This is a genomic window from Neobacillus sp. Fa239, assembly GCF_055395235.1.
The window spans coordinates 205,172-320,514 of the sequence record NZ_AP041612.1 but is presented as its reverse complement, the minus strand read 5'-3'; the positions used below and the strand labels follow the sequence as shown (position 1 = coordinate 320,514).

General features: G+C 34.5%; 119 protein-coding genes and 7 pseudogenes (2 of these 126 running past the window's edge). 44 read left to right on the top strand and 82 right to left on the bottom strand.

What is annotated here, in order from left to right; genetic code table 11:
- A protein-coding gene (locus ACZ5XR_RS29935) for a hypothetical protein (protein WP_464502569.1) crosses the window boundary here: on the bottom strand, positions 1–220 show its 5' portion. It extends 545 nt beyond the left edge of the window; 220 of the gene's 765 nt are visible here — the first part of the coding sequence; the start codon lies at positions 218–220; its stop codon lies beyond the left edge, outside the window.
- Between the two features lie 212 nt (positions 221–432).
- Here ACZ5XR_RS29935 and ACZ5XR_RS29930 point away from each other — a divergent pair, with 212 nt between their 5' ends.
- The gene (locus ACZ5XR_RS29930; protein WP_464502568.1) at positions 433–1,323 is read left to right on the top strand and encodes an RES family NAD+ phosphorylase; all 891 of its coding nucleotides are present in this window, start codon (positions 433–435) and stop codon (positions 1,321–1,323) included.
- A gap of 71 nt (positions 1,324–1,394) precedes the next feature.
- Here the strand turns inward: ACZ5XR_RS29930 and ACZ5XR_RS29925 are convergent.
- From ACZ5XR_RS29925 to ACZ5XR_RS29885, 9 genes and pseudogenes are all read right to left on the bottom strand, one after another.
- Positions 1,395–2,218 (bottom strand): annotated as a pseudogene (locus tag ACZ5XR_RS29925) (ATP-dependent DNA ligase).
- Between the two features lie 205 nt (positions 2,219–2,423).
- A complete protein-coding gene (locus tag ACZ5XR_RS29920; RefSeq protein WP_464502567.1) occupies positions 2,424–2,828 on the bottom strand; it encodes a VOC family protein in 405 nt (134 codons plus the stop codon).
- A 233-nt stretch (positions 2,829–3,061) separates the two neighbouring features.
- A complete protein-coding gene (locus ACZ5XR_RS29915; RefSeq protein WP_464502566.1) occupies positions 3,062–4,048 on the bottom strand; it encodes a helix-turn-helix transcriptional regulator in 987 nt (328 codons plus the stop codon).
- Positions 4,049–4,647: 599 nt separating this feature from the next.
- A complete protein-coding gene (locus ACZ5XR_RS29910) occupies positions 4,648–5,109 on the bottom strand; it encodes a DUF4279 domain-containing protein (RefSeq protein WP_464502565.1) in 462 nt (153 codons plus the stop codon).
- 397 nt (positions 5,110–5,506) lie between these two features.
- On the bottom strand, positions 5,507–5,860 hold the full coding sequence (locus ACZ5XR_RS29905) for a hypothetical protein (protein WP_464502564.1): 354 nt from the start codon (positions 5,858–5,860) through the stop codon (positions 5,507–5,509).
- Positions 5,861–5,942: 82 nt separating this feature from the next.
- Positions 5,943–6,035 (bottom strand): DNA cytosine methyltransferase, encoded by a 93-nt coding sequence (locus ACZ5XR_RS29900; RefSeq protein ID WP_464502563.1) that lies wholly within the window; start codon positions 6,033–6,035, stop codon positions 5,943–5,945.
- A gap of 482 nt (positions 6,036–6,517) precedes the next feature.
- The gene (locus tag ACZ5XR_RS29895) at positions 6,518–7,465 is read right to left on the bottom strand and encodes a tyrosine-type recombinase/integrase (protein WP_464502562.1); all 948 of its coding nucleotides are present in this window, start codon (positions 7,463–7,465) and stop codon (positions 6,518–6,520) included.
- 1,597 nt (positions 7,466–9,062) lie between these two features.
- Entirely contained in the window at positions 9,063–10,148 is a 1,086-nt protein-coding gene (gene mltG / locus ACZ5XR_RS29890; protein ID WP_464502561.1) for an endolytic transglycosylase MltG, read from the bottom strand.
- Positions 10,149–11,936: 1,788 nt separating this feature from the next.
- The gene (locus tag ACZ5XR_RS29885; protein WP_464502560.1) at positions 11,937–13,982 is read right to left on the bottom strand and encodes a sigma-54 interaction domain-containing protein; all 2,046 of its coding nucleotides are present in this window, start codon (positions 13,980–13,982) and stop codon (positions 11,937–11,939) included.
- Between the two features lie 274 nt (positions 13,983–14,256).
- Between ACZ5XR_RS29885 and ACZ5XR_RS29880 the strand changes: the two genes are divergently transcribed.
- A complete protein-coding gene (locus ACZ5XR_RS29880; protein ID WP_464502559.1) occupies positions 14,257–15,669 on the top strand; it encodes a YfcC family protein in 1,413 nt (470 codons plus the stop codon).
- A 36-nt stretch (positions 15,670–15,705) separates the two neighbouring features.
- The gene (iadA, locus tag ACZ5XR_RS29875; protein WP_464502558.1) at positions 15,706–16,878 is read left to right on the top strand and encodes a beta-aspartyl-peptidase; all 1,173 of its coding nucleotides are present in this window, start codon (positions 15,706–15,708) and stop codon (positions 16,876–16,878) included.
- A gap of 592 nt (positions 16,879–17,470) precedes the next feature.
- Here the strand turns inward: iadA and ACZ5XR_RS29870 are convergent.
- Complete coding sequence (locus tag ACZ5XR_RS29870) at positions 17,471–17,932, bottom strand: tyrosine-type recombinase/integrase (RefSeq protein WP_464502557.1); 462 nt, start codon at positions 17,930–17,932, stop codon at positions 17,471–17,473.
- Positions 17,933–18,819: 887 nt separating this feature from the next.
- On the opposite strand from ACZ5XR_RS29870, the gene ACZ5XR_RS29865 reads away from it, so the two are divergent.
- Positions 18,820–19,689 carry a tyrosine-type recombinase/integrase gene (locus ACZ5XR_RS29865; RefSeq protein WP_464502556.1) on the top strand — a complete coding sequence of 290 codons (870 nt, stop codon included), beginning with the start codon at positions 18,820–18,822 and terminating at the stop codon, positions 19,687–19,689.
- Between the two features lie 679 nt (positions 19,690–20,368).
- Positions 20,369–20,638: a hypothetical protein gene (locus ACZ5XR_RS29860; protein ID WP_464502555.1), complete on the top strand. Its 270-nt coding sequence runs from the start codon at positions 20,369–20,371 to the stop codon at positions 20,636–20,638.
- A gap of 124 nt (positions 20,639–20,762) precedes the next feature.
- Here ACZ5XR_RS29860 and ACZ5XR_RS29855 read toward each other — a convergent pair whose 3' ends face one another.
- Both ACZ5XR_RS29855 and ACZ5XR_RS29850 read right to left on the bottom strand, forming a co-directional pair.
- Complete coding sequence (locus ACZ5XR_RS29855) at positions 20,763–21,305, bottom strand: hypothetical protein (RefSeq protein WP_464502554.1); 543 nt, start codon at positions 21,303–21,305, stop codon at positions 20,763–20,765.
- A gap of 178 nt (positions 21,306–21,483) precedes the next feature.
- Entirely contained in the window at positions 21,484–22,317 is an 834-nt protein-coding gene (locus ACZ5XR_RS29850; RefSeq protein ID WP_464502553.1) for an ArdC family protein, read from the bottom strand.
- 764 nt (positions 22,318–23,081) lie between these two features.
- On the opposite strand from ACZ5XR_RS29850, the gene ACZ5XR_RS29845 reads away from it, so the two are divergent.
- Positions 23,082–23,405, top strand: a complete 324-nt coding sequence (locus ACZ5XR_RS29845) for a hypothetical protein (protein ID WP_464502552.1) — start codon at positions 23,082–23,084, stop codon at positions 23,403–23,405.
- Positions 23,406–23,410: 5 nt separating this feature from the next.
- Positions 23,411–23,875 (top strand): restriction endonuclease, encoded by a 465-nt coding sequence (locus tag ACZ5XR_RS29840; protein WP_464502835.1) that lies wholly within the window; start codon positions 23,411–23,413, stop codon positions 23,873–23,875.
- A 164-nt stretch (positions 23,876–24,039) separates the two neighbouring features.
- Here ACZ5XR_RS29840 and ACZ5XR_RS29835 read toward each other — a convergent pair whose 3' ends face one another.
- The 8 genes and pseudogenes from ACZ5XR_RS29835 to ACZ5XR_RS29800 form a co-directional block, all read right to left on the bottom strand.
- On the bottom strand, positions 24,040–24,543 hold the full coding sequence (locus tag ACZ5XR_RS29835; RefSeq protein ID WP_464502551.1) for a hypothetical protein: 504 nt from the start codon (positions 24,541–24,543) through the stop codon (positions 24,040–24,042).
- Between the two features lie 357 nt (positions 24,544–24,900).
- Entirely contained in the window at positions 24,901–25,767 is an 867-nt protein-coding gene (locus tag ACZ5XR_RS29830; protein WP_464502550.1) for a hypothetical protein, read from the bottom strand.
- A gap of 56 nt (positions 25,768–25,823) precedes the next feature.
- On the bottom strand, positions 25,824–26,276 hold the full coding sequence (locus tag ACZ5XR_RS29825) for a JAB domain-containing protein (RefSeq protein ID WP_464502549.1): 453 nt from the start codon (positions 26,274–26,276) through the stop codon (positions 25,824–25,826).
- Positions 26,277–27,208: 932 nt separating this feature from the next.
- Entirely contained in the window at positions 27,209–27,424 is a 216-nt protein-coding gene (locus tag ACZ5XR_RS29820) for a hypothetical protein (RefSeq protein WP_464502842.1), read from the bottom strand.
- A gap of 249 nt (positions 27,425–27,673) precedes the next feature.
- Positions 27,674–29,035: pseudogene (locus tag ACZ5XR_RS29815) on the bottom strand (IS1182 family transposase).
- A gap of 106 nt (positions 29,036–29,141) precedes the next feature.
- On the bottom strand, positions 29,142–29,975 hold the full coding sequence (locus tag ACZ5XR_RS29810) for a hypothetical protein (protein WP_464502548.1): 834 nt from the start codon (positions 29,973–29,975) through the stop codon (positions 29,142–29,144).
- 770 nt (positions 29,976–30,745) lie between these two features.
- The gene (locus ACZ5XR_RS29805; RefSeq protein WP_464502547.1) at positions 30,746–31,216 is read right to left on the bottom strand and encodes a GNAT family N-acetyltransferase; all 471 of its coding nucleotides are present in this window, start codon (positions 31,214–31,216) and stop codon (positions 30,746–30,748) included.
- A 217-nt stretch (positions 31,217–31,433) separates the two neighbouring features.
- Positions 31,434–31,760, bottom strand: a complete 327-nt coding sequence (locus tag ACZ5XR_RS29800; protein WP_464502546.1) for a hypothetical protein — start codon at positions 31,758–31,760, stop codon at positions 31,434–31,436.
- Positions 31,761–31,977: 217 nt separating this feature from the next.
- Between ACZ5XR_RS29800 and ACZ5XR_RS29795 the strand changes: the two genes are divergently transcribed.
- Complete coding sequence (locus ACZ5XR_RS29795; RefSeq protein ID WP_464502545.1) at positions 31,978–32,430, top strand: DUF6557 family protein; 453 nt, start codon at positions 31,978–31,980, stop codon at positions 32,428–32,430.
- Positions 32,431–32,559: 129 nt separating this feature from the next.
- Here the strand turns inward: ACZ5XR_RS29795 and ACZ5XR_RS29790 are convergent, their stop codons facing one another.
- The 15 genes from ACZ5XR_RS29790 to ACZ5XR_RS29720 form a co-directional block, all read right to left on the bottom strand.
- A complete protein-coding gene (locus tag ACZ5XR_RS29790) occupies positions 32,560–33,102 on the bottom strand; it encodes a hypothetical protein (protein WP_464502544.1) in 543 nt (180 codons plus the stop codon).
- 144 nt (positions 33,103–33,246) lie between these two features.
- Positions 33,247–33,624 (bottom strand): epimerase, encoded by a 378-nt coding sequence (locus ACZ5XR_RS29785; RefSeq protein WP_464502543.1) that lies wholly within the window; start codon positions 33,622–33,624, stop codon positions 33,247–33,249.
- Positions 33,625–33,809: 185 nt separating this feature from the next.
- A complete protein-coding gene (locus ACZ5XR_RS29780) occupies positions 33,810–35,219 on the bottom strand; it encodes a M1 family metallopeptidase (protein ID WP_464502542.1) in 1,410 nt (469 codons plus the stop codon).
- Between the two features lie 230 nt (positions 35,220–35,449).
- The gene (locus tag ACZ5XR_RS29775; RefSeq protein WP_464502541.1) at positions 35,450–36,121 is read right to left on the bottom strand and encodes a hypothetical protein; all 672 of its coding nucleotides are present in this window, start codon (positions 36,119–36,121) and stop codon (positions 35,450–35,452) included.
- A 117-nt stretch (positions 36,122–36,238) separates the two neighbouring features.
- Positions 36,239–36,871, bottom strand: coding sequence for a DUF4085 family protein (locus tag ACZ5XR_RS29770; protein ID WP_464502540.1), 633 nt, complete (start codon positions 36,869–36,871; stop codon positions 36,239–36,241).
- 165 nt (positions 36,872–37,036) lie between these two features.
- Entirely contained in the window at positions 37,037–37,279 is a 243-nt protein-coding gene (locus ACZ5XR_RS29765; protein ID WP_464502539.1) for a hypothetical protein, read from the bottom strand.
- 67 nt (positions 37,280–37,346) lie between these two features.
- The gene (locus tag ACZ5XR_RS29760; RefSeq protein ID WP_464502538.1) at positions 37,347–37,700 is read right to left on the bottom strand and encodes a DUF5412 domain-containing protein; all 354 of its coding nucleotides are present in this window, start codon (positions 37,698–37,700) and stop codon (positions 37,347–37,349) included.
- A gap of 192 nt (positions 37,701–37,892) precedes the next feature.
- Positions 37,893–38,546, bottom strand: coding sequence for a hypothetical protein (locus tag ACZ5XR_RS29755; RefSeq protein WP_464502537.1), 654 nt, complete (start codon positions 38,544–38,546; stop codon positions 37,893–37,895).
- A gap of 626 nt (positions 38,547–39,172) precedes the next feature.
- Entirely contained in the window at positions 39,173–39,763 is a 591-nt protein-coding gene (locus ACZ5XR_RS29750) for a VanZ family protein (protein WP_464502536.1), read from the bottom strand.
- Between the two features lie 264 nt (positions 39,764–40,027).
- Positions 40,028–40,588 carry a hypothetical protein gene (locus tag ACZ5XR_RS29745; protein ID WP_464502535.1) on the bottom strand — a complete coding sequence of 187 codons (561 nt, stop codon included), beginning with the start codon at positions 40,586–40,588 and terminating at the stop codon, positions 40,028–40,030.
- Positions 40,589–40,773: 185 nt separating this feature from the next.
- Entirely contained in the window at positions 40,774–41,127 is a 354-nt protein-coding gene (locus ACZ5XR_RS29740) for a hypothetical protein (RefSeq protein ID WP_464502534.1), read from the bottom strand.
- A 149-nt stretch (positions 41,128–41,276) separates the two neighbouring features.
- The gene (locus tag ACZ5XR_RS29735) at positions 41,277–41,756 is read right to left on the bottom strand and encodes a hypothetical protein (protein ID WP_464502533.1); all 480 of its coding nucleotides are present in this window, start codon (positions 41,754–41,756) and stop codon (positions 41,277–41,279) included.
- Positions 41,757–41,907: 151 nt separating this feature from the next.
- A complete protein-coding gene (locus ACZ5XR_RS29730; RefSeq protein WP_464502532.1) occupies positions 41,908–42,282 on the bottom strand; it encodes a hypothetical protein in 375 nt (124 codons plus the stop codon).
- Between the two features lie 164 nt (positions 42,283–42,446).
- Complete coding sequence (locus ACZ5XR_RS29725) at positions 42,447–42,827, bottom strand: DUF7674 family protein (RefSeq protein WP_464502531.1); 381 nt, start codon at positions 42,825–42,827, stop codon at positions 42,447–42,449.
- Between the two features lie 489 nt (positions 42,828–43,316).
- Positions 43,317–43,685: a class I SAM-dependent DNA methyltransferase gene (locus ACZ5XR_RS29720; protein ID WP_464502530.1), complete on the bottom strand. Its 369-nt coding sequence runs from the start codon at positions 43,683–43,685 to the stop codon at positions 43,317–43,319.
- Between the two features lie 559 nt (positions 43,686–44,244).
- Here ACZ5XR_RS29720 and ACZ5XR_RS29715 point away from each other — a divergent pair.
- Positions 44,245–44,772, top strand: a complete 528-nt coding sequence (locus ACZ5XR_RS29715) for a DUF3916 domain-containing protein (protein ID WP_464502529.1) — start codon at positions 44,245–44,247, stop codon at positions 44,770–44,772.
- A 195-nt stretch (positions 44,773–44,967) separates the two neighbouring features.
- On the opposite strand, the gene ACZ5XR_RS29710 is transcribed toward ACZ5XR_RS29715, so the two are convergent.
- The gene (locus tag ACZ5XR_RS29710) at positions 44,968–45,543 is read right to left on the bottom strand and encodes a DnaB-like helicase C-terminal domain-containing protein (protein ID WP_464502528.1); all 576 of its coding nucleotides are present in this window, start codon (positions 45,541–45,543) and stop codon (positions 44,968–44,970) included.
- Between the two features lie 205 nt (positions 45,544–45,748).
- Positions 45,749–46,096: an Imm8 family immunity protein gene (locus tag ACZ5XR_RS29705; protein WP_464502527.1), complete on the bottom strand. Its 348-nt coding sequence runs from the start codon at positions 46,094–46,096 to the stop codon at positions 45,749–45,751.
- A 560-nt stretch (positions 46,097–46,656) separates the two neighbouring features.
- Here ACZ5XR_RS29705 and ACZ5XR_RS29700 point away from each other — a divergent pair.
- Positions 46,657–47,109, top strand: coding sequence for a hypothetical protein (locus ACZ5XR_RS29700; protein ID WP_464502526.1), 453 nt, complete (start codon positions 46,657–46,659; stop codon positions 47,107–47,109).
- Between the two features lie 269 nt (positions 47,110–47,378).
- Here ACZ5XR_RS29700 and ACZ5XR_RS29695 read toward each other — a convergent pair whose 3' ends face one another.
- The 15 genes from ACZ5XR_RS29695 to ACZ5XR_RS29625 form a co-directional block, all read right to left on the bottom strand.
- The gene (locus tag ACZ5XR_RS29695; protein WP_464502525.1) at positions 47,379–47,636 is read right to left on the bottom strand and encodes a hypothetical protein; all 258 of its coding nucleotides are present in this window, start codon (positions 47,634–47,636) and stop codon (positions 47,379–47,381) included.
- Positions 47,584–47,751: a hypothetical protein gene (locus ACZ5XR_RS29690; RefSeq protein WP_464502524.1), complete on the bottom strand. Its 168-nt coding sequence runs from the start codon at positions 47,749–47,751 to the stop codon at positions 47,584–47,586. Before ACZ5XR_RS29690 ends, ACZ5XR_RS29695 begins: the two co-directional genes overlap by 53 nt.
- Positions 47,752–47,951: 200 nt before the next feature.
- Positions 47,952–48,605, bottom strand: a complete 654-nt coding sequence (locus ACZ5XR_RS29685; RefSeq protein ID WP_464502523.1) for a hypothetical protein — start codon at positions 48,603–48,605, stop codon at positions 47,952–47,954.
- 81 nt (positions 48,606–48,686) lie between these two features.
- Positions 48,687–48,947, bottom strand: coding sequence for a hypothetical protein (locus ACZ5XR_RS29680; RefSeq protein ID WP_464502522.1), 261 nt, complete (start codon positions 48,945–48,947; stop codon positions 48,687–48,689).
- Between the two features lie 14 nt (positions 48,948–48,961).
- The gene (locus ACZ5XR_RS29675) at positions 48,962–49,111 is read right to left on the bottom strand and encodes a hypothetical protein (protein ID WP_464502521.1); all 150 of its coding nucleotides are present in this window, start codon (positions 49,109–49,111) and stop codon (positions 48,962–48,964) included.
- Between the two features lie 74 nt (positions 49,112–49,185).
- Positions 49,186–49,554, bottom strand: coding sequence for a hypothetical protein (locus tag ACZ5XR_RS29670; RefSeq protein ID WP_464502520.1), 369 nt, complete (start codon positions 49,552–49,554; stop codon positions 49,186–49,188).
- 231 nt (positions 49,555–49,785) lie between these two features.
- Positions 49,786–50,055: a hypothetical protein gene (locus ACZ5XR_RS29665; RefSeq protein WP_464502519.1), complete on the bottom strand. Its 270-nt coding sequence runs from the start codon at positions 50,053–50,055 to the stop codon at positions 49,786–49,788.
- A gap of 164 nt (positions 50,056–50,219) precedes the next feature.
- Entirely contained in the window at positions 50,220–50,654 is a 435-nt protein-coding gene (locus ACZ5XR_RS29660) for a hypothetical protein (protein ID WP_464502518.1), read from the bottom strand.
- A gap of 810 nt (positions 50,655–51,464) precedes the next feature.
- Positions 51,465–51,818 (bottom strand): hypothetical protein, encoded by a 354-nt coding sequence (locus ACZ5XR_RS29655; protein WP_464502517.1) that lies wholly within the window; start codon positions 51,816–51,818, stop codon positions 51,465–51,467.
- Between the two features lie 163 nt (positions 51,819–51,981).
- Complete coding sequence (locus tag ACZ5XR_RS29650) at positions 51,982–52,443, bottom strand: DUF4279 domain-containing protein (protein ID WP_464502516.1); 462 nt, start codon at positions 52,441–52,443, stop codon at positions 51,982–51,984.
- Between the two features lie 497 nt (positions 52,444–52,940).
- The gene (locus ACZ5XR_RS29645; RefSeq protein ID WP_464502515.1) at positions 52,941–53,438 is read right to left on the bottom strand and encodes a hypothetical protein; all 498 of its coding nucleotides are present in this window, start codon (positions 53,436–53,438) and stop codon (positions 52,941–52,943) included.
- Positions 53,439–53,554: 116 nt separating this feature from the next.
- Positions 53,555–53,911 (bottom strand): ABC transporter, encoded by a 357-nt coding sequence (locus ACZ5XR_RS29640; protein ID WP_464502514.1) that lies wholly within the window; start codon positions 53,909–53,911, stop codon positions 53,555–53,557.
- Between the two features lie 128 nt (positions 53,912–54,039).
- Complete coding sequence (locus ACZ5XR_RS29635) at positions 54,040–54,507, bottom strand: UPF0158 family protein (protein WP_464502513.1); 468 nt, start codon at positions 54,505–54,507, stop codon at positions 54,040–54,042.
- A 66-nt stretch (positions 54,508–54,573) separates the two neighbouring features.
- Positions 54,574–54,903 carry a hypothetical protein gene (locus ACZ5XR_RS29630; RefSeq protein ID WP_464502512.1) on the bottom strand — a complete coding sequence of 110 codons (330 nt, stop codon included), beginning with the start codon at positions 54,901–54,903 and terminating at the stop codon, positions 54,574–54,576.
- A gap of 611 nt (positions 54,904–55,514) precedes the next feature.
- Positions 55,515–55,688 (bottom strand): hypothetical protein, encoded by a 174-nt coding sequence (locus ACZ5XR_RS29625; protein ID WP_464502511.1) that lies wholly within the window; start codon positions 55,686–55,688, stop codon positions 55,515–55,517.
- 328 nt (positions 55,689–56,016) lie between these two features.
- Between ACZ5XR_RS29625 and ACZ5XR_RS29620 the strand changes: the two genes are divergently transcribed.
- The gene (locus tag ACZ5XR_RS29620; RefSeq protein ID WP_464502510.1) at positions 56,017–56,211 is read left to right on the top strand and encodes an IDEAL domain-containing protein; all 195 of its coding nucleotides are present in this window, start codon (positions 56,017–56,019) and stop codon (positions 56,209–56,211) included.
- A 120-nt stretch (positions 56,212–56,331) separates the two neighbouring features.
- Here ACZ5XR_RS29620 and ACZ5XR_RS29615 read toward each other — a convergent pair whose 3' ends face one another.
- Both ACZ5XR_RS29615 and ACZ5XR_RS29610 read right to left on the bottom strand, forming a co-directional pair.
- Entirely contained in the window at positions 56,332–56,706 is a 375-nt protein-coding gene (locus ACZ5XR_RS29615) for a hypothetical protein (RefSeq protein WP_464502509.1), read from the bottom strand.
- 734 nt (positions 56,707–57,440) lie between these two features.
- Positions 57,441–57,736 (bottom strand): annotated as a pseudogene (locus ACZ5XR_RS29610) (hypothetical protein); the annotation flags it as partial.
- Positions 57,737–58,009: 273 nt separating this feature from the next.
- Here ACZ5XR_RS29610 and ACZ5XR_RS29605 point away from each other — a divergent pair.
- Positions 58,010–58,237 carry a hypothetical protein gene (locus ACZ5XR_RS29605; RefSeq protein ID WP_464502508.1) on the top strand — a complete coding sequence of 76 codons (228 nt, stop codon included), beginning with the start codon at positions 58,010–58,012 and terminating at the stop codon, positions 58,235–58,237.
- Positions 58,238–58,586: 349 nt separating this feature from the next.
- A complete protein-coding gene (locus tag ACZ5XR_RS29600) occupies positions 58,587–58,721 on the top strand; it encodes an FbpB family small basic protein (RefSeq protein ID WP_464502507.1) in 135 nt (44 codons plus the stop codon).
- Between the two features lie 370 nt (positions 58,722–59,091).
- Here the strand turns inward: ACZ5XR_RS29600 and ACZ5XR_RS29595 are convergent, their stop codons facing one another.
- The 15 genes from ACZ5XR_RS29595 to tnpA all read right to left on the bottom strand — a co-directional run bounded on the left by ACZ5XR_RS29595 (position 59,092) and on the right by tnpA (position 73,451).
- A complete protein-coding gene (locus tag ACZ5XR_RS29595; protein WP_464502506.1) occupies positions 59,092–59,364 on the bottom strand; it encodes an HU family DNA-binding protein in 273 nt (90 codons plus the stop codon).
- Between the two features lie 609 nt (positions 59,365–59,973).
- Complete coding sequence (locus ACZ5XR_RS29590; RefSeq protein WP_464502505.1) at positions 59,974–60,858, bottom strand: mechanosensitive ion channel family protein; 885 nt, start codon at positions 60,856–60,858, stop codon at positions 59,974–59,976.
- Positions 60,859–62,058: 1,200 nt separating this feature from the next.
- Complete coding sequence (locus ACZ5XR_RS29585) at positions 62,059–62,901, bottom strand: conjugal transfer protein TrbL family protein (RefSeq protein WP_464502504.1); 843 nt, start codon at positions 62,899–62,901, stop codon at positions 62,059–62,061.
- Between the two features lie 12 nt (positions 62,902–62,913).
- Positions 62,914–63,405 (bottom strand): hypothetical protein, encoded by a 492-nt coding sequence (locus ACZ5XR_RS29580; protein WP_464502503.1) that lies wholly within the window; start codon positions 63,403–63,405, stop codon positions 62,914–62,916.
- A gap of 2 nt (positions 63,406–63,407) precedes the next feature.
- Positions 63,408–64,997, bottom strand: a complete 1,590-nt coding sequence (locus ACZ5XR_RS29575) for a VirD4-like conjugal transfer protein, CD1115 family (protein ID WP_464502502.1) — start codon at positions 64,995–64,997, stop codon at positions 63,408–63,410.
- Positions 64,990–65,433 carry a hypothetical protein gene (locus ACZ5XR_RS29570; RefSeq protein ID WP_464502501.1) on the bottom strand — a complete coding sequence of 148 codons (444 nt, stop codon included), beginning with the start codon at positions 65,431–65,433 and terminating at the stop codon, positions 64,990–64,992. The genes ACZ5XR_RS29575 and ACZ5XR_RS29570 overlap by 8 nt, the downstream gene beginning before the upstream one ends.
- 41 nt (positions 65,434–65,474) lie before the next feature.
- Positions 65,475–66,071 carry a hypothetical protein gene (locus ACZ5XR_RS29565; RefSeq protein WP_464502500.1) on the bottom strand — a complete coding sequence of 199 codons (597 nt, stop codon included), beginning with the start codon at positions 66,069–66,071 and terminating at the stop codon, positions 65,475–65,477.
- Positions 66,072–66,083: 12 nt separating this feature from the next.
- Positions 66,084–67,139, bottom strand: a complete 1,056-nt coding sequence (locus tag ACZ5XR_RS29560; RefSeq protein WP_464502499.1) for a bifunctional lytic transglycosylase/C40 family peptidase — start codon at positions 67,137–67,139, stop codon at positions 66,084–66,086.
- Positions 67,140–67,269: 130 nt separating this feature from the next.
- Positions 67,270–68,475, bottom strand: a complete 1,206-nt coding sequence (locus ACZ5XR_RS29555) for a hypothetical protein (protein ID WP_464502498.1) — start codon at positions 68,473–68,475, stop codon at positions 67,270–67,272.
- A 13-nt stretch (positions 68,476–68,488) separates the two neighbouring features.
- Positions 68,489–70,462: a VirB4 family type IV secretion system protein gene (locus ACZ5XR_RS29550; RefSeq protein ID WP_464502497.1), complete on the bottom strand. Its 1,974-nt coding sequence runs from the start codon at positions 70,460–70,462 to the stop codon at positions 68,489–68,491.
- A gap of 23 nt (positions 70,463–70,485) precedes the next feature.
- Complete coding sequence (gene trsD, locus ACZ5XR_RS29545) at positions 70,486–71,145, bottom strand: TrsD/TraD family conjugative transfer protein (protein ID WP_464502496.1); 660 nt, start codon at positions 71,143–71,145, stop codon at positions 70,486–70,488.
- Positions 71,138–71,536 carry a hypothetical protein gene (locus ACZ5XR_RS29540; protein WP_464502495.1) on the bottom strand — a complete coding sequence of 133 codons (399 nt, stop codon included), beginning with the start codon at positions 71,534–71,536 and terminating at the stop codon, positions 71,138–71,140. Before ACZ5XR_RS29540 ends, trsD begins: the two co-directional genes overlap by 8 nt.
- Positions 71,537–71,551: 15 nt before the next feature.
- Positions 71,552–71,881, bottom strand: a complete 330-nt coding sequence (locus ACZ5XR_RS29535; RefSeq protein ID WP_464502494.1) for a CagC family type IV secretion system protein — start codon at positions 71,879–71,881, stop codon at positions 71,552–71,554.
- A 25-nt stretch (positions 71,882–71,906) separates the two neighbouring features.
- Positions 71,907–72,950, bottom strand: a complete 1,044-nt coding sequence (locus tag ACZ5XR_RS29530; RefSeq protein ID WP_464502493.1) for a hypothetical protein — start codon at positions 72,948–72,950, stop codon at positions 71,907–71,909.
- A 117-nt stretch (positions 72,951–73,067) separates the two neighbouring features.
- The gene (tnpA, locus tag ACZ5XR_RS29525; RefSeq protein ID WP_464502492.1) at positions 73,068–73,451 is read right to left on the bottom strand and encodes an IS200/IS605 family transposase; all 384 of its coding nucleotides are present in this window, start codon (positions 73,449–73,451) and stop codon (positions 73,068–73,070) included.
- A gap of 1,996 nt (positions 73,452–75,447) precedes the next feature.
- Between tnpA and ACZ5XR_RS29520 the strand changes: the two genes are divergently transcribed.
- A complete protein-coding gene (locus ACZ5XR_RS29520) occupies positions 75,448–76,248 on the top strand; it encodes a ParA family protein (protein ID WP_464502491.1) in 801 nt (266 codons plus the stop codon).
- Entirely contained in the window at positions 76,214–76,708 is a 495-nt protein-coding gene (locus ACZ5XR_RS29515; RefSeq protein ID WP_464502490.1) for a ribbon-helix-helix domain-containing protein, read from the top strand. The genes ACZ5XR_RS29520 and ACZ5XR_RS29515 overlap by 35 nt, the downstream gene beginning before the upstream one ends.
- A gap of 154 nt (positions 76,709–76,862) precedes the next feature.
- Here ACZ5XR_RS29515 and ACZ5XR_RS29510 read toward each other — a convergent pair.
- The 3 genes and pseudogenes from ACZ5XR_RS29510 to ACZ5XR_RS29500 form a co-directional block, all read right to left on the bottom strand.
- Positions 76,863–77,219 (bottom strand): annotated as a pseudogene (locus tag ACZ5XR_RS29510) (tryptophan synthase subunit beta); the annotation flags it as partial.
- A 1,744-nt stretch (positions 77,220–78,963) separates the two neighbouring features.
- Positions 78,964–80,619: a helix-turn-helix domain-containing protein gene (locus tag ACZ5XR_RS29505; protein ID WP_464502489.1), complete on the bottom strand. Its 1,656-nt coding sequence runs from the start codon at positions 80,617–80,619 to the stop codon at positions 78,964–78,966.
- Entirely contained in the window at positions 80,613–81,104 is a 492-nt protein-coding gene (locus tag ACZ5XR_RS29500; protein WP_464502488.1) for a hypothetical protein, read from the bottom strand. Before ACZ5XR_RS29500 ends, ACZ5XR_RS29505 begins: the two co-directional genes overlap by 7 nt.
- A gap of 2,499 nt (positions 81,105–83,603) precedes the next feature.
- Between ACZ5XR_RS29500 and ACZ5XR_RS29495 the strand changes: the two genes are divergently transcribed.
- Complete coding sequence (locus ACZ5XR_RS29495; protein ID WP_464502487.1) at positions 83,604–84,728, top strand: hypothetical protein; 1,125 nt, start codon at positions 83,604–83,606, stop codon at positions 84,726–84,728.
- Positions 84,729–86,086: 1,358 nt separating this feature from the next.
- On the top strand, positions 86,087–86,362 hold the full coding sequence (locus ACZ5XR_RS29490) for a histidine phosphatase family protein (RefSeq protein WP_464502486.1): 276 nt from the start codon (positions 86,087–86,089) through the stop codon (positions 86,360–86,362).
- Between the two features lie 741 nt (positions 86,363–87,103).
- On the opposite strand, the gene ACZ5XR_RS29485 is transcribed toward ACZ5XR_RS29490, so the two are convergent.
- Both ACZ5XR_RS29485 and ACZ5XR_RS29480 read right to left on the bottom strand, forming a co-directional pair.
- Positions 87,104–87,388: a DUF3847 domain-containing protein gene (locus ACZ5XR_RS29485; RefSeq protein WP_464502485.1), complete on the bottom strand. Its 285-nt coding sequence runs from the start codon at positions 87,386–87,388 to the stop codon at positions 87,104–87,106.
- 18 nt (positions 87,389–87,406) lie between these two features.
- A complete protein-coding gene (locus tag ACZ5XR_RS29480) occupies positions 87,407–87,655 on the bottom strand; it encodes a hypothetical protein (RefSeq protein ID WP_464502484.1) in 249 nt (82 codons plus the stop codon).
- A gap of 217 nt (positions 87,656–87,872) precedes the next feature.
- On the opposite strand from ACZ5XR_RS29480, the gene mobQ reads away from it, so the two are divergent.
- From mobQ to ACZ5XR_RS29425, 11 genes are all read left to right on the top strand, one after another.
- Positions 87,873–89,888, top strand: a complete 2,016-nt coding sequence (gene mobQ / locus ACZ5XR_RS29475; RefSeq protein ID WP_464502483.1) for a MobQ family relaxase — start codon at positions 87,873–87,875, stop codon at positions 89,886–89,888.
- Positions 89,889–89,995: 107 nt separating this feature from the next.
- A complete protein-coding gene (locus ACZ5XR_RS29470) occupies positions 89,996–90,148 on the top strand; it encodes a hypothetical protein (RefSeq protein WP_464502482.1) in 153 nt (50 codons plus the stop codon).
- Between the two features lie 1,278 nt (positions 90,149–91,426).
- Positions 91,427–91,696 (top strand): hypothetical protein, encoded by a 270-nt coding sequence (locus ACZ5XR_RS29465; protein WP_464502481.1) that lies wholly within the window; start codon positions 91,427–91,429, stop codon positions 91,694–91,696.
- 1,025 nt (positions 91,697–92,721) lie between these two features.
- Positions 92,722–92,982, top strand: coding sequence for a metal-sensitive transcriptional regulator (locus ACZ5XR_RS29460; RefSeq protein WP_464502480.1), 261 nt, complete (start codon positions 92,722–92,724; stop codon positions 92,980–92,982).
- A 150-nt stretch (positions 92,983–93,132) separates the two neighbouring features.
- Positions 93,133–93,615, top strand: coding sequence for a DsrE/DsrF/DrsH-like family protein (locus tag ACZ5XR_RS29455; RefSeq protein WP_464502479.1), 483 nt, complete (start codon positions 93,133–93,135; stop codon positions 93,613–93,615).
- An 18-nt stretch (positions 93,616–93,633) separates the two neighbouring features.
- Positions 93,634–93,930 (top strand): rhodanese-like domain-containing protein, encoded by a 297-nt coding sequence (locus tag ACZ5XR_RS29450; RefSeq protein ID WP_464502478.1) that lies wholly within the window; start codon positions 93,634–93,636, stop codon positions 93,928–93,930.
- 52 nt (positions 93,931–93,982) lie between these two features.
- Positions 93,983–94,552 carry a sulfurtransferase TusA family protein gene (locus tag ACZ5XR_RS29445; protein ID WP_464502477.1) on the top strand — a complete coding sequence of 190 codons (570 nt, stop codon included), beginning with the start codon at positions 93,983–93,985 and terminating at the stop codon, positions 94,550–94,552.
- 47 nt (positions 94,553–94,599) lie between these two features.
- Entirely contained in the window at positions 94,600–95,727 is a 1,128-nt protein-coding gene (locus ACZ5XR_RS29440) for an MBL fold metallo-hydrolase (RefSeq protein WP_464502476.1), read from the top strand.
- A 20-nt stretch (positions 95,728–95,747) separates the two neighbouring features.
- Complete coding sequence (locus ACZ5XR_RS29435; RefSeq protein ID WP_464502475.1) at positions 95,748–95,975, top strand: sulfurtransferase TusA family protein; 228 nt, start codon at positions 95,748–95,750, stop codon at positions 95,973–95,975.
- A gap of 27 nt (positions 95,976–96,002) precedes the next feature.
- Positions 96,003–96,776: a sulfite exporter TauE/SafE family protein gene (locus tag ACZ5XR_RS29430; RefSeq protein WP_464502474.1), complete on the top strand. Its 774-nt coding sequence runs from the start codon at positions 96,003–96,005 to the stop codon at positions 96,774–96,776.
- A gap of 26 nt (positions 96,777–96,802) precedes the next feature.
- A complete protein-coding gene (locus tag ACZ5XR_RS29425; protein ID WP_464502473.1) occupies positions 96,803–97,189 on the top strand; it encodes a DUF302 domain-containing protein in 387 nt (128 codons plus the stop codon).
- Positions 97,190–97,310: 121 nt separating this feature from the next.
- Here ACZ5XR_RS29425 and ACZ5XR_RS29420 read toward each other — a convergent pair whose 3' ends face one another.
- On the bottom strand, positions 97,311–98,285 hold the full coding sequence (locus ACZ5XR_RS29420; RefSeq protein WP_464502472.1) for an FTR1 family iron permease: 975 nt from the start codon (positions 98,283–98,285) through the stop codon (positions 97,311–97,313).
- Positions 98,286–98,559: 274 nt separating this feature from the next.
- On the opposite strand from ACZ5XR_RS29420, the pseudogene ACZ5XR_RS29415 reads away from it, so the two are divergent.
- Positions 98,560–98,763: pseudogene (locus ACZ5XR_RS29415) on the top strand (ATP-dependent DNA ligase); the annotation flags it as partial.
- Between the two features lie 155 nt (positions 98,764–98,918).
- On the opposite strand, the gene ACZ5XR_RS29410 reads toward ACZ5XR_RS29415, so the two are convergent.
- The 4 genes and pseudogenes from ACZ5XR_RS29410 to ACZ5XR_RS29395 form a co-directional block, all read right to left on the bottom strand.
- Complete coding sequence (locus ACZ5XR_RS29410) at positions 98,919–99,389, bottom strand: SRPBCC family protein (RefSeq protein ID WP_464502833.1); 471 nt, start codon at positions 99,387–99,389, stop codon at positions 98,919–98,921.
- Between the two features lie 105 nt (positions 99,390–99,494).
- A pseudogene (locus ACZ5XR_RS29405) lies at positions 99,495–99,860 on the bottom strand (SRPBCC family protein); the annotation flags it as partial.
- Between the two features lie 2 nt (positions 99,861–99,862).
- Positions 99,863–100,378, bottom strand: coding sequence for a MerR family transcriptional regulator (locus tag ACZ5XR_RS29400; RefSeq protein WP_464502471.1), 516 nt, complete (start codon positions 100,376–100,378; stop codon positions 99,863–99,865).
- 210 nt (positions 100,379–100,588) lie between these two features.
- The gene (locus tag ACZ5XR_RS29395; protein ID WP_464502470.1) at positions 100,589–100,969 is read right to left on the bottom strand and encodes a DUF6262 family protein; all 381 of its coding nucleotides are present in this window, start codon (positions 100,967–100,969) and stop codon (positions 100,589–100,591) included.
- Positions 100,970–101,651: 682 nt separating this feature from the next.
- Between ACZ5XR_RS29395 and ACZ5XR_RS29390 the strand changes: the two genes are divergently transcribed.
- Both ACZ5XR_RS29390 and ACZ5XR_RS29385 read left to right on the top strand, forming a co-directional pair.
- A complete protein-coding gene (locus ACZ5XR_RS29390; RefSeq protein ID WP_464502469.1) occupies positions 101,652–102,275 on the top strand; it encodes a hypothetical protein in 624 nt (207 codons plus the stop codon).
- A 307-nt stretch (positions 102,276–102,582) separates the two neighbouring features.
- On the top strand, positions 102,583–102,888 hold the full coding sequence (locus ACZ5XR_RS29385) for a hypothetical protein (RefSeq protein WP_464502468.1): 306 nt from the start codon (positions 102,583–102,585) through the stop codon (positions 102,886–102,888).
- 217 nt (positions 102,889–103,105) lie between these two features.
- Here ACZ5XR_RS29385 and ACZ5XR_RS29380 read toward each other — a convergent pair.
- Positions 103,106–103,237, bottom strand: a pseudogene (locus ACZ5XR_RS29380) (recombinase family protein); the annotation flags it as partial.
- Between the two features lie 350 nt (positions 103,238–103,587).
- Between ACZ5XR_RS29380 and ACZ5XR_RS29375 the strand changes: the two are divergent.
- The 12 genes from ACZ5XR_RS29375 to ACZ5XR_RS29320 all read left to right on the top strand — a co-directional run bounded on the left by ACZ5XR_RS29375 (position 103,588) and on the right by ACZ5XR_RS29320 (position 113,922).
- Complete coding sequence (locus ACZ5XR_RS29375; protein WP_464502467.1) at positions 103,588–104,394, top strand: transporter substrate-binding domain-containing protein; 807 nt, start codon at positions 103,588–103,590, stop codon at positions 104,392–104,394.
- Positions 104,395–104,405: 11 nt separating this feature from the next.
- Positions 104,406–105,062: an amino acid ABC transporter permease gene (locus tag ACZ5XR_RS29370; protein ID WP_464502466.1), complete on the top strand. Its 657-nt coding sequence runs from the start codon at positions 104,406–104,408 to the stop codon at positions 105,060–105,062.
- A 56-nt stretch (positions 105,063–105,118) separates the two neighbouring features.
- Positions 105,119–105,841, top strand: coding sequence for an amino acid ABC transporter ATP-binding protein (locus tag ACZ5XR_RS29365; protein WP_464502832.1), 723 nt, complete (start codon positions 105,119–105,121; stop codon positions 105,839–105,841).
- Between the two features lie 40 nt (positions 105,842–105,881).
- Positions 105,882–107,141, top strand: a complete 1,260-nt coding sequence (locus ACZ5XR_RS29360; protein WP_464502828.1) for an NAD(P)/FAD-dependent oxidoreductase — start codon at positions 105,882–105,884, stop codon at positions 107,139–107,141.
- Between the two features lies 1 nt (position 107,142).
- A complete protein-coding gene (locus ACZ5XR_RS29355) occupies positions 107,143–107,415 on the top strand; it encodes a (2Fe-2S)-binding protein (RefSeq protein WP_464502827.1) in 273 nt (90 codons plus the stop codon).
- A gap of 3 nt (positions 107,416–107,418) precedes the next feature.
- Entirely contained in the window at positions 107,419–108,963 is a 1,545-nt protein-coding gene (locus ACZ5XR_RS29350) for an FAD-dependent oxidoreductase (protein WP_464502826.1), read from the top strand.
- A gap of 667 nt (positions 108,964–109,630) precedes the next feature.
- The gene (locus tag ACZ5XR_RS29345) at positions 109,631–110,041 is read left to right on the top strand and encodes a DeoR/GlpR family DNA-binding transcription regulator (protein ID WP_464502825.1); all 411 of its coding nucleotides are present in this window, start codon (positions 109,631–109,633) and stop codon (positions 110,039–110,041) included.
- A gap of 181 nt (positions 110,042–110,222) precedes the next feature.
- The gene (locus tag ACZ5XR_RS29340; protein ID WP_464502824.1) at positions 110,223–110,492 is read left to right on the top strand and encodes a hypothetical protein; all 270 of its coding nucleotides are present in this window, start codon (positions 110,223–110,225) and stop codon (positions 110,490–110,492) included.
- Between the two features lie 547 nt (positions 110,493–111,039).
- Complete coding sequence (locus tag ACZ5XR_RS29335; protein WP_464502823.1) at positions 111,040–111,882, top strand: basic amino acid ABC transporter substrate-binding protein; 843 nt, start codon at positions 111,040–111,042, stop codon at positions 111,880–111,882.
- 140 nt (positions 111,883–112,022) lie between these two features.
- Entirely contained in the window at positions 112,023–112,700 is a 678-nt protein-coding gene (locus ACZ5XR_RS29330) for an amino acid ABC transporter permease (RefSeq protein WP_464502822.1), read from the top strand.
- Positions 112,687–113,412 (top strand): amino acid ABC transporter ATP-binding protein, encoded by a 726-nt coding sequence (locus ACZ5XR_RS29325; RefSeq protein ID WP_464502821.1) that lies wholly within the window; start codon positions 112,687–112,689, stop codon positions 113,410–113,412. The genes ACZ5XR_RS29330 and ACZ5XR_RS29325 overlap by 14 nt, the downstream gene beginning before the upstream one ends.
- Before the next feature lie 360 nt (positions 113,413–113,772).
- Complete coding sequence (locus ACZ5XR_RS29320; RefSeq protein ID WP_464502820.1) at positions 113,773–113,922, top strand: hypothetical protein; 150 nt, start codon at positions 113,773–113,775, stop codon at positions 113,920–113,922.
- A 384-nt stretch (positions 113,923–114,306) separates the two neighbouring features.
- On the opposite strand, the gene ACZ5XR_RS29315 is transcribed toward ACZ5XR_RS29320, so the two are convergent.
- Entirely contained in the window at positions 114,307–114,600 is a 294-nt protein-coding gene (locus ACZ5XR_RS29315) for a hypothetical protein (protein WP_464502819.1), read from the bottom strand.
- A 667-nt stretch (positions 114,601–115,267) separates the two neighbouring features.
- Between ACZ5XR_RS29315 and ACZ5XR_RS29310 the strand changes: the two genes are divergently transcribed.
- Positions 115,268–115,343, top strand: partial view of a hypothetical protein gene (locus ACZ5XR_RS29310; protein WP_464502818.1) — the beginning only. 77 nt of this gene lie beyond the right edge of the window; only the first 76 of its 153 coding nucleotides appear in the window; its start codon is at positions 115,268–115,270; its stop codon lies beyond the right edge, outside the window.

The following is a 115,343-nucleotide window of genomic DNA, read 5'->3' as shown; positions in this document are numbered from 1 at the left end:
TAGGGTCGATAATTTGAATGTTTTGAACAGGAAAGACATGTGCCCCTTCGTACCTATCCCCCTGTCCCCGTATCTTTGTTTCCTTCTCTTGGTCGATGAAATGTCCCAATGTATTCATAAACAAGTTACCTTCTAATAAAGAATCTACATACTCTGGGTTAATGAATTTAACTAAAAATCTAACACCTTTGTATCTATCAAATTCACTTAATCTAGTCATCAGTCTGATTCCTCCCCTCAATAAATTACATTCTATAAATTACCAACAAACCCCTTTTTTCATTTGATTCTTAATATTTTTTAAGCACCTTTTTGTCTGTACTTATGCTTTACCCTAAAGGAAATAAATGGAGTATAATTTGTATTTGATGAGGTCAGAAAGTATAACCATACATATGTTAAAAATTGTACTGAAGATGGAGGGGCGTTTCTATGGAGGATAATTTGTTTGAAAAAGCCTATAAATTATGGAATGGCTTCAAATCAGAAATACTATTTGAGAATAGGTTTATTATTAAACACGAGGTTCTGGAGTACGTAAAACACTTTGCAGAAAAAAATAAAATATATATCGAAAAAGATTCAATTTTATATAGAGCAAGAATCTTCACAGACGATTCTGGTTATATTCATTACATTAATAAGGATTTTAATAATGAAGAAGGTTCAAACAGGTATAGTCAGTTTACAAATCTATATTACAAGAAAGATATACATTCAAGAGCCGAATCTGATTTTTGGGGTTATGGGGAACAAGATTCTTTTGTTCCACCAAATAACGACAAAGTAGGTAATGGTCGAGTAAATCCAGCTTTTATTAAATACTTATATACCTCAGAGGATCCATATACAGCAATGGTGGAAGTGCGACCATATTTAGGTAGTAAAGTAAGTATTGCAAACATCCTAGTAGAAGATTCAGTTTGTATCGCTGACTTTTCCAGATTAAATTATGTTGACAATGAATATGAAACATATCTTATTCACCAAATAATGAGAGATTTTTCTAAACCATCTGATTCTGATACAATGCATTATTTGCCAACACAGTACATTGCTGAATTTATTAAAAGTTTAGGTTTTCATGGAATAAAATTCAGAAGTTCACTACATAGCTCGGGTAAAAATATTACTTTTTTTAAATATGACAAATGTAAGCCAATATCCTCTAAACTTTTTGAAATTAAAGATATTTGTTTTGAAGCACAGTCACTTGCTCCAGATAAATACGAATTTTTAGAGCATGAAAAACTTGAGCCTTACAAATTTAAGTTATTCCAAGACATTGCACAGGAATTAAATAAAAAAAATAAACAAGAATAATGGTCTGCATAATTGTTGTAATCTATTAATGGACTAAAGAAAGGATGAAATCATTGCGATTCCATCCTATTTTAGTTCCACCCTACAAATGAGGGAAGTCGGAGCAGCCCGCCTTTAGTTAAGTGCCTGTATTTCACACGGCACTTGATCGGCTGGATAAAGATAAACTTATCATTCTCTGAAATAAATTGCTGCTGCTGGTATAGGCTCATCCGTTCAGCCGGTGGGATAAACTCCATTATCCCAGCTGGTTTGCCATCTAGAAAGTTAAGAAGCATCCCAAATTCGCCTTTTCTAAGCCCAGTAATCAGCACTTCATCATATTGGTAATTAATCACCTTGAGCCACGCCTGGCTGCGTTTACCGACCTCATAACGAGAATCCTTACGCTTTAGGACTATGCCCTCTAGACCTTGCTGCTGGACCAAATCAAAGTATGCAGAACCGTGACCTTCTATAAATTTAACTTTTGCAATTAAACTTGTATCCTGAAGGATAATTGCATCAAGCAACTGCTTTCTGTCCATTAATGGGAGCCGGGTAACTGACTTTCCCTTATATTGAATCACGTCAAATACTACGTAGCTTAATGTACGGTCTTGAATAGGGTGTTCCGGCTTGATTGGAAACGGGACATCATTGCTTCAAAGTCCGGTTTTCCAGTTGGATCGGTAACGATAATCTCTCCATCTAATACCGTCCCATCCGGAATATCTATTGTTAAAAGTTCCGGGAACTTAGCCGTAACCTCATTGTTGTAGCGAGTATATAGTCTTACTATATTATTAAACTTCGTAAATATTAATCTAATGCCATCCAGCTTTAATTCAGTTATATAGGAATTATCATCAAATGGCTGGTCTACTTTTTGTAGTAGCATGGGTGAAACATACATATAAACCACCTCATGAAAATTGTACGATACCAATAAGCTAGAATCATTGGTAACTAATTGTCACTTTTGGAATAAGTAACTATCCTGTGAAATAAATAAAAAATGACCATCCATGAAATGATGATCATTCTTCTTGAACTTAAGCCCCCCTTACTTTAAGTGTAATTCTTCACAAAATTGAAGCCTCACTCACTTCAACTGTCCTTCAACCCCTTCCGCTGAACCGTTTAATAGCTTCCTCGGTCACCGGCTCAAAGAGGTTAACGAGGTTTCCGTCGGGATCACGGAACAACACAGCACGGTTCCCCCACGGCATAGTGGTCGGTTCCTTTACCCACTCATCGACAAACGGTTTCAAGCGCTCGTATTCGCCATCGACATTGTGAACGCGGAACTCGATGATGACAGTGTGATTATCGGCCGCCACCGCGGAACCAGCGCCAAACAGTGGCACTGTCTGCGAGTGGCCGATCGCAAGGGTGCACGATGGAACAATGAATTCGGCAAAGACTGGCGCGGGGCGTTCCGCCGAAACACCCATGACTTTTTCATAGAACTTGACAAGACGATCCACGTCGTCGGTAATGATGCGTACAGAAGCAAAATTCACGAGAAACCATCCTTCCTATAATAAATGATACAATATCGTATCATATCATTTTGGACCAGAACCAGTGAAGTTTCCGTAAAGGCCCGATTTAATCAGAAACTGAACCATTTGGTTCTACTGGCTGTTGCTCAATTGATCCATAGTGAAATGAATTAATTCCTGTGGACGTTGAATGGCAGTGTACACAAACTGAAGCAAGACATACTTAGCATTTATCTCTCACCCCTTTATGTTTAATTACTCCTATTATAAAATGACGCTACTGACAGCAGTATGTCAGTAGCGTTTAAACATTTTTTGGGCTTCCTCATCCGATTTCGTAATGATTCAGGCTCCAATACAATCGCAGCAGCTCCCCAGCCAAGCACCCATTGCAACAATTCTTCGAGTTGACGAACGCGTAAGATCACATGCAATCCATCTTGATGCTCTTCCATATCCTCTATGTAATGATTGTTCGATTCTTTCACCTTATCTGCGATATCATGGTTAAATAAAAGGCGAACTAGCAAGTGTCGATCATCCGGAGGGGTATACTCTCTTAAGTTAAAATGTGTTGGTAGTTCGAATCGTTCTCCCAGATCGATAAGTTCCATCATTCGGGACAAGCGGAAATGGCGAATGTCTTGGCGCAGATCACACCGGGCAACGAGCATCCATGATCCTTGAACGAGCACCAATCCATAGGGAGCAACGGTACGAAAACTATGGCGATTCCCGTCGGAATCTGCAAGTCTTTTTGCATAATGAAAGCTGATCTTTCTCTCGTCTAATATCGCTCGACGGATCTTTTCTAGATATTCTTTTTCTTTTGACTGCTTAACCTGTTTATCAGAAATGAGCAAACGCATAGCCTTGCGTACACGAGATGTTTCATTGCGTACGCTCTCCGGTAGAATTGCCTCAATTTTTCCGCGGGCACCTTGAGCCTTGATACGATAATCATCATCAAATCTTTGTTCGATAAAGTCCGTTCCAATCAGCAAGCCCACGGCTTCTGGTACCGTGAAACTGATTGGCGGCAGGAAATAGCCTTTCATCAGGGAATATCCTGTCCCAGGTGCTCCTATGATCGGCACGCCCGCTTCACTCAGCGCCTGGATGTCGCGGTAGATGGTCCGCACGCTAGTTTCAAATAGGGTCGCCAAATCTTCTGCCCGTACAACTTCTTTACGTTGTAGCTCCAGCACGATGGCTAACAAACGGTCTGTTTTGTTCATTGGTTACCCTCTTGAATATTTACTGCAAAATAAACATACCACATCTTAATGGAGAAGATAATTTAGTAAAACTAGAAGCAAATTAAAAACCAATTGTCCTAGATTAGATGTAAAGCTAAAAATTATAAAAGTATCACAATCCTTAGAGATTTTATGGATAAAGTCTTTACGAGGACATAGGGTTTGTAGAATTTTCTCAAACATTTGATTTAAGTCGCCATAGTCACAAAATATTACTCGATAACCTCAATAACAATCCTTCATTTTTTTATCCTTAGTGATTGGTTCACCCTTTTCTTTCTTTTGATGGTGTTTGAAATCCATAACACATAAAATAAACTTCATCAGGTTTTTTCTTTACCATACCTCTATCCATCCTTTTTAAAATAAATCAGAAAATCAGGGATTAATTATTTATCTTTTTTTAAAATTGCTTAACCTTACCATATGGTTATTATTTTCGGCAAAAAATTTCATTTTTCTTCTTCCACTAAACTGCCACGATAGTTTAAGTACAACATTTCACAATCTCGATCTTGTTAAAAAAGAAAAAAGGCGACCTTCTTCTTGAAGTATCGCCCCCGTTACTTGAAAAAGGATTAATTATACCATTCTTCTAAAGGGTCTACATAAGGGTTTGCATACAAATCTATGTCAATTTCAGCTTGTATACTATTAACAAATTCAACCTGCTGTTTAGTAAGATGAAAACCTGGTGTAAAACCATTTTCCATTTTTATTACAATTGAGAAATAGCATTCCAGATTAAATTGCGATTTTAATTGATTAATTATATCTACTTTGGTTTTTAAAGGTCTAATTATCTGGTCTAGTTGTTCCTCAACATCGTAGGATTCTTCATAGTCGGTACCTAATTCCCATGCAGTCTCTTTTTTATAGTGGACTATAGAGCAAACAACATTTGTACTAAAATCCCATTCAACGACATCACCTTTCTTATAGGTATCAGTAGGTTTAATTCCCAATAATTCAGTAACTCTATCAATAGGGAAGGTATCTCCATACAAGCTGAAATTAACTTTTACTTGAGTTTTTTTCAAGTACAATATCCCCTTCCGCAAAGCCTCATTTTATAACAATTATAATACCATTCCTTCTTCAACTGTCCTTTAATTGAATAAATTAAAAAGCCGGCAATGATAGCCGGATCTTCAAGTAACCTGTCACTATAGTTTAAGTACATCGTTTCACAATCTCTCCTCTATATTAACATAAATATCCATTTTATATTTTATAGAATAATACCGAAAACGAAGGTTATAAGTTTTCGCGAGAAGATCTTGTTATGCTGAGTCCATACCTTACAAGACACATTAAACGTTTTGGTGATTATGTCATCGATTTACAAAACATCCCTCAACCAGTCGAGGAGAATATACCGGTATAAACATAAAATGGGTCATCGACTGGAAATAAAAGTAAGTCTATGACCCATTTTTACACGTATCTCGGCTGAACCCCATATTCAGAGTCTTCAGGTTTAATATAAAAGATACCCTTTTTAGTTTGGTAATCACTAACGTCATTAAACTCCATTTCAACTGGCTCTTCCGAAAAATACTTCCAATCAAAATTGTAGTCTCCAAACTTCTTTTTATCTTTGGCCTTAACATTAATTTCAATAGCTGAGTGTTTTGGAGGACTTGGGCAGAAATCAACCTCAACATTTTTAATCGAGTCAAGGTAACCCGATTTGTCTCTTATACCAAGAGTCACACCTTTAAGACCAGTTCGACTCCCATTGCTCTTATACGCTTTCATAATTGCTTTTTCATTATCTTGTAGCCCCATTTTAAACCTCCCCTTTCCTTTAAACTAAAATAAGGATACTATGTTTAAATAATAAAGGAAAGGAATATAAAACAAAATATTCCTACCTTGGCAGCTTTTTGAATATTGCTTCCAACACGTCAACGACAATTGCGTTTCCGAATTGTTTATAAAGAAATTTGTCTTGAGTGTTCACGGCTTGAGCTTTCTCATAGTCCTCCTCCAAGCTTCCCTAGGAGTAATTGTTACTAATTGCAAGTCCCTAAAGATCAACCACGTCAAGACGACCTCGAGGGTCATATTGTGTGGAGCCGTACTAATCAAGATTTGACCACTATGGTTGAGATCTGCTCCTCGGTCTTAAAGTATTTAGAATCAACGTCCTTGTCGTCCTCCAACTTAAGCCTTCTACGGAGGAGCCGTTCGACCCATTTCGTTACGCATACAAAAAACCTCCAAATATAATAATTTGAAGGCTCTGAACACACACAGTTTTAGCTTCTCGGTCAAAGACAGTGTCGTTCAAAATGGAAAAAAGACTGTGGAACTAACACCCGACTTACTCCTCTCCGAATCTTTCTGACAATTTATACAGAACGAAATTAGATGAGTAGTTGTACGTCAAAGGAAAGATAATTTTGTTTAAATACAAATCTCCAACACACTAAAAATTGTAAATTATAAATTCTTTAAAATGCTACTTGCATTACTCTTATAACGTAAGCCTGCCTGAACGTAACGATCAACCATTTCCCTTGTTTTATGGCCAGTTTGTTTCATAATTGCTATCTCAGTCATCCCCATCATAGCTGCGCTTGTCGACAGCCCACTTCTCAAGCTATGAGCTGCAAAGTCGTTTACATCCATCCCCAGTTCCCCGATATATTTCTTTATGATAAGTGCTACGGATTTATCACTCAACCTTTCCTTGATATTTCCATGCCGATCAATGGAACGAAATAACGCTCCAGTGGTAATTTCACTTATTTTAACCCAATCTTTAGTTGCTTTAACTGGACAAAATTCATTGTACGTATAAACAACTCCTTTTATAAGATCATCATTTTTCGTTTTTGTTTCGCGAACCCTTACGTCCATTCCCAAGTCGTTAATTTCTAAATCTTCTATATTAATTGATACCAATTCTGAACGTCGGCTCGCCAGGGCAAAACCTAATAAAAGGATGGCTTTATCTCGTACACCAATAAGAGACGAGGTGTCAATTTTATCGATTAAGGCAGGAAGGACATGTAGCATCAGTGCCTTTTTCGGTTCTTGCCGAGTACCGATTTCTCTTTTTATCCCTTCTAATAAGGCTTGAACTTCAACTTCCTTAGAAGGTGGAAGATGATGTTTAAATTTATGCGCCATATTAATAGAGGAAACTCGTCTTCGTATAGTTGAATATTTATGTGTCGTTGCCAATTCCGTTAAATAAAGGCAAAGCGTACCTGCAGATGCCGGTAGGGGTTCCCTTCCATTCGTTTCACACCACTGAGTAAAGTGTTTCCAGTCGGAAGCGTAACTTTTCTGTGTATTCTTACTTTTTGAGTTTTGTATGTAGAATTTTATTTTTTCGAGTTTCTCATTATCAATCTGAAGAAATTTTCCACTTTCAGTTAACATAATATCGAACCTCCTTAACGGCTGGTTTTTCCGGTTTTAAGTTCCGATAACTATCTATTATCGGAACTTAGCGCTACCGCAAACAGAATAGTGTAAAATCCATGATGTAATTCAAAGACTGGCAGTAAACTATTTTAAATAGCTAACATAAAATGACCACTTTTGTAAATAGTCCGGACTATAATGAAATTTAAAAATAAATCATATTATATAGAAGAAACACGTCACGAAGAAGTGCAAACAAGTCTCAAAGTCAGGAAATTGAATCAAAGGGATGCAAATTTCTTTTCTCCTTTTTCCTAAAGTTTTGGAAGCAAAAAAGAGTGGTGAACATTAGAGAAACTAAATTTGCTGATCCGCTTCATATTTTTTGTGGCCAATTACATTCAGGAATTCTATTGTGGAACATTTCACAGTTGAAGTGAATACGTATTATCGATTAAACCGTAGGGGGAACAATAATGTAAACCGATTCAGGTTATGTCAATTCTAAATTATTTAAGAGTGAATTTTACAAGATTATCTATGTGGAAATTCAAGTTTTACTTTAATATCTATTTGTAGAGTAATAGCAAAATACTTAAGATAAAATTGACGATATAAAAAGTTAAAAATGTTTTCATAAGTTTTTTATGTCACTCTTTTTCATTGTTGTTATATGAATACAAAATTAGATCAAAAAATTATTCCTTAAATTAGGGATGTCTGAGATTTGTATTCTAACGGATTTATCTTTTCTTTCATCTATAACCCTTCACCTAATTTCGTTGTATAATAACGGATGAAAGTTCAATTAACTTATGTATCATTATTATTATCACGTTCAATTTTTAGCTTAGATGTAATTCTCTTTTCTATAATTTTCAACTCGTGAACTACGATATATGAATAAATATAAAATTAATATCATTTTATTTATTATTTTCATAACTAAAATATAACATAAGATTATTATATTTATTATCATATATGTTAATATATATGATAATGTTGTAAAAGAAATATATGTTGATAAAAGGTGAAATATCATTCCTAATTTCTTTTCATTTTTAAGTAATATTAGTGGCTTGCAAGGATTCCTTCCAATTTTAAAAATCCCAAAAAATTCATATTTGAGACTTTTAGTTTTAATAATCCATTTTAAAGAGGGTTAGGATCTGTAGTTTTACATCAAAAAGTAAATCCATTTAATCTATTTACATTTCATTCTAAAAAGCTACTAATACTCCAACAACTCTTCTCCACTATGGCCTTTAATAGAATGAACGAGAAATTACCCACTAATACTGGTCAGTATGTCTCAAGCAGTTTTGAAGTTAGTTCACCTTAGGACTATGGACCAACCTCACGGGCTGGATTCACGGCTGGAATCCCGTTTTATTCGCCTGTATGGTAAGTAAAAATCTTCTTCATTTCCTGAGGAGGCTCTGGGCCATAGAAAAAAGTAAAATAAGCTAGATTATCTAATTAACATCAAGACTATGGAATAACATGACCGTTGTTAATCAAGGCCATCCTGACGGGATGGTCTCTAATTTTGGGGGATTTTAGATTTTAAAAACAACAAAAAAGCACCGTTTGGTGCTTTTTCGCTTTTTTATTTTTTGGCTATATTTTTCCACTCCTGTTGATATTTCTGTACATTTTGATGCTGCTCCGCAAGTGAATCCGCATAAAGCGTCTCACCTGAGGGACGGGCATAGAAATAAAGAGCATGAAAACCTTGTCCTGCAGGATTCAAAACAGCAAGTAAAGATTTCATTCCAGGATTACTAATGGGACCAATTGGAAGTCTTCGAACAATATACGTATTATACGGAGTTTTCTGCGAAATATCGTTATTAGTTACTATTACTTTCAATTCTCTATTTCCATATAAAGCAGTCATATCACTTTGTAATTTCATGCCAGATTGAAGACGATTCAAGAAGACTTGCGCCACTTTCGGTCGGTCTGCATCTAATTTGGATTCTCTTTCCACCATGGATGAGAGCGTCACAATATTAGAAAAAGAATGAAGTGGTGTGGTGCTCATTATTCGGTTGATATCAGCCAAATTCTGAGTATAAAACTTGTTTGTTTGGTTCAACATTATTTCCACCACTTTTTGCGGATTCGCATCTAATGGAAATTCATAGGTATTCGGCTGAAGATATCCTTCAAGTGGGAAATAAACATTTGGATTGTACGCTGGAAGCCAACCATATTTTTTTTGCAATGCTTCATAATTCTGCTTATTGTTCACATACGAGATAAATTTTTCTGATGAAAATAAACCTTTTTTCTCAAAAACAGCTGCCATATCAACGATCGTCGAACCCTCTGGAATAGTGACCTCATTGTTTTTTTCATTCATGATTCCTTTTTGATTCATCTGCCGAATTAAATCATCAAAATTCCCCGCTTTAATTTGATAGGTTCCTTCATAGAAAGCGATGGGAAAAGCTTTTGGCTTTTTTAAAATATATTGATAGTATTCTTGTTTAATTCGAATATAGGTATAAAAAATCGTTCCATTTTTGACGATTCCATCCTGTTCCAAAATCCCTCCAACTTGCCTTGGCGTGGCACCATGGAAAACTTCAACTGTACCGGATTTCACTTTCATTTCCCTCATTCCCCAGAAAGAAATCCCACCTACCGCCAAAAGTAGTATGAATAGACTGACTAAGAATTTTTTCATCCTATCACTTCCAACAATCTATTTTTTTTAAAAGGTAAGACCCTTATCATGATACAATACAAACAGAGTTGAAAACAATGAAAATAATTTCCCATTATAGTAGAAACCCTAGACCAGGGAGAAAGGGTTATGTAATTGTCGATAAAGAAAGAAATCTCATTTTACGTCAAAAGTCTGGAAAAGAAGATTCATCGTCGAACAATAAAGTGAAAATGAAACCTATCATTCAAGCATTATAATACATTTTCAATACATATGAACCAATAGAAGCTCATCTACATACAGGTTCCACCAACATCATCAATGCCATGACCGAGTGGACACACAAGTGGAAGGTATTGTACTTTTTTCAAAAACCATATATTTTTTCTCAACCAATAAAGAGGTAATGGAAAAAATTTCGCGCAATCTTCTTCTAACCACCCACAGAATGGGAAATTTTGACGAATTAAAGCATGTTTATGGATCCATCAATGAGATACTCACACTACATAATAATTTGGATGTGATTTTTTCGTTTCATAAAAATCTGAAGGTAAGGGAAAAGGTAAGAAAATATTTAAATACCGAAGAGCGTTTCCATTTTAGTTGATTCGCTTGATTATCAAACTTTTTCCAATTTGATGAAAGTATTCTATTTAACTATCGAAAAAGTATTGGCGAAACGATTGAAATAAATATGCAAGATACAAGTCCCCTTTTCTTCGTTTTATATAATAAAAATGCACCTCATGAAAATAAAAAGCAATTAACTTACCCCGCCTAATATAAAATTGTAAAAGAAGCTGTTCATCTTGCTGGAAAAAATTCAAAAGTAACGCCGCACTGGTTTAGGCATACTTTTGGCCCTCCTCTATTGGAGAATGATGTTCCACTTGCGAATGTTTAGGATTGTGATGGCCATTCAGATATATCCACAACGAATATTAATTTAGAAAGAATAAACCAAGATAACTCCTACATTTAAATAAAGAAAGTTAAATTGTTTTAGAAACATTCTTTTTCATTAACGTCAAGCATACAACATTGTTCTGTAACCTTTTGATTAGAAAGAGTGATTTTGAAACATTCTTAGAAGGAAAAATTATTGACCATTCTTTATATTTTTATTGAACTACACAGCATTGAGAACAATCGAATGAACCTATTCAGGTTATGTGTATTTCTAAACCATTGAGTGATATCTTCAGATTATCTGAAGGTAAACTATTCAGCATTAACTTTGATTTCAATACGTGGAGCAATGGACTTAAATCTTTATTTTAAATATTCTTTCTTAGAAGTGATTGCAAAAGAACTTGGAATTGAGGAAAATTCAGCCTTAAAATAATTAAAATGCATTACTCAAAGTAATTTAAGACAATTAAAAAGTTGAACAACGAATTTTTCTTAATTTGGAATGTTGAAGATTTGCATTCTGACATATAATTGCATTTTATGAGGGCGCTTATCTAGAATAAGGATAGCGTCTTTCTTAATGTTAAGGGCCAGATTGTTGAACAAGGCATACTGCACTAAAGGGAGCGATTGTGAAGTGAAAAAAGCTCAATTTCTCGTTTATAACACTGAGAAATTGGGCTTTTAATATTGGATAATTTCCGTTTCGTTCCTAAACTTTGCTAAATAATTATCCTCAATTAAACTTAGCTTGATGGCGATGGCGGGATCCCTATATTAAGTTTTAAGATTTCTTTAACGTACAAAAACGTTCAAATGTGCGAACTCCCCCTATTAGTAGTGGCTAATTATATCATTTTCATTCAAAAGCAAAATGCAGGAATGATTGCTTTAGGAATACACTGCACGCTTTGACTTAAGAAAATATAAATACTCTATTCCGGCAACGGTTATCTTCGTGCCGCCCCGTCCTCTTCCTTTGACGACAAATCCTTCACTTTCTAAAATATCCAAACGGAGGCGAATCTGCTGAGGGGACAAGACAAAGTCTGTTTCTTTGCTTTGACTTGAAATCAACTCTCTGCTTGCTACTTTTCCCTTTTCGTTGCATTGGTTGATTACTTCTAAGATGAAAGCGCGCTCCTTCATTTCCAGCATACTTTCACATGTAGAATATTCGGACATTACGCCGTCTTTCGCTTGTCCCAACATGGATGGAAGATCTCTTTTCGTTACGACATTTCCTTCACAAACCGTCAACATGTAATCAATTGTGCTTTTTAGTTCTCGTATATTTCCAGGCCATTCATATTGCATGAAATACTCCAGAACATCTTGTTCAGTCTTTACCCACTTCCCGCTCTTTCTGATGAAATGTTTAATCAAAAGTGGAATATCCGCTCTTCTCTCAATGAGTGGTGGAATGCGGAGATTAAGTACATTCAGCCGGTAAAATAAGTCTGATCTGAATGAACTGTCCCGTATCTTTCCTTGAAGATCTTTATTCGTTGCGGTAATCACTCGAACATTAATAGGTATAATTCTTCCACCACCGATTCTGCGAATTTCCCCCTCCTGTAGAACGCGCAGCAAATGTGATTGAACTGTAAGACTTATGTCACCAATTTCATCTAAAAAGATAGTCCCGTTGTCCGCCAATTCAAACAAACCTTTCTTGCCTCCCCTTTGTGCTCCTGTAAATGTCCCTTCTTCGTAGCCGAACAATTCGCTTTCAAGCAGGCTTTCTGTTAATGCGCTGCAGTTTACAGCCAGAAACGGCCCGTTTTTCCGCAATGAATGCTCATGAATCGCATGCGCAAACAATTCTTTTCCTGTTCCTGTCTCTCCTTGAATTAAAATCGGATGCTCCGACAAGGCAAGTTTCTTGGCGATCCTCTTCCGACCTTTCATTACATCATGCTCGCCGATAATATCATCAAATCCGTATTTTGTATGAAATCCTTTATTACGCATTTCTCTTTGCGCTGTCTTTTCAATTTCAAAAGCTTGATGCACACTCTTGAAAGTTGCGATAATTGTATTTTCTTTCATCATTTGCACTCGAAAAATTACGACAGCTACGCCATCTATGTCAAAGAACTTGCTTTCATCCTTACCGTTCATGATGAAATCGGTGATATCCCGGCAATCTATCACATGTTCTATATCCTTATTAACTGTATTTTGCTCTACAACATGAAACAATGCAGCAAGCCGATGATTGAATACTGTAATCCGACCTTCCTGGTTGACGACCAATATTCCATCATCGATAGTTCCTACCACATTTTGGATGTGTTCGCTCATTTGCCTTGCATCACGCTCTGCATATAGCAGTTTACGTTGTAATTCAATAATATTGCTAATATATCTTTCTGAAATCTTCGAGGATATATCCTTGTTCAAACCGCAGCATTCTACAACTTCCAGAATTGTTGTCATATCAAAAAGACGCACACCTATGTCAATTACTTCTTTTATATAAGAGGGACAAAGATGTGTTTCTCCTGGTGAAACGGCAATTTCAACATTCTCATAAAACAAGTTACCTTTCCTAAAAGGGATAAATTGAACGTGATTGATACCAAGTTGATATAAGGATTCAATAAGCATGGTAGTTGTATCATCATCATCATTCACCAGCAGAACTGCTGAACCTTCTGGTATTCTTAAAAGTTTGTCAATATGGTCATGATGAACTGTTCTCTTTCCTACAATTATTTTCTTGGCATTCACGTTAGAAATACTGTTTGTTCTATTATAAGCAATATCTGATGAATATAAGATAATTGTATCTTCCAGATACTGCGGTAATCCATCATCCACAGCATGGCTTCTAATATGAATATAGTCTCCAATTAATTGTTCCATTTGTTCCTGCAAGGCTTGCCTTGTTTTTGCACTTCCCGCTATAAGCGTAAGTGAGGATTTTGACATAAAAACACCTACTCGCCTTTAAATTGGATCTATTATATCACCAAAAAAGACCGATAAAAACCCAAAAATCTAATCTAACCATAAAAATTTACTTATACATCAATATACCCGTTTTGGCACAGATATTGCATGTGTAATCAATGAATGCCTCAAGGATTAGAAAAGGAGGGAAAAAGCAGAATACGAGAAAAAAAGAAGGTAGTCTATATGAGGTATTTATTTTGTAAGCGTTTTAGTTTTATCCATTTATATTAAATACAAAGGAGAGTCATACATGAGCCAGCTACAAGAAAAGGTTGTTTCGTTTGAAAAAAAAGAGAGAAAAATCAATATTTTTGTATTGCTATTCATCATTCTAGCAATATCAACTCTATTAACTTATATTTTGCCGGCAGGAGAATATACACGAATTGAAGCGGATGGACGGACAACTGTAGACCCCAATTCTTTTAAATGGATAAAATCGGCACCGGTCGGATTGTTCGATATGATAAAAGCTGTTCATATAGGAATGGTAGATGCCGGCAATATTATCTTTTTCTTATTAATTATTGGAGGATTTTTCGGTGTCTTAAGAGCAACAGGTACGGTTGACGGGCTGATTGCCACAATGGCCCGAAAGTTGTCTACGCGTGAAAAGCTTTTAATTCCTGTCGTGATGCTGGTTTTCGCTGCAGGTGGTTCCTTAATAGGGATGGCGGAAGAAACGTTGGCCTATGTTCCTCTTATTATTCCGCTAGCGTTGGCACTTGGATTCGATACAATTACAGGAACTGCCATTGTCATAGTAGGAGCATTGTCAGGATTTACGACTGCCATAATGAATCCCTTCACAGTAGGAATTGCCCAAGGAATCGCAGAATTACCGATGTTCTCTGGGATGGGGTACCGCCTTGTTTTATTTGTTATCGTCTATTTTGTTTCTGTTTTTTTTGTCTATCGTCACGCAATGAAGGTAAAGAAAAATCCTTCTATAGGCATCTACGGAAAATATAAAAAAGAAGAAGCGAGCCATTTACTTCAATCAAGTGCGAAGTTAACAACTAGACATAAGCTTATCCTGGGTGCTTTTTTAATTAACTACATCGTCTTGGCGTTTGGTGTTATCAAGTTCCATTGGTACATTACAGAAATTGCAGCCTTATTCGTTATATTGACAATCGTAATTGGAATCATCGGAAAACTGTCAGCAGATCATATTGTCAACTCCTTTACTAAAGGCTCTGCTTCCTTGATTAGCGGAGCTTTGATAATCGGCGTATCACGCGCCATTCTTGTTGTATTGAATCAGGGACATATCGTTGACCCTCTCCTGCATCAAGTATCTGAATATATCCAGTATTTCCCAAGTTATTTAAGTGTTGCCGGTATGTACAGCTTCCAAACTCTTATACATTTTGTTTTAGCTTCCGGCAGCGGTCATGCGATGCTGACAATGCCTATAATGGCGCCGCTTGCAGATTTATTGCACATTACGCGCCAAACAGCAGTATTATCATTTTCATTCGCGGATGGTATTGGAAATATGATTTTCCCAACTGCCACCACCCTAATGGCGAGCTTAGCCATTGCAGGCATTCCTTGGACAAAGTGGGCGAAGTGGATTCTCCCTTTGATTCTAATTGAATACTCAATCGGTTTAATAGCGGTTATAATTGCTAATGCTTTTGGATATGGTCCATTCTGATATGGGACAAGAAGTATTGACAGGAGGAGAAAAGAATTGCTTACCTTAATCAAAAATGGCGAAGTTTACGCACCCAATTACCTAGGACAGAAAGACATATTAATTGCAGAAGATAAAATCGCATTCATAGATGAGAGAATCGAGATTCCTGACAACTTTGCCCCTATTCAAATCATTAATGCGACAAATCTTTTGGTTGTTCCAGGATTTATAGATTCACATGTTCATATTATAGGTGGAGGTGGAGAGGGCGGGTTCAAAACTCGCACCCCTGAGCTAATGCTCTCTGATATTACAACTGCAGGTATAACAACATTAGTCGGCTTACTTGGTACTGATGGGACAACGCGCAAAATGGAAAGTCTTCTTGCCAAGGCACGGGCGTTAGAGGAAGAGGGTGTTTCTTGCTTTATTCATACAGGATCCTATCAAGTGCCAGTAAAAACACTGACTGGAAAAATCGAAGACGATATTATTTTAATCGACAAAATTATCGGTGTTGGAGAGATTGCAATCTCCGACCATAGATCATCAGAACCCACATTTGAGGAACTGGCTAAAGTCGCCGCTGCGGCACGCAATGGCGGTATCCTGTCAGGAAAAGCTGGCATATTAGAAGTTCATGTAGGGGACGGAGATGAAAAGCTTTCATTACTGTATGAAATTGCAGATAAAACCAACATTCCGATTCGGCAGCTCCATCCGACACATATCAACCGAAATGAAGAATTATTCAGGGCAGGTATTGATTATGCGAAACGAGGAGGATACGTAGACTTTACCACAAGTACCATTCCTCAGTTTTTGAAAGAAGGCGAAGTGAAGTGCAGCAAGGCATTAAGTATGATGCTTAAAGAAGAGGTTCCAATTGGACGCATCACCTTCTCTTCAGACGGGCAGGCCAGCCTTCCCTGCTTTGACAGCAATGGGGAGTGTGTAGGCCTTCAAGTCGGAAAAGTATCATCTCTATATCACGAAGTGCGCGATTCTGTTTTAGAGGAAGACATCCCGCTGGAAACGGCATTGGAGGTCATCACCACGAATCCTGCACATGTGCTAAAGCTTTCAAGTAAAGGCAGCATCCAAACCGGGAAGGATGGTGATATAGTATTGTTGGAAAAAGAAACGTTGGACATTCACAGTGTCATTGCAAAAGGTAAGCTTATGGTAGAAAACAAAGTTCCAATAATGAAGGGAACATTTGAATAAAGGAAGGTTCCGGTGCAAAGATAATGATACTAAAAACTAGCCTCTTGAATTTCTAGTGGGATTCAAAGTTCATCATATTTATCTTCAAAGAGGAAGGAGCCTGTTTTGTCCATGATGAATACCATTCAATGTAATATACGAATAAAAAAGACTTTTAGGAGAAAGCGAGCTTCCTATTAATGTGTATTATGGTATTTAAATATGATAGCAATGGAAAACTTCCCGAAGTCCATATTTGAATATTATAATACGATACAAGTTACTTCCTTCACAAACTCTTTTCTTAACAAAAAAAGGATGGAGTCATTTCGATTCCATCCTTAATTCATTTCATTTTTTATTCCATTTTTACAAATGATGTGAACCGGAGAAACGTGGTTTTACTAAAATACAGAAACTCCCAAAACATCTTCTAAACACTAAATAATAGTTTAATAACTCAATAGTTTTGAAGACTGTGGAGGAAACACCAGACTTACGTATTCTGAATTTTTCTGACAATTTTTACAGAACGAAATTAGATGAGAGTTGTTCGTCAAAGGAAAGTTAAATTCGTTAAAATTCAAACCTCCAACACACTAAAAATTGTATATTATAAATTTTTAAAAATACTACTTGGATTGTTCTTATATCGTAAACCTGTCTGAACATAACGATTAACCATCTCCCTGGTTTTATGGCCAGTTTGTTTCATTATGGCTATTTCCGTCATTCCCATCATGGCCGCGCTTGTCGATAGTCCACTTCTCAAACTATGTGCTGCAAAGTCATTTATATCCATACCGAGTTCCCCGATATATTTTTTTATAATAAGTGCTATGGATTTATCACTCAACCTTTCCTTGATATTTCCATGCCGATCAATTGAACGAAACAAAGCACCGGAAGTAATTAACCCTATCTTAATCCACTCTTGAGTCGCTTTAACTGGACAAAATTCGTTATAAGTATAAACAACTCCTTTTATAAGATCATAATTCATTGTTTTGGTCTCTCGAACTCGTACGTCCATACCAAAGTCGTTAATCTGTAAATCTTCTATATTAATAGTCACCAGTTCTGAACGTCGGCTTGCCAGGGCAAAACCTAACTATAGGGTTGCCTTAAGATCATATATTGCTATATGATACACTAATGTTTTATATTTTATCATTGAGTTATGATATTTTTATTAATATAGTTTATATTTAACAGTAATGATGCAATATACAATATAATCAAAAATAATAATAATTGTTGTGGATGTTATTGGAAAGGGGAATAAGTCGCAATCGATCCCTATAAGAGAGGAAACCAAGGAAATTCTATTTAGCTATCGAAAAAGTATTGGAGAATCGATTGAAATAAATATGCAAGATACAAGTCCCCTTTTCTTCGTTTTATATAATATAAAATGCACCTCATGAAAATAAAAAGCAATTAACTTACCCCACCTAATATAAAATTGTAAAAGAAGCTGTTCATCTTGCTGGAAAAAATTCAAAAGTAAAGCCGCACTGGTTTTGGCATACTTTTGTCCCTCCTCTATTGGAGAATGATGTTCCACTTGCGAATGTTTAGGATTGTGAAGGCCATTCAGATATATCCACAACGAATATTAATTTAGAAAGAATAAACCAAGATAACTCCTACATTTAAATAAAGAAAGCTAACTTGTTTTAATCTACTAATTATTACAAAACAGGTAATTTTAGTGGTTCAAAATTTTTTAGTATTTTTGACCTCTACATGGTAGGAAGTGCGATAAAAAATTTTGTTATTTTAAAATTTTTCTTTTGATTTATGACTCGACTTCATTTAAAGTTGTTTTTTTCCTTAACTGTCGGTTTTTAATTTTTAATAATTTTCAATATATGAGGGTACATTTGTACCCTTATTAGCAAATAAGATAAAACCAACTTTGATAATCTTCTTTTAAATAAGTAACTGGGGATGAAAAAGATGCTTTATGGATTTGTAAGACATATAGAAGACAAAGGATACAGTTCAGAGACAATAAAAAGTTATGAGAAAGTTCTTAGTCAATTTTTTAAGTATATAGTGAAATCTTATCCTTTAAATAAAGAACCTTTTCAAATTTCTTCAACAGACATCAAAAATTACTTAGAAGAACAACTGGAACGGAATAAGAGTATTTCTACTGTTAACAAAGAGTTAGCAATCATTAAGACTTTTTTCAATTACCTTTGGGAGATTAACAAAGTACCCATTGATCCGGCTGTAAAGATTAAACGATCGAAAGTGAAAAAAGATCTTAAAGTAGTCATTACTTATGATGAAATACTTAACATTTTGGAGAAGGTGTTGGTGAACCAAGATTATTCTATATTGAGAAAAGCTGTTTTCCTTTTAGCGGTTAAAGGATTAAAGACAGCAGATTTTCGTTTTAAAAAGGAAGATGTTTTAGATAATGACAAAGAAAATTCTATTACCATTCAACTTAAGAGTCGTTCCATTTTATTAAATGGTAAGGAAGCCAAAAGCTTTCGGGAGTATTTTAACGAGATGATTATGTACAGTGAAAGTGAATATGTTTTTACCACTACACAACATGGTGAAAAATGTGAAGGACCCATTCAGGTAATGTCTATTTTAAACCATCTAAAAGCGGTAACTTTAGATTACCTTGGGGAAAACTCTCCAGGATTGACTCTAATTTCAATACGTAGAGCAATGACCCTAAATCTGTATTTAAATAAATATCCCTTACAAGTAATTGCAAAGGAACTTGGGATAGAGGAAAATACAGCTTCTAATTATATAAAATATATTATACAAGGAAAAATTGGCCCAGAGTCTGTATTTGAATAAGTGTTTCAAAGCATTAATTTAAATTCTCTTTAGACTGTTTTTTAACTGTTTTTTAACTTTTTTTTAAAATCATCTACTTAAATCATATTTTCCTTTTAAACTGGTTTGTTGGAGATTTGCATTGTAGCGTATTTATCAATTGTTTTATGTATAACCATCGGTCTAATTTCGTTGTATAATAAAAGATTGATAATTCAATTAACTTGTGTATCATTATTTTTTTAATCTAAGACGTTCAATTTTAGCTTAGATGTAATTCTCTTTTCTATATTTCTAAACTCGTGAATTACGATATATGAATAAGATATAATTAATAACATTTTATTTATTATTTTCATAACTAAAATATAACATAAGATTATCATATATAACAAAATCATCATATATGTTGATATATATGATGATTTTGTTATATATATATTGAAAAAAGCTGAAATATCATTCCTAATTTCTCATCATTTTTAAGTAATATTAGTGGCTTTAACAAGTTTAAAAGGCTTGCTAATGCTTGCAATATGAAAAATACAACATTAGCTGCTTATTTAATTGAAAAAGCTCTAGATAACATTCAGCAAGTAAATGAACTTCAAAATGAATTTTGCACAGAAAATGCTTATAGAGTAGTACCGATTAGGAACAACGGAGAGATCCATTACACGCTTAGTGGGAGGTATGATCTATGAGTTGGGTCAGCTTTATTTGTGGTGGTATAACGGTTTTAATAACCTATGCTTTATTTACGGGCGATCGGGATGAAGAAGATGAAATGATTCCGGTAGCTGGGGCTATCGGAAACAATTTAATTGTAAGCAGCTCAACAGGTAGGTACGTGACTCTTTCCTGTCAAACCTGCCGAAAACTAAAAAAACATAAAGAAATTGAACCAAATCTTTATCAATGTACAAAATGTAAAAGACACGTTGATCTAAGGTCCCCTAATGGCTTCTAATAAAGCGATTTATCAATCTACTTAATTATACAAAACAGCCCCGGAATGTGTATAACCGGGGCTGTTCCTCATAACATATAATACTCAAGCACAAAGAGTATCTTACTTTGTTTTACCAAATATTTTAAGTTTGAGAACTTGGAATACTGCTTTTTGTTTCATCTTTTCTCTGCTGACGGATAATCATAGGTTTATGCTTATCTTTCTTCATTTCTTGTAAATATCTCGCTAAATAAGCGTCTGTGATGCGATGGGGAACATACCCCAGCCGCTGGCGAATGATATTTTCAAGAACAAACATTTTGCGAGTCATTTTTTCATATTGTTTCCCGCTTTCTTCTTCATTTTCTTTATATTCATCTGTCTGACCATGTTTTCGAGCTTTATAAAACACATTTAAATAATGATAAAAGGATGATCTTTCAGCTCTTGCGTATTTCAGCAAATTAAGCAGCTCAAAAGTCGAATACCTCATAAGGTCGGGGGTGGATTTGTCCAGATAAGCATCTAGCGCAAAATCTCTAATGCGGACAGAAATTCGCTCATAATTCTGCTGCACCTGTTCCGGCCATAATCGCATAACGCAGAAATCACAATAATACTTTTCAGGCTGCTGGATCAATTCGCTCCCGCAATATGGACAAGTAATCACATCGTATTCTTTCATATCAGAAAACCTCCTTTAAAGTCAAAACGGTGTATCATACACTTTTTTTGATGTGCAGGCTGATAACTTCAAATTATCTTCTTAAATAAATGCTCTTAGTGTTCTATTTTTAGTCTCCTTTCCGTTTAAGGAAAGGAGACGGATCCTTGTGCCTGTGACCTTATATGTTACATTTCTTTTATTCCTCTTCTGTTTCCTCTTTCCCCAAAATATAATCTGCTGCTTTTTGTGCCTGTGCTGCTGCTTGTGTAACTAAACGGCTATCACCTTTTAAAGCTCTAATCCATGAATTTATATAGCTTGCGCTATTTTCAATGGTATGGTTATCAATCCCAGCAACACCGCAGAGCATTGCTGCCCCCATTTCAGCAATCAGTTCTTCCTTGGAATAAACGTCATCTCCAAAGGCTACATTTTGCGTTATGACGCCCGAACGTTCTAATCGGTTTTTATGGCCTGTGCTATGGAGCATTTCATGAAATAAAGTGCTGTAATACTCTTCAGCCTTTGGAAAATCCTTTAGTGGTGGGCAGTTGATTTTATCAACAGTTGGATAGTAAACGGCTTTCCCTGAATAGAATGTGTAATCAGGCCCATTGATGTATCCTTTATAAATTTCTTCTGCTCTTTCAATTGGATTATGGTCAAAGGTTATTTCTTTTCGTTTGCTTTCCAGCCCTTCCACTTGATTGATTTCAAAAACACGATAATACCGAAGGTAAGGAATCTTTTCAATCTTTCCTCTTTCTCCATCTTCTTTTTCGAGCCACTTCCAAAATACCACGATATGCGATTTTTCCCCTTTTTTAACTTGGCCACCGGCTTCTTGAATTTGATTAAATGTGGCATATTCTCCGGCTTCTAAAAGAAAAGTATTAATTCCTCTGTATGGCTTTTGCGTCTTCCAGTTGACTGCTCCCCCGTTAATCCACGGCATGCGCCACGGTATAACCCCCTTTTCCAACTGCCCGATGACCTTCTCTGTAACGATGTCATAAACGCTTTTTTTCATTGGGTGTTCCTCCTCGTTTTTGGGTTTTCATTTCCTTTTTTGCTTTGCCTGAAGAAGCGAAATGGTTCCCCAAAGGGAATTATTTTTCCCCTTTGACATGGAGAACGAAAAACACGCATAGGCTGCCGGTCAAGGGTGATCTTAGCGCAAAAGTTTTTTGCTGTTACAAAGTGGTTTTAAGTAAAAAAGTTTTGTGCCCCTTGAACGGCTGACTTGCCGTCTTAGCTTCCAGCAGGTGGAGGGCGCAGCCTAGGAGTCTCGACCTGCTGGAAGGTTAGTCGGCCTGCGATGTTTTACGATTCGGAAGGCAAAGGGAAAAATAAAAAGAGCAGCCGTTTGGCTGCTTTCCGCTTTGGGTTCTGAGGTTTTCGGCTCGTTCGGTATGACGGCGATAGCCGTAAATGGGACAGGAACCTACGGACTGTTAAAAGGTGCTTTTTCCTTTTTTACAATCCGTGGTTATCGGCCCATTTAATACCGAAGCGACACGTACAGTCTGTTGGAAAGAGCGCTTTTTCCTTTCCTACGGACTGTAGTGCAGCCGCCAAAAAAGGTTTTGAATCTTATGCCTTCCTAAAGGAAAATAGCCCGCCTTAAAGGCGAACTGGTTCATTAATAACTGCATATTTGCTTCATGCAAAAAAGAGAAGGATATCCTTCTTCACTTGTTCTAGAAAAGAATGAAAAATGACTGGATTAACAGGGGAATTGAAGAGTAATCAAGAATAAATAGGTTAAATGGGTTAAACAAAGAGGGGATAACAATGGATTCAAAAAAGAAATGTTCCAGGCATAAAGAAACCAAAATAGAGGCTCTTTTGACAATTGAAAAGAAAATTTATATCAGTAGCTACTGCTTTTCTTGTTGGGTAGATCAAGAATTTAAAAAAGAAATGAAAAAATTTGAAAGACAACTAAAAACATCTAACCTAATGTGGATAAGGAATTTACTTTCACTTGATAAACCTAATTTTTACGAATTTGAAAAATTATATAGAGGCCACGCTAATAACGGAAAGAAAAAAGCAAAGAAATACAAAGAAGAACTTCGCCAACAATATTATAAAAAAATCCTCCCACCCATTTAGATGAAATTCTTAAATTAAATGGTGTAGAGTTTGAAAATTATATAAAATTCTTTTTTCAAAAACAGGGATTTACTATAAGTAAAGCACCTGAAATCAGGAATGTTGGAATAGATTTAGTGATGACAAAAAAGATAAATAACCAAATAAATAAAACCGCAATTCACTGTAAATCATATAAAAAATCAATAGGAGTAGCTGCCGTACAAGAAGTTTTTAATGGACAACATCTTAGTAAATGCAGTGAATCCATCATTATAACTACTTCAGGATTCACAACTTCAGCTATAAAGAAAGCGAAAGATTTAAAAGTGGAATTATGGGATAAAACTAGATTAGGTGAAGAAATTAAAAAAACCGTAAAAGCAGACAATAACAGTACCTTATCTTGGGATGAATTTCTTGCACCACATCTAGTAGAAGATAAGTTTCCTCCTAAAAAAAGAACTAAGAAAAAATCAAGTTCTTTTTAAAGAATTAGATATCTTGCTATTTAATCATTTACATAATGGGGTTAAGTGTAGGGAAAATCAGCTTTTTTCCATGTCGAAATTTACTTAGCGTTTTCCGCGTTTTGGGTGGGACCTCCCAAACAGCTGTATAAGATCTGTTATTCCTTACCATCCATAGTTCTGAATTAATCCTTTTTTAAACGTTTTTTCTCCTGCTCATAAAAACCTTTAACTGTATATTTGCTCCAATATGGGGTTCCCGCAAGTTCAATATCTGCATTTGGGAGCTTTCCTCGGCTGTAATACACATTTAATTTTCGCTTATCATAATTCAATCCATGTTCCGATAAGAAATCAGCAAACTGTTTTTGATTCAAATAATCATCTGTCGTTTCACGAATAATGGAGAAGGTAGGTTTTTGAATGAGATACGTATCCTCTCGAAAGAACAGAGTTATTAATTCTAATGCCAATTCAAGCCACTGATCATCTAAATGTTCATACAGCCAACGGATATTAAAACTTCCATATTCTGGAACCTCAAAAAACCAAGCTAACTTTAAAAAAGTGACTTCTACTTCCGTTAAATCTTTTAAAGCTTCGCTTACTAAATCAATGTTCTCATATGCCTTTAATCTGCTTTTAAATTCCGGGAAAGTTTCAACGATGCGTTTGGTTGAGCTTTTCATATAATCCCCTCCTGTTGACCTAGTCAACAATAGAATAAAACAAAAAGTTGACATAGTCAACTCTAATGCCATGATTTTTATGCTGCATCCGTGCATAGTATGGAATGCAGAGGGCTTAGGGGTTTGATTAATTGCTTTTTTAAATGTTTCTATTCTTCTCGAATAATCTTTCAAAAGGCTGCGTCAGCAACCGTCAAGCAGGCTCGATGCCTGCGTCAACTAATCAAGAAAAAACGTATGTTTTTTATCCATTCGTGAAGCTTCGTCAGTTGGCCATCCAGCACTTTTTCTTATCTTCTAGCTCCCGTTGATACCTCCTTATAAAGCAAGGGGCAAAGCCCCATTGCTTACCATTTTTTAGACTATAGTTAATTTCCACTTTCCTCTTTCGATGGAAGAAAAGTTTTGATGAATTTGTAAAGTCTGTCTAACTTTTTCCCGCCAATGCTTATTTTTTCGAGATTTTTCACTTTCTCGAATGACCTCATAAATGGCAGATAAATCTGCTTCCCCTCCAAGATACTCTATTGCTCCTTGAATCAAGTCACGCCAAGTCATATTTTCAAATGCTCTTAAATCAAAGGTTTTGGTTTTTGTTATTTTGACTGGAACGGACCAAATACACTTTTTCTTAAAAACGATTAAATGTTCATGAGCAATGGCAATAAAATGGCCATTGTATTTTTTTCTATCGCTAACGGTGTTATGTTGAGTTTTTATCATATGAACGTCAATCTCACCAAAATAGATTAAGTCCTTGATTGGACTATAATATTTCCCCTTTTTTCTCACGTCACCTAATAACATCGCATGATGCCCATTATTCAATAATGCCTGGTATATTTTTTGGTTCACTTTATCTAATTTATGGATAAACTCGTCATAACTCATATGGTAGGATAAATCATCATCATGTGGTGCCCCTCTTTGCGTTTCATACGAAATAATGTCCCAATATGGGGGATGACTAAATGTAAAGTCATTCCCTGTTGGAATGTCATCTAGTAACGCATTCCAACTATTATTCAAGTCAAGATGAACACTGTTTGAAATGCCTAAATCAAGCGCGACTTCTTTCCCGGTCCCGGAACCGCTGAATACTTCTAAAAATTTGCTAGGCTTGTAAAAGTCCAATAAATCTTTTATGACATATCCGCTACAATTCCCACGATATGTGGATTTCCCCCATTTTCCACGGTTTTTATAAGATAGAATCGTATTCATATATTCTCCTTTCAAGCAAAGGGGGATTTTTTTCCCCCTTTGCTATTTTGGTATTTTTATAGATATCCTTTCTCTTTTAGGCTGACATGCTTTCCTGTGTGGGTGACAATCACATGGTCAAGCAATTCAATGCCTAAAATTCTTCCTGCTTCTGCAAGCCGTTTGGTTATGTCCAAATCTTCCCGGCTCGGTGTAGGGTCTCCGCTTGGGTGATTGTGGCTGACAATAATGGATGCTGCATTATTGAGAATAGCGCATTTCATGACCTCTCTTGGATGAACGATACTAGCATTCAAGCTTCCTACATGGGCTCTATGTAACCCAACTACCTGATTTTTCGTATTCAGCATCATCACAAGAAGGACCTCTCGGTCTTCATCCGCTATGTAAGAGGCCGCTAATTTTTGGGCATCTTCTGGTGAACGAACAGCATACTGTACAAACGGTTCTGAGGATTCCTTAATTTCTTGTTTGATTCTAACGACTTCGAAGATTGACGTAAATTCCATTTTTCAAAACTCCTTTTTATTTTTGTTTTTTTCATTCATTTTTTCTTTTTGGATTCCGAAGCGAATCCTTCCCCAAAAGGGGATGATTTTTCCCCTTTTGCAAGTAGAACGAAAAACGCGCATAGGCAATGGGTCAAGGGCGATCTTCGCACAAAAAGTTTTTTGCTGTTGAGATAGCGCCTTTAAGCAAAAAAGTTTTTTGCCCCTTGACCGATTGACTAGCTTTCTTAGTTTCTGGACGGAAAGGTTCGGGTGTCCTACCGGCTGGAAGGTTAGAAAGCTTGCGCTGTTTTACGATTCGGAAGGCAAAAGGGAAAAATCAACAATAAAAGCAGCCGTTATGGCTGCTCTCATTTTGTCTTTTATTCTTTTGATTGAGCTTTTAATCTTTTGATTTCGGCTCGTTCGGTATGGCAGCGTAAGCGTAAATGGAACTGGAACCTATGGAATGTAGGCGTGAGCCGTACAGTCCGTAGTTATCGGTCCATTTAATGCCGAAGCGACACGTACGGAATGACAGAAAGGGGCTTTTTCCATTCTGACCAGTCCGTAGTGCTGCCGCCAAAAGTAGTTCTGTATACTTTTACCTAAGATTTTAAATTCCTTATTTCTGAAGAAAAATTGCAGCCTTAAGGCTGTCTAACTGACAAAAGCTGAACAAATGGGGAGAGAAAAGATGTAAAATGTCCCATATAAAGGATTAGTAACAAAATAGAGATGATAAAAATACCATCTCCTAGGTTCGTGTAAGGAAAGCCTGCTCCTGGACAGACTTCACCCCTCGATTGAAATTGCCTCTAAATTAGAATACGAGCTTCTAAGCAAAGTAACTGATGGATCAAATATTCAGACTGCGTAATCAATTTAAAATACCTATAAAAAAGTTTGCGACTCTGACTCCTTTTAAGAAAAATTCTAATTTCAAAACGATTTTATCTCAACTCGTCATTCAAAAGAACAATTACTTCATCTAATGTCTTTCTACACTGAAGCTTCATTTCTGGTCCGTATTTCAATGGTTTTGCATCTGGATTTACGGCTTTAATACTTATCAAACTGCTTGCTGTCAATAATTCCCCCGATACTCGGAATAGGCTCTGTTCCAGTAGCAACCAACCACCAATACCTCTTAATTGATTATTATCCATATACAACAATTCCTGCCCTTTTATGTAAAAAAACCAATAAAATACTAAAAAAGAAGATTATGGATGAGGGAATTTTTTGATGTTAATAGAATATATAAAATTAAAATCACTTGAATTTTACACATAAAAAAAGCATCCACAGGATGCTTCAGATTGTAGACAAAAGGCATCCGAATGTGTCCATTCGGATGCCTTTTTGTTGGACTTTTGCTCGTAAGAGCAAAACTTAGACTTATCTTATTCATATATTTACGCCATTACCGGACTTTTCCATGTCCAGCTGGCCATCTTTTTCAAATTCATTGCAGCAAAAGTAAGCATCGCTTGCATAGACAATTTTTTTAGACCTCTTAAGGTTGTCCATCGCATTCCATGCTTTTCCTTAGCATCCGCAAAGACACGCTCAATCGTTTCTTTACGTCTTGCATATATAGTTTTATTTTCTTCTGTATGACGAAGATGGTCGGCTTCTTCTAAATAGTTTTCCCACACATGTCGTTGAATTAGTTTTTTATGTTCTTTACTCTGTGTACACTGTGATAATAATGGGCAATTTTTACACTCAATGGGGTTAGAGAAGTATTGTCGATAACCTTCCTTTGTCGTTGTTGCATATTTTAATATTTGTCCTTTCGGACAGATATAACAATCATAGTATTCATCATAAACATATTCATGCTTTCTTAAGAAGCCATCCTTCGTACGAGGGCGAGTGTAAGGTAATGCAGGCGTTATATCATTTTCAAATAAGTATTGGGCAATGGCAGGCGTTTTTTATCCAGCATCAGCAGCAACAGCCTCAGGTTTCCCGTGTTTTTTAATGACCTTTTCTAGAAGTGGTTCAAAAATAACGCTATCGTGTATATTCCCTGGTGTAACAATCGTACCCAGAACAAAACCATTTCGATCAGCAGCTGTATGGAATGAGTAAGCAAACTGTTTCGTACGCTCGTCCTTTACGTAATAACCACTTTCTGGGTCCGTGGTGCTTTCTTTAATTTCTTTCTTTTCTTCCTTTTCAAATTTATCTGGAGGAAATGGCTTTTTCCCGTGATCTTCGCGGTCACTATTAATCTCCTCTTGTAATCGCGCTTCATATGCTTTGGTTTCTTTTCGAACGACTTTCTTCTCAATTTTACGCTTATTTGCACTTGCTTTAACATGTGTGGAATCAATAAAAACGTGATCACTGCTTATTAATTTTTTATCAGAAGCTTCCTTCAAAATACGATAGAAAATCTGCTCAAATAAATCAGTATCCTTGAAACGTCTTTCGTAATTTTTACCGAAGGTTGAGAAATGTGGTACTTTATCATAAAATCCAAAGCCTAAAAACCAACGATAAGCAATATTTGTGTCGATTTCCTCTATAGTTTTACGCATAGAGCGAATACCGAAGGTATATTGGATAAACGCCATCTTAATCAATACTACAGGGTCAATACTCGGACGACCTCGATCAGATGAATACATATCTTGTACAAGTGAATAGATAAATGAGAAATCTATGGCAGCTTCTATTTTGCGAACCAAATGGTTCGCAGGTACAAGTTGTTCTAAAGCTATCATTTCTATTTGGTCACGATTCATCTGTGTATTTTTTGAAAGCATAGTATCCACCTCATTAAAATCTTCATATATCAATTATACAAAAAAGACTGCCGGCAGACCCGATTTTTCTCGGATTTGTCGACAGTCTGAAGCATCCACAGGATGCTTAAAAAATTTTATCAATATGATCAAACATAGTTTGTGCCGCAGCTTGGCCCCACTGAGGGTCGTTTACCGCTTTAGTGACTACTTTTAATAAAGCAGCTTCACCAATTCTGTATAATTTGTCTGCAAAACTTTTTAATTTGCCTGGTGAAGGTGATGGTTTATTGATCTCCGCTTGAACTTCATTAGCTACCTGTTCTACTTCAGCCATTTTCTCTTCAGGAATTACCTGGTGTTTGTTTACTTCATCCATTATTTTGTTCACGATATTTTCATAATGAGATGCCTGATGTATATCTTTTCCTATTGCAATATTACTGCCACCTGAAGCATTGATATGGCCGTAATTAAAAATTTGCAAAGTATTTGCTGCAATTTCCTCTTTTCCTTCCACTTCGTCTTCAACTAAATCATTTAAACGATGAAGGAGTTCCCTTAAACAAGGGGCAACAACTTCCAAAATAAACTCCCGGACATTATCTGCCAATGCCTTTTGCTTAAATATCCTATGAGCTAAGTGATCTAATGATATTTCATCTGTTGTAACCTGATTAAATATTTGCAAGACATAAGCGATTTGGCTGTCTATATCTGTAGGTAGATCTAACTCATTTATCCAAAAGTCACCTCTGCCAATATGTATTTTATCAAATTCAACAGGTATACTCATTAAAGGTGCAACAATGGAGTTAATTACAGCATCCTGGTTTATTATTGATATGAATCTTTTGATTCTAGCTTTATATGTAGTATAACCAGCATTTAAAATGTCCGAAGCCGCCGATTCAAAATTTCGAATAGACCTTATAACAATAGTTGCCGAAAAATTGCTCATATTTTTATCCCTCCTCGGTAATATTATCTCCTGTCTATACTACAACAAACAACAAAAAAACGAGTATTTCTTTATGGGGTACTGCGAGGATATTATACGCTAAGCAGAAAAATCAGGGTTTTTATATTGCCTTCTTGTTTTCAAATTTTATAATTCCTAAATAATGTCATGTTTCACTAACGCACCCGTTACTTTAAGTACAAGACTTCACAATTTCCAATTCTGAATAAATAAGATAGCATCTTATTATAAAGTTCTCTAAAATAACTTCCAGCCTCCGACATCCCATATAAATTGATAATAAAAATAATAACAAATCAAAAAGGTATTAAGGGTAAGACATAAATAAGAAGACAATGGCTTAACAATAGAACTTTTATAAATTAAAAATAATAGTAAACAGTTCACTAATACTGGTATTAATGTAAACCACAATCTTTCATCCCAAATAGATACAGTATTAGGGGCTAACCACATAATGAGTTTATCGGACATTTGTGCAAAAACGGAAAATATGAGAAGTATCCAAAATAAAAATTTTATAACAATGTTCTTATTTACTAAACTCATATTAATCACACCTCATTATCGAAAACATCAACTCGGCTATAAAAGAAAATATTCCTTTTCGACCTAATTTCTTAACATTTTATGCCTTTCCTTCTTCAGCTATTCTGCACCGTTACTTGAATAAGAAAAAAGCATTACCGATATTCGAGCAATGCTATGGTTGACGTAGAAAGAATGTGCTTTATGTAAAATAATATAAATTACTCGGTCAGTTTTAAACAATAAACAAATTCATCGTGATGAGCTTTCTCAATCTCTCCAGTTGGCTTAAATCCTATTTTTTCATAGATCCGTTTTGCTGGTTCATTATTGTGAATGACTGTTAAATAAATTTCCTTACAGTCGAACATTTTAATCATATTATTCACCACCGTTTTCAAAATAGGAACTCCATAACCTTTTCCCTGAAATTGGTGCCCTAGCATAAGACTGATTAACTCGTATCTTCCATGCTCATTTCGATAGCCAAAGCAAGTAAAACCTATTAAAACATCTCCGTCATAAATAGCTTTTGGGACGAATCCATATACTTGGCAAGCCCCAAGAAAAAAAGCATTAGAGCCCACCCATCTTTCAAATATTTGAATACGCTGTTCCTGTTCCTTGTCCGACTTCAAACTATTAACATCCCAAAAATTGTTCTCTGTTACTTCTAATAATCTTATGTTCATTAAATTCCTCTTTCTTCATCAAAATAATTACCAACTAAGAGATTTCTATAAAGGAATTCGTTTTTCCTTGTATCAAATATTTAATATTTTTTCAGCCAGTATAGTGTGTATCTTATTAAACTATTCTGCCAGATAGTGGAACAAGAAAAAGAGTCGCCGCAGCAACCCTTTGTTCAACGAAAGCACCCGTTTGTTGAAGAAGAAAATCAATTATTTTTCAATATGATTTAGATGGAACAAATACGATTGGATATTTTTCTCCTAACTGTTTCTTCACTTCTTGGAATAATTTCAACCCTTTTTCATTGTGATTTTCCACTAGTTTTAATCCATTTTCTATTAATGAATCGGTTTCTAAATCAATCCATTTACCATATTCCCTTACCCATTCAAATAGTTCTTCCTGCAATTTATCTGATAAAGGGAAATCATCTATATCAAGATTCCAACCACATACGTTGCACCAAATTGGGTCAGCCGAAAAATCCGCTTCGAATTTAAATGATTTAGTAATTTTACATTTACAAACATCTTTTAATATCAAAAAGACACTCTCCCCAAAATACAATTTCTCAACTTTATTAAACTATCCTACAAACGTTAGCTAAACAAGGAAAAAGACCGCCGCAGCGATCAATCTTAAACAATCGCCCCCGTTAATTAAGTACAAACATTCACATATTCATTTATGTTTAGCTAGGAAGAACTATAAATTAATGATAGTATTTAATTAATTTACCTGACAACCGGAGGTTTTTTCTTTGAATACCTTAAAAGATTTAATTTTGTTAACTCCTTTTAATAAAGTTTGGGAGAAAGTCCTCTTACATTATTCCGACCAAATGAAACGTGAAATAAATGATATTCGAGAAGATTTTAAGGTTCTATATGAAAAACTACAAATTATTAATTTAAAAGAGAACCATTCGAATATGTTCATTTATATATCTGCGTTTGATACAGACGAAGATGATGAATCGGTTTATCGAACACAATTCGATGAAAATAATAAGGATTTATATTTTGATGTTTCTGGAAGAGATGATAACCATACAGGGTATTCACTTGTAGGAAATAGTTTTAATGAATGGATAAACTTTTACATCGACGTAGACACTCTTAACTCGATGAGTGTTGAAAATATTATTGCACATTCCATGTGGGAAATGACTTTCTTTGGTTACGACAATTTTGATAAGGAATCAATAAACTAAGTTCAATAAGAAGTTGGAAAAAATCAAAAGGACTGGCAAAACAGTCCTTTTGATGTTAAAGTAATGCATCCGTTGGCTTAAGTAAAATTCTTCACAAAACTTTGTGTTCCTTTGCGATAATGGTTTTATCTATTCTTTGCCAATCTTGGGGTATAAAATTTTCAAACAATTCGCTTCTTGATTATCACAGACAATACAAGTTATATCTTCTTTTTTTACATATGTTTCACCATCAAGTAACCCTTCATTTGTTAAGGCAGATAAAACGACAATATCATCTTCGATAGTTTTAACAAGCCCTTGAATTGTCTCTGTTTCTGAAATTTCTACTATAACAACCAATTCTTGCTTTTTCGCAACCTCAAAAAAACCCTGAATTAAGTCTTCATTCTCCACATCAAATCTAAAATGGTTCTGTTTTTTAGCTTCATATAATATTTCAAGGTTTTTAAGATAACGTGTATTTTGGTTAATTTGAAAAATATTCTCCGTTAAAATTAGGGAAAAACCATCGTATAAACCAACGGCTGAAATATCCGCTAAAATAGTATATTCTTCATTTGCCTTCAACACTCTTCCAGCCCTAAATTTTCCAACATCACTCAAGTCTCTGTATATTTCAAGCAAATGTTTGTTATTTTTCGCTTCTTCTAATTGTTTTAGCATCATCATCACTTCCTGTCCTTTTTTACAACTCAATACCTTTTTGAAACTGGGCTAAATTAGCAATTCAGGATTTGGATTAAAAAATCCTTCTTAAAGTAACCTGTCCCGTTAGCACACTAAGAAAACGGGATCGCCGCAGCCATCCCATCTTTAGCATAAGCCCCCGTACTTATCTTTTTTACTAAAACGGTAAATCCAGCCGTCTTCCGTATATAGTTCACCCGCTAAGCCGTCACTTACATCTTTTAAACTTTCTTGTTTTCCATCATCATCTACATTTACCGTAACATCAATCATCTCTTCTTGTTCTAACATCCATAGTAGATTATGTATCGTTGTATCAACTATTTCAGGAACTAATTTTTTTATTAATTCACTTTGACCGGAGGCTGAAATTAAGCTATGTAATTTTTTAGAATCCTCGCTTTTCATCTCACCTTTAATTGTTTTCTCCCATTCCCCAATAGAATAATCCCGAACCTTTTCCATTAATATTTCGCCAAAAAAATCAAGGATTTTATTGTTCATTTCATCACCTTTTTCAATTTTTATTTTCTTCTAGTCCATAAGAAAAGTTTTCTTCGATTGCAGTATATATACAATTATTCTAGGGTTATCAAAAGAAATCCTTCTTCCAGTAAATGCCACGTTACTTGAATAACGATAATGAAAAATGACTGCCGAAACAGCCCATTTGTTGTGAAACTATAGTTTTACGAGTCCTGAAGTAATAACCATCCCTTGAATACAGAGTTACTTTTTAAATTGAAATAATATTTAGTAAACCTGACAAATTCTTGTGTGTTAACCTCTTTGTATTTATAAAAATCATAATAAGTTTTCAAGAACTTTTCAGCTTCTTTTATCCCACCCCTATTTTCAAACAATTTCCATATCATTACTTCTGATTTCCCATAAATATATGAACTTGAATTAGATGTATATCTATCTAGAGGCATATTTACGGGAAGATTTAATTGCCCAACTGGTATCGTATCAAATGGGTTGTTACGTTTTGAATTAGAAAAATAATAAAGTTTTGCAGCAAAATCAGCAAACCCTTCATCCAACCAAGCTTCATTATAAGGATCATTACTGATAACTGCATAAAACCATTGATGTGCAATTTCGTGAACAATCATATATTTGAGAGAATTGAGATTAACTTGAGCTATGTTTTGAATTGACCCAGCCGTTACTATGCCTGGGTATTCCATTCCCATTTGATTTAATACTATATCTAATTGTTTAAATGGATAAGGACCAATATTCTTTTGAAAGAAGTTTAGGGCATCTGAGGCAGCATTTATTGACTCTTTATATAAACTTTTATCATAGTTATTTCCGAATACTCTGATATTAACATTTCCTTCCTTTTTCTCGGTCACATCTGGCTTTTTCAGAATCGCCATAAAAACTTCTTTTACATGTTTAACCTCGAAAGAACCTTTGTTTTCACTAGGATATTTGTCATTCTCGCTTGTGGAAACAAAAGTATAACTATTTGGAATGTCATAGGCTACTTTAAAATCACTGAATGCAGTATGGTAGGTTTCGCCATGTGCAGAATATTGTTCCTTGTTCCATTTATGATTTTTATAAGTAGCAACCATAGGATAGAATTGTGCCAAATAATAATTCCCATTGTTCTTTGTAAATCTATATCCGTTTTCAGGAAGAGTAAAATCATAAGCAAAATCCACGATCACTTCACTGTTTGTGTCTAATTTACTTAACAGAGGAATGGTTAATGTATCCTTATCTAGTTTATAATCTACTTTTTCTCCCCCGACTGAAACCTTATCAAACTGAACTATAGATGGGTGTTCTAATTGTGGTGAATTGTTTTTTGTAAACATATTTGGAATAATGTAAAACACTAAATCGTCCCACGAATCTTTAGAAACGTTTTTGACTTTTACCGTTGTTTCTAAATGAAACCTTCCGTCTTGATTCATTGACAACCTGATATTATATTGGCTTTGACTTCCTGGGGGCACACTTTTTGGAGAGAATTGAATTTTGGGTGTTTTTCCAATTTTAGATGATTCTGCTGGTTTAATATCTTTTAATAGCAACCAAGTAGCAAATGAAATAACAATTATTAAAGGTAATAATATCAAAACAAATTTCTTATAAATCGTTTCTCCCCACGCTTTCCTTAATATTCCAATAATAAGTATTCTCGATTACTACTGTCATTTCCTTCCTTTTTTTAGCATCTTTATTTATATTACGTTCTTACTAAAACACTCAACTAACTAGAATCGTTAGCATTCAATTACGAAGGAAAAAGGACTGCCGAAACAGTCCTTTTGTTGTTTTACTAAAGCACCCAGTTAGTTGAACAAGGTTAGTCATTAAAACTACCCGTTTCAATAAGGATTCCTTCCTTATCAAGCCTTTTGTAATTGTAAGGAATATGGCTTAATTTCTTATGTTTTTCACTCCAAATGATACTTAAGAATGGAGATGGTTCTTTAAGAAAATAGTCAGGAAACAAGTTTTCGTAACGATAACATTCGTTAGGGTATGTTTCATCGAACCCAAATAATTCAAGAACATCTTTTTCGATTGCAATTCCACCGATTTTAAACTCATAAACGGAATACAACTCTTTAAGAAAACTTGTAAAGCCTGTAAATTCTTCTTTCTTTATGCCAATTTGGTCCCATTCTGGTGCATCAAATTCATTCCCATAAAACCAAAAATCCACCATTAGTGTGTTGGGAAAAACCCTTTCCATTTGTAAGGTCGCTTTTCGTTTCCTTGATAAATAGACATATAATCTTAATCTTAATGAGTGTATATGTATGGATTTCGGGTCTTCTTCATCATATGGATACCCTCTATCAAAAAAATCAATAATATCATCAACGTTTTCGTCAACGATTTCAACTTTATTTGTGACCTTTGATAACTTATTTATTATATCCTGTATTGTTTTTGTTTTCTCTTCTTTAAGTTCCAACAAGAAACTAACTTCAAGGAAAGGACCGCCTTGCAACCATTGGGACCACTCCATCTATAACTCCTCCTAAATCTTTGATTAAATACATTATATATTCCTTATTCTTATTGAACTAACCTGCTCCGTTAGTCGAACAAGAACAAGGAGCTGCCGCTACAACTCCTTGTTTCCTCAAGAACCCGTTAGTTCATCTATTAATACATTTTCGGCAACAAGATTCATCTCTGTTAGATCATCAAAAAGAACCCGTAATTCAAATCCATTATCATTTGGATATATTTCATCATAAAGCCACCATCTACCTGAAAGGTTAGGTATCGTTATGGGCTGTACGTTAGTGAATGTGAAATTCAATCCTCTATCGTTAAAAGTAATTTTAAAAGTCTTGTCAGATATTTCAACATCGCTAACCTGTGCATCGTGCATTCCAAGATCGTGTATTTTATTAGCATTTGGAGGGAGTGATTCTTTAATTGCGTGGTAATACTTATCGTAGTCTTTAAGCATTTTTATTGTTTTTTCTTCTGTTTTCTTTATCCATTCGTCAGCCATTTCTTTAAGCTGTGGTGTTGGAAAGGTTGAATTCAATGTTCCATCATTAATATATGGATGAAACGATTCAGGCAGAAACTTTAATAGGTCTTGTTTACATTCTTCTAACTCAACTTGATAATTTTTTTGAATGTCAATCCCATTTTGTTCATACAATTGTATGCTTTCTTCCCATTCTTCGATTGTTTCTGGAAAGACTAAAAAACTGATCGTTGAGTTTTCTTTATACCAATCTTTTGTAAAATACTTCAAAATACTCCCCACCTTTCTTCTACTTTAACATAAAACCAATATCCTTATTGCACTAAACTGCCCCATTAGTTGCATAAGAAAAAGGATCGCCCGCAGTGGTCCTAACTTAAACTCTAGCCAACCGTTACTTTAAGTATAATATTGCATAAACTTCACATTAATGTATTAATGAAATACCCCCATAATCACAAGACCAATAAGGATAGCTGCAAGTGATAATATTAAAGCAAGTCCTGTTAGTTCACCACCTGTACCGAAAAAGGTATCAAGTATTCCTAAAACTAAAAAGACCGCCTTTTTTGATGTTTTAGACTCATCTGCCTTAAATTCTTTATAACCATAAACCAATAGTGATATAAAAGAAACAATACCTATTAAAAAGAGAATGAATCCACCAAACACTGCCATAAAAAATTTTCCCTTCGTTGCCATTTGTTATGAAGCTAAAGCATCTCGTTAGTGGCAGAAAAATTATTTATTTTCTTCTATAATCAAAAGTTTCACTAGGTACTTTTAATTTATGACCATTAATTATAACTGTATTTTCATCTACCCATTTAATATTTGCAGTTTCTTCGTGATAGTTCCAATAAATGTTCTTTGGTTTTTTGTTTTCTTTGTTAAAATTTAGTTCCCCTAGAACAGCATTATCTGTTGTAGCTCCTCCACTTGAAACATAGACTTTAAGCGTATAAGTTCCTTCAGGAGAACTCACTTCAGAAATTATATCTCCTTTAGGTAATCGACTCATATCAAAAAATGCCCAATAAACCACATATCCTAACAACCCAAGTATTATTAAAGTGATAAAAATGTGTCTCTTTTTCAATCAATCTTTCTCCTCAAAAATGCTGTATTCAATTTAGTTTATCAGAAAAATCTTCATTAAAACTTCAGGTAAAAAATGGTCATTGTTCTTCCACTAACCTGCTACCGTTAGCACAACAAGAAAAAAAGATTGCCGCAGCAACCCACTCTTCATCTCTTGCACCCGATTGGTTAATTAGATTTCCATACCACCTCATAATTTTCTGCTACTTCCACCCGACTTAATGATAATATTAACACCAGTTGCTCCACCACCAACTATGTGGCTTTTCATTTTTGACACATCAATATTCGCCACAATTTTTACATTTTTATTCTCATTTCCTTTTAACTTTAATTCATATGGTCCATTCTTATTCATAAGTGATACTATTTGAACATCATCTTGGTTTTGATCATAAAATTCTATGGTGAATTGTACATCATTTCTGTTGTAATTTTCAAAAGGAAGTTCACATACCCCGTGCAATGTTGTCTTATTGGTCATTTTAAAACTACAATTACTTTTTTCACGGTCATATGAAATTGCGTAAATTCCTGTTGCAAATGTTTTTTGAAACGATCGTGCAAGAAAAGGAGGAGTAAAAATTGCGATCATTATTGCAATCACTACAAATCTTATATGATATTTCCTAAATGATTTACAGAGAAAATATAAGCTTACTATTAGTAAAAGGAATGATGTTATTCCTACATAATTTATCCCATTTACTGTTCGAACAGGTATATTAAAAACCGAAAAAACTGTCTCACCATAAGGATTTACATTAGGGAAAGGGAAATTTAATGCCATTGACGCAAAAAAAGGAATAAGAGCAATAAAGAGATATTTCTTATTTTTTATCAATATGACCACACTCATTTATGAATATATTCAGAACACATTCAAACAGCAGGCTCTGTATAGCAAATATACTTCGTATCATTGCCCCATTACTTCAATAAGAAATGCCTCCGAGAATGGCAGCCAGATTTTCCGCTAAAGAACCCGTTACTTTAATAAGAAATCACGATTCAAAAATTCTTTGTATCAATTTCTCCCTCTTTCTTCCATTTGCGATGTGTATAAAATAATGTAGTGATTGACACTGCAACGAGAGCTGTAATCAATAAAATAGATAAAAACAATGACAAAATATTTGACAGTAATATCAATATTATTAAGGCAATTACCATAGGAATTTGTACTAAATTCCAAAGAAACTTCTTTTTATAATTTAATTTCCAATAAACCAAATCCCATGCACCTCCTCCTTTTATATTACCATAAAAAACCATATACTTTACTAAAATTAGTTGTGCACCTAATTGAACTAAACTGCACCCGTTAGCCATCCATGAAGCAGAGCTTCACCACAGAGGATGGAATTTCACCCCGTTCTTCCATGGTAGTTGAGTAACGGCAATGAAAAAGGACTGCCGAAACAGTCCATTTGTTGTGAAAGTAAAGCACTCTGATAGCTTTATAACATTTTAATTACGACTACTTGATTGGAGATTACTATGCTTAAATTTGTTTGATACAAAAACCTTTAATAGCAATCTCAAAGCCAGATACCCAAAGCAAGCACCAGTTGTATTTAAGATAACATCATCAATGTCAGTTGAACGATAACTAAAACCCAAAAAGGCACTGATTAAGTATTGCATGCCTTCTATAATCACACTTAATGAAAGACCAGCCAAAATTGTCTTTTTAAATGACATATTTTTTACTAATAGTGGCAAAAGAAATCCAAATGGAGATAGCAAAAGAACATTTCCACCAATTTGTCTTAAAATTACTGACCCTGCAACTGCGGTTCTTAAAGTATCCAAAATAGAATGAAAAGGGATAAAATTATTTCTTTCCCCAATTTGTATATGTTTATCCATATAAATAATATATGACTTTTGAATTGGTAAGGGAAATAATGTAACAGACATAACCGATAATACATAAACCACCATTAAGAACAAAAGTAAATGGTTATAAAGTGTAAAATTCTTCCTTTTTATTAAGAAGAAAACATATAACAAATATAAAACAAAAAATACAGTATCTGGTAAAATAGCGTTTAGCATTCTTCACGCACCCTTTTAAATATGGTATCTGAAGTAATTCTGTTAGAATCACTAATAATCCTGCCGTACTTTCATTTTAGTGTAATATCGAAAAAAGGATTGCCGAAACAGTCGATCTGTTGTGAACACATATAAATAAGGGTTGAGTTATCGCTCACTTCCCCTATGTGAAAAGCGTTCCTGTCTTGCTACAGAAACGCATAGCTAATGGACTGTCGAAACAGTCCATTTGTTGTGAAAGTAAAGCATCCTTTAGTTAAAGAATTACTTTTTATTATTAGGTGAATAATCAATAGAATTAGCAATTTCAACTAAGGTTTGAGGAGTCACTTTATCCGAAATTCTTTTATCTATCCCCAGCATATACTGCCAATTATCTTTTTCAAATATAAGGAGATTAGCAACTCGAGTTACCATATAAGTAGCTTGTTTGCCATCCTTTAGCTTATATGTTTTTAATGCATCTCTATTATTTATAGATATTCCATTCTTTGCAGGACGAACATTAACTTTATAATGATTTTCGGGTGACTTATCACTTATAAACATAACTTCAAAAGTATCATTTAAATCCCCACCTAAATCACTAAACCTCCCAAAAGTATGAGTAAAAGCCACGGGTGGTATTCTAAACGGTAATCTTAATTTTCGTTTAGAATGCTGTTCAAAAGCCTTTAAAGCTTCGTCAACAGGTTGATAACCGATTTCAAAAAGGGTTTCCTCATAAGTTGGAGGTTTATCGTTTGAAGCTGCAAAGACTGTCCCAATCTTAGGAGAAACTAAAACACAAGAAATCATTAACATAATGCAAATGATTTTTTTCATACTCACCCCCCCAACATTTCGAGTTTTAAGGTTAGTTTCCCCAAACATAAAATATGTATGAAACTGAGTCATTCTATATTTCAACAAACCTGCTCTTTAGTTGAAGAACGATAATAAAAAAAGGACTGCCGAAACAGTCCATTTGTTGTGAAAGTAAAGCACGCACCCTTTAGTTCAATAAGAAATCAAAATTCATCTTGTTTACTTTCTCTATAAAATCTCTCTATAAAAAATTCATCAACTAGATTATTATCAATTAAATAATCAACTGTAGTTTTTATATATTTTTGGCAATAAGTGAAATATTTTATATTATCATCATTAATGTAGTTTTCTTTTTTAAGTTCTTTCATTTCTTTATATGCCCTATTTATGAAAAGCATTGTCCCATTATAGTTTTCACTCATAAAACATGCAATAGAATTATTTATATAAGAAACAAAACGATAATATATCGTGTTTCTTTGAAAAAACCTTTGAGGTAATAAATTATAATTGTTAAGCTGTTTAAAAAAATTCAATATTATCTCATTGCCCATATTTTTACTCCTCCTATATACAAACTGTATTTAAAATTCGACTAGGAGATTTTGATTTCCTTCTTCCGCTAAACTGCAACTTTAGTTGAAGAACGATAATGAAAAAAGGACTGCCGAAACAGCCCGTTTGTTTATAAAGGAAATATCATTTAACTTTGATTTTCCATAAAAGTTTCGGCTTCATAACCATCTACTGGATAATCATCAATCGTAACTGAATTATAATAAAATTGTGGAATAGAACATCCAAGGCTAATATGTATTTCTCTCGGATTTACATCTTCATCCTCCCATAATTCGTCATGAAAAATATAACCTATCTTTTTAGTTTTTAAATCGATTACAATAGGGTCTCCATTAAGTCCATAACCAATTATAAACAAACCATTATCAATACAGCGTTTGTGTTCTTCGTTTAAATTTTCTTCAGGCATTTCATTTACAATATTAAAATAAACATGCTTAAACTTTAAGTTTTCTCTAAAAGAAAACTCTTTTAAAAAAGAAATTACATCCTCAGGAATTTGATAATCCTCAAAAAATTTAATTGTACTTTTACTAAATTCAACCTTCATTAGAGTGTGTTTATCAATTTTCTCTAATGCTTTTCTAAATAATCCTATATCCATTTTAAACATCCTTCATTTTTCATTTTAGCTATATTTTATCATGTTCTTGTTCCACTAAACTGCCCCGTTAGCTCAACAAGAAAAAACGACCGCCGCAGCGATCATTGCCGGAAACCGATCTTTCGCTCAAGCATCCGTTAGGTTAATAAATTTAAATAAAATAATTTGTTTCATTTACCGACATTACTTCAATCTCTGGACAATAAAAGTGAAGTCTTCCTTCTTCGTAATCATCAATTTCATAATTTTTACCTTCCCAACCTCTGTCCCTAATATCGGTTATTGAGATGGAAATTTGATGATATGGTCCACCGCTTTTGAAGGTAATACTCTCAGGGTTGTAGAAACGAAACCGTGAAAGATATTGGGTTGACTCAACTTCAATAATAAAATCAATATCAAGAACCGAAGAACCAATGAGGGCTGATTCCCTTGGAAAGTTCAAATAAAATCCAACCAAATACTTTATTTTCCCGAAAGAAAAATCTTCAATTTCATTCGATAATAATTCGATATTTTTTATCATAAAAATCTCTCCTTAAAACCACATACCCTAATATTCATCAAGGGAAAACTGGACTCCTTCATTCACTATCCTGCACCGTTACCTTAAAAAGAAAATATGACCGCCGCAGCGATCCTTGCCGGAATACGATCTTTCGCTCAAGCACCCAGTTAGTGGAAGAAGCTTTATTTTCTCCTTTGAAATTCTTTCCAGGATTTTTCGAGTTGATCCGAAGCTTCCCTAGTGGCTTTGCCCATATATAGATGCCCTTTCTTCAATAATCCTTGGTCCTCACCTGCTAGTCTTTCTAAAATTGTAGCAACCAGAACCTCTTTTACATCCACATCTCCCTCATTTGCCATTCGCTCTAAAAATGTAAATATTTTTTCGATTTCCTTTATATTTCGGTTATCCTCTAATAATTCGATTAATTTTGGATTAAGGTTATCTCCAAAAAAGATGTGTGCTAAAAAATCACCATCATATTCGTCAAGATGTTCATAATACAAAGTCATAAACTCAGGAAAGCATTTTAGGAAATCATCAATTAGCGTTTGCCGATTCAATTCAATCCCCCCCATCCTTCAATAAGTATCTTTTCATTTACTATCAAATATTGAATAAAAGATTATACTCGTTATTGCACAAACGTTCCCTCATTAGTTCAAGAAGAAAACGGGATCGCCGCAGCGATCCTTGCCGAAAACGATCTTTCACTCAAGCCCCCTTAGTTCATAAAGAAATGAAATTTCAGATAGTGAAGGAGTAACAGCACTTATGTCTGCTACTCCCTTACATGCTTTATTTAGATATGACGATAACCCCGCCACAATGAGAAATGGGATGAAAATTGCAAGTACATACATTTGCTAATGAGGAATTTAATTCATCAAAAACGAAATAAAATTCATCATCGTCCCAGTGGTGCAGGTTTTTCTGTCTACAAATATTCAGTTTATCTCTGTTCTGAAAAGAGATGTCTCCAATTAAAATCTGCCCTTCTTCTTTTAGAAGAGATAATAATTTAATAATAAAGGAAACCTTTTCTTCATCCGTTAGATGGTGCAATGTATACTTACAATTGAATCATACCTGTTGTTAAGGATTTCGGAGGGTAATCCTTTTGCAATATCCCACTCTATTAAATGGGCTTCAGGCATTTTTGCCTTTGCAATAGAAATCATTTTAGGTGAAAAATCCAAACCATCTATTTGATGCCCATTTTCATACAGTTTACTCGTTAATACACCTGTTCCAAACCCTATATCTAACACGTCTGAACAAGTTTTTTGCATTACTTCATTGAAGATAACATTTAATATTTGTTTGTAACCTGCAAACGGATAATCATTGTTTTCTTCACTAATTTGTACGGTGTTATCATAATTATCTGCCCATAAATTAAATCCTTGTTTATTTAACACGAATTCTCCTCCTATATTTTGAAAGATATTACGAGCATTCAATTAAAACGTTTGAATACTCGTTGTTAACCCCAATCAATTTATTAATTTGGCATTTAATTATGAAATTTTTCATTTCAAATCCCACCTTTCATTTAATTAATTTAATCGGTAATTTGTCAATGGAGTCTAATAAATTATGAAACATTATTACTCACTTTGAATGTTCATCCGAATATTTGTTCTTAATCTGATTATACCAAAAATTCGGACAGATATCCATTTCAACATGATTCTGTAGCGGAACCAAATGCGCCGCCCACCGGAATCTCCGGTCCGGGAAAAACGTTCGGCTCGGTCCGTTTATTGGAATGGTGGCTGCCCCGACCTGCGCCATAAAGCCTCGCATCAATAAATAATCCGTGTTAAAATGGAAATGAGGTTGTAAAAAATTGTTCTTAAACAAACGGTAGCAGGTTAGCTTAATAAGAAATGGCGTTATTTTGAATATATACAGGTCTAAAGTTCAATTGCTAAAATTTAAAAGCCACCCATTAATGACAATTAGGAGTTTTTATAAATGATAAGAAAAAAGAAAGTCCGTGGAAAAAGACGAATGTATCGTAACTTTAGGAACAACATTGCGAAATGGTCACGATGTCTACCAACTCCGCCAGATTTTAGTCCAACCTATCTCGGATATAGGCAATATGGGTTTGACATGTATGAGGATTTTAAAGGTTACGAAGATTTCTCTAAAGCCCAAAAAAGAGAATTAGCACAAATGATGATTAACTTTGTAAAGGAATTACATGAATTAAAAACGGAGAAAGAAAAAGAATATCGAATTATTTGCTATTTGCCCTTTCCAGGTTTATCTCGTATGAATGTTATGATAGGGTACACTAAAGCTGGACTAGATAGTTTTTATGAAGGTTTAAACCATAGCGGTATGTTTACAAAAGACTTTGAACTCACTACTAATATCAAGTTTCTTCAAGAAGAATGGGGACTTCATATTCCTGAAGGATTAGAAGTTAAAGGGTTTGAGGGAATAACTGAATTTTATAAAGGTGAGTCCATTTGGTTTGTTGGTAATTTAAGGTAATTTAACAAAGGTTAAAATGGTTTGTTGAACTAACTGGGGGCGTTATTGGAAGAAAGACCCCACAAAAAAAGGACCGTTCCGGTCCTTTTTCACCCATCAAAATAATAAGTAAATCCGGTTATGCGGTCGGCGGTTGAACGGTTTTCGATTGCTCTTGTGATTAGCGGGATGAAGGGGTTGATGTTAAATTGCCTTTTAACAATTGAATAGGTTATAGCTCATTTTTTCAACCTTTTGTGTTTTTAAATCTATAACCTCCAGCACATTTTTCGAATCGCCATCAGGGTCATAAACCTCATCCCTGTACAATCCCAAAATAAATGATGTGGACCGTTCAAATGCGTATAAATCTTTAATCGTTGGTCGTTTATTTTTTCTTGTTTCTAACGTTCTTTTTAATTGCCTTCCGACATACAACATTACGTCAAGTTCATCACAAGTCTGTTTTAACAAGGAATGCACCGATTTGTAATCAGAAAGCCCTTTAATTGGTTTATTATCATCGGATAAAAGATCCTCAAATAATTCGATCATCAATACATCAAAATGATTTTGGATAATCAATTCTCTAATTTTCTTTGGGGTAAGTTCAAGATTTTGGAAAATCATTACATTGTTTGAAAGGTTATAAATTTCTCTAAAACGTTGGGTATTTTCTATTGATGTAATGAAACCAACTTTATGTCCACCTTGGCTTAGTAAGTTCGCCTTTTTCACTAAGAGGTACCTTCTCCCCATAGCTGGACGAGAACAAACTAAATGAATTGACATACACGGACCATCCTTTTATAAAATTGCTTAATTAATATTATGCCCTTTTATTACACAAAAAATTAAATATCCCATTAAACCTTCAGGTAAAAAATGTTCATTGTTCTTCCACTAAACTGCTTCGTTTGTTGAATAAGAAAAACTGCCAAAATGATAGCTTGGGTTCTCAGCTCTTGCTCCCTAGCTTAATGAGTAAGTAATATAGTTACACTTCATCGGACCAAATTCCATATCTTCTAATTGCCTGAATAACCTCATCCCAATTTGCCCCTTTACAATTGGTTAATAAATATTTGATTTTATTTTCGATTCTTGGAAGGCTATAATCGATGGTTATTAAATATCCACGACCAATTTCCATTTCAAGAGTATCTTTTAATTTTTTTTCTAATCTTTTGGGACTTATAACGTGAACTGTGAATAGTTCATAGGCATAAGGGTTTTTAGAACCTTCTTCACCCACAAACACCTCTAACCAAACATAAAAGTCATCGGGTTCTTCTCCCCATTCTTCATATCTAATATGTAATTGGTTTAGTACGGGTACAATCATTTTATTCACCTACTGGTATTTAATTTATATCTTAATTTTATTATTAGTTTGTTCAACTATATTGCTCCGTTAGCTCAATAACAAAAAACGAGATCGCCACCGCAACCGTACTTGAATAACGGATCGATCTAACATGAAATTACCTTCCCGAATGTTCGTTATTATTTTGATTATACCAAAAATTCGGAAAGATATCCATTATCAATTGTCACTAAATTCCCATGTGACCGTAGAAAATGCGCCGCCCACCGGATTCTCCGGTCAGACCGCCGAGCGTGGCAAGCCGTAGAAGCAGGATAGGATTCCTGTTTGTTGGATGGACCATTTTTCAAATCAGCCGGGAAAAACAATGGTGTTGTCTAACAACTGGTGGCTGCCCCGACCTTCGCCATAAAGCTTCGCCTCTATAAATTGAAAATCCTAAATTTAATAATCCGTGTTAAAATGGATAGGAGGTTGTGAACGATTGTTCTTAAACAAACGGAGCAGTTTAGTTGAACAAGGATTTTGAAAATTAAGTTATAATTAATGAAACTCCCTTAATAGAAGGAATGATTTTTTTGAAGCGAACGCTGTCTGAGGAAGATATTTATAGATATAAAGAGAGCCTAAGAACCATATGGGAACGGACCCAACATTATTGGTATCCTTTATCAAAATGCCAAAGGCAAGACTTAATTTCTTTTAGTTCTTCATATGTTGATACCGATGAAAAACTCGGTTTTTTACTATCATTATTATTAAAGCACCAAGTTCATCAAGTAAATGAATTACGTGAAAATGATAATGGTTATGTTTTCGAATTAAATACATTCAAAATTCCAGACAGTTTTTGGAGAAGCGATGATTATTTTTGGAACAACGAAGGATATTGGTTCGATAATAACTACGATTGGATAATTTACATTTCCCACGAAGAAACAATCACGTTTGGTGGAAAATGGTTAATTAGTGAAATCAAATCTGAATGGCTAGATTGGAAGGAAAACTTAAAGTGGGATAGTAAGAATTAGAAGTCTTTTTAAGCTAACGAAGCAGGTTAGTGGAAGAAAGACCACACAATAAAAGGACCGGAACGGTGCTTTTTCACCCATCAAAATAATAAGGCATTCCGGTTACACGGTCGGTGATCGCTGCGACTAACGGTGCACTACCCCTTTCGGAACCGAATTCGTTACTGGTCTGACAATACGTTAGCCATAGAAAAAGCAGCTGAATACGAAATCAACTGCTTTGTTTTTTCATTTCGCTTTATGGTCCAAAAAGGCTTAATGCCGGTACACTATTGCCTCACACCTACCCGTTTTTTCTCCATAATATTCGGGTTCTTCCGATTCGTATGAAGCACATATAGTTCACGAATGGGATTTTCACGATGTAGTTCTTGATACGCTTTCATGGCATCTGGAGAAGTAGAAAATTTCTCTAAGGGAGTCACTTCTTCTAAAATACGTTCACGTTTCTCATTCGTATAAGCTTGGATAGCTTCAATCAACACCCACTGTTCCGGGAACGCTTGGCATACCTCTTCCCATTTCATTCGAATCCCCTCCAAAGGTATGTATATCTATTTTATCATAAACACCCTTTTTCGGTCTAACCGATGTTTTATCAAGTTCCGCTTCGTCGACCTGAACCGACCATTGCTTTGGCACGCGCTCAACACACCCATTGTGAGACTCCCTGTACGACCTCATGCAAATAATAATGTTCTATATTCATTGAAGGTAAAAAATCCCCTTATCGCTTCCCACCTTTTAAACACAAAAAAAGACCACCGCAGCGATCCCTTTCTTAAACAATGGCTCTGTGAAAATTTTAATGTTGATTTTTATACCAACAAATGGGAACACCCCTATTTAGGGAACTTCCCCTTTTTTAGTGTTCCCACCCAAACATCCCCGACATTTACTTTATACAGAATGTCATTTCCATAGCTGAATTTGATTTTTTCGGTTTTATAAGATTTATTTCTTATCTCATTCAACTCAGCTTCAGTCTTATATCCTAACTGTATATCTTCTTTCATATCCTCTTCGGAATACTTTTCGGCATTAATATGGGCAACCCAATCAAACAAAGCTAATTTCTCTTTCAACGATTCGAATTTATGAATTGGAAATGTCTTTGTGATTGGGTTTTTGTCAAAGGTATCATTGTAAGTATTTATCCAATCTTTATACGAAACAACAATTTGGGAACTTATAAAGTTCGGTTCGTATACCCAAATTTTCAGATAAAAATCATCCGATTCTTTTTCCATTTTTTCATACCAGGTTAAATAAACATCGATCATTTCGCTTAGCAATAAACGGTTATACCAATTCGGTGGGTTGGTCCTGACCAACGCATAAAAGGGATGAATCCATAACTTTGCATAATCTCTTTGATGTTCTCGGACGTAATCCATATCTAAATCGATTACATTTTGTCTCCATCTTTGTATTTTCCTCTTGTGCCGCTTCCAACCCCGAATTTTCTTCTTTTTAGAGTGATAAAACTCTTTCATTAATACACATCCCTTAACATTTGCCATAACTCTTAAACACTTATTTTCGACAACCGTAAAATTTCATATGTATCTGTCATTTCACTCCCCAATTCCTTTTAATCCGCCCGTGTCTCCTGGCAGATGGTTCAGCGCAATCACGGTTTCCGCTTTTCGTTCCTGCATATGTTTATCCACTAAAATGTCGGTCTTCAGGAAATTCCGGTGATCGAGTGCGCCTGATGCTTTTAAGTCCGGAATCATCTCCTTCACCTGTTTTTTGAACTGAAGAATGGATTTTTTTAGATCTGCCGCCGACATTCCTATCGATGCCCCTTCGGCTTTACTGATTTCGTTCAACAAGGCAGCTGTTTTTCCTAACCCTTTTTGATCGCGCGATAAGTGATGTCCCGTCCTGCGCGAACTGCTTCCCCGAATATATCCAGGGCTTCTTCATACCTGTTCTCTTCCAAGAGTTCAATTTCTTCGTCTGCCTTTTCTTTTCTCGTTATGATTCGGATTCTCACACCTCCGCAGCGACCATGCCGGAAATCTATCTTTCACTCAAGCCTCCGTCAGCTAAATAACGAACCATTATTATTTATTTAACAAGATAAATTTCGCCATCGTGATTACAGACAATTATTTTTCTAAAATCTTTAGAAGCAATAATTAAATCTAATCCCTCTCCTTTTTCGGGGACGATTCTTTCCTTAAGAAATTCAAGCAATTCGTCATAATTAGTTACAAAAAGTTTATCAAGATAATTATGTATGGGATGGGTATAAAGTAAATAAAAATCATTATACTTTTCCAATTTTCCAATGGAGTAAATTTCATTGTCTAATCGTTTCCACTTACTCTTGTTATCTAACGGATGTATTTTTTGGGGATTCATTTGTAAAATTATTTCTTCTCTTAATTCATCGAAATTCTCAAATACTCTGGTTCCAGGAAATATGTTCTTCAATACCACACCTCCTTTGTAAATATAAGTAAAAGTGTTTTTACAAATTTCCATTGTAAAACTTACCGCCGCAGCGATCATTGCCGGAAACGAATTTTCACTCAAGCCCCTGTTAGTGCAACAATTTTCACTCACTAAGTGATTTTGTTCCAATTTTCCATTTCATAAAGAGGTTTATATCTTCTATGGCATCAATTATTCTCCAATTAAACTCCTGATTACTCCGAAGTTCTTTTAAAAGGATGGGTTTAACAATATGTTTTTCCAACTTCCTTTTGTTCTGGCAATATATGCAAAACCCAACACTGCATTCGCCCTTACTGAAGCATCCTCGTGTTCTGATAACTTTGCACATAAGTCCTGTGCAAACTTCCAGTTCCTATGATACATTCCAACTGAAAAAGGAAGGGTTCTAATTTGACTAATTTCATTACTTTGAAGAATTTCTTTTATTTGTTCATCTGAAAACTCCTCAAGCGGTTTGTAAACTCTCTCCTCAGACAACTGATTCACTCACCTTTAGACTTAAATTATTCATATATTACCTTTGTTTCAATAAAATTTTACCACAAAGTTCCTATACTAACCTGCTTCGTTTGCTCAACAAGATAATTGACCGCCGCAGCGATCCCGTTCTTAAACCATAGCACCCAGTTAATTCAAGATGTCTAATTAGAATTGGGTTCTTTTCCAGTATCTTTCAAACTTATAAAAGGGTCATTAATTTCATCTTTAATTTCTGCTATACATTGAACAATTTCTTTTCGTGCGTCAGGAGAAAGGTCTTGATTCAAGGATTCCTTAATTTTATCAAAGGATTCCTTTAAGCCTAAAGGTCCAACAATACACGTAATAAGTTCCACAACGTTAATGTTACTTGTATCCCAAACGCTTAAAGTCCAATTGTCAATTTCCTTTCTAAGTTGGTCTTCTAATATCTCGTAAGTATGCCATTGTCTTTCTGCTAATTGAAGAAGCCCTTCAAGTGCATCGATAACGTCTAAATTAGGAGATGTATGAACTAAATATAAGAACTGTCTAAACGTACTTTTCAGAGTATTAACGTCCATATAATCTGGCAATTCTTCATAGCTCTCAAACATAATTCATTCTCCTATACTCATCAAATTTTGATAATTTCTTTTTTTTAAACCTGCCCCTTTATTTCAACAAAATAGGGTGTTTTTCCTTCTTTAAGTAGTCGAGTAGAATGGAGACTTTCTACCTTTCGGTAGATTGTACTCCACCCCCTCACAGAACCGTGCTTGCACTATTAATGCACACGGCTCCTCCTAGTTACCATTCACATTTCTGCTATCCTTAATAGTTTTGTTGCCATCATTATTCCTACCTCAGAGTGTAGTAAATGTGTCCCTATTAAGGTTGATAACTGGTAGCTAGCCTTTCCTCCATCGGCATTACCCAACTTCATTGGTACTACGCTGCTATCCGACTCCCTATTCGGCATTTGGCTTCCTTGCTTGTTATCGCTTGTACACCATACTCTTCCATTAAGAAAAGACCAATAGGGTCTCCCGAGTTGCCGTATCATATCATTGTGTAACGTGCCAAGGTCTCTGACTCCAGAGAGGTTTTATCCATCTTACCTTAAACGATGGATAAAATGTAGCTTTCTGTTGCAGGTAAAACATCAGCCCTCTCGTTTTACTAACAATATGGAGCTCAATCCCTTCAACCAATTGGCTTTCGGCCCGTCACCTAACTGTCTACGCTTAAAGACTAAAGTTACCTTTGGTCCTCCAAGACTCGCTACGAGCGAATGGCTAGTTCTTACTCGACGGGAATCCCACCCGCTATATGATACGACCTATGCTCGGCCGCACACCTGCCCGTTAGTCGAATAAGGAAAAAGACCACCACTCAAGCGATTAGAGTTTCTTTATTTGTATTGATTATGAGTAACACTCTTTTAAGTTACTTTTATCCCATTCTTGAAGACACCATTCGATAGTGGTATCAAAAAAATTTAAATTCGTAGAAATATTATTGATAACATTTTTTGCCATACACTCGTCTACAATTATTAGATATAAAGCTGCATTAAATTTTACAAAATCATTATCATGTTTGACCAATTGATATAATATTTCTATCCCGTCACTTTGACTTTTTAATTCTTTGAAATTTTTGCGGTTTTTATCGAATAACCGATTTGTTTTTTTAGAATCAACTACAACTTCATAAGCAGCGATTCCGTGTTCTATGGCAGATTTAATACATTTTTCTTTTAATTTCTCAATCTTCATCAATTTACCCCCATTATTCGTCAAAAGGTTTAATTCATGATTCTCCATTAGAGTTTGTTTAATTTTAATTTACCTTTTATTAAAGTAAACTGCCACGTTACTTGAATAAGAAAAGCGATCCTTCGTTATTATTGAAGAATCACCCCCGTTACTTGAATAAGGATTAATTATACCGATCTTCTAAAGGGTCAACATAAGGGTTTGCATACAAATCTATGTCAATTTCAGCTTGTATACTATTAACAAATTCAACCTGCTGTTTAGTAAGATGAAAACCTGGTGTAAAACCATTTTCCATTTTTATTACAATTGAGAAAAAGCATTCCAGATTAAATTGCGATTTTAATTGATTAATTATATCTACTTTGGTTTTTAAAGGTCTAATTATCTGGTCCAGTTGTTCCTCTACATCGTAGGACTCTTCATAGTCGGTACCTAATTCCCATGCAGTCTCTTTTTTATAGTGGACTATAGAGCAAACAACATTTGTATTAAAATCCCATTCAACGACATCACCTTTCTTATAGGTATCAGTAGGTTTAATTCCCAATAATTCAGTAACTCTTTCAATAGGAAAGTTATCTCCATACAAGCTGAAATAAACTTTTACTTGAGTTTTATTCAAATGCAATTTCCCCTCCAACTAAGCCACATTTTCAATCTTTTATATACAATTATAATACCATTCCTTCTTCAACTAAACTGACCGTTACATCAATAAGAAAAAGCATTACCGATGTTCCAGTAATGCACAAATAGTTGTAGAAGTAATAGAGTCAAAGTTATTTTTTTACTCTTTTATAAAGGTACAAACCACCCCAGCCTGTAACAAAGGCTAATGGTAATATAACAAAGTGACTTCCGTAATTCCCGATAAGCCAGTCAATCTTAAAAATATAGGCTACTCCATACAGAATCCCTATTGCCAAAAACGCAAAAAGGAGTTTTACAAAATAATCCTTCATTGTTGAATCCTTTCTTTTGAAAGAAAAAATATTCATTTATCTAAGATATTTTCACTTTATTTTGCTTCAAAAGAAGAACTTTGTATAGTGAATTTACACAATTCCTTATTTTACTAAACTGCCCGTTAGTTCAATAAGGACGGACATCTTTTAAAGCTTATTCGAACCACTTTTCCTCATCAAAAATCCATTTATTTTTATGTAAGTCAAAGCATTTAACATCATCGTGGAAACCAAAATAGGCAGGTAACTTAAGGGTTTGTCCGTTTGCCTTACTCCAACAAGTAACAAACCATTCCATAACAGCTTGTGTTTCAGCTTTGGATATTTCTTCATCATTTTGTTCGTAAAATTCCCAGAACTCGTCTGATTCGTCATCAGAAAGGTTGTAGTATTTTATATCTTCAAGCAATTTGTAACTACCAGCAAATATACTGTTATCGTTCCCTTCATAAAAAACTTCATTTGCTTCTCTGTCCATTGAAAACATCATAACGGAAAGGTCAAAGGGTTGGATAAAAACGGAGAAATCTAATAAATCTACCTCATTATAATAATTAAAATTAAGCGTTTCTTGTATATTTTTAACCAAAATATCAGAGTTCTTTTGAAGGTTTTCTTTTAACGAATGAATATATTTTTCTTTTGTGAACACTTTATTCCCCTCATCCTTCAATAAGTATCTTTTCATTTACTATCAAACATTGAATATAAAAAGATTATACTTGTTATTGCACAAACCTGCCTCGTTAGTTTAACAAGGTTGGATCCTCATTCTTTTATTCTCAGCTGTTTCATTAGTTCTTTAAATGGATTAGCATAAGAGTCTTCAAATTTCATAATATGTTGTTTTAACGGCAACCAATTTCTTTCGAGCAATGGATGCATCTGTGTGGTATCCGCAACATTATACAGTTGCATTAAAAAATAAAGGGTTTCCCATATCAAATAGTCATCGTCTAATTTAAATAACACCTCAACCACATTCGGAATGTAGTTATATGCTTCTTCTGGAGACATTCCTTTGTAAATTGATTCGAAAGAATTACTGAAATACCACTCGTCATCACCTAACTTATCTTCCCATCCAACAAATATTTCTAAAAGTCTAATATCTATTTTAAACACATCCTAAAGTCCACCATATAAGACATAATTCCACATAATAAACTCGTTTACCTTCTTCAAGTAACCTGCATCTTTAGTTCAATAACAAAAGGTGATTGCTTGTATTTTAGTAATCACCCTTGTCGTTTCTATTCAATAAAGTCTATTTTATTTTCTTGACACCATTCAATCGCAATTTGTTTAAAACACTCGTCTCGGTATGAATACCATTGTTCTTCTATTCCAATATCAATAATTTTGTCCTTAAATCTTCTAAAGGCACCCTTTCCCCTAATTGCCCTTAATAAGGATTCTTGCTTTCGTTGTTCACTTACAGTTAGGCAAAAGTTTTCCATTATCTCATATTCATCTACATCATATTTAGTAGGTAATTCTATATAATTTTCAAAGTTTTCAACCACATCGATTGCAACCATTCTATTTTCACGTTCCCATTCAGGTAAATGATCAAATGGTTTTTCGTCTTCAGCAGCTCTCAAGTCTCCCGATGACACTAACACGATTTCACCATTTTTAATATTTAGTAATGAACGTGATTCTTCAAACTGTATTTCCAATTCCTCAATAATATCTTTCAGTTTGACTTGTATTCTCATAGTTAGATCACCTTTTTGATATTTTTTACTAATGCCCCTGTTAGCTTAATAAGAAAATGGTTTATTTTATTGTTTATCGTTTGGTTTAGACCAATATTTAAGACCTTCCATAGCTCTTTCTATATCATCCAAATCATCATTTCCTAATGTATCATTAAATTTTTGCGATAATATTGCTCTTACTTTAGCCAATCTCTGTGTAACGTTCCATCCATTAATAAATTGAGTTGTTTCTTTTTCGTATTCAGTCCTATATTTCTCTTCACCTTCCATAAAAAACCTATCACCATAGTAAGAACCAATTTTATGCAAGGATATTAAGATTAGCTCAATTTCTTTTAAAGCCTCAATTATTTCATCACCTGAATATGTTAATTTTTTGTTCTCCTCTAACATTAATGAACTCCCCTTGGAATTATTAAAAAAGACTAACTCCTTAAAATCGACTACTAAGGGTAATTATTCTACGCTTGAGATTTATTTCCTTCTTCCACTATCCTAACCTATAGTTTAAGTACCTTCACAATCTCAATTATATTTAGAAAAGATCCTCCACAAACTGACCCATTTGTGAAATACCATGACTGACTTAATGGTAAATTTCAATGACTTTATTATTTATTTTCACAATGTAAATTTATAGATTGTGATGCCATCTATGTTACAAAACTCTCCCTTTTCTGAACACGCTCCTTTTTACTTCGAAAGGGACGCTTTTTATCATCAAAAATGCAACAAAACTCCGTTCATTATTCATGCTTATTTATGAACCCCTGCTTCGTTAGTAAGGGTCCTCTTCCACTTCTCTAAATGTTGTCTCTTGTATTCTATTGAATTTTCCAAAACTTAAAATTTCGTCAGTATGAAATGGTTCAGTGATTTATCAGTAAGAGAGAAGACTGGAGGGTTTAAAAAGAGGGATATTTACAAAATAAAAAACCATCCAGACTGGATGGCCCTTTGTTTACAGCGTTCATGTTATTTAATTCATGATGAAAATAGATACTCTAACCTACTTTACTTTCTTCTATGGCATGTTGCCAACTTGGGTAGTAATACAAAGCACTCCGCATTAAATCAGGATAAAGTTGTTTTACCTCTTTTTTTCGTAGCGAATTACCTTCGTTGTGTAACTTCTGGATCTGAGTAATGACTTCCTTTGATGTTAATAAACCATCCATTCTTCATTCCTCCTTTTCCAATTTCATTACTATCTTTCCCATTGGCTAACAAATTAAAACTGTAAACATAGTTGGACATTCGACAGCACCTATGTTTAAACAAGCCTAACATAGATTAATTGGTATTGTGTAGAAATCTGCTCTATATAATTAATACCTATTAATCGTCATATTCTGGTGTTTTTGTAAACTCATGAATTAATTCGTAACCAAATATGTAGATAAAGTATGTTCCATTTTGTTCCTCTCTCAAATTACAAATTTCAAATATTTGAATAGTCTGAAAGTAATTAGTATAATAGAAAAAAGGTCAAGGAGTTGATTTCTTATGGAAATGAATTTGCTTAATTCACCACAACCTGAAATTAATGTCATGGATTCTCTATTTGCTGAAATGGTGTTAGATAAAGCCCTGCGTGATTTCCAAAAAGAGAAAATTCAAAAGAAAATCGACCTGTCCTTACGAGACAAAAATAAAGCAGAATTCTTACGATTAACAGAGGAATTAAATAATGTTTCTTAAAATTGATTTATGTATTCGTTCTTATTAACATTATAAAAGGGATCTTCCAGCGAAGATCCTTTTATAATGTTTGTTGAACGAAAGAACTCGTTAGTTTAATAAATATCTATTAAATAGTATTTAATGGACCAAACCTTTCCCGATAAAAGAATAGGTCGCTGCATCAGCATATACAAGCATAAAGTTAGGTTGACCAATAAAAGTCGTTGGAAAAACAATTGAATATACTTGTTTTCCTATATATGATTTATCATCAACACCGATTGCCATATCTTTTGTTAATAAGCCCTTAGAAACCACCTTTGCGTTTTTCCAAGTTCCTTTTATTCGTTCTTTATCTACTTTTGGCAACTGACTCCAGACAACTTCCCTAATATCTTTTGCAGGTGCTGCAATTTGTTTATTGTTACTCGATGCTTTACTTTGATTTGAAAAAGAAATAAGACTTAGAGAAACAACAATTATTGAAACTATAATAAGAATAGGCTTTTTCATTCTACACCTCCATCTAATAATTTAGATTAATTATTAACAAAAAAATACATCCCCATTCCAAAAGAAATTAAAATGGTTCTTAAACTATACTTCCACGTTAATTTAAGTTCACCACTTCACAATCTTAGTAAGTTATACAATTAAATTGCTCGTTTGTTGAATACGAAAAGATGCCACTCTCTTTAAAGCTAATTTTTTACTCATTAATATGCATTTCTCCTTGAGTTAAGGCTATTTTTATACGAGTTCCTTCTATTATATATTGGTTCTTTTCAATTTTATTTCGTTCTCCTTAACTAACTTATAAAAGTCAATTAAAAGGGCACAGTCCCTCGTAGAACCATGCAAGTTGGTCTGTTCATCCCCTTGTTGAGGTTTTCCAGCCTCTAAGGCCATAGAAAAAACACCGTCGGTTACCTATTCTATCTATGATGTAATTAAATTAGTTAATGCTTTGCTGTTAACCTTCAGTGAAGAGGCAAGAGCCTTTATAAATCTAAAAATCTATGTATCTAAAAGTTGTAAGTTTGGTACTCTGAAAATTATCGTATTTTTTCTTTCTTTTCTTTCTCGTTTCCTATCTAAAAATTAGTCTAAAATAGGTGTACAAGAAGTTATATAGCTTTTAGACGGGTATAGCCTTGAAGACAACCATAAGGCAGGCTTAATCCTGCAAGTGTTGCTTAAAGCAAGGGTGCCCTTTTCCATTCCATCTTAATTTACGTTTATTTTCCCTATAGGTACATAATCAATACCTCTAAACAAAATCCGATTTTCCACGCTTTTCCTAAATACTCACATTTGTGAGTACATCCTGACAGAACAAAATCAAGGTATAGATTTGAAAGCATTCGTCTTTCATCAGTGTATGTTTCCATATGAACGGGCCTTCCCCAAAGTTGATGAATATACGGGAAGACCTTTACAAGGTACTTCACATCCAGTTCTATTCCTTCATACGAATGTTGTAAGTAAAGCTCCCCATTTTTAAATAATCCCCATCATTGACAGTAATGTAAGGGAATCCGCCGCATCGATACTTCCTGTAAAAGGAAATTCTTGGGAGAAATGAATTTGTTATTATCGAAAGCATCGGAAACGTATGAAGCTGATAAACAAATTGAAGGCTTTTCGCCCCAGACATTAAAAGCATATAAACTACTATACTCCTTACTTATTCGTTTTTTTAAAAGATGTTCAACTTGATACGATCACTACGGATCAATTAAAAGCTTATTTAGCGAAATCAAGTGAAAGTCTCAGACCTGCCAGTTTGGTCCACCGAATTAGGTTTATGAAATCATTGTTTCGATGGTCACATGAAGAAGGGCATATCCCCAAAAATCTGGCTGCTCAAATAAAAGAACCTAAAACTGGGAAACGTATTCCTAAATTTCTGATAGAAATGGAAATTGAATATCTACTTGAAGCCTACTGCAGCCCAATGGAAAAGGTTCTGTTTGAATTCATGTTATCCACTGGATGCCGTATAGGAGAAATTGCTTCTTTAGATAGAGGTAGAATTAATTAGTTGAACCTTTCCACCATTATAAGGGGTAAAGGTGATAAGGAACGGGAAGTCTACTTTAATATCCGTAGTGAAATTTGGTTAAAACGATATTTGGATAATCGTGAGAGCCCTTTTCGGTATTTCTGTTTAATTCTTACAATTGGAATATATAATGGTTTATTTGTTTCATTGGTGGTTCTCCTCTTCGACTTGAGAATAGTCCTTATTCGCTTAAATAGTTTTCTTCATGACTATTATTTAATATTTTATTTTGACTAATTTTGATGAATTTTCTTTTTTTGTTCATCGTTTTTTTACAATTAGATGATAAAGTAATCATCATAACAGCAAGAAAGAGGTGACATACATCATGAGAAAACGAGGTATGAACTTTAATAAACTAGTATTGGCTAATAAAAAGGAAATCATCAAGGACCTTAAACTATTAGATAAAATAGAGAAGAAAATCGAGGAAAAACACTTTAATCGCTTACGACTATCTTAGAGCAACTCCATCCAGTTGTTCTTTTTGTTCCCCGCTTTCATCTCTCAATCTTGTTTTCTTTGATATAAGCATACAATGAACTCCATATTACTTTTGTGGCAGCGTTGATTTGCTTGGAAGTCTTTTCGCTCTGCTTATACAATTTGACGGCGAGTTGTATAGCCTCGTTGACTTCTGTAAAGACTTTCTTTCGTCCTTTGTACTTTATATTTTCAGGCAGCTTTCGCAAGAACAAGTAGAAACGTAGTGAAATCAATGTATAAATTTGTTCAAACAGACTTGATCAGAATATGGTTAATAGCCTTCCTACTTGTAAATAATAAAAGACTCTAAGGAATGTTCCTTAGAGCCGTTTATAGTATGCGAATAATTATTTAACAGCTTCCTTTAATTCCTTGCCTGGTTTAAAAGCCGGAATTTTAGAAGCTTGAATCTGAATTTCCTCCCCTGTTTGTGGGTTACGACCGGTTCGAGCTGCACGGTCACGTACCTCAAACGTTCCAAATCCAATTATCTGGATTTTCTCTTCCGTAGCAAGGGAATTAGAGATGGTTTCAAATAATGCATCAACTGCTTTGCCAGCATCTTTCTTTGATAGTGTGCTTGCTTCGGCCACTGCATTAATTAATTCAGTTTTATTCATATCAGTATGTACTCTCCTTTATTTCTCCTAGATTTTTAGGGATATATTAAGTATTAACATAAGTGAAGAGTTTTATAATATCGAAAACACCTATTCTAGTCAAGATTTAACCAAAGCTGTTCATACAGGCAATTTAGTGAAAGGAGTAACTGAGAGAATTGATGTATAATAATAAATACTTAAGTATTGCTTTTTAAAAGTCGATTACTTCAAATACAGAAAACGACTTTTTAATTTATTTTAAAACAAACAGTTTCATAACTTTTGAGTTTTGATTACTCCTTAGGTATAACTAATCCCCAGTCTTGGAGTCATCAACATATGAAGTTGAACGTGCAGTATACCAGTTCATTATGATTTGTAGGATTGTATTGGGATCCTTTTCTTAAATAATCCTTATATGTCTTGAAAGAGGTTCTAATACTAACCTATACATACATAAGTCTGAACTCAACTGAATAGTTTATGAATTTTTGTCCCTTTTTAGCTAAAATAATTCCCTCCTATATAGCAGTAAGGGTTTTATTCCTACTGTCTCATAGAAGGGATAATATTAAAATATTCCAAGGTTTTTTCATATGTGCCCAAAAAACTACTATGTTAATGAAACTAATTGCTCAATTGAGGCTGCTCCGTTCCGCTCGGATACATTACAAGCCGCGTTGGCGGAACTTTAATTCCTTGTTCATCTAAAAGAAGTTTGATATCCTTACGAATTATCCTCGCTATTTTAGCCTGCTTCATTGGGAATGTTTCTGCTACGATCCGTAGCACGACTTCTGTTGCTCCCATTGTTTGAATCCCCAGCAGCTCCGGCACGTTGATTAAATCTTCGTATTGATCTGGCATTGTTTTCAGGCTGTTTTTAATGACATTTTCAGCCCACTCAATATCTTCACCATAAGAAATGGCGATATCGACAACGGCAATACTATTATTTAAGGAAAAATTCGTTACTTGAGTGATGCTGCCATTTGGCAAAATATGCAGTTCCCCAGTCCAGCTTTTAATCTTTGTCGTTCTTAAGCCGATAGACTCTACATTCCCTTCAAATTTTCCGACACGTATATGATCGCCGACGGAAAATTGGTCCTCAAAAATAATGAAAAAGCCGGCAATAATATCCTGCACTAAATTTTTTGCCCCGAAACCAACTGCCAAACCGACAATTCCTGCACCAGCGATCAGTGACTGAACATTAATCCCTAAAACTGAAAGTATCATCATAAACGCAATAAAATAAACCACGTATGAAAGGACATTTTCCAGGAGCTTTGACAAGGTTCCCTCCCGTCGACCAGATGATTTCACAAGAGGAGAGAGATTCCTAATCTTAAAGATGTTATGGATTGCCATTTCCCCTATTTTAATTAACACTTTCGCAATGATCAAAATGGCAATAATTTTTAACAGACCTTCACCAAGGATTAACCACGTAGCATCATTTTGAATTTTATTAGTAAGCCCTTGAATGCCTTTCGATGTTAAAATCATTTATACACCACCTTCCCATAGCCTGACTCGTTTTATTTCCTGAATTTCTCCAAATGAAAAGTAGCATTGTGTTTGCACTTTTCTATTCTGTTTAGCTATAGATTTCCGCGATTTTCTGTATAAGGGATTCAATGCAAAAAACGCTAATTTTGAAGAAAGAGCATAAATCTTCACAGAAATGCGCCCGATTATGGAAGATCATTAATCTAATCAATTGAAAAAAATCACCCATTTAAAAAAGAAAAACGATGTAGTTATCAACCAATCGATCAATTCGTTCTGTAATAGATTGTTTATCTTTCAAATTACAAGGAATGCGAAAAAAGATGAAGCCCGGCTTTTCTTACTGGGCTTCATCTTCAGTTCCAAGGATATTGGACCTGATTCTAACAGCAAGAAGTCATAAATTCTAGCTACGTATTGACTATATCATGGATTAATTACCGTTTGGTTAATGTAATCTGAATAAATAATTAAAAATAATCTGTGGGTTACGGCCAGTTCGAGCTACACGTTTACAGCGAACTCACTATCAACAAAAAGTACTAAAACATTATTTTGCAACAAAAAGAGCACTTAGCTTTTATGAATTGTCATTTTAAAAAAACATTAAATACAAAGATGATATATACTATATAAACAAAATTATTTTATACAATTTAATATATAACATGAACAACTTACATATATATTTCGCTAAATAAGTATACAAATTTATATATGTCAATATATATGTATACTCTAAATTATCATCAGTTAGTTATACTTATCTGATTTACATGGTATTATTCAGAAGGGATGGAGTTGTTACCATAAAGTTGTTTTTCAGTAAAAAAACTAACCTGATAAAAAATAATAAAGTTCGAATAAAGGATTTTCATTTTTAAATCTTTGGTATTTGCTTAGCTTTATTTGATAATCATATTTATACCTTGATTATTAAAGGAGTAATTTGGTTGAATAATTTTATAAAATATAGATTACCAATTTACAATGAACTTTTATGAATCTTTGCCCTTACAGGGATTATATTTCATTATTCATCATCTATCTTTACTTTACTCTTATAGACGTAAATCTTCCTTTTAAGTTTGAATATTTCTACCTCAACTAAAAAGAATGAAGATACAAAATAAGCCCCTTCAAATGATAAGGGCTTATTATTTTTTTGTATTTTACTTGATTTATATCATCATTTCTTTATCTTTTTAATAGAAACCTTCTAGCAGCAAGCTTAGTTGCACCACCCATAGCACCCATCATTCCTCTTCCAGAACCTGATGAATACCACATGTTTCGAAGTACTGACGGACTCTTAATAAGGAGAATACAGCAACCCATGAGTAAAAGAAAATTAAGAAACGTAATATTTTCATTGAGTAATATACTTAAAGCTACAATGAATAAAAAGATTTTCGCAAGAATCGTAACAATCTGACTTAATAATTCACGCCACCATATACCTAAATATTCATTGTCATCCGCAATGACCGACACACAAGCCAAAGGGCAGAGTAAATATAGAAACATCACATCTGCGTGAAAAATAGCAACTGAAAACAAAAATGCTATAAATGCTAATGCAAAAACAGCCAGCAAAATAAGAAGGGCAGCCCCTTGAAAATGTAGTGCTGCAAAGTTTCTTGGGACTAACATCTCTTCAATTTTCGTTTTGCTTACCTTACTTCCTTCTCCAATCATCCAGTTCCCCATATTATAAGCAACTTTTTCTAACAAAATCTTTTGGATAAAAGGCATCACAGGAATCAGTAATGCGCTTTTTAATGTATTAACTATAACTGGGCCGTATGATATAGCATCTCCCGCAGCATTCCTTGATATGACCTCAATAATTTTGTATAAAACGATTGTTACTGCAATAGTTGAAGTAAGGCCCAATATGAAATTATTGACTGAAGTAAAAAACTGAATTTCTGGATGTTGTTTTAATAACAAATCATTACAGGTTAGAAGTGCCCATTCAATAAAATCCTTTAACATCCCTTGTATGGCTTCAATTATTTTTTCCTTAAAATCAAACAAATTTTTCACCTCTTAAGTAGGATCCTGTACTGTGACTATTTTCCAAATACCATCCTGCTTTTTTAGTGTAATTAGTTTGTGATCAAATCCACTTCGTTCAATATCAAAGGTAAAGGTCTTAGCAGATTCATTAAAAGACACTTTATTCTTTTTAGAATCTTGGGAAAAAAGAAGATTTGCTTTTGTTTCCCCATTTGGTAAATCTTCTGCTTTGTTTGTCGTTAATAGGTAAAGTAACCTCCGTTGATCCTCATTGGTTAACTGGTTAGAAATTGCCTGTGTATTCCTCTTTTTAAGCTTATCCCATGCTATTTTATTTGCTTCATCACTTGTTTTTGCTTCAGCTAACTTTTCTTGATCCTTGAAGGAAGTTAAAACACCATTTATTACTTTTGTGGCATTTTCTTGCTCAACCTTAGGATCAAAATGATTTCCAACACCATTACAAGCGGCCAGAAATGTACTCACAATTAATACAAATATAATCAAAGCTGTTTTTTTCAATTTTAAGAGCTCCTTTCTTTTGTTAAATTTATACTTGTGGCGGAATTCATTTGAGAAAAAAAGCTCATAGCCAATTCTTCTTGCTTTTTGGCCTCTTTCTCAGCTACTTTAATTCGTTTTTCCTGTATTTCAACTTCTGCTTTTTGTAAGGATATTTCCCAATCATCGGATCCAATGTATTCTTCGTATTCCTCCATCTTCCTCTTAAACCAGTCTATTACCCCTTGTGAAGGGTTATTTTGATAGTCTAATTGACTGACATAGAATGAGTTCGTAACATTTGGAAACAAGAGATATTGGTACGCTTTTTTTGCTTTGATGGGGTGCTTCCCAGTAATGATGATAATACAATCATCTTTATGCATGGTTAGAATCTCGTCTTCATTCATTAGGTTACGTGCTGCAAACGAGTAATTAGATGATGAAGATGTACTAGATGATTTCCCTTTTGATTCTGACGATGAACCCGTTTCTACTCTTGCGGTTGTTTTGCCCATTAATTGCGAAAAATACTTAGCTGTTGTTTCATTTACATTTCCTAAACATATTTTTGTTCCACAATTACCCAAAATGGATTCTGCTTGTTCCCGCCCATACTTTTCTTGCAATTGAGTGATGTTTTGAACAATTGTCAAAACACCAATTCCATACCCTCGACAAGTGGCTAAGAACCTTTCATAGTCCGGAAACTTACCTAAGTTCGGGAATTCATCTAAGATAAAAACCACAGGCTGAGGGAGTTTTGCTTTGTTTTGAGCTCCGACTTTATACAACTCTTGAAACATCTGATTAAAAAACAAGTTGATTAAGCCTTCCCATGTTGAATCCATTACAGGAATAATGACATATAAAGCTATTTTCCTTTTTCCCACATCTCCTAAGAAGAAATCTGAGAAACTCGTAAACCGTGAAACGGAACTTGAGGTAAAGTCTCCAATCGTGGTGAGCAACGAGATAATAATGTTCGCACGAGTTTTTTCTTGGGACTTTTTAAATCCCAACTCATACGCTCTTCTTGCTGGATGTGATTTATCTAATCTTAAAAATTGTTCGTCTAATTCACTCGCTCCATCATCGCTGGCTTCTGGATCAAACTCCTGTAGGAAGTCTAAAACACCTGTCATGTTCCGTTGATCAGGTGCCATTTCGTGAACCGCGTACAAGATTAACGCTTTTAACAAGCTAAATTGTGCATTGTACCAAAAATCTTTTCGTTTTGGATCATTTTTAGAAGCCACAATCGCATTTGCTACCGTGGAGGCCTGGATTTCCTCCCTAACATAATCAAAGGGATTATAACGATCTGAAGACTCCATTTCTGAAAAATTCACCACATGAACTTCATAGCCTTGTCTTCGTTTGACTTCAGAAGTCATTTCATAAACTTCCCCTTTTGGATCAGTAATTACTAAAGAACATTCCTTTTCGTGTAATACATTGGTTACGACATACCCTTGTGTTTTGGATGAACCCGGGCCTCCAGCTACAAAGTGGTTTCTGTTTGGAAGAATCGAATCCGTTGGCTGCACAATAACGGATTGTTTCAATATACCGGCTATGATTCCGTTATTTTTTATGAAGTCATCAGCCATATCTATTTTCCCCTTTCACATTCATCATACTAGCTTCAAGATCTTTCATAAGTTGATTTACCGGAACACCAACTGTCTCACCCTGTTTAAATATTTCATGCTTGTTAGCGAATCTGCTTGAACCATGAACACCATATTTGTCCGCTAACTGATATTTTCCTTTTGCACCTTTCATAAAAAAAGTAGCATAGAACGTTAATAGGAAAACTGCCCCACTACCTAAGAAGAAAAGAGGATTCTTATCTTTAATCATGAGAGTTGCTTGCACAATGGGATGCCATAAATTTTTCGCTATGAATTCCATATATGGAGCACCAGAAATGTTTGCCTTGTGTTCCGCAATAAATGGAAGAAAACCGGCTATATTGATCACGATCATTTCAAGAAGGACCAGTAAAAAGACTGTTACCAAAAGGCGTATACCAAACATTTTCATGAGTTTTTCTCCTTTTAGATTTCTGATAAAATACTTCTTATTTAGTTACCTTGAAAGGGTTCGAAAGATCCCATTAACTCCAATTTGTCAACTAACCATTTATCTCCAATTCGAATGAGAGTTACTTCGTACATTTGATTTTTTCTTGGAAATTGGCTTTCACCCACCGAATATTGTGTTTCCATGTTTACAAGAGCTTTTGCTTGATTCTTTTCAACAGCACTCAAATAAATACTTAAAGACTTTACCTCATTTTTAAATTTAATTTGTGTGCTTCCTGTTTCTCCGGGAGCTTTTAGTTTTGACATAACAGATTCAACTAATTTGTTTTGGAGTCGATCAAAACGTGAAGCATAATTTTTGTTATTGTAATTAAATAGTTCTTTAAAGGTTTCATCTACAAAACTTTTAACCTCTTCACTATGTTCTATTTCATAATAGGCTTCATTCTGTTGAAAGGCAGTAAGAGCTTTTTCCTTTATATTTGATTCGTTTTTTAACTGATTTATCTGCTTTTTGCTTTCTTCCTTATTATTTTCTGCTTGGGTAACCATTGTTCTTTGACCAACGTACATTAAACCCAAGATAATATTTGCTAGAATGGATATCCCCAAAAAGACAGCCAATACTTTATTCAAGGCATTTCCCTCCTAATGTTCTACTCTACCAAAACCTACAAGATGAGAATTCCAATAAGGAGTATAAATATCATGAATTCCAATACCAGAATCATCTGAATCAAACATTTTCCCGTCCCCTATGTAAATACCTATGTGTGTGATATATTGATCTGTCTCGTATGTTCCAGTATAAAAAACAAAGTCACCTGGCTTTGCTTCTTCTGGTGGGATTTTGGACGAAACATCATACTGTTCCTGAGCAGTACGCGGTAGCTTTATACCAGCCTTAGCAAACGTCCATTGTGTAAAGCCAGAACAGTCAAATCCTGTATTAGGACTTGCACCTGACCACATATAAGGCCATCCTATGTATTTTTGTGCTTCTGAAATAATCGCTTTAAATGTTTTTTCACCCAGTGGGGAAACATTTCTGCTACCAACAGAAATGCCTAATGGAATAAGATTTTTCATCACTTTTTCTGCATACATAAAGTCACCGTAACAGTAAGGAGCTCTCCAATCAGAACAACTGTATCCTCCTATCTTTGCCTCAATCAAAGAAAATTTTTGAGCTAATTTAACGGAATTCTTCCCACCATTTGAAGCAATAAAGTTTATATAACCAGAACCGAAGTTGTAAGATTGAATAATGGTAGCAAAATCTACCCCAGCTTTTTGCCCTTTTTCTAACATGGATTTAAAATGTTGTACACCTAAATTAACGGACATCACTGGATCCTGAATCGAGTTGGGTGGCAATCCAGCAGACTCGGAACTTTGCATAATATCTAGTGTTTGAGAATTTCCTAATTCTTGATACATAAGAGCTAGAAGGAAATCTGTGTATTCTGGAATTCCATACTTCGTAGTATATTCACTTACTAATCCTTTCCATTGCGCAATATGTGGTGGAACATTTGCTGCACCAAATGGTGAATCAATTTTCTCACTAGGTTGTTGTTTAAAGGTAGTCATTCCATTTAACAAGCCTACCATTACGATTAAACCAAATACGACTCCTACCGTAACTTCCTTCCAGTTCCTAACAACAAAAACCGTTCCCTTAATAGCCACTGTTGCTGCCACTTTTTATCCCCCCTTTTCTAAATAATGTTTTTAATCAACTTCTCCTGTTCGTTCTATATTTTTTATCATGCTCTATCTGTTTATCTTCAGGTATGGCGTATACATTATCTTAATTTTTATTTATTCGTTGCTACTGACTTGATTCTAATTCTTTTTTTCTTATCGCCAATTCTAATTCATGGCTTTTCAGCTTTTGGTTTAAACTTTTTGCATCCTCGAGATCACCATGTTCAACAAAGGCTTTACCCATTCGTAGTTGTTGTTCTTTATCTTTTGTAAATGACTCCATGGATAACAAAACACTGTAATCATAACTTACTATTTTCTTTTCAATATCCAAATAAGTACTTTCACCTTCCAATCCTAGAATTTCATTCTTTTTATTTGCTTTATATAAGGCTTCTATTGCAGGCTTTATTAAACTTTTATCCATATCTATCGCCTTTTGATACTCTCCTTTTTTAAAATACACGTTAGCAATCTCTTTATTACTACCGCCATTTTTTTTCAAGAAAGATATGGCTTCATCGTACTTTTTTTCACTTAGTAATTGATAAAACTTTGATTCCTTTTTTACTTTTTGAAGTTCCATCGCATAGACTGTTTGAACATTGTTTACTGCTGATTGCTGAAGAAAAAGAGCTAAAATTAAGGCAAGAGCACCAATCCCAATGAATAAGCCCGCAAATATCTTCTTTCGCCTTTTCATTTTTTGTTTTTCCTCTTCAATTCCAAAGAAGTGCTGAGTTTCTTCCTTTTGGAGTCTCTTGCAAATCAATTCTTTCAAATCTTTAACGGATTCAGCATTTTCAATTCTAAATAAAAATTCATCTTCTTCTTTTTTCAAGAGTTTATCTTTTTCTCGTTTATATTTTTCATAGGTGAACCGGGAAAACATAGAGATTATTAATATTTTGTATTGTTCCAGCTTTTCAATATGTTCATCATAAGGTAACCATTGATTGCTCCTATATAGAAACTTTAGTGTTCTCATATCCTTAAAGAAAATGTTTCTAGGATTGATTAGTACTTTTTCTTCAATAGTATTTAATGGGTCCAGCTCCAACAACTCATTTACTAAGGAGAGGCGTACAACACTTGAGTATTCTTTTGCTTTAACGAGTGTTTGGTAACCGTCTTCCAAAACATAGTCAAGAATATATCGATCATTTCCTTTTTTTATATCACTTAGAGTAAAGAAATAAGGTGAGTCTTCTTTAATCTCTTTTAAATCTTCTAGACCTTCTGCCAACACTTTATTTGCTGGTATTTCCAAACGAAAGTGTTTATTTTGATGAATAAATAACGTTCCGTATTCGAACAATTGGATTTTCACCCTCTGCCCTCCTTTAAAGAACAAAATTTCGTACTTCCTCTTTTTCAATCGGAGTCATTTCGTTTCTAGCTTCATAGTTTGGGGTTTCCTCAGGATCTAACCCATACTTTTCAAAATAACGTTTTTTATTCCAAAGACGAAGTTCCTCTTGTGTTAGCTCCACCCTGATAAAAGCTCGTTGAGATCCATATGTAATTAATGCTTCCCCTTGTCTTTTGGCTCTAAGCAAGGAGAGTTCTTCATCAGAAAAGGATAGATTAATCTTTTTCACAACATCGTCTACCCCTTTATTATCTAGACCAAAAAACACTTTTACATGGCTGTTTTCAATCATGGCCGCCCCCAGATTATCATCGGTATCGAGGACATCAATAATTTGTTGTGTACCTGCAATCGCTCCGGCATTGTATTTTCTAAATCGTTTGTACGCTTGATAGAAAAATCTCATAGAATCAGGATTTTTTGATAAGAAGTGAAATTCATCAATAAATAGATAAATTAACTCATCTTTCCTTTTTGTTACTTCGTCCCATAAGAAACCAAAAATGTTAAAATAACAAGCTGCCTGAACATCGACTTCATTTTGAAGTGATTTTAAATTAAAGGAGAATAAGGAATTATTGATATTTACGTTTGTATGGCCATTAAATAATGAGTTAGAGCCACGAACATAACTCTCTAATATAAAATAAAAATCTTGGATTTTTTCATACCGTTCGATATCACTTTCCTTTAGTTCCCCTAAGTAATTATAAAAATCATGAAGGATGGGAAAATCAGTGGCTCTGAGTTTTTTAAAATCACTTTCTTCATTAATAGAAAAATGATTATATAGATTTGTTAGAGCTTTATCTAAAATACTCGATTCAACCTGTGTTAAATCCGCTTTTAACACTTTAAAAAAGGCTTTTAGACGTTGAACCTTTTGTTTAACAAGGTCCCTTACGAATTCAGCATTTGTATTAAAATCTACATTGTCTGTAATTTCTGTTGAGAATATCTCCAAAGGATTGATCTTTGTTGTACTATTACTACTAAGGTGTACAACTTCTCCTCCCAGGATTTTCACGATATGGGAATACTCATTTTCCGGATCGATAATATAGACCTTAATCCCCATGGCGAAGCTCCGAAGAATCTTCTGAACCATAAAGGTCGATTTCCCAACACCCGATGTTCCTATAACAACCATGTTTTGGTTTAATGTACGCTGCGTATCTAAATAATCAATGGCTACTAATGAGTTGGTTGTCTTATTAATCCCTTCCACCTGAGCCATCGGAGATAGGTAACAAATTTCTGAATCATCAAATGGAAAAAAAGAAGAGGCTGTTTCTGTGTTGCACATTTGATAGGTATAATCCTTTAATTGATTATCACCTAAAGGTAAGGCTGACCAGAAAGCCATTGGTGCAGCATAATGAGGGATTAAAGCTTTCATTCTTAACTTTGTGAGTATCCTTTGTACATTGTCTTCTAAGGTCTTTAGCTCTTCGAGTGAAATTGCTTGAATGAAAATATAGGTGTAAAGATACATAAAGTTGGAACGGTTTGTTAAAACCTGATTGAGTTGGAATCTAGCACTATCAATTTCCGATTTTAACCTGATACGGGTAGCTGGATCTCTTGTTCTTAATAGTTCAGCCTCCTTATTTTTAATAGAATCATTGTAATAACTAATCATTCCCTCAGAGTTTGCAGGCTCTAAATATTGGACAAAGGATATGTTTCCTCTTAACCGTTTCAAGTCAGAGAGCCAGTTTCCTTTTTGCTCTTTGGGATAAGAAACGACGGCAAGCACCTTAATGAAGTTTCCCCCACTTTCTATGAAACTCTTATTTTCCTTCCAAACAAAAGGATAGATGGAATTAAGTTCTTCTGTCTCTAAAACCCCATGGAGTAAGTCTATATGTCTTTGTTCGACTTGCTCTTCTTTTGAATTTCTATGTATTCTTGATTGAAAAAGTGATGTTAAAGAAAAGGGCATAATCTTTTCTCCTTTCCCAGTGGTTAAGCGAATAATTTCGACATTTCAAAATCAAAGTATCGGTATAGCAACGACAAGATTTCTTTCTCAGATAATTTTCGAATTGTTATTTCATACGTCTCAAAGGTGGACCGTAAGGAGTTGGTTATTTCTTCTACCTTTTTCGTTAAAATACTTACCGTACGTTCTAAATCCTGAAAAGTACGTTTATCCATTTTCTCCCTAATGACAATAAAATGTTGTTTCGTTGACATTTCGTTTTTAAGACTAATACTTTGGAAGTGATCTATATAGGAAGCAATTAATTGTCGTTTGTATTCGTTTCCGGCATTTTCTTTATTTTCAAGTTCTTGAAGATAACGTTTTTTCCACCCTAAGTTGTACGATCTTAAATCCACAGGTACACTCATTGAGATGGTTTGTAATTGATCGTGAACTTGGCTCATTAAAAATGATCCATAGTCTTCAAATAAGCGATTCTGTTCATATTCAGCTAATAAATCCATATTGATACCACTTACCTGCAGTATGGACGTTAAGTTTCCATTTTTCAAAAGAATGTAATCCTTATAAATACCCTCAATCACACTTAGATCCTGAATCGTTCTGTGACCCTTTTTTACAAGGGTTTCCACTTCATAGTCAAACTCTGTTTTGTCGAATTCCTTTTTCTTGTTAGCCATGAAAATCATCCTTTTTATTTGATTTCAAGAAATACATCTTCTGTCTATTGTTGTAATTAAAAATTAATTTCAAATAGTTACTATAGGATATATTCGGACGTGATGTAATTGGACGTAAAACAGCAAAAATAAAAGAACCTAAAAGGACTAATGAGACAAAAAACATTTTGACCATCATAAACCCCAATGAGTATGGTGGTATAAGTAAAATGACTGCAGCAACGACTATAGCCGGCAAAATAAATTTAAAAAAATTTCTAATCGATAAACCTTTCACTATGTTATAAGATTTATCTACATTTTCAGGGAAAACAAACGTTTTCCCTTTTCGACTATCATCTTGTCCTAATAATTCTTTAAGGACTGCTTTCACATCTTCTTTTGTAGTCATAAAAATCCCCTTTATTTAAGCGAATAACCCATATACCCAAGGAACAATCCAGACAAGAGCAGATGCCAATCCAACCCCTGCAAGTGCCATTCCTACACCACGGAACATTTCATTTTTCGTATGTGGATCGTCTACACCAGGTAATTTTTTAATAATAATCCAGACACCTACACAAATACCTACTATGACCACAATACTTGTTAAGAATGCTTGAATTTGTTTTAGGCCTTCCTTTACTTTTGCCTCAACCTCACCGGCTGCAAAAGCATGCTCTGGTAGGATATATATACATGCCATAATTACTGCAAACAAAAGTATCAGTTGTAACTTTGTGACTATTTTCACAAATTATCTTCTCCCTTCACTATTTTTAATAATTTTCTATGAATTCGATGCCTAATTCGACTTCTTTATTCACAGATTTTTCTTTTTGTTTTTCTATATAAATAAAATTATTCAATTTTACTAATTCTTGAATTGCCTCCTTTTCAGAAAAGTAAGGTGATAGTTTCTTAACTGTCCCCGACCCATTTAATTTCCCAATGTACGAACCTTCTTTATTTGAGATTACCTCAAAATCAAGTTGCATTTTTTGGAGTTCTTTATGTATCTCATTATCAAAAGAGGCAAGAAATCCTTCTCCAATTGAACGACTATCCAAAATAAGTTCGTCAAACGCTATTCTTAGACTTGGATAATTACTTACTCTTTCTATCCATTTTTCAGCAAGATCGGGTAGCCTGAGCTCCTTTTCCTTTCCATCCCCTTCAAAGAAGATCCGAACCCCTCTATCATCCTTGGAAATACTATGTATCAAAATTGTCTTACCTATAAGGTCCAGAGGAATATGTAATTCCTCAAACGCTTTCTCTAGAGAGTGTTTTCTAAACATCGGATTATTTTTCAATTCGTCTTTAATTACAACGGTTCTAGCTTGTTCAATATTTTCAAAGGAGGTAAGTGTTTTAAATGGTTTTAGTAAATTCAGTCGAAATTGCTTATTATCTTGAAGAGAGAACACCTTACCATTTTCAGATAGTAAGAATGTTTGCTTTCTGAGCTTTTCAAATTCAGATGTTCCGAACGTGTTTAGAAGCACTTCCTCTTTGGATTGAAAAACTTGGGTAACTTTATGAGGTACTTTAAACTCCTGTTTATAAACACCATAAAAATTATTGTTTTCCTGGAAAATATGAAAAGCACTCTTACCTTTATCAACTGGAAACGATTCTATTAAGTCCCCATTTACTTCAAATAGTTCCGGTTGGTGTCTTTTTATTAAAGAGTAATACAGTTCGTACTTTGCTTCATCTCGCTCTTCGATTGACGTAAAATTCATTCTCCAGGCCTTCAATTCATCATCAATGATTCTTATCTTATCTAGTTCCTTTTGCTTTTTAAACTCTTCTATCATTTGTAAAATAGAATCGGTTATTGTAAGCATTGAATTATTAATGGATCGTTCAATCGAATCGTTCCTCACAAGACATTCTCCTTTCCGAAAAAAAGGGAATAATTATCTAGCAAATCCTCAAAGTGTATCTTTATACTTTTTTATCAAATTATCTAGTTGCCTTTCGTCAGTTGAAATAAAATATTTTTGATCCCACAAACTACTACCGTTTCTTAATTTAGATTCTGGAAATTCCTTAAACAAAAACCTTGCAGAACCACCTTTTAAAGCTTTCATGATATTTGGTATATAATGTGTTGTTTTACAATTAATAAGGAGTTTAACTCTATACCCCTTCATCTCCATTTCCAATATTTTAAATTCATAACGGTTGGATACATTTTTAAAATAGGACCTAATAAAGTTTACTTCCTCTTCGTTTAGCAAAAAGTTATTTGTAAAAAAAATAATATGATATTGCAAGCAACTCACATGATATTTGTTTGAGTAAATATCAGACATATAGATTTTTCCTCTCAACTCCCTTAGATGATATTGCTATTTATCTCGAATATTTGTTCTACCTATACCATAACAAATTTTTACCATTATCGGTATATTCTGATAACAAATTCTTAAAAATGAGTCATAAGCATTGTGTATGGTAAAAAAGCCCAAATATAGTATTTGAGCTTTAAGAGACTTAAGTCATATTAGATTGGTAGAATTAATTTTTATTAAATTAGACTCTTTCATGCTTTTAATATACAAGTCTTCTCAAGAAAATCCAGAAAACCTATTTGTTCACTCATTTTAAAGGGTCTATTTATAGACTCCGGGTTGAATCTATCTAAATAAACCAGGATTTGAAAATACCAACGATTTTGACCTATCGTCAAATTAAAATAACGTAAGACTATGTTAACAAAGAAGGGTTTATTATTCACCTTCCTATATTAAATAATGCCTTATCATTGGTTGTAGGAATAGATCATGTACTTATATATTTATTCGAAACGTAGGAAACAAGTTTACTAAAATTCTTTTGTTAAGTATTCATTATTTTTAATAAACAAATTATCTGTTTAAAAACAACAAATCTAAAAATAATTTTAATATCAATTTATAAAATAATATATATGTCGATATATATATTGATGATATTATTGAAAATAATTTTTTATATTTTAATTTAGTAATCTGTTTTTAATAATCTCCCTATGATCATTAAAGACAATGCTTATACTTGGAAATGAAATCTCTTTTTAAACATATATATGGAAATATAACATGGATTAATAATTCAAAAAATACATCAACTTATATGTTAACATATACGTTTACATATATATATAAATATAATTTCTAATGGTTTCTTATTCTCTCTTTTAGTTTCTCTCAAACCATGATGTAGCAAAATCTAAAATTCTTAGATATACCAAATAATTTGGTTAAAATGCCAATAAAACACATTTTATTTATGTATCAAAGTATAACTTATCATATATATCAACATATGTTTAATCATTATTATCATTGCATTTATTTTAAAATAATTGAAGGAGAACCTAACGTTGTTATCCCTATTATATTCTATTAATAAAAATGAACTAAGATTAACGAAATGAAATGAGTAATTTGAAAATACCATATAATAAAGATCCATTCCAAGGAATTTTAAACGAACGTTGATGTATATATCATTTAATATATATTTTATATACAATAACATATATATTAATGTTGTTTTTAATATATTATTCTTGTTTTAATTTTGACTTTATTATTATTTCATCTATTGTTTATTGATTGAAATAATATTCAAAGTCATATGCGATTGATAATTACATTTATTTAAAAAATATTTTTGATATTATTATCAATTTTATTTAATATTTTGATTTATCAAATAACATATATGTTAACATATATGTTATTATTGTCGTTAATCTCATTTCTATTTATAATATAATTTTCAAGATATATACATATATATATTAATCTTATAAAAGTATATACAATAGGATATTAATATTGATAATGATTTTATTGTTTGCTTATAAAGCAATTTATAATTTGATATATATGTTAACATATATTAATAAATTTATTATTCTTATAAAAATTCATATGATAAATATAATAATTCGATGTATATGTTAACATATGTTTTATTTTACAAATCTATTCTAAATTGATAAAAGCTGAATCCCAGGATCTGTGTTGTTATAACCATGGAAAAATAGATTAATAATGGACATCATTAAATAGATTATTAATTTAGTAGTCGTCAACAAAATAAAAATATACATCAACTATGAATTGAAAGTTAACATACACATCATGTTTTACTATATGTCAATATATATGTTGACATATGTTATGAAACTATTATCAAATAATGCAATAACATAAAGTATAATGTTGTCATTATCCACTTGGTATATTTGGACAATAATGCTAAAATAGATGATAAAGGATTTATATATTCAAAAATACATTAAAAGAGGTGATAGTGTTGACAGCAAAAATAATAACGTTTGGAATTAGTAAAGGCGGCTGCTCTAAGTCTACTACCAGCGGAATCACTTCATTTCTCTTAAGTGAAAATGAAAGAGTATTAGCTATCGACATGGACGGACAAGGTAATTTAACTAGTTTCTTAACCGGTGAATATGACATATGTAATGTGTTTGAGGAAAGGACCGTTCTGGAGGCCATTTTGGATCAGGATGCAAGGTCTTATATTATTAAAATCAAAGAAAATCTTGATTTAATTCCAGCAAATGATTTTCTTGCTACACTACCTAGAAAAATGTTCGAAAAACAACTGAAATTGGATGCTTTGCAGATAGCATTACAACCAATAATGGAAGATTATGATTGGATTATAATTGATACACCACCTGCATTATCTGAGCAAACAGTTATGCCTCTTAGTACATATTCAGAAGCAGGGAGTTATGCTGTTGTAATGTTTGACGGATCTATGTTTGCTTATTATGCTATTCCTAAATTTTTAGAGATTATTGAAGGTGCCAAAGAGCGTTATAATCCGTCCTTAATAACTTCTGGAATCCTATTTTCATTGATTGATACAAGAGCTAAGGAAAACGATGTAATGATAGAGGCCGTTGATGAGGATTTCCCAAATATGAAATTCAATACCATCATAAAAAGAAAAGCTTCTACTAGACGTATAGCTATCGAAGGTTTTGAAGGAAATGTAGAATTAAGAAATGCCCTAGAATATTACATTCCATTTGTAAAGGAGTTGAAGGAACGTGTCAACCAAAAACAACCTCAAAAGTCGAATTAAAAAGCCCAATGCTACACAAGCTTTTTTTAATTCATATGATACTAATAATGATGACACTATCAAAATAGATAATATCAAAAACGATATTAATGATAATATTGTTGAAGTGAATAAAGCTATTGTTAAAGATGAAGTTGTTAGTAATGACGTTGATGAGACTATCAATGATAAGAAAACTGATGTTATGAATGATGATAAAACATATGTTAATAATAACAATGATAATAATAACGTTGTTGTTGATAATGATTATGATGATTATTTTCGCGAGTTAGCTTCCGGAAAGAAACCAACAAAGAAGAAAAACAAAAAAGTTTTTACTTCGTTTTATATGGATCAAGACTTAGCAGCTGAAGTAGACAAAATTGCTGCAAGAGGAGAAAAAGGGGACAAATCCAAACTTATTAACATGGGAATAAGAAGATTATTAGAAGAATACGGAGTAATTCATAGTAAATAACTTCACTTTATTCATGTTCAAATAATTACGAATATGTTTGAAAAATATCTATGTTTTTCCCCGGTGAATACAAGAATTTTCTCTAATACTTCAATAAAACTAAAAGTCCTATTCTTAATAGAATAGGACTTTTAGTTACTCCAATAAAGGTGAACTCCATACCAAAAATCGCACAAGCAGTAGCAACACCGTGTTCACCTGCACCTGTTTCGTTAATAATACATTTTGTTCCCAATCATTTACAAAGTAAAATGTAACCAATTAGTATTATTGATTTTTTGGGCACCATTATGATTTAAATGTTAATACTTTAGATAAATCTTTGCATCACCTATATTTTCACTTACAATTCTTTCATAGGTAAGTGGATTCTCACGACAATGTATTCTTTAAGATAATATTGAATTTCTTCAACGAACTCAGGATCATTTTTATAGCGGTTAATCAGTTCTCCCAAAGTGTTCAACACTTTTTGCAAATCTTCAGGAACGTAGCTTCCGCCAACTTCTCCTTATAATCCTTTTTCAACTGTACTAATGCTCAATCTAATCCATCTCCTTTAAAAATATTTCTCTCAACTTTATCAAATACTATAAGTCGCGTGCTAGAAAATCCAGTATATTCAGTTGTTTTTATTTAATGAACAAGAAACAAAAATCAAGATTCTGATTTCAATCGCAATCCAGACTCAAAGAAGAAGAAGGAATGATTGATTTTATTTATGTTTCATAAACTATTCACAGGTCATTACTCTTCTTAAAGATAATGACGAATTCTCTTGTCATAATATAAATACCTTAAAAATTTTTACTTAATCCTATTCAAAGGAGTTGTCCGAAACTTCATTAGTTTTTTTGGTTTTAATGTCTTAATTATTAATATATGAATATATGATAATGTTTTAATCATCAATAAATTAAAATCGTTATTTACAATGAAATATACAATAACATATATATTATTGTATATTTCATTTTCTTCTCTTTTCGTTTTTCCTTGTTGCTGGAATACTTTAAACTACGATTGAACCCTTTTAATTTTTTCAAAAAATACCTATTCTAACTCAGGATTCCCCCTCCCTAATTCAACTTAAGAATGGAGAAATGGAAAAGTAACCATGAGTTATCATACAAAAAAGAGAATTTAATGAAAGAGGGGAGAGAACGATTAATTGGGCAAGAATAATTCAAAAAATAATTTTGATTAGGATCATTTAATTTTTTTCCTAGTCGGTGGATTTATTAGTATTGGTTAACCTTTTGATTTAGGTGGTCTAATACTTTATTATCGAGTACTTTAAACCAACATCATCAAATAACTTTATTTGACTGAAAAATATCCAAGTTTTTGTTAATAAATTATTTTCTTCTTACTTTCAATCCAAATAATAGCTGCCAAAAACAACATTACTTCCTCTTGAAAACACATGTATTTTCATTAATATCGTTAGTGACCAAAAAATAAATTATATAAAAAAACAACAACAATATCATATATGTTATTGTTGTTTAATGCATATATGATATCTTTGAATATAACATAATAAACAACAAATTAATTATTAATATCATCATTGTTATTACTTATAACAATGATGATATTAATAATAATGATGATATTAATAATAATGATATAAACGTTTACTTGAATGTTTACAAAACGTATACCTTGTATACGTTTTTCTTAAAAAAGGCCGATGAGGTTTATTATATATATGAAATGTATGGAGCCCCCCTAATAATTAAACATTTTCAAAAAGAACATCGGGATCTCTAAAAAGAATTAAATTTTTGTCAAGGAAGATATTTTATTAATTTGTATGTTTAAACGTTTTATAGTTTGGGAATTATATAGATAAGAAGATTAAAAATTGGGGGTAATACGGATGAAGTTAGAAAATAAACCGATGATATGTGAATTTATACAAGAGAACCAATTTGAGCTAAACCAATACCTTACCAATTTATTTAATTATTTTAAGAACTCTAACGTGTTTGAAGATTAGTTGAAACGATGTGGAAAAAATAAGTGGAATATTTAGGGAAAATTAAATATGGTGAAATGTATGCAGCTAATATATTCCACGGATAGGAGTATTTTAACCAATTAAATAGTTGTCTTACAGAAGTGATTCCACCATCCCATATAATTGGAGGGGAGTAACAAGGGGCAAAAATGAAGAGATTCAAAAGACACCAACACGTATTATATATTGAATACTCAATTTAATAAAAAAAATAAGCATCCATCGGTGCTTATTTTGCATTTAGCCAATCCTTCATTTTTCCTAAGCTATCTGTATACGGCCGCTTGATTAGGTTTCTTTCATACCGGGATAATGTACTATGAGAGATGCCCATTTCCTTAGCTGCCTCTAATATGCTTAAACCCCGTTCAATTCTTTCCTTATTCATGGTTTCGGGACTCACAAATTTTTCTTCGACAATCTCATTGGTAGCTGCAGCCTCAATTTCCGACATGCCCTTCAACATACTGGAGAAATTCATGGTTTCGTAATCATGATCTTCAATTAACAATAAGTCCCTATCATCCCCATTTCCCGTGACCTCAATGGGAGGAATGATTTGAACACGAGCCTTCAACCAAGTGTTTGCAAACCAATTTCGTTCCTGCTCGATCTGCTGTTCTAAGTCTTTTTCCTTATAACTCCATTCTTTAATGATTCCGTCCTGTTGGAGTGTATCTAATATTTCTTCAAACTGTTCTTTAATCCTCGAACCATATCGTGGGTTCACATCCAAGTCCATGACTTTTAACAGCCCCTTATCTCCACCGATATGGTAGGCTCTTAGATAGTCCGCACTTTTTTGGCGTATCCTCCATTGCCAGGATAGATACCTGGACAATCTTTTATGGTACTTTTGCTTCGTTGGATGGTATTCGAGCGTCTTCAATGCCAACAAACCACTGCTCCTTTGGGAGCCGTACAAGAAGTTGGCGAGCAATTCCCCTGGACGAATGCTGCATTCATATATACCAATTGGATTTTCTCCTCTATAAGCAACCGTTACGCTATCCACTAAAAACAAGGGATTAAATTGAACTTGACCAATTTCCTCAAAGTTTCCTTGATCTTCATTGATGAACCTCAAATTTTCTCGTTCAATCCTGATCCAAATAGTGGTAAGGGCTGCCAGCCTTTTCATAATTTCATCCCGCTCTTTTTTCCGATAAGAGGTTTGATATCCGTCGTCATCTTCACTCCGTCCTTGTAATCTTCTAAGATTCAGCGCATCATCTGTGTGAAAATGAATCATTTGTTCTTTATGAGCAGCTTGCTGCATCCACAGAATCGAAACAATATCAAAAATATCAGCCGTTAAGTCATCCATCGAAGTGATAGCTTGAGAAGTGAGATTTTTCCATTGTTCAATGGCTGCATTCGATTTCATTTTTAAATAGGCGTTTTCTGACCTTACTTGAGCAGTGGCTTCTAATGCCTTTTCCGCAATCTTTGCAGTAGGAATCTCGGTTGCGATATCAAAATCATTTTTACTGATCGTCTCTCTTAATCTATGAAATAACAATGCGGATCCGGAGTCAGCGAAATTCTGATTCAACAAGGAATTAATTACTTGGCGATTGTTTGATTTTAAGGAGTAGGGGGCATTTTCTTCCTCAACTATCCGAATGTAGGGGAGAACAAAATTTCTAATCTCATCTTTATACTCGTGGGCCCATTGTTCCATACTTTCAAATTTCAATTGATGATCTTTTCCTAAACGATCTATGATCACAAAAAAAGCTTTTAACGATTGGCAAGGCTGATAATCTCCTTGACTTGCCATAAGATGACGAATGTCTTCGCTCCATTCAGTGAAGAGTTGAGGATAATCTGGAAAGATTATTTTCGTCACATTTAAAAATTTATTTTGCAAGGTATTTAACATGATTTTTCATCCATTCCTTTCCTAGTCGACTCAATGTATACATGTGAGTACTGATGGATGTAATCATGGAAAACACCCGTTTGCAAAATACCCAAATCATGCAGAAAGCAGATGGATTCAAAAGAAAGGAACTGAGCTATCGGATTTTTTTCCTGAATGGCCGTTATCAACAGTTTGATGTCCTTTTTTTGGTAAATAAGATAATTCCCTTTAGATTCCTTTATCTCTTGAGGTGAATAGCTGGTTTCGATCATTGGATAAGTATAATTACACTCATATACTATTTCACCATCAATATAATAGGTAGGTATACTAGATTCTTTATAAGACTTATAATATTCGATTTGTTTTCGCAGCCATATAGGACCGCTTGATAAGCTAATGACTGGTTTGGGCAACACTCCACGCCGATGATAGGTGGAGACCTTCCTCCGATCCCATCCGAGGATTTCACCTACCTCTTTCACCCCTACTAAAAAATCCATCCCTTTTTCTTCCCCTTATAAACTAGTATAGAGTTATTATGATTGAGATATGTTGCATTTGTCAACATCTCTTGGAACTATATCAAAGCACACAAATTATATTTTATTCTACATCAGACTGACACATTAATGTGCTACTTTTTATTTCTTTGACGTTTCCTCTCACCATGTGCACATCTCTATTTTCTAGCATCCTCATCATACTTATCAAGAAGGGACTATACGGGCATTTGAAATGCAATGCTTTCCTCCACTTTGACGTTTCCTTTCACAATGTGCACAATAATTCCTTTTTCCTAGCAACCTCATACTCATTATCAAGAAGGGACTATACGGGCATTTGAAATGCAATGCTTTCCTCCACTTTGACGTTTCCTCTCACAATATGCACAATGCTTTTTACTAAAAATCCTCTTTCACCTTATCAAAGAGCGGCTATACAGGCACTTGGGCTGCAATAATTTCGTCCACTTTGACGTTTCCTCTCACATTGTGCACAATGGATTTTCTAAAGATCCTCATTCAGCCTTATCAAAGAGGGGTTATAAAGGCACTGGGACTGTAATAATTTCGTCCACTTTGACGTTTCCTCTCACATTGTGCACAATGGATTTTCTAAAAATCCTCTTTCAGCCTTATCAAAGAGAGGTTATACAGACACTGGGACTGCAATAATTTCGTCCACTTTGACGTTTCCTCTCACATTGTGCACAATGGATTTTCTAAAAATCCTCTTCCAGCCTTATCAAAGAGAGGTTATACAGACACTGGGACTGCAATAATTTCGTCCACTTTGACGTTTCCTCTCACATTGTGCACAATGGATTTTCTAAAAATCCTCTTTCAGCCTTATCACAGAGGGACTATACAGACACTGGGACTGCAATAATTTCGTCCACTTTGACGTTTCCTCTCACATTGTGCACAATGGATTTTCTAAAAATCCTCTTTCAGCCTTATCACAGAGGGACTATACAGACACTGGGACTGCAATAATTTCATCCACTTTGACGTTCCTCTCACATTGTGCACAATGGATTTTCTAAAAATCCTCTTTCAGCCTTATCACAGAGGGACTATACAGACACTGGGACTGCAATAATTTCGTCCACTTTGACGTTTCCTCTCACATTGTGCACAATGGATTTTCTAAAAATCCTCTTTCAGCCTTATCAAAGAGAGGATATACAGGCACTGGGACTGCAATAATTTCTCCACTTTGACGTTTCCTCTCACATTGTGCACATATCTTTTTTTCGAGAATCCTCATTCTCCTTAACAACGAGAGACTAAGAACCACAGGAGTGCAATGATTTGTCCAATCTGACGGGTCCTTTCACAATGTGCACAATACTTTTTTATAGATTCCTCATTTACTCTTATCAAAGAAGTACTATACAGACACTAGGACTTCAATAGTTTAGTCTACTTTGACGTTTCCTCTCACCATGTGCACATATCTTTTTTTTCGAGAATCCTCAATTCTCCTGAACAAAGAAGGTCTATACATCGCAGGAATTGCAATGATTTGTCCAATTTGACGTTTCCTTTCACAATGTGCACAATGCATTTTTATAGAATCCTCATTAGTCCTAATCAATGAGGGACTATACAGTCACTATGACTGCAAAAAATTTCGTCTACTTTGACGTTTCCTCTCACCATGTGCACATATTTTTTTTTTCGAGAATCCTCAATTCTCCTGAACAAAGAAGGTCTATACACCGCAGGAATTGCAATGATTTGTCCAATTTGACGTTTCCTTTCACAATGTGCACAATATATTTTTCTTAAATCTTTATTCACCCTTAACAAAGAGGCACTAAAAACAAGCACTAGGATTGCCATGACTTTTAAATTTTGACGTTTCCTCTCAACGTGGACAATGTTTCCCAAAACCATCATGTACTTCTCCTCTCACAAAGTGGATCGATAAAAATACCGGATTAAAGAAACTACTATTCACAGAAGATTATCAAAGGATCATTGTGCAACTTTTCTTTGCATGACGTTTCCTCTCACATTATGCACAAAGCCTTAAATTGACTAGGTTTTCTTTATTGTCTTTAATGAACCTTAAAATTTACATTAATATCTTATATAAACACAAAATATTGCACAATTTTCTCTTTCTTTTGTTTGAAAATGAAAAAAATGACGTTTCCTCTCACATAAACTTGCACTGATTCCTGTGCAAGTTTTTTAGTTTTGATTTTGTTTTGAAGGAAACTTCTAAAGAAACGTTGATATATCAACTGTTCTCTTAACCTATTAGTCTATTATTCCATGACATTTCCTCTCACAATGGGCACAAAACATGAAAAAATTTGACGTTTCCTCTCACATAAAAAAAATTATAGTTTTTTCCAAACCCTTGTCTCTCAAGGGTTTGACGCCTGTTGTGCAACTTTAAAAATCCCTTAATAAAGGGCATCATAACCTAAATTTTCATTTTGCTATAATTCAAACTAGGGAAAATAGGCGAGAGGAGGGCGAACAATGAAGAGTAAAATGAAAATTGATGGTTTTCGCATGCATCATGCTATATTGGAAGAATTCCGTTTTCTACGCGATGAGTCTTTTGAGCGCCCTCCTGCCTCTGCTTATGTCGTATATATGACGATGTTAAAACAATTGGAAGTAGAACAGAATCAACGCGGCATGTTAAAGGAGTACAATCTTTCATTCTGGGCAAAAAAACTGGGAATCTCATACTCTACCCTTTGGGGAGGGAAGAGGTTTTTAGAAGAGCATCATTTTGTAAAAGAGGAAATCCTCGAAGGATTACCAGTCCTTGTCCTAAAAGATGTAGAAAAGTATAATACGCCTGAACATATTGGTGGGATTCTTAACTACCTGATCATACCGCATGCCCTTTTTGACACCAATATCTTAGCTGAATTCGTACGTACTTCAAACCCTGAAGGGATCGAACTGCTATTATCTTTGCTTAACCAATTTCGAACTGGTATGTCTTTCAGTAAGTCCGGTGAAGTAGAGAAAATAAAACAAGAACGGACAATGAAAACACTCAAGTTTCAACTGAACAAAAATGCAAAAGGAGTCCGTAAAACATTAAGCGTTTTAGAGGCTCTATTTTCTATAGAATTCACTGGGATTGAAGTTCGAGGGAAACAATTGTGGATTAAAAAAGTTTCTTTTACCTTGAAGGCAGAATGCGTAGAAGAAAAAACAGATGAATTTAACGTGAACTCACTGATGGCAAAATTATCGAAGGAACTTACCTACTTCTTAGATGGGCATCATATTAAATATAAACCAAGAGACCAAATTGATGTCATGATTTCTTTTAAACAAGAAGTAGTAAATAAAATGAACTATCTTATGGATGAAGATAAGAAGAACTACACTGTACGTGATCGTTTCATGAAAAAATTCTTTATAGAAACAATGGATCAAATTGGAAGCCTAATACATACAGAAAAACAACGAACCGGATCATTTCATTTTTACTCCATCGGTGCTTTTTTCAGAATGGCTTTCAGAAAGTATCTTCCTGGCGCTTTAAGAAAGCTGCCATATGAAATGATCTTTGAAGCTAACATTAGGGAACTTACCATAACTGGACAAGATCCAGCACTTTACAATCTAATGAAATTGTGAGCCTTGTGAAAAAATTCAATCTTCACAGGGCTATTAGTGTTTATTGAAATTTTAATACACAAGCAAATCTTACAAAAAAATTCCTTCTCTTTCCTTTCTGTCATAAAATATGACAGATTTACTGCGAAGGGATATTTTTTTATATCTAAGAGGTTCCGAATGTACACTTGTGTATTAGTGAATATCACAAATAGAACCTTGTGTAGATGTAAATAATCAAAAAAAAGACTTGTGTAGATGTTTATTCTTTTATTTTACCTTTGTGCAATAGTGGAAATTATGTTATTGCTCATCTTAAAAAAAGCTGAACTCCTTGTCCTGCAAGGGATATACCCCAAAACTTTTAAAATGCCTATTAATATTTGTTTCTTTTATTAACTATGTATTCCTTATTAAATATAAATATTCTTATTAAATATGTTATTTACGATAAAAATCCATGAATCTAAAAAATTCATATTCATTTTCTATGTAGATAAGGAGATAATTGCTCCATTGAACAACTTCAATGTCCCTAAACAAAAGAGTAATCCCGTTTAAGCACTCAGGTGGGTTCCCACACTAGGACAATTGATGGTAGATAATATCTCGATCATAAATGGTGGACTTTGAAAACCCCTTTCCGTCCAGAGAAGTTATTATTAAATTAATATTGATGCTTCCGCTCCATCCAAAATAATAGTCTACAGTTCCAAATCAACAAAAAATTACACTCATTAATTGGGTTCCCCCTATCATATGCAATTACATCTTGATTTTCCCTTCTAACTGAAAAGATCCTTGCCTTAATAATCTAACTTTTTAACCCCGGCGGTTATTTATAGTTCTGAATGGATAGGTACATAAAGATTATCTACCTTAGCACCTTATTTTTCCGAGAAAAAGTACACTTTATCTATAGTTCGATATGTTTTTCCTGTACCCATTCTGAGTCTGACACCTGTATAACTTAAATGCCATTACATTGTTGTGCTACTATCAAAATTGAGAGAAAAATAGAAAAATGGGATAAAATTTATCTTTTGATAAAAAAATATGGAGATATATTTTAGTAGCTATCATTGCGTTAACTATTAGGGTTTCGATTGACCATCATAAGATGATTTTGATCCAGCCAATATAATGCAAAAGCAGCAAGAGCTGAGTTAGCATCTTGTCAAATACTATTGGTGCTGGTAAGTCGATTGTTGAACGTAATGTTTAAAAGACAATGATTGGTGTACACTTCATTATTGTCGCCAATTTATGAGGCAATTGAGCTGTCAATTCAATAGACAATTCGATTTGATAAATGTATTAAATTACATAAGTTATTAAACAAGTGGTTAGGTTAAAGAAACTCTAGGGGGGAACCAAAATTGAATACCGCAATTTATATGATAAGACACGCAGAATCACCATTTGCTTTTGGCCAAAAACGGATGAGAAAAATATCCTTACACGGGGAAATTAATGCTAAAAGAGGAACCAATCTAATAAGTGATAAAACAGTTGATCTGATAGTTTCAAGTTCTAATATCAGAGGTATACAAACAATTCAGGGAATTGCCAATGCCAATCATATAGAAATAAAAGTGATGGAAGAATTAAGGGAAAGGCAGTTAAAGGTGCTTATAAATTACCTGATAAAGTAATACAACGTACAATAAAAAGAATCCTATGAAGATAGTGATTTTTAGTTTTTAGGAGGAGAGTTATTAAGAGAGGGTACAAAATCAAGCTATACCCGTAATCAAAGACTTTTTTTTAATAACAATTATATAGGAAAGACCAATATTATCGGCAATCATGGGAATGTTATGACCATTATGAATTATTTTAGTGCTGATTACGGATATGAATTTTGGAAAAACACCTCTAACCCTGCCATTTATAAATTGATATTTTCAGGGGAAAAGCTCTAGGTAGTTCAAAGATTATGGGCGTAACAAATTCAACTTCAAATGCCGCTTCTTATGTTTAACAGGATTTTACTTGTCATAAAAACACAATAAATCAGAAAAAGGGAGGGGCAAAACTGTTGTAAGTTTACACGCCATTTTTACTGTCATTTATTTGATATGCACCTCAAAACGGAACCCTTTATCCGAATATGGAACTGCTCTTTTTTGTGGATGCAACCTTTTGACTCTTAATGGTGTGAGTTCACAACAAGCCATTATAAGAGAATAAATGCAAAATAAATGCCTACTGTGAAATTTGGTGCGGAGAAACTAAAAGTGAATCTCATAATATAGAAATTAAAATATCGAGAAGGGCTAAACAATTCAACCTCCAAACAGAGGGGGATTTCCTCATCCAGTCGTTACATTGAGAAAATGCCAATATCAGTTAAAAAATGACAAGCGCAATAACAATTTGTAGAAAATAAATTGTTATTGCACATCCGGTTCTTTCATCTTATTTTGAATTTTTCTATTAATATATTCTTTATTCTTATTTTTAAACTCCGCTAAAATTTTTATCAAATCTTCTGTGTCCTTTAGGGAAACATTTTCATTTTCACTTTCTAAATACTTTTCAAAAAGTGCTCCTTTTTGGATCAATCTTCTTGTTCTTGTTCGCCGATCTTCATTCGAAATTTTGTATTCTAAGGCTTTCTTTTTTTGCTCTAGGGCTTTAATTTTATTTTCAAGTTTATGTAACTCTTCATTAGACATCTTGATCACCCAATAGGTTTAGTGGTTAGTCTCATCCTCAATTTCCGCTTCGTTAGATATAGCAACTTCACCATATACTTTTACTTGGTCCTTAAACAAATCTATTAATGTTTTTGCTTCACTAACATTTTCAATTCCCCAGGTGGTCATTAGATACTTACCAATCTCTTTTTGGGAATTGGTTAAAATACGTTTTTGCTTTTCTTTTAGTTTTTTAATTTGTTCTTTGATACTTGTTATCTGTTCCTTTGTATTTGATTTTTGCATGCTAACGGCTCCTTTTTCTGGCAGTTTACTATATTATAGCATTTGAACCAAAACATGGGAAGTGATATAATAATCCCGAAAACGAAGTTCAGGGCGCACTTATATACCACTATCGTGTTATAGTGCGTTGGTCCCTTCTCCGAAGGAACCAATTTCGTGAGGCGTCTGTAAAATTCGCTTCGCTCATGTCATGAAATAAATTGAGGTGACTATAACTATGGCAATTTACCATTTCTCTAATCAGATCATTTCAAGAAAAAAACAACAAAATACCATTGCGGCTGCTGCTTATCGTTCTGGTGAAAGATTGATAGATGAAAGAACGAATGAAGAAAAGTTTTACAATCGAAAAGTAAAACCGATTACTCATATTCTGGCGCCTAGTCATGCACCTCAATGGGTTTATAATCGTCAGCAATTATGGAATGAAGTTGAGAAGAAAGAAAAACAATGGAATGCGCAATTGGCCCGTGAGATAAATGTTGCCCTACCAAAAGAATTATCCCATGACGAACAAGAACGATTAGCTATTGAATTTTGTACGAATAATTTTGTTAAGGATGGGATGGTTGTGGATTTATCCATTCATCGAGATGATGAACAAAATCCTCACTTTCATGTGATGTTGACCATCCGTCCATTTAATGAAGACGGGTCATGGGGAAATAAACAAGCGAAAGTAAAAGAATTGATAGATGGAAAACAACAAGTGAAAGCTTTACATACAACCGATTGGAATACAAAAGAAAAACTCATGTATTGGAGAGAACAGTGGGCTCACCATGCTAATCGTTTTTTAGAGAAAAATGGTTTTTCTGAAACAATCACTCATTTATCAAATAAGGATAGAGGGATTGAGACACTTCCAACCATTCATGAGGGGTTCGTTGCAAGACAGATGCAAGATGAAGGGAAAGAATCCGACAGGATTCAAATAAATAATGCCCGGAAAGAGTACAATAAAACCATTATTGAATTGGCAGAAGCTAAGAAAGAAAAACAGGTAAAAGAAAGAACGGAAAAGTTTGTTCGTCGATTTACACCTTTAGAAAAAAAGCAATTACGTGAATCAGCAAAACTGTTACGGATGTTTGTGAACTATGAAAATATTAATACTCGAAAGTTACAATTAGAAAAATGGCAATCTAGACTAGAGTTTCATCACGATACCATCGATAAATATAAAAAATTAACTAGGATTGAAAAAGAAACCGAAATTCTAAATCAAACTGAAAAAATCTTAGAAATGGAAGCTAATCGGTTTTTGGATCAATATTATCCTAATTTAGATAAAGAAAAATTATCTAAAGATCAAAAGATTGAAATTGTAGAATCAACTGTTTCGCAAAATAAAATGTTAAGTACTATTGAGATCGATAACGTACTTAGTGAATCAGAGAAGAAGCAAATTGAAAAAGATCTGTTTGTATTATTGAATAATAGACCAAAGTTTGTTTTATCTTTGCAGAAAGAGATACAAAATGCAGAGATCCAATTTGAGCATTTACGATTGAAAAATGGGATTAACTTTGCTGATCACTCTACAATTAAAAATGCTACTGATAAAGTTTTAAACCAAATGCAGTTTTTATTAAATCAAAAAGAAAATATGATTAAATCATTAGAATTAATGGATCAGCTATATGATTATCAGCTGCAAGAATTATATCCAAATTGGGAGGGAAGAAATTATTTAACAATTGAACAGAAAGAATTCTTTGTAATGGCAAATGAGTATTATGGAAAAAACATAATACCCGAAGATTTATCAAACCCACCAAGAAAATATTCAACTGAAGAACAAAAAGAAATTATTAGCTGTTTATATTACATTAATCGTCATAACATGGATTCTAATAATAAAGATCAATATCATGAGCTTTTACGTAATAAATATTCTGATTTTCAATTTGAAAATCAATCTTACAAACAAATGTTTTATCATGAGTGCATGCGATATGAAGACGAAATTGGTCCAGATAAAATGAATCAACTTCACCATGCGTATAAGATCCAATCATTTGGTAATGTGGAAGAATCCTATTATGGAGAAAATAACTCAATCGCTCCACTTTCTAATCATGTTTCAGGGTTTGTTCTTCCAAATAGTTCGGATTTCTTTTCGATTCTTGAAAGTGCAATCCGTGAAGCGGATCGTAAGTGGAGGGAAGATGAATTTGCTCAGCAACACAAAAACAAAAATAAGAAACGTCGAAAAGGAATGGAACGTTAGAAAGGGAATTTAACAAAATTGGAAAAACTATCTCCCATCGTCGAGCCAGGAACGGGAGAAAAAACATAAGAGCATTTCGAAAAAATTGTCAAAGGGGTAAGTGGGATTTGACAGTTGAAAAGCATAAGGAGTATTTAGGCTTTTCAACTACACTTCCCTTATATAGTTTTAACAATATGAAGATGATTTACATGCAAAATCCAAACGCTTTTTATGTAGATGGTAAGAAAGACGGGAATACTTTTGGACAAAAAGCTTGAAGGGAGAAAGGCCTCTAAAGAGAAGAGTTTTATGAAGAGAGCATTTGAGCTTTACGAAATTGAAGTTAGTATGCTAACTATATTTTCTTTAATTGAATGGGTGGAACATGAAAGTTTAACGGACGAACCTAATGAGAAAATTGTTGCATATAGTTGACAGAGGTACTCAAAAGTACGTAACTCTTTAAGATGAAAATTCCGTTAGTAATGGCTTTAACATACCATCAATGTATTTCTAAAGAAAATGAGTTCCAGCATCGTTGATTAATTGCGATATTAAATAAGTGAAATCAAGAGTATTTTTTAATTGCAAAACTCAAGGATGAGATGTCTTTGATAGGGATCAAAACTTGCTGCTAGAAAATTTCTTTTTAAAAGGTAGAGTAGTGGCAGATTCAATGTCTCCTTTTTATTGCAATAATGTAGTATGACTTGAGAGCTATTTCAGCTAATAATTTATAAATAACAATAAATTATATGACAATATATATATTAATCTTTTTTATATAATATATGTTATTGTATATTTTGTTTTTAATGAAGTTGACAAATTTATCATTAATATTGAATTATAGATTACCGTATTATTTTAAAAATAAAGATTTGTTAATGAATAACTTCATTTATTTTTAATGGTTTGATTTATTTGTTTTTTAAAACAAATTTTTTTCCGTTACTAGAAATAATTTCTAATAAACTACATGTTTCAAAAGCCGTTATGCTGACAATTAGCTCTAAGGCGTTAGGAAGTTTCATTCGGAGGAAAAAGCGAGTGACCCTTTATTTGATGGGAAGTAATTCAACATTTACTAATGCGGAAAAATTGAAACGACTTTTACCAACGGTACGGCTGCACCAATTCCGCTGCAGTGACAAACAGATTTATATAATAAAGCATGTTTTTTCTTTTTAAATCCATAAAAAGTTACTTAAATCGGATTACTAAAGACTATAACTGCTTTGGTATTACCGTAGATGACTCAAATTACACTGGGGCTCAGAAGCTGCATTGTTTATTAACATACTGTAATGAAAGAATAATTTTTAAGGAAATTAGCTTAATAGCTCCTCCCTTTTCAAATTCTTAATTCGAGATAGGATAGTGACACGTTTTTTTTCGGTTAAGGAAGGCTAAATCATTGATTTATAAGCATATTCTGAAGTGTTACCGAGTAAATTAGTAACAGATTAACAGATTATATGTGTAACAGTGTTAGTGACTTAAGCTTTGATTTTACTGGAGATTACGAAAAAAAAATGGGGGGGAGAGTATTCATTATGACGAAAAATGCTATTAAAAAAGAAGATGAACGAAAAGTTCGTTCCGATAAAAAAACCCGAGTCAATTGTTCATTAGATGAAGATGCTCATCGGAAGTTGAAAAAATTAAGCGTTAGTTGCAATTTAACCAAAACCATGTTGGCAGCCGAGTTAATTAAGATGTGTGTGAACCACACAGATATTATTAATTTCTTTCAAGATAAGTACAATACAGAAACTGAGTATAGAGTCATACCAGTGAAAGTAAACGGGAAAATAAATTATTAATAAACGACTTTCTTCAAATTTTTACCGATCTTTTTCCAGGCTTTATAACAACTTGGACACATTTTAAGTCTCTCATTATACTTTTCTTTACTTCCACCAACGGTTACTTTACAATGAACGCATTTCATTTTGTAATCCCTCCTTATACGATAAGGATGGACAAGAATAATAGAAAATAAACAAGATCTAAGATAGATTCTTATAATATAAGATCAGAAAAAGCATAGCCATGATTACACGGGAATCATCAGGAAAGTCTGGATTCGCAACAATAATTATTTCTTATCAGACTATATTACGCTCGATTTAAGGTGAGTTAATTGTATACTAAACGTTTAAATCAAAATTACCAATCAGTACGCCAACGTATAGAGGAGTATTCCCACAATCAGGTGACTATACCATTAGTGTCGGATTTGCGATATGGTATGATGATGGTGACGATTGGGATACATGCTATCATGTTGCGGACCAGTGATTATTAAGAAGAAATAGGTTGGCCCAAAAGAGTCGTCATTCAACGACATTTTGAGTCAACCTATTTTATTTTTAAAAATTAAATTTGGAAAATTTTAAGCTTTGCCCCTCCTTGACATTATACCTATAGGGGTATATTATTTGGTTGTCACAGCTTATGGACAGGTGGTGTTAATCATTTTCCGATTAGTGTTATTTTTGTTGTTGACTCTAGGTACGAGCTTATATAAGCGATTGATATTATCCAGTAAAAGGTTATCCGTGTATTGACCAACAAAGTGTGTTAAAGAACAAAAATATAACAAAACTTGATATAAGAGATTACAATGAAAATGAATTAGTATCAGGCACTAATAAACTAAATATTCCTTACGCTTATTTAAAACGTAACAATAAAGAAATTCCCGATGAGGAGGTCCATGTAGTGGCTCAAAATAAATTAGAGCTAAACTTGGGTTTACGCTTCTTAAAAGCAAAGGGTATTGAAATCGCAAGTTACATGTTAATCAACTGCCCTTGCAAACAAAAGTAATAGTGAGGTGAAGGTAATGGAATACGGAAAAGATGTTAAGAATCGCTTAAAACGCATTGAAGGACAAGTTAAAGGTGTTTTAAGCATGATGGAGCAAGGAAAAGAGTGTCGAGAGATTATCACTCAATTATCCGCAGCGAAAAGTGCAATGGATCGGACAATTGGTCTAATTGTTAGTAAAAATCTGGAACGTTGTGTACGGGAAAACATTGAAAAAGGTGAATCAACAGAAGATCTTGTAAAAGAAGCTGTTGAATTATTAATTAAAAGTAGATAGAAGTTCATCAACCTTATTTATGGGTTGACGAACTTATCTTTTATATATTAATATACCCATGGGGGTAATTGTAAAGAAGTACTAAAAATCTGTTTTAATTTTTTTAAATAAAAATATACCCTATCAGGTATATAATGGGGGAGGATCAAAATGACTGAACAGAAGAAAAAAACAACGATTGTACTATTTAGTGGGGATTACGACAAAGCGATGGCTGCGTATATTATCGCAAATGGAGCAGCTGCTTATGATCATGAAGTAACCATTTTTCATACATTCTGGGGGCTAAATGCACTTCGTAAGGATGAGCAAGTTCCTCTAAAAAAAGGATTTTTAGAAAAAATGTTTGGAAAAATGATGCCGCAAGGTGCAGGAAAAATGGGTCTTTCTAAAATGAACTTTGCTGGTATGGGTCCTAAAATGATTCAGCATGTCATTAAAAAACATAATGCTATGACGCTTCCACAACTAATTGAAATGGCAAATGAGCAAGACGTAAAACTGGTTGCTTGTACAATGACAATGGATCTACTTGGCCTGCAAGAGAAAGAACTAATGGACGGAATTGAGTATGCTGGAGTTGCCGCATATTTAGGTGAAGCTTCAGAAGGAAGCGTTAATTTATTTATCTAATCAACAGGGAGTGTGTAAATGGAACATATAACACCATTTGAGGTTGAAAAGTTATTAAATGAAAAGAACCCAGTTCACATTATAGATGTTCGTGAGGTTAAAGAAGTAAAAGCTGGCAAAATTCCGAATGCCATTCATATTCCATTAGGATTGCTAGAGTTCCGTATGAACGAACTTGATAAGTCCAAAGAGTACATTATGGTTTGTCATTCAGGTGGAAGAAGTGCAATGGCTACGAGATTTCTTGAAAGCTATGGCTTTAAGGTAAAAAACATGTCAGGTGGCATGTTGGAGTGGCAAGGTCCAATTGAATAATTTTTTTAAAGTCAGAAATACCCCTATCGGTATAAATAGGAGGAATCAAATAATGATTAGAACAGATATTATATTAGACGCAAAAGGATTAGCATGTCCAATGCCAATTGTAAAAACGAAAAAGGCAATGAACAGTTTAGAAGCTGGCCAGGTAATTGAAGTACAAGCAACAGATAAAGGGTCCAAGGCTGATATGAAAGCATGGGCAAATAGCACAGGTCATCAATATCTAGGTACTATCGAGGAAGGTCAAGTTCTTAAGCATTATATTCGCAAAGCTAGTAACGACGAAACGGTAGAAAAAAAGCATCCGATTGTAATTTCAAACGATGAATTAATAAAAGTAATGGAAGAAAAGAAACATTTTATTGTTTTGGATGTCCGTGAATCAGCTGAATACGCTTTTAACCATATTCCAGGTGCCATATCTGTACCATTGGGCCAACTAGACGATCATTTAAACCAGTTTGATAAAGCGGCAGAAATTTATGTGGTTTGTCGAACTGGAAATCGAAGTGATTTGACCGCACAAAAATTAGCTCAAGCTGGCTTTATAAATGTCGTAAATGTCGTTCCAGGTATGAGTGAATGGAAAGGTGAAACAGAAAAATCATTGGATTAATTCAAAATATTTTTTTATGGAAAAATATACTGCAGGGGGTATATGGAATGCCTGTACTTCAAATGACAGCTCAAGAGGTAACGAAGAAAGTAATCAATCAAGAAGGTTTATTTATTTTAGACGTTCGTAATGAAGATGCTTTTAAAGATTGGAAAATCGAAGGTGCTCATTTTCAATATTTAAATGTTCCTTATTTCGATTTACTTGATGATGTAGAAGACATTCTTGATAAACTTCCCACCGATAAAGAAATTTTAGTGGTTTGTGCAAAGGAAGGATCATCAGCAATGGTGGCAGAAAAGTTGTCCGATGAAGGCCTTAAAGTCCACTACCTTAAAGGTGGAATGAAGGATTGGAGTGAACATAAAGAGCCTGTTAAAATTGGGGATTTAAAAGATGGCGGAAGCGTTCATCAGTTTGTTCGAATTGGAAAGGGTTGTTTATCTTATTTAATCGAGTCAAATGGGGAAGCAGTGGTTGTAGATGCTTCCCGAATGATTGACCAGTATGAGTCATTTGCATCAGAACATAACATCAAAATTAAACATGTGGTGGACACTCATCTTCATGCTGATCACATTTCTGGAGGAAGAAAACTAGCTGATAAAACAGGAGCGACCTATTATTTACCTCCAAAAGATGCCGAGGAAGCTGTATTTAATTATACAGGGCTTATTGAAGGTAACGATATTGTGGTTGGAAATACAAAAGTAATGGTGAATCCCGTCTATACTCCTGGACATACAATCGGGAGCACATCTTTAGTCGTTGATGGGAGGTATTTATTATCAGGTGACCTATTATTTGTAGAGTCTATCGGTCGACCTGACTTGGCGGGTAAAGCGGAGGACTGGGTGGGAGACCTTAGAGATTCCCTTTATAACAAATATAAACAGTTTCCTAAAGATGTGATTGTTTTACCTGCCCACTTTTCTAGAATAACTGAACTTGGAAAGAATGGCGTAGTAAGTGCAATATTAGGTGACCTATATGAACGAAATAAGGGGCTCAACTTGGAGGAAGCAGAATTTCGCAAAGTGGTAACGGAAATCTTACCTCCGCAGCCAAATTCTTATCAAGAAATTCGCCAAACCAATATGGGTAAAATCACACCTGATGCAGAGATGCAACGGGAAATGGAAATTGGACCGAACCGTTGTGCCGTTCATGAATAATAACTAGGAGGAATATGACAATGAAATCAGATAAATTTTTAGATGCAAAAGGGCTAGCATGCCCAATGCCAATTGTTAAAACAAAAAAAGCGATGGACCAATTAGAAAGTGGCCAAATATTAGAAATTCACGTCACTGATAAAGGTGCCAAAAATGATATGAGTGCATGGGCAAAGTCAGGTGGGCATGAATTATTGGATTTTATAGAAGAAAATGAGGTTTTAAAAATCTATTTGAAAAAAAGATAGTCACTAAGTCAAATTAGGGGGTGACTTATGGAGATCGGATTGATTATCACCATATTAATTATTGGATTTATTGGATCCCTATTCTCAGGAATGTTAGGAATCGGTGGGGCCATCATTAACTACCCACTTCTTTTGTATATTCCTCCGTTATTAGGTTTTCACGGGTTAACAGCCCATCAAGTGTCTGGGGTGGTTGCTGTTCAAGTCTTTTTTTCAGCACTTGGAGGGATTTGGGCCCATCGCAATGGGGGAAATATAAAGAAAACATTGATCCTGTATATGGGTTCCAGCATTTTAGTCGGAAGCCTAATTGGAGGGTATAGTTCACATTTCTTTTCAGAAAAGAGTATCAATGTCATTTATGGATTAGTGGCATTATTAGCGGGAATACTTATGTTGGTTCCTAAAAAGGAAATTGAATCTGATTGGGGCAAAGACTTTAATAAATGGTTGGCAACAATTCTTTCCTTTATCGTAGGTCTTGCTTCTGGTGTAGTGGGTGCTGGAGGTTCATTTATATTAGTTCCTATTATGCTTGTTGTTTTAAAAATTCCTATTCGCATAACAATCGCTACATCGGTAGCCATTACTTTTATATCTTCAATCGGAGGAACAATAGGGAAAGTGACAACTGGGCAAGTCCCCTTTTTGCCTGCGGTATTGATTGTAATTGTTAGTCTGATTGCATCTCCTGTTGGGGTGTTGTTAGGCAAAAAAATAAATACAAAAGCTTTGCGGATAGTCTTAGCTACGTTAATTGTAATAACAACCTTTAAGATTTGGTACGGAATCCTAGTTTGATTAATTCCAATAAGGAGTGAAAAGCATTGTTCCATTATACAGTTGAAACGAATAAATCAGTCGATGAGGCCATTTCATCTTTAGAGCAGAATTTAAAGGAAGAAAAGTTCGGTGTGTTATGGCAGCTAGATCTTCCAGCAAAGTTGCGAGAAAAGGGTGTAGAAAGCTACAACAATCCATATCGAATCTTAGAAGTTTGTAATCCTGTTGAAGCTGCAAGTGTCCTTAACATAAATGAACTTGTCGGTTATTTCCTACCATGTAAAATAGTTGTTTATCAAAGCAATGGAATAACTAAAATGGGATTGCCTAAACCAACAATGATGGTCGGGATGATTGATGACCCTCAGCTTAAGGAAATAGCAGAAAATATTGAGAACACATTGAAAACTGTTTTAGATAAAAGTAAGTAGGATAAAATCAAGTTAATCCTTCCAGGTTTTATTTCGTCTGGTGTAAGTCACACATATAATTCTATGATGGAATAATTGGTAAAAAAGAGCAAATCATTTTAGGTTTGCTCTTTTTGATATATTAAGATGCTTTTGAAATCAATTTTTGTTTAATTGCTTTTCTCTTTGTTAAATAATGTTGTGCGAAATAACAACCTAATACATAAATAACAGCAAGTCCTTGGAAAGATAAAGTTTCTACTGTTGGGAATATACAGAACCATACTTGAGCCCAATCAGGAACATAAAGACTGTGAATGGTTGTTGCGCTCATCCATCCAGCTAATTGCATTTCTTGAACAGTTTCACCGACCATTACAGCAAGAACGACTACTAAAAGAGCACCTGTAAATACAAGCATTTTTTTATGTGGGAGGCTTTTTTGTGCTAAAAAGGTTAGAACTCCAACGATCATGGTTAATGCCAATCCAATTAATGCTCCTTCTAAGACTACCTCAGAACCAGCCTTTAATCTCAAATTTTGTAAGAAAAGAACGATTTCAAATCCTTCTCGATAAACGGATGTAAGCCCAATTAGGAAAAGGGACCAAAAAGTATTGCTTTGTACAACTTCTCCACTATTAGAAGTGACTTTTTGTTTCTTTTGATTATGAAGTCTTATCCAACCAGTCCAATAAATCTTATGAAAGAACCAATTCATAATAATGAGCAGAACTACTACAGCCAGTATTCCTGTGAATGCTTGAATATTCAATTCGGATGCATTTACGGATGAAATGATAGCCACCACAATGAACCAAGTGGCTAATACAGCTATAAAGGAAACACCAGCTCCAATAGAAATAGGCTTCCATAGTGTATCTTGTTTTTTACGTACTAATCCCGAAATGATTGCAGCTAATACTAATATTGCTTCTAATCCTTCTCTGAAAACAAGGATGGCAGTATTTATGATTGCAGCTCCAGGAGTTATGTTTTCGGCGGTTGGATCAGGGTTTCCGTGAAAGAATAATCCTTGCCATATAATTACACCTAGAACAACCAATACTGAGATGGTGATAAGTATTGTTTTAATATTAAAAACTTTCCTAACCATAATCTTCCTCCAAATGACAATGATAATCTTTCTCATTTATTATAATTTTAGTTTACGGTAATCTTTTTTATCAGTCAATGGAATTTTTAATGGTTTTCCTTTGAGAAATGCCTACTGGTATCGGATTTTTATGGAGTAGGTAACTAGTTTTTCAACTGTAAATACAAGGTACATTTTTTTGTATTTTCTTTATGATGTTTATTCCATAAATGTAAATCAATTAACAATGAATCCACTTTAATTGTGTCGTACAATTACTATTGAGGTGGTTTAAGTGTTTTTCTCACCAATGCTTTTACAAAAAACAAACGAACCGTTTGATGATGATTCATACATTACGGAACTAAAACTGGACGGTATAAGACTGATACTTTCAAAGTTTGATAATAAGGTAAGACTTTATACTCGTCATAAAAATGAAGTTATAGCTAAATTTCCGGAATTATTAACAATTGATATTCCGAATGGTACGGTGTTATCAATACCTAAATTGTAAAAAGCCACAAAAAATAAAGGGTGAAACATATTATACATGGCTAATATGTTTCACCCGTTTAATTCTTGTTCAACAAATGCGCCCTTTAACTGAATAAGTAAACTTTCTATGTTAACGCTTATTTTAATAAAATAAAATTAATATTTCCGGTTACTTACCATTTTAGTCAGTTCCGCCTCAAGTCGATCAAAGTTCTGTTCATTGGCTTCGTAACAGAAACTTCTCACTTTTTCGCATTCTTTAACTGATTTGAAGAGCATTTGCCATATAAGTTCGGTTTTGCCTTCTTTCTTAGCAAATGTAATGGTTAATAAAAATTCATGAATTGTCTCCAGATGGTGGATAACAATCTTTTCAGGTTCAATTATTTCGGAAAAGATGGATTTATTCTCATAATCTACACCATTGGGTCCATGCATAATGAAACGCCAAATACCATTTGGTCGTATATCGAACTCATGAAACGTATTAGTAAAGCCCTCGGGTCCCCACCATTTTTCCAAATGATTCGGGTCACTGAATGCTTTGAACATGATTTCACGTGGCACATTGAAGATACGTGTGTTGACAATCTCACGATCAGAGATTGGCTCAGGAGAGTTAATAATCTCCGATACCCCAGAGGATACTGTTAACTCTTGCTTATTTTTCAACTGTTCACCAAGCTGATCCAGCAAAATACTTGTCCCGTGCTCACGAACTGCAGCTGTATCATGGCCGTCTAGGAATGCGCCTTGCTCGGTAAAAATCAGGTGTGTTCCTTCATCAATTTGTTTAAACTCGACCGTTGCTACAGAAACGGAAATCCTCGTTTCATCGAGATCCATGGTGTAAGAATAGACAATACGGTGGTCAGGAATGATCTCCTGATAGTGAGCCTTAAATGTGTAAACAGGCCCTCCTGGAGGGCCGCCATGATTTATCTCTTGTCCACCCACTCGAAAATCAAATTCTTCCGCCTCAGTAAACCATTTTGCTTTAAGCTCTCGGTCCGCCCATGCAGCGAATACCACTTCAGGTGTGAAATTATACACCTTTTCAATGACAAAGGTATCGTGTGTTGCATAGTGTTTTTTCATTTTCACTTCCTCCTTTTTTGGTGGGACGGATGATTAGAAAGGAATTCGCCAAGTCGATCAAATTGGCGCTCCATATTCTTTTGACGCCCGTAAAAATAATTTTCATGACTCCTTTTCATCATTCCAATTGAATTTGAAAAATCTTGAACCGTCAATGTCTCTTTCGTTTGCAAAATCTCAGATACATTTTGTAAATCCTTTAACAGCTTCTGTTGAACTCTTATATTTTCTCTTAAACGTTCTATTTGAAGAGTCACCACTTCAATAGGGTTATACATATCGTCGGCCAGGATCGATTTAATTTCCTCGAGCGTTAATCCTAAATCTTTTAGACTAAGAATTTGCTGTAACCGCGAAAGATCTGTGGCGTTATATAGGCGATATCCTGATTCTGAATAATCTGATGGTGAGAACAATTCAATTTGGTCATAATACCGCAAGGTCCGAATCGTTAAACCTGTTAACTTTGCAAGTTCCCCTGTCTTCCATTTCTTCTTACCTGAAACTAAAATAACCACCCCCTTATTTCGCGAGAATTTTACCGGTATCTTCACTATAAACCGTTACGTCACGTAAGAGTCAAGGAAAAATAATATTTTTTGAATCATGAGAAAATCTATATCCTGCACCGTTTGCTTTAATGTAACTTTTCACAAACAATGTTTACTGTTCATGATTTCGCAACAATCTGGCCCTTTACTTGAACAAAAAAGGGAAGGTGCCTCAGCTTATAAATTCTTGTAGACTTCTGTATACGCTACCTTTAATTGATCTCGTAAATCCTTATTCTCATGCTCTAAACGCTTAACTTTCCTCTTTAATGATTCGATAATCGTGTCTTTACTATTTTCATTCATTTCATACTTAATTTGCTTTGCAGAAGGGCTTTTTATCTGCTGTTGACGTAGTGTCTCAATACGCTCACGTAATGTCACATTGTTATATAGCGTAGCTTTTGCGACTCTGGCCTCGCTGGCTACACTATTAAAATTAATTCCTTGATTGGCTCTAACGAGCCTTTTAATAGCCTCATCAACTTTACTCATGGTAATAGCTTTTCGACTTTCGTGAATTTGCTTTAAGTGTTTTTGGCGATCATATTCGGTCATATTATACCCCTTGCTTATGTTTTATTCTTTCGATTCGTCCAAATATTATATTTCCTTGTTTAATAGTATTATTGAACAGGTTAGGGAAACAGATGGCAAAAAAATCGCGATGCTGCACAAGTTGGATGAAAGTACGTGTAAACCGGACATTTAAAAATAGTTTCCTACCGTCCATTTTTTTGTTCGGATAGACCGCAGGAGAGCAGAGTACAGGAAACAAAAAATAAGAATAGCAAATCGATCTGATTTAACAAAAAACGGGCTACGGCTCGTTTTTTTGTGTGGCTAGAGGCGATTGTAGCAAAATCATACTGGTTTTATAGAAGAATGGTCCGTCGCTTCGTCTCTGAGCGGCTGCTGTCGAAGCGCACAGATTCGCTTCGGACGGAAGCGGGCGTGAACGCAAGCCTGGTAATGAGTTTGAATTTAGTTGGATGAACCATCGTGCTACAGCACGATGGTTTTTTTATTATGGCGTCACTTATTGCGGTAATAATGGCAGCACCATTGGCGACCGGGGAGAGTCATTGGGCTTATAAGGTTGAATGAGCGAGCACGGACGGATGAACGAAAATTTTTAATAAAAATTTGATTAATTTTCATTTCTCGGTCACAGTTTGTTCAAATTGCATGTCTATATTGAACTTGTGAAACCTATTTTATTAATTACGGAGTTTCTATTATGAAAGTTAAATCTAGTTTAATCGCACCTATAGTAGCAGCATCTATATTAGTACCAACTGTTGGCACGGCAATGACCAATCATACAACCAATTCGTCTACAAAAACATCCGTATCTGTTCAAAAAGAGGATCAAAAAGAAAGACACCATGAATGGCGAAATGGCGAAAAGCAGAAAGAACTCACGAACATTATCAATCAATACGCCACACCTCACTTAAAGGATCAATTAACAAAAGATCTTTCAACCCGTGAAAGCTTAATGAAGCAATTAAGACAAACACCTGGTTTACAAAAGAAAGAGGAACAAGAGAAAGCAAAACGACAAGCCACTTACCAAGCTCATAAAAAAGAAATTGATGCTGTCGAACAACAGGTGAAAGATGGAAAATTAACAAAACAACAAGCACATCAAAAATTAGACGTAATATTCGGCAAAATAGAAGGTAAAGACCATGATAGTGAAAAAGGAAAAGAGCAAGGAACACGGACAATTTATAAACAATTAAAAGCTGCCATTCAAAAGAAAGACAAAACTGCCATTAATTCTGTCTTACAAAAAATCGATAAAGAAATACAAGCGGCTAATCAGCAATTACAAAAGCAAATCAAAGCTAATAAATAATGGCTGATTTACATCAAAAAGACTCCATTTTAAGTAAGATGGAGTCTTTTTAACATAGTCTTCCGAATAGTTGCTAATAATCCAGTTCCTTCCCGTGATGCAGCTGGAAACCATCGAAGTGACCTGTGCGCTTCGGATTGAAGCGGGGGCTAGAAAGCAAGCTGGCAAGGAGTTTGAATGAATCATCGTGCTACAGCACGGTGGTTTTTTTATTGCGGCAGTATCGATGGAACTATTGGGAGCGCTTTGACTGAGAAGGGTTTTCGTCCTATATCATAAAAGAAAGAGAAAAACAGGAGAGGGTTTAATGGATGGATTCGAATTAAAACGGGAAAATCATGTTTGGCACAATTGCAATGACGAAAGAATGATAGATTGGTGCATCAAGAATTTGAAGGGGCATGGTGGAGATAACCGCGGTAAATACGGCTTCGGATGTGAATGTGATGCAAACGAAGAATTAGATGAAGATTTACGGATTGGCATTGGAAATATTTATCCTGATCATAAAGATTGGGAAGAATGGATGAGCGAAATCAATGAACAAGAAATCCGGTTCTATTTCTGTACCGAATGCGAAGGGAGGGCATTAGATGACGATTACCCACGGTAATGCTGCACTAATTCCGTTGCGGTGATAGCAGAAATTGTCAAATCGTTTGTTAATGCTGGCATCCAGCAAGGATTTCGCTTAAATGAATATATCGGTCCAACCTGACATGGAGCATACCACAGTAAGCTTAAAGGTTAATATGTTTTGAAAGAAGAACCTCTGCCCCCGTTCAGGTCTGCCAATATTGTTTTGGCCATATTACAACCAACGCTTAACTTTGTGGGCACCCTAAGTGTTTGCCTATGGATTTAGCCACTGTGATACCTTCTACTTGTCTCTGACGAATTTTCTTACGTTCTTGATCAGCAACATACGAAAGCAACGACAAAAATTGGTCTGCTATTAATCGTCTCTACTCCTATTAACTTAAACTAAATATTCAGAATTCAATATTGACTAATAGTTTTACTATATTTATAATAATTTACAAAATAGTAAATACAATGAAATTATATATTAAAGCGCTTACGAAAAATATATAATCAAGGTCAGGTTACTTTGCTGTGAAAAGAATACCCCTTTTCATATCCCAATAAACCATAAAACCGTGATTACGTTTAAAATAATAGCATTTTATTATGCTTATTTAACGTTTTCACGTTTTTATGGTTTTTTTTATATTCTATGTTACTTTTTCTTGAATTCTTTAAACTTAAGGATTCGAGAATGTAAATAAAAATATTAGTAGGAGGAATGAAAATGAAGAAAATGATTTTATTTCCAATGGCTGTGGTTTTAATATTTATGTTAGCCGCTTGTGGAACCAGTGAAAAAACTAACTCCTTTGGGGGAAAGGTTGATGGAAGTGGTGAACTTGCCAAAATAAAAAAAGAAGATGTTATAAATATCGGAATTGAGGGAGCATATCCTCCTTTTAATTATTTTGACAAGAATAATAAATTAGTTGGATTTGATGTGGATATTGCAAACGAAATCACGAAAAGAATGGGAGTAAAGCCTAATTATGTGCCTACTCCGTGGGATACGATTATTGGGGGATTACTTACCAAAAAGTATGATATTATCCTATCCAGCATGGCTATTACAGACGAAAGAAAGCAAAAAGTAGATTTCACTGACCCATACTACCATACAGGTGCACAATTATTTATTAATGCTGGTGATACCAACATAACAAATCCTGAAACAGACCTAAAGGGAAAGAAAATTGGTGTGGCAATTGGAACCACTTTCGAAAAAAAAGCAACAGAGCTTGGGGCAATAGTTATTAACTATAAGAGTGACCTCCTTACATTTCAAGATTTGGCAAATAGACGAGTAGAGGGTGTTCTTACTGATAAAGCGGTAGGAGCAAGATTGATTAAAGAAAACTCATATCATTTTAAAGCCGTTGGCGATATGCTCTTAAAGGATGCAGCAGGTATTGCATTAAACAAGAATGAGGATGCATTAAAAGCAGAAATCAATAAACAATTGAAAGCCATAGTGGAGGACGGAACCTATAAAAAAATTAGTGAAAAGTGGTTTGGTCAAGATATTCGATAAGGAGCGATTAGATGCTTAATTTTAATTTAGTCGGCAATTTTATTCCATTTATGATTAAGGCATCTCTTGTAACACTAGAGCTTTCAATTATCTCAATCTTAATAGGTTTAGTGCTAGGATTGATTATCGCTTTAATGAAAATTTCAAAATTCAAGGTTCTTAATTTAATTGCCGGTTTTTATCTATGGATAATACGTGGAACCCCAATGTTGGTCCAATTATTTCTTGTTTATTTCGGTATGCCGCAGCTTGGAATTGAACTGTCCCCGTTTGTTTCTTCTGTTATTGCATTAGGAGTTAACTCTGGGGCATATATAGCTGAAATATACCGCGGAGGTATCATGTCTGTGCCAAAAGGTCAAATAGAGGCAGCTGAATCTCTTGGAATGAGATACCCAACCATTATGAAAAAGATTATCCTTCCTCAGGCCGTTCGAGTGAGTGTTCCGGCATTGGGAAACCAGGCAATCATGATGCTGAAAGACTCATCATTGGCCTCACTTGTTACTGTTTCTGAGCTTATGATGGTCTCTCAAAGATTCGCCTCAACCAACTTTGCCTTTATTGAATTCTATATTACTGCAGCTGGATTTTACCTCGTCATGACTACATTCTTTACGTTTATTTTAAATCGGGTGGAAATTAGGATGAGTATTAGTGATCGCTAGGGGGAATTGGAGTGGAAGCTATAAAGACGGAAAAGGATTTCCAAGCCTCAGAACCGATAATTACCATTGAAAATCTTCATAAAAGCTTTGACAAATTAGAAGTTTTGAAAGGAATTGATCTTGAAATTCATCGGGGCGAAGTTATCGCCTTAATTGGTGCCAGCGGTTCAGGGAAAAGTACACTGCTTCGTTGTTTAAATCGGCTTGAAACAATTAACAGCGGCAGAGTGGTGATTGATAATATCACTCTTGATAATTCTGTTAAAAATATTAGTAAAATTCGGCAAGAGGTTGGGATGGTCTTCCAGCAGTTTAATCTTTTTCCTCATATGACCGTGTTGGCAAACGTGACCGTTGGACCAATACAAGTACTGGGGAAAAGCAAAATGGAAGCGGAAGAGGAAGCGCTGAAATTATTAGAAAAGGTTGGGCTGAAGGAAAAGAAAGATGTTTATCCGAAAAAGCTTTCTGGCGGACAACAACAACGAGTGGCAATTGCAAGAGCTCTTGCCATGAATCCGAAAATCATGCTTTTTGATGAACCGACTTCTGCTTTAGATCCCGAATTGGTCGGGGAAGTTTTGCAGGTCATGAAGCAACTGGCATTAGAAGGTATGACGATGGTTGTTGTGACACATGAAATGGGCTTTGCGAGGGAAGTGGCAGATCGGGTAATTTTTATGCATAATGGCGTAATCGAAGAAGAAGGAAATCCAAAAGAAGTGCTAAATAATCCGAAAAGCGATCGGCTTAATTCATTTTTACGGCTAGTAAAATAAATTTTTGCCCTAAATAAAAGAGGATAAGGGTGTAAGCAAAATGGATGAAGAAAAAAACCGGTTGAGTTTGTTATCACTTAAGGATGGAAAGGATTCTTTTGAAACAGCTTCTTTGGCGCAAGAAACATATGGCTGTTTAAAAGAATTTTTAAACAGGGAACATAATTTAAAACTGAAAAAAAGAACAATTACTATCATTGGAGGTGGAATTGTTGGTTTAATGACCGCTTTTTTTTTACAAAAGAGTGGGTTTAAGGTAACAATCTTGGAGAAAAAATCCTTCGGTGCGGCAGCATCAGGAAGAAACGCGGGAGGCGTCCTCGCACTTGGGAGGGAGCTTGCTGAAATACCTTATGCCAGGCTAGCTGCGGAGATTTGGAATTCACTTTTGCGGGAAGGAATTGATACCCATTATCTCCGTTCGGGGCATGTTATGTTTGCCAGAAATGATGATGAGAAAGAAAAATTATTAAAAGCATATGAGCTATATAATGAATCTGGTTTGGATGTGAGGCTTCTTTGTTCAAGTGAATTGAGAAGGATGGTCCCAAATTTAAATCCTCAAATAAAATTTGGAGTTTTTAGCAGGATAGATGGTCAAAGTTACCCTTTTACTACAGTAAATAGCTTACTTCATTATCTAAAGGAAAACGGCGCAACTGTTTTGAAAGATTATGAAGTCATTGGATTTAAAACTTCAAGGCGGACAATTGAATACGCCATTACAACTAAAGGAGATTTTGCTTCAGATATTTACCTTTTTTGTGCTGGGCCATGGACAACAGAACTTTGCAGAATGCTGAATGAAGAGATAAATATAAGACCAAGACGTTCACAAATTCTTGTTACAGAAATTGTAAGAAAAAGAGTAATTGACCCTTTTGTCACTGGCAATTCCCTGTATCTTAGGCAGACACATGCAGGCAATATTTTATTTGGAGGAGGGGGACCATGGGAGATTAATAGCTTCGATGTTTCAAATACCAACTTTGCAATAGAATTTCTTGCAAAGCGTTTGATTGAAATTTTCCCTGCTTATGAGCATAAACAATTAATCAGAGCTTTCGCTGGAACCGTTGAATTGACCGAGGACCATCTTCCCTTTTTCGGTAAAATAAATCAATGGGAAAATGCCTTTATTTCAGCAGGATATAGCGGTCATGGTTATGGAATGTCAGCAGTGATGGGAAAGATTATGACCCATAGCCTAGATTGTGTTCTTGAAGGAAAAGAGAACCCTGTCGAAGATATATTATCGAGCTTTTCGGTCACACGTTTATGCCAAAAGGTGGGGGATTAATTTGTCTAACCAAACACACATCGTTTGCCGTTGTGAAGAGGTATCCCTTCAAATGATTCAAGATGCCATTAATGCTGGAGTAAAAAATGCACAAGAGTTAAAAATGGCTACACGTGCAGGAATGGGGATATGTCAAGGGAGAGTTTGCAGGACAGCCTTGGATTGCTTATTTCCAAACAGAAAAGCAGGGATTTTAGAAGATCCGAGTGCTTTAACTACCCATCAACCGGTTCGACCTGTTGCCCTTTCGAAAATTATTGGAAAGGAGGGTTAAGGAATGAGGATTCACCATCCAATGTTAAAACCACGCTCAAACAAATCAATTTCCTTTACTTTTAATAACGATGTCTACGAAGGACGGGAAGGAGAAACAATCGGTGTGGCATTATGGGCAAATAGAATAAAGACTTTAAGAACTAGCGAAAAAAATAACGAGCCCCGAGGAATGTATTGTGGGATTGGACAGTGCTACGAGTGTAGAATTTATCATGCTGAAATCGGTTTAGTAAAAGCCTGCACAACTCTTATTCAAGAAGGTGGCAGTTATTATTCATTTGATAAAGGAAATAGAGGATGCCAATCAGGAGGAGAGAATGTGAAATGTGATGTAGTTATTGTCGGAGGGGGTCCTGCAGGCTTAGCAGCAGCAATTGAGCTTGGTGAAAGGGGGGGCGATGTCATTGTAGTAGATGACCATCCAACTCTAGGCGGGAAATTATTAGGCCAGCTCCATGAAGAGGGAAATTCACGAAACTGGTGGAAGGGTAGGGAGTTAGCTGAAAGTTTGGCCCAGAAAGTCCAATCTGTTAATGTTAGCTTTTTAAACGGAAAACAGGTATGGGGGCTAGAGAAAGGCTGGAAAGTTTACGTTTCAGACCTTACAAAAAATGAGCCAGGAATAACAATTGAGGCAAAATGTGTATTGCTTGCTACTGGGGCTGTAGAAAAACCAGTACCTTTTCCAGGTTGGACTCTTCCTGGGGTAATCTCTATCGGGGCTGCTCAAGTTATGACTAATGTTTACGGAGTTTTACCAGGTAAAAGAGTCATAGTGGCAGGTATCGACATTCTTTCTCTATCAATAGCCCGTTCCATGAAATTGGCTGGGGCTGATGTTTTGGGCGTATATATTCTTCCTAATAGCCCTTTTTCAAATAATCTATCACCACTTTCACAGTTGGAAGGATTAAGGAATTTGACAGAATATGCACCATCTTGGTTAATTAGAAAGATGGGATTATTCTTACAGTCTGAAAAAGGAAGAAAATTTGCAGCAAAGTTTTACCCTGCCAAGGGGGTTAAAATCTGGGGAATACCGGTGTATATAAGACAATCCTTGCTTAGCGTGAATGGTAATCGTGAAGTTGAAAGTGTCTCAATAGTAAGAATTGATGTAGATGGAACCCCAAATGGTAAACCAAAAAGTTTAAATATAGATTCAGTTTGTATTTCTGGAGGATTAACTCCCTTGTACGAATTAGCAGCGACTGTGGGATGCAAATTTGTGTACTTGGAAGGATTATCTGGAATTGTGCCCTTACACGGAATCGAGTTACAAACCAATGTTCCCAATCTGTTTGTAGCTGGAAATATAACAGGAATTGAAAGTGCAAAAGTAGCATTAGCTCAAGGAAGTTTGGCGGGAAAATCAATTTGCAAACAATTAAATCTTGGAAAAGTAAATGACAAGGAAATAAAAGAAAGTATTGCTAACGTCCAAAAAGTAAGGGAATCCTCAAAAATTAAATTTCATCCTAAAATTCAAGAGGCAAGGAAAGAATTAGATATATTGTGGAAACAATATAACCTAAATTATTCATAGCTTTAACCTCAATGAACCAAAAGTACATTTTTGTCAATCGATTTGGGGAAAAATGATCGCTATCCCCAAAAAAAATGGAATTCTTGTAGATGTTAAAAAGAGCCCCTTTTTTTTATTGTCATAGTAACCCAGCAAAACATAAAGGTGGCTCCGAATACAGCGTTATCCACCAGTGATGCATACCGAAAAGGTACAATAACGAATTTTCATCATAGAATTAGTGTTCTACGACACCTTTAAAACTTAAAGCTAAGAATAAACTTTAATCCGTCTCTAACAGATTAAAAAAGTGACATAAAACTCACTTCAGCTCTAAACGATCAGTGTTTTTTTAGCTCATCTTTAGAAAATGATTACGGCCATCACAATTTACCACTTCTGCCATCTTTTATACCAGCCTTTGATAAAGTCCTTACCGTGCTGTGCTAACCATTTTACCTATAAACCATCCTCTAATTCAATATGGGGTATCGCCAACATTTCGGAAATTTTGTACGCTAAGCAAAATCAAACATAAAAAAAGTCGAATTTCCTGTACGTTAAGGAATCGACTTTTTTATTTGGCTTCTTCAAGTAAAGCTCCCGTTTGGCGGGGCATTTCCTGCCTCCTGCGAGCGCTTTAACCTTTTCAGAAAGAACGGAAGAAAATATAGATGCCAAAAAAGAATTGGCTTTAAAAACCGTGAAAATAATTAAAGATGGGCAAGTTCTTTTAATAGATGGAAGTACAACAAATCTTTATCTGGCTCAAGAAATTCCAATGGAGTTTAAAGGGACTATTATTACGAATAGTCCCTCTATTAGTTTGGCATTATCAAAACATCCAAATATAGATATCATTCTTTTGGGCGGAACCTTCTTCAAGGAATCTTTTGTGACTGTAGGATTGGATGTAATTGAAGTGCTTAAAAATATTAGAGCAGATCTATGTTTTTTAGGAGTGTATTCCCTGCACCCTGACTTTGGTATCAGCATCACTCATATAGAAGTGACTCATGTTAAACGGCAGATGATTAAAAGTTCAAATAAAATCGCAACCCCAAAGCTCCTCCCTTTTCAAATTCCTGATTCGAAATAGGATAGCGACACGATTTTTTTCGCCTAAGGGAGGCTTAATGATTGATTTATAAGCATATTTTGAACTGTAACCGAGTAAATTAGTAACAGATTAACAGATTAAATGTGTAACAGTGTTAGTGACTTAAGCTTTGTATTTTATTGGAGATAAAGAAAAAAAAGTGGGGGAGAGAGTATTCATTATGATAAAAAATGATATTAAAAAAGAAGATGAACGCAAAGTTCGTTCCGATAAAAAAACCCGAGTCAATTGTTCATTAGATGAAGATACTCATCGCAAGTTAAAAAAATTAAGCGTTAGTTGCAATATGACCAAAACAATGTTGGCAGCTGAGCTTATTAAGATGTGTGTGAACCACACAGATATTATTAATTTCTTTCAAGATAAGTACAATACAGAAACTGAGTATAGAGTAATACCAGTGAAAGTAAACGGAAAAATAAATTATTAATAAACGACTTTCTTCAAATTTTTACCGATCTTTTTCCAGGCTTTATAACAACTTGGGCACATTTTAAGTCTCTCATTATACTTTTCTTTATTTCCACCAACGGTTTCTTTACAATGAACACATTTCATTTTGTAATCCCTCCTTATACGATAAGGATGGACAAGAATAATAGAAAATAAACAAAATCTAAGATAGATTCTTATTATATAAGATCTCTACAGGGGAATCATCAGGAAAGTCTGGATACACAACGATAACTAGATAAAATAAAAAGAAAATTTATCGTTAGGCAAGTCTTCCGGACAAAGGCAGTTCTTGTTCAGTTTTGAGGAGAAATAGGAAAAATAAATGGAGATTAGCTTTCCTTTTTTTGTTGGTAATCAATTTGACAGTTATTATAATTACCCGAAAGATTGGAAAATGGAATAAAAATATTATAAATTATAAAAATATTAATTCTATTCTGAGTTGACAAATATTGAATATTAATAATAAACTTAAAAATACAATTGTATATTAATATATTAAATAGATGGGGGTTTTATTTTTGATCAATAAAAAAATGTATGGATCTCTTATACTCGCAGGTGTTCTTACCGCAGGTGTGTTAGCTGGATGTGGTAGCAGTACTAGTAAAACTACATCATCAAATGCCACCGGCACATCTTCGCAACAAACAATTAAAGTAGCAGCTGATACGACTTTTCCTCCATTTGAATCAGAAAAGGATGGAAAGGTCCAAGGATTTGACATTGACATGATTAACGCGATTGCTAAGAAAGAAAACCTTAAAGTTGAACTTTCTACTATGCAGTTCACTGGCCTTATTCCTGCTCTTCAGGCTAAATCGGTCGATGTGGCAGTAGCCGGAATTACCATAAAGAAAAGCCGGTTAGCTGCAGTTGATTTCTCAAATGCCTACTACAAGTCGGGGATTTCAGTTCTTGCCAAAACGTCATCTTCCGCTAAAAGTTTAGATGATCTAAAGTCAAAACTTATTGCAACCAAAAAAGGTACATCATCTGTTGACCTGTTAATTTCGAAAGGTATTCCGGCTCAAAACATTAAACAATTCGACAATATCACTGATGCGTATAGTGCACTAGAAAGTGGCGGCGCTGATGCAGTTGTGTTTGATAGCCCGGTTAACGCAGATTATGCCAATAGTCATAAGGATGTACATGCCATCCAATCCATCCCTACTGGTGAGTATTACGGAATTGCTGTAGTTAAAGGTAATCCGGATTTATTGAAAAAAATTAATGATGGATTAAAGGCCATTAAAGCAGATGGTGAGTATGAGAAACTTTTTGGCACATACTTTGGCGGAGATAAAAGTGGAGTCGTCAATGAGGATCTTGCCCCAGATAAGGCAGCATTAAACGAATAAATAGTCTGAATAAATGTAACCTGATATGAGGCGTAGCTCTCTTTTGCTACGCCTTTGATGTGGATATAAAAAGTTGTCAATGCATCGGCCATACAGGCCGCCAATAGGTGTTTTTTTGTTAACATTAAGGAGGTAATCCTTTGAATTCTTGGGACATTATGGTACATGCTTTCCCTCAATTATTTCATGCTTTAGGACGAACTGTTGAATTTTCACTGATTGCGATTATTCTTGGAAGTATTATCGGACTTATTTCTGCATTATTCAGACTTTCCCGTTTTCGTGTATTACGGGGACTAAGCTGGGTATATGTTGAGGTGTTCCGCGGAACTCCGCTCCTTGTTCAACTTATTTTTATAGCCTTGGGACTACCTACGGTTATTCCATTAAATCAATGGTTTGGTTCCGGTGTATACCCATACATTGCAGCCGGAATTGGATTAGCCTTAAATGAAGGCGCATATATTACAGAGATCATTCGGGCTGGTATTCTTAGTGTAGACCGTGGGCAAAGCGAAGCGGCACACAGTATCGGGATGACCCGCTTTCAGGCAATGATCAATATTATTTTGCCGCAGGCGTTTAAACGAATGATTCCACCTTTGGTCAACCAATTTGCCCAAACAATTAAGGATACGTCCTTGCTCGCTCCTATTGCAATTGTCGAACTCCTTTACACTGGACAGATCATTGTTGCTGAAAACTTTGCAGCATTTCAAATTTATGGGGAAGTTGCCCTTCTGTATCTAGTTGTTATTTTCGTACTTACACGTTTTGCCGGTTACCTGGAAAGGAGGCTGCAAATTGATAAACGTTGAGCATTTGAAAAAATCATTTGGCACATTGGATGTTTTAAAAGATGTCACTGTTGAAATCCATCCCAAAGAAGTGGTTGTTGTAATCGGTCCTTCAGGTAGTGGAAAAAGCACATTTCTTCGATGCTTAAATGGGCTGGAAACAACAACGGGTGGGAAAATTACCATATTCAGCACGGAAATCACCCATCCCAAAACAAATATCCATCAAGTTTGTCAAAAAGTTGGAATGGTTTTTCAACGATTTAACTTGTTTCATCATTTAACCGTCCTTGAAAATATTACAATTGGACCTCGAAAAGTGTTAAGAATGTCAAAGGAAGAAAGTGACGCATTTGCACGGCAGCTACTTGAAAAAGTGGGACTGGCTCATAAAGAAAACAGCTATCCGGACGAATTATCCGGAGGCCAGCAGCAGCGTGTGGCCATTGCTCGTGCCTTGGCAATGAAGCCTGAGGTGATGCTCTTTGATGAACCAACATCGGCACTTGACCCCGAAATGGTGGGTGAAGTGTTAAAGGTAATGAAGGATTTGGCCAAGGAAGGCATGACTATGGTTGTAGTAACCCACGAGATGGGCTTTGCAAAGGAAGTTGGGGATCGAGTTTTATTAATGGATGGGGGAACCATCATCGAAGAAGGAAAGCCTGATGAGTTGTTTACGGCTCCTAAGCACGAAAGGACAAAAAGCTTTCTTGGGAAGATTCTACATTAATAAAAAGCTTCCCGGAACCGAATAGGACTGTTGGCCAAATCGGAAAAATCGATTGGCCGGCAGTCTTTTTTAGTTGTTTTTCACTCTTAAATTCCCGATACATTGGCCACTAGGATGGTACAAAGTTCAAATTACTATTTTTGGGAGTTGCCCGCTTTGGACGAAACAAAGAAGAGAATTTAAAGGAGTGGAATGACATTACGAAAAACATTCAGGCCGACATTGTGATATTAGAGATATGCCACGCAATTTAAAGATGGTCTAGGCACATTTATTGGCGATCTGGTTTTACAAATTCTTCCTTGCATGGCAGAGGACGAACGTTATCGAATTCGAAAAAGGCAGCGTGAAGGTATAAATGTGGCATTGAAAAACGGTGTAGCTTTTGGCAGAACGAAATCTATAATTACGGAAGATTTTAAACAAACTTATCATCGATGGAAATCAGGAAAGATGACTGCTGAGGAAGCAATGATGGAAATAGGTGTTAAAAAGACAACTTTTTATTAATTAGTTAAGGAATATGAAATTAATTTGAAAAGTATCAATTTATAGTAGAAGAAACTCGTCAAAATAGCCTTTATTCACCGAGAATAAAGGGCTATTTAACAGTGGAAAAATTTTTAGCACTGAAGCTAGCTTTGTGAAGATTAGTTGGTTAAGTCTTTGTTTTCTTCAACAAATGGGCAAGATTGTTGAAGAAAAATAGTTTTAATTGATTAAAACGCCCAGAGCAATAAGTAATAATCTGAGCTACAAAGTAAACAAATATCTTTCGTACCTACAAATTATCTCATTTAAGGTACTGGAAACTTCAATATTCAATTTGGACTGGATAATTAAAAGGGTCACCTTGTTTGTAGGCTTTTATTATTTTTATGTAACTGTTTGCAACTATTCTTTACGTTTAGTCCATCCACTTAGAAAGGGGATTTTATCACCGTCAAAGACCGCTTCTATATCTCCAAAGTGAAAAAATTCTTCCTGATTGGGGTCATCATCTAAAATGGCCCAAAAACCTATTCTTTCGTCCTCTAATTGTGTTATATGGCCATGATAATAAATATCTTCTTCGTCCTCTTTAGAAGTCCAATAGCGAACAACAATCGTTACATAGTCACCTTGCTGATAAGGGAAATCTGTTAGGCCTGGTCCGTATATACTATCGTCTTTGTATTTTACTTTCATTGTCAATTTCCTCCTAAATCTTATTTCGATTCTACGGCAATTAGCAATATGCTTCTAATACCTCTGATATCACTTCGGACAATACCAGTTTTTATATTTATATGGAGGCTGCAATTTTGTATTAATGATTTTCGGCTTCGAACGTTTATTGTTTTTCAAAAATGAAATTTACTCACATATATTCTCGTGATCTAATTTTTTAAATTCTACTTCTTTTGATTTACCAAACTTAATAAGGAAACCGTAATCAGATTGAAAATAACCCTGATGATATTTTCACTTTTTCCTCCTATTTACAGTTACCTCCTAAAACAATCTATCCTATTTACCACTCCCATAAACTATGTAGAATTCCTAATTAATGATTATTTACTAAACTATGCAATCAAATCACAATGCCACTAAATGATGTGAAATTCAGAAAAACAGAACTTCGGATTTTTAGACGATAAATCCGAAGTGAGGGACATCAATAAAGTGATAGGGCTAATAACATGTGAGTTTTTTTGAATAGATAAGCTGGATTGGCAACTTCTATTCAGAATTATAACTCAGAATATAATATACATTATATTCATTTAAACTATCAAATAATATTTGTTTTTAGTATTGTTTGAAATGCTTTATAGAGTTTTAAACTTAGCATATAAATAAAGAGGTGCAAAAGATGATGGATGGATTAGGATTTGACCTTCATTTAAAAGAATGCTCAAATAAACCAGGCACTACTTTCTTCATCATAC

Bases quoted from the DNA above. Each gene is read 5' to 3' on its own strand.
- ACZ5XR_RS29540 (WP_464502495.1), bottom strand. From the start codon at position 71,536: ATGACTACAAAAGAAGATGTGAAAGCAGTCCTTAAAGAATTATTAGGA.
- ACZ5XR_RS29765 (WP_464502539.1), bottom strand. From the start codon at position 37,279: ATGGCAGTGTTTGGTGGATTCATTCTCTTTTTAATAGGTATTGTTTCT.
- ACZ5XR_RS29820 (WP_464502842.1), bottom strand. From the start codon at position 27,424: ATGGATAATAATCAATTAAGAGGTATTGGTGGTTGGTTGCTACTGGAA.
- ACZ5XR_RS29735 (WP_464502533.1), bottom strand. From the start codon at position 41,756: ATGGATATAGGATTATTTAGAAAAGCATTAGAGAAAATTGATAAACAC.
- ACZ5XR_RS29445 (WP_464502477.1), top strand. From the start codon at position 93,983: ATGATTAGAACAGATATTATATTAGACGCAAAAGGATTAGCATGTCCA.
- ACZ5XR_RS29590 (WP_464502505.1), bottom strand. From the start codon at position 60,858: ATGATTTTAACATCGAAAGGCATTCAAGGGCTTACTAATAAAATTCAA.
- ACZ5XR_RS29885 (WP_464502560.1), bottom strand. From the start codon at position 13,982: ATGTCAAAATCCTCACTTACGCTTATAGCGGGAAGTGCAAAAACAAGG.
- ACZ5XR_RS29480 (WP_464502484.1), bottom strand. From the start codon at position 87,655: ATGCAAAAATCAAATACAAAGGAACAGATAACAAGTATCAAAGAACAA.
- ACZ5XR_RS29395 (WP_464502470.1), bottom strand. From the start codon at position 100,969: ATGACCGAATATGATCGCCAAAAACACTTAAAGCAAATTCACGAAAGT.
- ACZ5XR_RS29895 (WP_464502562.1), bottom strand. From the start codon at position 7,465: ATGTTAACTGAAAGTGGAAAATTTCTTCAGATTGATAATGAGAAACTC.
- ACZ5XR_RS29570 (WP_464502501.1), bottom strand. From the start codon at position 65,433: ATGAAAATGTTTGGTATACGCCTTTTGGTAACAGTCTTTTTACTGGTC.
- ACZ5XR_RS29465 (WP_464502481.1), top strand. From the start codon at position 91,427: ATGACGAAAAATGCTATTAAAAAAGAAGATGAACGAAAAGTTCGTTCC.
- ACZ5XR_RS29850 (WP_464502553.1), bottom strand. From the start codon at position 22,317: ATGAAAAAAAGCGTTTATGACATCGTTACAGAGAAGGTCATCGGGCAG.
- ACZ5XR_RS29460 (WP_464502480.1), top strand. From the start codon at position 92,722: ATGGAATACGGAAAAGATGTTAAGAATCGCTTAAAACGCATTGAAGGA.
- mltG (WP_464502561.1), bottom strand. From the start codon at position 10,148: ATGAAAAAATTCTTAGTCAGTCTATTCATACTACTTTTGGCGGTAGGT.
- ACZ5XR_RS29705 (WP_464502527.1), bottom strand. From the start codon at position 46,096: ATGATTGTACCCGTACTAAACCAATTACATATTAGATATGAAGAATGG.
- ACZ5XR_RS29845 (WP_464502552.1), top strand. From the start codon at position 23,082: ATGGATTCAAAAAAGAAATGTTCCAGGCATAAAGAAACCAAAATAGAG.
- ACZ5XR_RS29810 (WP_464502548.1), bottom strand. From the start codon at position 29,975: ATGAGCAATTTTTCGGCAACTATTGTTATAAGGTCTATTCGAAATTTT.
- ACZ5XR_RS29805 (WP_464502547.1), bottom strand. From the start codon at position 31,216: ATGAACATAAGATTATTAGAAGTAACAGAGAACAATTTTTGGGATGTT.
- ACZ5XR_RS29390 (WP_464502469.1), top strand. From the start codon at position 101,652: ATGAAAGTTAAATCTAGTTTAATCGCACCTATAGTAGCAGCATCTATA.
- ACZ5XR_RS29530 (WP_464502493.1), bottom strand. From the start codon at position 72,950: ATGATAGAAGAGTTTAAAAAGCAAAAGGAACTAGATAAGATAAGAATC.
- ACZ5XR_RS29455 (WP_464502479.1), top strand. From the start codon at position 93,133: ATGACTGAACAGAAGAAAAAAACAACGATTGTACTATTTAGTGGGGAT.
- ACZ5XR_RS29715 (WP_464502529.1), top strand. From the start codon at position 44,245: ATGATAAGAAAAAAGAAAGTCCGTGGAAAAAGACGAATGTATCGTAAC.
- trsD (WP_464502496.1), bottom strand. From the start codon at position 71,145: ATGGCTAACAAGAAAAAGGAATTCGACAAAACAGAGTTTGACTATGAA.
- ACZ5XR_RS29655 (WP_464502517.1), bottom strand. From the start codon at position 51,818: ATGAAGATTGAGAAATTAAAAGAAAAATGTATTAAATCTGCCATAGAA.
- ACZ5XR_RS29790 (WP_464502544.1), bottom strand. From the start codon at position 33,102: ATGATGATGCTAAAACAATTAGAAGAAGCGAAAAATAACAAACATTTG.
- ACZ5XR_RS29860 (WP_464502555.1), top strand. From the start codon at position 20,369: ATGAGTTGGGTCAGCTTTATTTGTGGTGGTATAACGGTTTTAATAACC.
- ACZ5XR_RS29550 (WP_464502497.1), bottom strand. From the start codon at position 70,462: ATGCCCTTTTCTTTAACATCACTTTTTCAATCAAGAATACATAGAAAT.
- ACZ5XR_RS29710 (WP_464502528.1), bottom strand. From the start codon at position 45,543: ATGTCAATTCATTTAGTTTGTTCTCGTCCAGCTATGGGGAGAAGGTAC.
- ACZ5XR_RS29485 (WP_464502485.1), bottom strand. From the start codon at position 87,388: ATGTCTAATGAAGAGTTACATAAACTTGAAAATAAAATTAAAGCCCTA.
- ACZ5XR_RS29855 (WP_464502554.1), bottom strand. From the start codon at position 21,305: ATGAAAGAATACGATGTGATTACTTGTCCATATTGCGGGAGCGAATTG.
- ACZ5XR_RS29905 (WP_464502564.1), bottom strand. From the start codon at position 5,860: ATGGGGCTACAAGATAATGAAAAAGCAATTATGAAAGCGTATAAGAGC.
- ACZ5XR_RS29450 (WP_464502478.1), top strand. From the start codon at position 93,634: ATGGAACATATAACACCATTTGAGGTTGAAAAGTTATTAAATGAAAAG.
- ACZ5XR_RS29685 (WP_464502523.1), bottom strand. From the start codon at position 48,605: ATGAAAGAGTTTTATCACTCTAAAAAGAAGAAAATTCGGGGTTGGAAG.
- ACZ5XR_RS29835 (WP_464502551.1), bottom strand. From the start codon at position 24,543: ATGAAAAGCTCAACCAAACGCATCGTTGAAACTTTCCCGGAATTTAAA.
- ACZ5XR_RS29630 (WP_464502512.1), bottom strand. From the start codon at position 54,903: ATGTTAGAGGAGAACAAAAAATTAACATATTCAGGTGATGAAATAATT.
- ACZ5XR_RS29660 (WP_464502518.1), bottom strand. From the start codon at position 50,654: ATGTTTGAGAGCTATGAAGAATTGCCAGATTATATGGACGTTAATACT.
- ACZ5XR_RS29360 (WP_464502828.1), top strand. From the start codon at position 105,882: ATGGATGAAGAAAAAAACCGGTTGAGTTTGTTATCACTTAAGGATGGA.
- ACZ5XR_RS29600 (WP_464502507.1), top strand. From the start codon at position 58,587: ATGAGAAAACGAGGTATGAACTTTAATAAACTAGTATTGGCTAATAAA.
- ACZ5XR_RS29440 (WP_464502476.1), top strand. From the start codon at position 94,600: ATGCCTGTACTTCAAATGACAGCTCAAGAGGTAACGAAGAAAGTAATC.
- ACZ5XR_RS29595 (WP_464502506.1), bottom strand. From the start codon at position 59,364: ATGAATAAAACTGAATTAATTAATGCAGTGGCCGAAGCAAGCACACTA.
- ACZ5XR_RS29435 (WP_464502475.1), top strand. From the start codon at position 95,748: ATGAAATCAGATAAATTTTTAGATGCAAAAGGGCTAGCATGCCCAATG.
- ACZ5XR_RS29350 (WP_464502826.1), top strand. From the start codon at position 107,419: ATGAGGATTCACCATCCAATGTTAAAACCACGCTCAAACAAATCAATT.
- ACZ5XR_RS29620 (WP_464502510.1), top strand. From the start codon at position 56,017: ATGGAAATGAATTTGCTTAATTCACCACAACCTGAAATTAATGTCATG.
- ACZ5XR_RS29385 (WP_464502468.1), top strand. From the start codon at position 102,583: ATGGATGGATTCGAATTAAAACGGGAAAATCATGTTTGGCACAATTGC.
- ACZ5XR_RS29495 (WP_464502487.1), top strand. From the start codon at position 83,604: ATGAAGAGTAAAATGAAAATTGATGGTTTTCGCATGCATCATGCTATA.
- ACZ5XR_RS29505 (WP_464502489.1), bottom strand. From the start codon at position 80,619: ATGTTAAATACCTTGCAAAATAAATTTTTAAATGTGACGAAAATAATC.
- ACZ5XR_RS29750 (WP_464502536.1), bottom strand. From the start codon at position 39,763: ATGCTAAACGCTATTTTACCAGATACTGTATTTTTTGTTTTATATTTG.
- ACZ5XR_RS29375 (WP_464502467.1), top strand. From the start codon at position 103,588: ATGAAGAAAATGATTTTATTTCCAATGGCTGTGGTTTTAATATTTATG.
- ACZ5XR_RS29745 (WP_464502535.1), bottom strand. From the start codon at position 40,588: ATGAAAAAAATCATTTGCATTATGTTAATGATTTCTTGTGTTTTAGTT.
- ACZ5XR_RS29785 (WP_464502543.1), bottom strand. From the start codon at position 33,624: ATGAACAATAAAATCCTTGATTTTTTTGGCGAAATATTAATGGAAAAG.
- ACZ5XR_RS29430 (WP_464502474.1), top strand. From the start codon at position 96,003: ATGGAGATCGGATTGATTATCACCATATTAATTATTGGATTTATTGGA.
- ACZ5XR_RS29575 (WP_464502502.1), bottom strand. From the start codon at position 64,997: ATGGCTGATGACTTCATAAAAAATAACGGAATCATAGCCGGTATATTG.
- ACZ5XR_RS29830 (WP_464502550.1), bottom strand. From the start codon at position 25,767: ATGAATACGATTCTATCTTATAAAAACCGTGGAAAATGGGGGAAATCC.
- ACZ5XR_RS29915 (WP_464502566.1), bottom strand. From the start codon at position 4,048: ATGAACAAAACAGACCGTTTGTTAGCCATCGTGCTGGAGCTACAACGT.
- ACZ5XR_RS29730 (WP_464502532.1), bottom strand. From the start codon at position 42,282: ATGATAAAAAATATCGAATTATTATCGAATGAAATTGAAGATTTTTCT.
- tnpA (WP_464502492.1), bottom strand. From the start codon at position 73,451: ATGTCTGATATTTACTCAAACAAATATCATGTGAGTTGCTTGCAATAT.
- ACZ5XR_RS29625 (WP_464502511.1), bottom strand. From the start codon at position 55,688: ATGGATGGTTTATTAACATCAAAGGAAGTCATTACTCAGATCCAGAAG.
- ACZ5XR_RS29635 (WP_464502513.1), bottom strand. From the start codon at position 54,507: ATGAGAATACAAGTCAAACTGAAAGATATTATTGAGGAATTGGAAATA.
- ACZ5XR_RS29315 (WP_464502819.1), bottom strand. From the start codon at position 114,600: ATGAAAGTAAAATACAAAGACGATAGTATATACGGACCAGGCCTAACA.
- ACZ5XR_RS29615 (WP_464502509.1), bottom strand. From the start codon at position 56,706: ATGAAAAAGCCTATTCTTATTATAGTTTCAATAATTGTTGTTTCTCTA.
- mobQ (WP_464502483.1), top strand. From the start codon at position 87,873: ATGGCAATTTACCATTTCTCTAATCAGATCATTTCAAGAAAAAAACAA.
- ACZ5XR_RS29500 (WP_464502488.1), bottom strand. From the start codon at position 81,104: ATGGATTTTTTAGTAGGGGTGAAAGAGGTAGGTGAAATCCTCGGATGG.
- ACZ5XR_RS29880 (WP_464502559.1), top strand. From the start codon at position 14,257: ATGAGCCAGCTACAAGAAAAGGTTGTTTCGTTTGAAAAAAAAGAGAGA.
- ACZ5XR_RS29775 (WP_464502541.1), bottom strand. From the start codon at position 36,121: ATGGAGTGGTCCCAATGGTTGCAAGGCGGTCCTTTCCTTGAAGTTAGT.
- ACZ5XR_RS29930 (WP_464502568.1), top strand. From the start codon at position 433: ATGGAGGATAATTTGTTTGAAAAAGCCTATAAATTATGGAATGGCTTC.
- ACZ5XR_RS29695 (WP_464502525.1), bottom strand. From the start codon at position 47,636: ATGAAATGGGAAGAGGTATGCCAAGCGTTCCCGGAACAGTGGGTGTTG.
- ACZ5XR_RS29825 (WP_464502549.1), bottom strand. From the start codon at position 26,276: ATGGAATTTACGTCAATCTTCGAAGTCGTTAGAATCAAACAAGAAATT.
- ACZ5XR_RS29420 (WP_464502472.1), bottom strand. From the start codon at position 98,285: ATGGTTAGGAAAGTTTTTAATATTAAAACAATACTTATCACCATCTCA.
- ACZ5XR_RS29340 (WP_464502824.1), top strand. From the start codon at position 110,223: ATGATAAAAAATGATATTAAAAAAGAAGATGAACGCAAAGTTCGTTCC.
- ACZ5XR_RS29865 (WP_464502556.1), top strand. From the start codon at position 18,820: ATGCTTTATGGATTTGTAAGACATATAGAAGACAAAGGATACAGTTCA.
- ACZ5XR_RS29740 (WP_464502534.1), bottom strand. From the start codon at position 41,127: ATGGGCAATGAGATAATATTGAATTTTTTTAAACAGCTTAACAATTAT.
- ACZ5XR_RS29370 (WP_464502466.1), top strand. From the start codon at position 104,406: ATGCTTAATTTTAATTTAGTCGGCAATTTTATTCCATTTATGATTAAG.